The organism is Terriglobia bacterium (assembly GCA_020073495.1).
Classification (GTDB): Bacteria; Acidobacteriota; Terriglobia; order Terriglobales; family Acidobacteriaceae; genus JAIQFD01.
In genome coordinates this window covers 115,344-229,205 of sequence record JAIQFD010000002.1, presented here as the reverse complement: position 1 = coordinate 229,205, position 113,862 = coordinate 115,344, and the positions used below count along the sequence as shown (strand labels likewise).

Below are 113,862 nucleotides of genomic sequence, written 5' to 3'. Positions count from 1 at the left end.
CATCGCGATCAGCACGTCCGGGTGCGAGATCAACGGCGAACCGACCCGCTCGTGGGAGAAGCAGACGTGGCAATGAGCGCTGCCCGAGCGCATCTCCGGGCCGTACGACGGCAGCCAGCTCACTTCCATCTTCTCCGCCATCCCCATCTCCGCCAGCAACTGGCCCAGCAGAAGGACGCCCTGGCCCCCGAAGCCGGCGACCTTGATGGTGATCTCGCGGGCGGGATGCTTGTGGCCGTTCCCTTGTACCGTGAGCGGCTGCCGGTCGATCTCCAGCACCTCGCGGACGGACTTTTGCGGCGGCTCGGCGGACTTCGGCATCTCCGGCACGCGGTCGCGGAAGACGTTCAGCGGAAACACGGGGATCATCTTCTCCGCCACCCAGGCGCGCGCCTGCACCGGATCCAGCTTCCAGATGGTGGGGCACGGCGACAGAATCTCGACCAGCGAGAAGCCGACGCCCTTCACCTGGTTCTCCAGCGCCTTCCGAATGGCTCTGCGCGCTTTCATGATGTTCTTGTTGTCGCTGAGCGCCACGCGCTCGATGTACGCCGGCGCCTCCAGCGTGGCCAGCAGTTCGCAGACGTGCAGCGGGAAGCCCTCGTTGCTCGGGCGGCGCCCCCAGGGGCTGGTGGTGCTCGGCATGCCCACCAGCGTGGTGGGCGCCATCTGACCGCCGGTCATGCCGTAGATGGCGTTGTTGAGGAAGAAGCAGGTGATCTTCTCGCCGCGGTTGGCGGCATGGATGATCTCCGCTGTGCCGATGGCCGCCAGATCGCCATCGCCCTGGTAGGCGACCACGATGCTGTTCGGGTTAGCGCGCTTGGCGGCGGTGGCCACCGCCGGCGTCCGCCCGTGTGCCGCCTGGATATTGCCCACGTCGAAGTAGTAGTAGGCGAAGACGGAGCAGCCGACGGGGCTGATGAACACCGTACGGTCCTGCACGCCCAGGTCGGCGATGGCCTCGGCGATCAGCTTGTGCGCCACCCCGTGACCGCAGCCGGGGCAGTAGTGCGTCTGGTGCTGGAGATCGGCCTTGCGTTCGTAATGGTCGTAAAAGACCGGCGACTTCTGTTGCACCACCTTGTATTCGGACACTCTTCCTCCTCACAGCACCAGCGTGGTGACCTGCGCCAGGATGTGGTCGCGCACCTCTTCGACCCCGGGCACAGACCCGCCCACCCGGCTGTAAAGCTCGACCGGCACGCTTCCGTTCACCGCCAGCCGGACGTCCTCCACCATCTGCCCGGTGCTCATCTCGACCACCTGCACCATCCGGCAGCGGCGCGCGGCGTGCGCCAGCGCCTGCGACGGGTAAGGCCACAAGGTGATTGGCCGGAACAGGCCGGCCTTCACGCCGAGCTTACGCAACTGTTCCACGGTCGAGCGCAGCACGCGCGACACGATGCCATAGCCCACCAGCAGGATCTCGGCGTCCTCGGCCATATAGGTTTCGTCGCAGGCCTCGACCTCCGCCGACTTGTACTTGGCCTCCAGCTTGCGCACATGCGCCTCGAGTTCTTCGGGCGTCAGGTAGATGGAAGTGATCAGGTTCTTGCGTGTCTCCGCCGTTCCCTTCACCGCCCAGGGCTTGTCGGGGATGGGGACGTCGCGCTCCTCGATCTCCAGCGGCTCCATCATTTGGCCGACGAAACCGTCGGTCAGCACGATAGCGGGATTGCGGTAGCGGTCCGCCAGCTCGAAGGCCAGGATCGTCAGATCGCACATCTCCTGCACGGAGGCCGGCGCCACGACGATGTTGTGGTAGTTGCCATGGCCTCCGCCCTTCACCATGGCGAAGTAGTCGCTCTGCTCGGGCGCAATGTTGCCCAGGCCCGGCCCGCCGCGCACCACGTCCACGATCACGCACGGCAACTCGGAGCCTGCGAGATAGGAGATGCCCTCCTGCATCAGGCTTAGGCCGGGGCCGGAGGATGCGGTCATCACGCGCTGCCCGCAGGACGACGCCCCGTAAACCATGTTGATGGCCGCAACCTCGCTCTCCGCCTGCACGAACGTCCCTCCGACTTCGGGGATATAGAGAGCAGCGGCTTCTGCGATCTCGCTGGCGGGCGTGATGGGATAGCCGTAGAACGCCCGGCATCCCGCCTGGATGGCGCCCTTGATGACGGCGACATTGCCCTTAGACAGTTGCCGCATGGGCCACCTCCGGCGCCGGAGCCACCAGGCGCAGCACCGTAATCGCGCCCGGCTCGGGGCAGCAGTAGAAGCAGATGCCGCACCCGGTGCAGCCTTCCCCGGCGTAATGCGCCGGGTGCACGCCGTACTGGTTGAGCCCAGATTCGAGCTCCAGGCAGTGCGGCGGGCACGACTCGACGCATAATCCGCAGCCTTTGCATTCCTGTGTGTCTATCTTGATCGATCCACGCGAAACCGCCGCCATGCTTCACCTCGAATCGGTAGCTGCAAATTCAGTGGGCCGGGCGAGCCACTTGGTGTGCTCGCAGTATTCGTACAGCTCGTTCCGGAAGTTGGGATGGGCGATCTGGATGAGCGCTTCGGCCCGCTGGCGGATGTTGCGTCCGTGCAGGTAGGCCACACCGAATTCAGTGACGATGTAGTGGGCCGCGCCGCGCGAGGTCACCACGCCGGCGCCCGGCGACAGCATGGGGACGATGCGCGAGATGGTGTCGTTCTTGGCGGTCGCCGGCAGGGCGATGATGGGCTTGCCGCCCTTGGAGCGCGTCGCCCCACGGATAAAGTCCACCTGCCCGCCGATACCGCTGTAGAACTGGGTGCCCATGGAGTCGGCGCAGATCTGGCCGGTGATGTCGATCTGCAGTGCCGAATTGATGGCCACCATGCGGTCGTTCTGGGCGATCAGCACCGGGTTGTTGGTGTAGGAGCTGGGATGGAATTCAAAGATCGGGTTCTCGTGCACGTAGTCGAAAAGGTTCTTTGTGCCCAGGGCAAAGCCCAGGATGATCTTGCGCGGGTGCATCGTCTTGCGCCGGCCATTGATCACGCCGGAATCGATCAGCGGGATCGCATTCTCGGCCAGCATCTCGGTGTGCACGCCCAGGTCCTTGCGGTCTCCCAGAAAAGTCAGCACCGCGTCGGGTATGCCCCCGATGCCCAACTGCAAGGTGCAGCCGTCCTCGATCAGGGTGGCCGCGTTGCGCGCGATGCGGGTATGCAGGTCGCTGATCTCGACCTTCTTCAGTTCGCAGAGCGGCCGCGTGTCCTCGACGATCACGTCGATATCGGAGACATGGATGAAGCTGTCGCCGTAGGTGCGCGGCATGTGGCCATTCACCTGGGCCACGACGTAGCGTGCTTTCTTGGCGGCGGTGAGCGAGGTGTCCACGCCGACCCCGAAGGAGCAGAAGCCATGCGCGTCCGGCGGCGATACCTGGACGAGCGCCACGTCGATCGGCATCTCGCCGCTCTCGAACAGGGCTTCGATCTCGCTCAGGAAGATGGGCGTGTAGTCGGCGCGTCCGTCATTGACGGCGTCGCGCACGTTGCCGCCGATGAACATGGCGTTGTGCCGGAAGATGCCGGCCATCTCGGGCGCGATGTAATCCGCCCGGCCCATGGTCATCAGGTGGATGATCTCCACATCTCGAACGAAAGGCGCCCGGTTCATCAGGGCGCCTACTAGCGTCTCCGGCTCCGCGCAGCCGGGTTGGATGTATACCCTCATGTGCGACTCGACGCACTTCAGCGCCTCGTTCGCCGTCGCTAACTTGCTGCGATACGCGTCCATCCAGGACATTGAGATTCCCCTTCCCACCCCCAACACCTTAGTGGGCGCGGGCGGCAACGTCTGCCCGCTCGAAACCGACCGCGGCGAAGTACAGCGCCCGGTCGAAAAATTGATCGACAAGTTGGAACAGCTCGAGTTCCTGAAACAGCTCCACGGGACGGTCGGCCAGTGCCTCGCGGCTCACGTATTCCCAGAGGTGCTCTTTCGTGGCCACGATCATGAACAACAGCTGGCTCAGCCGCACGCCTTGGGCGTAGCGGCGCTCTCCGATGGCCACATAGCGGTGCTCGACATCGGCCTCGGTCTTCTTCAGCAGCCATTCGCCCAGGTGGTGGTAGATCTCAGACACTCGTTGCTTGAGTTCTTCGGGCGGGACCCGCGAAACGTAGTCGCTGGTACGCTCGCTATTCCGCAGTCGTTCCCACAGACCTTTGGCGAGCTGGTCGGAGTGGCCCTCGATCAACCGCACCAGACGCCAGCCCAGCACGCCGAGCAGGGGAGCGGGTTGCATGGGAGTTGCGACCATGACAGCCTCCATCCGAGCGGGGAGCGGACGTTGCCCTCCCCAACCATCACTCTTAATCGCACATTGTCTGCCATCGTGCCCAATATGTAAGTGACTGAGCCCACAGACACTTGTGACGTGCGCATAGTGGGAATTGAGCCCAAAGTGGTGCAGAAGTCAGGGGTGGCGGGTGATATGGCGCAGCAGGTGTACCGCTGTTAACTGATTTGAATCTGACCTACTTACCCCACCGGGGTGGGGATTTTTGCGCCCTTCGCCAAAATATCTGGAGCGACCTTGATGGGCAACTCGTTGATGCAGTAACGAATTGCCCCCGTCATCGAAGCGCGGTGTGGTTGTCGAATTGCGATTCATCCGGGCGGATAGTCGTTATCTAGAGCCGTTGTTGCCACCTCCCCACTGTCGGGGAATCGGGCGGCGCGTTTGAACTCGGGGGAGTTCGCGCCGCCCTTTTTTTCGTCACCGCTAATCATAAGGAAGCGCCGCGTGGGTTCCGGACCGAACACGCGGCGCTTAAGAGGCGGCGAATTCTACGGTGCTGGACGGTGCGCCGTTTCGCGCGCCGTTGCTTCACCGCGGCGGCTGGTTGGCCGCTGGCGCAGCGCCTAACCCCATTTCCCGGGCCCCCAGCACGCGCCGCTTGTGCGCGTGCCGGGGTTAGCGGTGGGTGTGCGAGGCTGCGCCCAGGATCGATTAGTCCGCAGCGGTGGACCTCGTCCTCTTCACTTCGCCGGCCTCGAGAATCTCATTGACCTCGTCGGAATCGATGTCGCTCACCATGGGGATCCCGCTCAAGCGGCTGGCCTCCGGGGTGAGAGCAGCGATGTCGTCGCGGGTGATGTACTCCAGCCCGAATTTGCGGGCCCCGGCCATCAACTGGCGCAGCCCCTGGGCGACGCGCTGGTAGTAGGTGTATACGCCGAGCGCACCTGCCGGGAGCTGGTTGAAGCGGTCGCCCAGCTTCTCCCGCAGCTCGCTGGAGGTGACGAAGATCTCGTCCTTGGTGGTGCCGAAGCGCTCGATGTAGATGGGCAAGTTCTGCGCCTCGATGGCGTTGCCGATGGTCTTGGCGACCATGGCCGCGGCCAACGGGGAGCGTGCCCACCCGATGAGCTTCACGAATGGAGCGCCCATTGCGAATCCCTTGAAGATCTGGTCTTCAAAGGTGAAGCCGCCGGCCAGAGCGATCGCCGGGATGTGCTCGCCCTTCTTCTTCAGGCGCATCAGGTAATCGCGCAGCAGCGAGTGCAGCTCGATGCCGGGAATGCCCCACTCGTTCATCATGCGCCAGGGGCTCATGCCGGTGCCGCCGCCGGCCGCGTCCACCGTCAGCAGGTCGAGATGGGCGACCGAGGCGTACTTGACCGCGCGCGCCAGGTCCACCGGCCGGTAGGCGCCGGTCTTGAGCGTGATGTACTTGGCGCCTGCCTTGCGCAGCTCCTCGACGCGCTTCAGGAAGCCGTCGAGCGTGACCATGCCCACGCGCGAGTGGCGCTCGAATTCGTGGAAGCCGCCCCTCTTGAAGGACTCGATGACGCGCGGGTTTGACGGGTCGGGCAACACGACGTAGCCGCGGCGCTGGAGTTCCTGCGCCTTGGCCAGGTCTTTGATCTTCACTTCGCCGCCGATGTCTTTCGCGCCCTGGCCCCACTTCAGCTCGACCGAGCGTACGCCCAGCTTCTTGAGGGCGTATTCCTGCACGCCAAGCATGGTGTCCTCGACGTTGGCCTGGACGTACACCTCGCCGTAGCCGTCGCTCTGCCAGTCACGGAAACACTTCACGCGCCAGTCCAGGTCGACGCTCGAGGTGACCTTGCCAGCGGCGAACGCGGACTCCATGTCCATGCCCACGACGTTCTCGCCGATGGCGATGCCGGTGCCGCTGATGGCAGCGCCGGCCGCCAGGCCCGGCCAGTTGTTCTTGGCCACGTTGGTCGAGCCCATGGCGGCGATGGTGAACGGCAGCTTCTGGTGGATCCCGCCGTCATGCCCTAACCTTACCTCGAGATTCACGTTGGGGAAGAGGGCCTTGTTGGAGTCCGGCTCGATGCCCCATGCGCCGGCAGCCCGGCCGAGGATGGTGAAGTGCGAGAGATCGACCGGGTAATCCTTCGTGGCGGCGGTGGTGATGATCCCGAAGGGCTGGGGATAGATCATTTCCGCGCCGCGATAGGCCGACTTGCCGATCTCGCACATGCCGATGCAGCCATCGACGCAGGTGGCGCACATGCCGCTGATGGGAACGACCGCGTCTTCCGTGCGGTTCTTCGTCAAGGTGGCCGCGGATGAATTCAGGCGCGTGTAGCTCATTTGGTTTCTCCTGTTAAAGTCAGAATCTTTTCCGGATTGCGTTTCACCTGGACGTCATGGCGCAGGGGGCCAGCCAGCTCGCAGGCGTGGCACGGATCGAGGAAGCACATCGCGTCCTCGTAACTCTGGAAACAGACGGGCGCGAAATTCAGGCAGCCGCTGCACAGCGTGCTCTCGGCCTGCGGCCCGGCGCAGCGCGATTCGCACACCGGGCAGATGTACAGGCAGGCGCCGCACTGGCGGCAGCGGTCGCTGGTCATGTCGAAGGGCCGGTGCACCATGCGGTCCTTGCCGCGCCCCGAGAAGCCGATGGCGCCGGCCATCATCTGCTGCTCGCACATGCGGACGCACAGGCCGCACTGGATGCAGCGCTCGTCTTTGCGCTGGTGGCGGCATTCCCGCACCCCGTACTGCGCGCACAGGTCCTGGATGCGCTTCGACGATGGGCAGGTGGCCACGTACATCTCCAGCAGGAGCCGCCGCGCCCGCTCCACGCGTTCCGAGTGGGTCCAGACCACCAGGCCGTCGTCGGCGGGAAGCGTGCACGCGCTGAGCAGCTTGGAGACCCCGTTGCCGCCGCGGCTAGCCTCGACCAGGCACAGCCGGCACGCGCCGGCGGGAGCCAGGCCGTCGTCGTGACACAGGGTGGGGATGGGCAGACCCAGGAAGCGCGCCGCTTCCAGCACGGTCGTGCCGCGTTCGACCTCGAGCGGAATGCCGTTGAGCGTCAGTTTAGGCACGGGATTGCTCCTGTGGATACCAGCACTGCCTTGGGTTGGCAGACTTCCAGGCAGGCGCCGCAGCGCAGACACTTGCCGTTGTCGATCTTGTGGGTTTTCTTCTTCTCGCCGAGGATGGAGTTGCTGGCGCATACCTTGACGCAAGCGCCGCAACCGTCGCACAGAACCTCGTCGATCTCGTAGTAGATGAGTTCCTTGCACACCTTTGCTTTGCACTTCTTTTCGCGGATGTGTTCCAGGTACTCGTCGCGGAAGTAGCGCAGCGTGGTTAGCACCGGGTTGGCGGCGGTCTGGCCCAGGGCGCAGAGCGAAGCCTGCTGCATCAGCCAGCCCAGGTCTTCGAGCAGAGGCAGGTCTTCTTCCTTGCCCTGGCCGCGGCAGATGCGCTCCAGGATCGCCTTCATGCGCTGCGTCCCTTCGCGGCAGGGGAAACACTGGCCGCAGGACTCGTCCTCGAGGAACTCCATGAAGTAACGGGCGATGTCCACCATGCAGGTGGTCTCGTCCATCACCACCATGCCGCCGGAGCCCATCATCGAGCCCGCCTTGGTGAGCTGCTCGTAGTCGATGGGCAGGTCGATCAGATCCGCCGGGATGCATCCGCCCGAGGGCCCGCCGATCTGGATGGCCTTCAGCTTCTTGCCATTGGGGATGCCGCCGCCGATCTCGTAGATCATCTTGCGCAGCGTGATCCCCATGGGCACTTCGACCAAGCCGGTGTTGTTGATCTTTCCCACCAGGGAGAAGACCATCGTGCCCTTGCTCTTCTCCGTGCCGATGCTGGCGTACCATTCGGCGCCGCGGTTGATGACCACGGGCACGCTGGCCCAGGTCTTCACGTTGTTGATCACCGTCGGCCGGCCCCACAGGCCCTTCTGCGCCGGGTACGGCGGACGCGGATGCGGCTCGCCCACGCGTCCTTCCAGGGAGGCGATCAACGCTGTCTCTTCGCCGCAAACGAATGCGCCCGCCCCCTGCACTACGACGATGTGGAATTTCATCCCCGTGCCCAGGATGTTGTCGCCCAGCAGGCCGTACTGCTCCGCTTGCTGGATGGCGTGGCGCAGGTGCTCGACGGCCAGCGGATACTCCGCGCGCACGTACACGTAGCCTTCTTCGGCTCCCATCGCGAACGCGCCGATGATCATCCCCTCGACTACGCTATGCGGATTGCCTTCCAGGAGACTGCGATCCATGAAAGCGCCGGGGTCGCCCTCGTCGCCGTTGCAGATGAGGTAGCGGGGAGCCGGGTTCTGCCGGCAAACGCCCCACTTCACGCCCGTGGGGAAGCCCGCGCCGCCGCGTCCACGCAGGCCGGAGCGCGTCACCTCGTCCACCACCTGCTGGGCCTGCATTCCGCCTAGCACCTTCGCCAGCGCGGAGTAGCCGCCCACCAGGAGGTAGTCCTCGATGCTCTTGGGGTCGATCCTGCCGTTATTGCCGAAGAGCACGCGCTGCTGCTTGGCGTAGAACGGGACTTCATCCTCGGTGCTGACCCTCTTGCCCGAAGCCGGATCGACGTACAGCAGTTTCTCGACCGGAACCCTTCCATTGCTTACGCTGGCGACCAGGGCGTTGACATCGCGCAGGCTCACTTGGTTGTAGAAGGTGCCCTCCGGCCAGACGATCATCAGCGGGCCACGTTCGCAGAAGCCGTGACAGCCGGTGCTCTTGACGTCGATCTTTCCCTCGAGAGCGCGCTTCGCTAGTTCCTTGCGCAGGCCGTCGAGCACGTCGTGGGCGCCCGCGGCGCTACAGCCGCTGCCCGCGCACACGGTCAGGCAGGGCCGCTTGGGATCGCGCTCGGCGCCGCAACGGCTGCGGTAGGACTCTAATTCATTGAGTGAGTTCAGCCGTGGCATTGTGATCTCCTGTGGTCTGAGCGGAATTCGCACCCGCCTTCTCCGCCTTCGGCGCGTACTTCTTCAACATGCTGCGGACCTTGGCCTGGGAGAGATGAGGATGTGTGTTGGCGTCCACGCGCGCCACCGGCGCCAGCCCGCAGCATCCGATGCAGCGTACCGCCAGCACCGTAAACTCCCGGTCCTGCGTCGTCCCGGCTGCGGGAAGCCGCAACTCGGTGAGGATGCGATCCAGCACGCGCGGCGCCCCGCGCACGTGGCACGCGGTCCCCAGGCACACCTGCAACAGGTGCTTGCCGCGGGGCTTCAGACTGAAGCAACGATAGAAGGTCGCGACCTGGTAGACCTCGGTCAGCGGGATGCGCAACTTGCGCGCCACGCGCCGCAAAATCTGCTCCGGCAGGTAGTAATAGGTGGCTTGGATCTCCTGCAGGATGGCGATCAGGTTGGATCTCCGATCGTCGAACCCTTCCAAGAAACGTTCGACCTGCTGTGGATCGATCTGAGTCGTTGCCATAAGCCTTCCGCTCGGGTGCTCGACCTGGGGCCGCTCCAGCTTTTCGGCCACGGGTTGCATTAAGCATTCGCGCGGCCACTCTGCTTGAGCGTCGCCGCCCGCCGCTATCGCCCAGCGCCCAAAAAACTTATGCCGAAGCTGTTGGCTTCGGCTGGGGCGAAAACTGGGGACAAACCACTCGTCTTAATGTGGCAGGTGGCGCACCCTTTGCCACCTGCCCTAAGGGGAATCTGGAGTGGTTTCTTCATGGCCGCGCTCGGCTTTCTCTTATTCCTTCGGACTTCTCCGCCACAGGATCCGTTTGGGTGGCCAGCTGTGCACTTCCCGCTCGAACGCCCCCGGCGCATCCCCATCCCTGGAGGCGGCCGCTACCGGCGCCGTCTCGGCTTCTTCCTCTTGTCTTGTGATCTCTTCCAGGAGGGCTTGGATCTTGCGGTCCCGCTCCGGATCGCTCAATTGCTCGATGAGTTCTGATCGGTGAATCTGCCCCTTGCCCTGACACGTGGGACAGCAAAGGTAACGTCCGTCCTCGATAGCCATGACTCCTCGTTGAGCCCGGTTCCCGACCCGTTGATAAAGACGGTATGAATTGCGGGCCCGCGCACGCGGACCTCGGAAGGGCGCGCCCGCGACTCCTGCGGGTTTGCCAGCGCTTCCATGGGCTACCTTCCCACTTTGGCAGGGCACGCGGCTGTGACCCGTATCACCTTCCAAGGTGACCCATGAGCCAAGCCAGACGGCTCTCCGGCCGGCGTCTCCGCGGGTGCGCCCCGGTCACTCCGGAGGTACTCCGAACTTGGAGAAATACTTGTTGGCAGTGGTAGGCTCTGGTATCTCTGTTAGTGATGGCGACCATGGCAGACAACATGGAGACGATCGCGCCGCATCCGGGAGAGCGGCGCGCTGCGCGTCGCTTCCGCATGAAGCTGCCCGTAACCGTGCGCTCCTTCGACGGCGTGGCCGTCGCGCTCAACGGCCTGACCCTCGACATCAGTGAGACGGGCGTATTTTTCTATGTCGGCGCGCGGCCGCGGGAGCAAGCTCCCATCGAGTTCATGGTCGAGCTTCCCGCGGAAGTGACCATGACCGACCCCATGCGCGCCACCTGCAAAGGCCGCGTCGTGCGCGTGATCCAGGACGAGCTCTCCGACGGCTATGGTGTGGCTGCCACCATCGAGGGCTTCACGTCTTTCATCCGCCTCTCCGGCGGCCCGCCCATCTTCTCCGCCTAGTATTTGGCAGAGACCTCCCGCGCCTGCGGTGTGGATGCCGCCTCTGTAAGCGCGTCTGGACCAGCGTACAATGCGGCCCGGCGCTCCCATGGCCCCTGATGCTCCAGATCAGCATTGGAAGATCGCACGCAGCTTCGCGCGCTTCGCCATTGACCTTCCCTTCTCCATGTTTCTGAGCGAGAGCGCCTCCATCCCGGTCACTACCGGGCGGACGCACGACATCAGCTTGGGTGGCCTGGGCGGCATGCTGGAAGAGGGGGTCGGCATGGGGCAGAGGCTCTGGCTGGAGTTCCTGCTGCCGAATGCCACGAAGCCGATGCGCCTGCTGAGCAAGGTGCGCCACGGCAATGAGCGGCGCTTCGGATTCCAGTTTCTGGACATCACGCCCGAGCAGCGGGACGCGATCCGCCAGGCCAGCCAGGGCCTGCCGGTCGTCTAGCTCTCGCCCGCCGCGCCATCCTCTGCTACGCTTCCGCCATGACGCCCGGAAGCATGGAACCCGCCTTCAAGTATTCGGAAGAGGACGCGGCCAAGCGCAGCCCCATCGCGCGCCAGTTCATCGAAACGCGGCGCAAACTGAACTTGATGGTCAACGCCGCCGACAACAACCTGGTCAAGCGCTTCTACAACCTCGACCACAACACCTACCTGGAAGGCGCCATCCCGGCGAAGTACAAGGAGCTGATGGGACTGGTGGTCTCAGCCGGACTGCGCTGCGACGACTGCATCAACTATCACGTCATCCAGTCGTTCCGGCTCGGCGCCACGCGCAAGGAGCAGGAGGAAGCGCTGAACGTGGCACTGGTGGTCGGTGGCAGCATCGTGATCCCGCACCTGCGTCGCGCCTACGCGTTGCTCGTCGAGCTGTACGGGGAGAACTGAGCCCACTTATTCGTCAACCGGACGCCACGTCGGCGAATCTACAACCTCGCTGTGCCGCCCTCTATCCGTCCAAACCGCCGCGCTTTACTCGCACTGGCTACGCTCCTGCTCCTGGCAGCAGCGGCCGCCGCGCAGGACAATTACGAGGTCCAGGTATACGGCTCGGATACCGTTCCGTCGGGCGCAACCATGGTGGAATTGCACAGCAACTTCACCGCCGCAGGCCGGAAGAACATCACCGACGGCCTGCTGCCTACCGACCACGCCTTGCATGAGACCCTCGAGATCACACACGGCTTCACCCCGTGGTTCGAGACGGGTTTCTACGTATTCACCGCGGCGCGCTCGGGTTACGGATGGCAGTGGGTCGGCGACCACATCCGCCCGCGCGTGGCCGTGCCCGTAAGTTGGAAATGGCCGGTCGGCGTGAGCCTCTCCACCGAGATCGGCTACCAGCGCCGCGACTTCTCGCCCGACACCTGGACCGTGGAGCTGCGACCGATCGTGGACAAGAAACTGGGGCGTTGGTACCTGTCGTTCAATCCCACGGTCGACAAATCTCTGCACGGCGAAAATGCGGGGCTGGGATGGGAGTTCTCGCCGAATGCCAAGGTGAGTTTCGACGTCGTCCCGAAGGTCAGCGTAGGCCTGGAATACTACGGCGCGTTAGGCCCGATCGGGAATCTCGACCCGGTCGCGCAGCAGGAACAGCAGATCGTCCCGGCGATCGACCTAAACCTGTCGCCGAAGTGGGAGGTCAATATTGGAGTAGGAATCGGCGTGACCCGCAGCACCGACCATCTGCTGGTGAAGTTCATTTTGGGCCGACGCTTCGAGAATTTTCCGCCATTCTGGACATCGCGGAAGCCGAGAGGCACAGCTCCTGGCGCTAATGACCCGCCGGTTTCGCAGGAGCGGTGATCATGCTCTTGGAGGCGTCCGAAGCCTTGTCCGCGTTGGCCAGCAAAACGCTGACCTGCCACATTTCATTGTCCGAGAGCGAGCCTGTGAATGAGGGCATTCCGGTAAGCCGGATCCCGTTCGCGACTTTCCAGTAGGTCTCGCCCGGCGGATCGTCGGTAACGCCCTTTCCGCGGAACAGCTGCGGCGGCCTCGGATACATCCCCTTGGCGTACACGGGCGCGTCCTTCTGTCCGGGCACGCCATGACACTGGGCGCAGTTGTCGTTGTAAACCATGGCGCCGGACATGTAAGTGGTCTCGTTTGCCGGCACGGGGGTGTCTTTCGGCATTTCCTTTTCGATCCGGGCCTCCTGCGCCATCTTGGCGATGCGCTTCTCAAAGGGCATCGCCGGAGCACTGGTGGCCACCGGCGCCATGCCGGTAGCGAGATATGCGAACCCGCCGACGAACACCAGCAGGACGCCCACGATCACTCCAAGAACGAACCGTTTCACGTGTCCCTCGCCTTAATTGAGTCGCTTTACTTCGATGGGGGAGTAGTCCCTTGGGTTCCGACCACCAGTAGTTCGAAGCTGCCGGGCACGATGGTCCGGCGATCCTTCTCCGGATTCTGCAATTTCGCCGTGATCAGGTAGATCTGGTGCGTATTGGGATCGAGCGCCATGGTGCGCGCGCCTAGTTCCGTAGCCACGTTCGTCACCACCGTGTACTTGTCCGGCGAATCTTCGTGCACGACGGTAAGGGTGCCGTCCCAGTTCGACGCGAACGCCAGTTGGGTCGCTGGATCGAACGCGTTCGCATCCACGCCCTGTCCGATTGGGACGGTCGTCACCACCTTGCCGGTGTCGGTGTTCATCACGGCCATGTGTTTGTTGCGGCAGCCGGCGAACAGGCGCTTGTGCGCTTCGTCAAGGGCGATCCCGGTCGGTTCCTCGCAGGGCGCAAGCGGCCAGCGGGCAATGACGGTGAGTTTCCTGGAATCCAGGACCGCGACCTCGCTCTTGTCCTCGATGTTGATGTACACGCGCCCCTTGCCGTCGGCCACCGCAAACTCCGGGCGGCCCTCCAGGGGAACGGTGCCCGCCACTTTGCCGTCAGCCACGTCGATGGCGGTCGCGCTTTTTCCGCGCCCGTTAAAGGTGAACACGCGACGTGAAGCGGGATCATAGATAATGGCGTCCGGGCCCTCTCCGGTCGTGACCTTGCCCTTCGCTTCCAGGGTCTTCAGGTCAAAGATGGTGGCGCTATTGTCGCGGCCGTTGCTGGTGAAGCCTCGGCCAAGCTCGGAGACGATGGCGACGCCGTGGACGCCCGGCGTGTCCGGAATCTCCCCGACACTTTTGCCGGAATCGGCATCCACCACCATGACGCGCGTGGCGCGTGCGATGTACAGGCGCCGGGCAGCGGGATCGATCGTGACGTAGTCCCAGCCCCCGTCGCCGCCCAGGGTATATCTCTGGATCAGGCGATACTGCGGCGGATCCGCCGCCAGACACGACACTGCGATCAGAACCAAGGCCGCAGTTCGCGATAGCTTGTGGGTCATAATTCTCTCTTTCGTTGTTTATTTGCGTTGCGGCTCGGTTTGCTGCGATGCGGGCTGCGATTGCGCCGGAGCTGCAGCCGAGGTCCCGATCGGCATGGGCCGCCCGAAGACGATCTCCAGTTCGGTATAGCGCGGCAGCTCTACGTCGCGTCCGTGGCCACCGAGGAACATCGCCAGACCCATGGGGATGCTGACGTATGGGGCGACTGCGTGCGTCGCCAGCTCCACGACTTCATCGATCACCTGCTGGGAAACGAGGCCCACGCCAAAGTCTTTCATGGTCTGCTTGGCGCCCCGGCCCTTTCCGTGCAAGCCGCCCTCTTCGTCCATCCTGCCTGCTGCCTTGGGGTCGAGCTCGGTGCTCACCAGCGAAGCGGCGATCTTCTCCGAAGCGCCGTTCTGGAGCAGGAGCTTGTCAAAGACAAGGAACACAGAGCCGGCCCGATTCAGCCGGCGGGGCGGCACGATTTTTCCGACGTGCCCTTCCAGCGTGCTGCCTTCTGCCAAGAGGAGCTGTCCATTTTGCACGATTGGCTCCAACACTCGGGCGTGGAAAATGTCCCCCTGTTTGTTCTCCGAGGCGCTCAGAGGCTCGAGGAGCAACAGGCGCGCGTGCGTTCCAGAAGGGATGGTCGAAACGTCGGCTGGCGCAGCCACCGGTTCTGCCGCGTCGGGCGGTAAGGTGAAGGAGAGCGGCTGCTCGGTCTCAAGGCTCACCACGGGATGGCGATACTGCTGGACCTGCTTCTTGCCGTGTTTGATCGACTCCACCTTGCCCACGCCGGGCGCCATCTTGGCGTAGTCGCCTGCCGTCGTCCCGCCTATCTGGATCTGGTCACCCTTGGTATGCAGCTCGACCACATCCCCGGCCTCGATGAATTTCACTTCTATCGGAGTGGCGGTCCCGTTGGGCGGCGTGAGAAATGCCGATTGGAAGGTAACGTCATAATCGAACTTGCGGTTCAACCCCAGGCTGCGGATGGTTTGCAGATGCTCGACGAAGCCTTTCTTCTGCACCTTGTGCTTATCCACTTCCGCGACTACGGCGCGGATGTGGCTGCCCGCGGGGATCACCTGCCGGTCGTACACGTACACGGGCCGGCTCAGCTCGCCCTCGATGTCGCTGCCGGCCTGCAGATGCGAAGGCTTCAGCGGGGCCACCATGCTGACGCGGAGGATCGTGCCCGCAGGCACGACGTAGCTTTTCTCGCCGAGTGTTTGGGGGACCGCGGCCTGCTGGGTCTGCGCGAGGCTCGGTCCTCCGGCCAGCAATAGCGCCGGAAACGCGAGAACGACGGGACGAAACAACTTTGCTGCACGCATACTGCCTCGACTGATCACAGATTTTATCTACGGATTCACTGCCTCCATCGTCAAATGGCCTTGGGCGCAGCGCTGGTCTGCGCACCATTCCCCATGCCGGATCGGGAGCCCACATTCGATGGATGACTATGGTAGCGCACCGAGGTCAGGTCCGGCGTCTCCGCCATGACGGATCGAGAAGCCCTTCCCATTTTGACCTGCGCCCGGGTCGCCCCGCGATTTAGGATAAGATGCGGATCTTGTCCGTCGTGCCCGTATGATTTTTCACACCATAATCCGGGAAGCATTCTTAGCCCTGAGGCGGAACTGGATCCGGAGTGTGCTGACCATCCTGGGCATCTCGGTGGGGGTGGGGGCCTTCGTCTGCGTGGTGGCGATCGGCAACGCCGGAACCAGCCGCATCGAAGACCAGCTCCGCCAACTGGGGGACAATTTTATCTGGGTGGAGGCCGGCAGCCGGTCGCGAGGCGGCGTCCGCGTCGGCTCGCGTGGCATCAAGACCCTGATTCTGAACGATGCCAAGGCCATCCTCGAACAGGTGCCCTCCATCAAGCTGGTCTCCCCCAACGTGGACGGCCGTGTACAGGTCATCTACGCCGGACTCAATTGGGGAACCATGTATCGCGGGGTAACACCGGAATTCACCGAGATCCGCCAATGGACGGTGCGCCGTGGCGCCTTTTTCACCTCCGCGGACGTGGATTCGGCGGCGCCTGTTTGCGTTCTGGGACAGACCGTGGTCGACAACCTCTTCCCCAACGAAGATCCGATCGACAAGACCGTCCGGCTCACCAACCTGCCCTGCAAAGTCATCGGAGTGCTCCAAGCCAAGGGAATGTCGGCCACCGGCCAGGACCAGGACGACTTCGTGGTCATGCCCTTCACCACGGTCCAGAAGAGGATCACGGGCACGTTCTGGCTGGACGACATCTTTTGCTCCGCCGTGTCGCGCCAGGCCATGCCGGAAGCCACGAAACAGATCGTGGGCCTGCTCCGGGAACGGCACCACCTCCCGCCCGGCGCTGACGATGACTTCAATATCCGCAGCCCCGAGGACGTCATCCAGGCACAGCTCGCGACCAGCCGCGTCCTCACTCTTCTGATGGGAAGTATCGCCTCCCTCTCGCTGCTCGTAGGTGGCATCGGGATCATGAACATCATGCTGGTCTCGGTGACGCAGCGAACGCGGGAGATCGGTGTCCGCCTGGCCCTGGGGGCCACCGAATGGGACGTCCAGCTGCAATTCCTTAGCGAAGCCCTCGTGCTCAGCGCGCTGGGCGCGTTCTTCGGTCTTCTGGCCGGACTGGGATCTTCCCTGCTGGTGCAAAGCCTGTTCCAGTTCCCCACCAAGCTGACACCGCAGATCCTCGCCATCGGCAGCCTGTTCTCCGCTGCCATCGGCCTCCTTTTCGGCTACTACCCGGCCAGGAAGGCTTCCCGGCTGGATCCCGTCGAAGCGCTGCGCTACGAATAAGAGCGCGCGCCGTTCCCGACCTGAAATCGGCCGCTGGACGCGAAATTCTTTACATTGGGACGATTAACGGTTACTGTTCTGCACCAAAATTGTTGCAGCGACCTTGGATGGGTCGCGGTCCCATGTTGGCGCAGACCGTGGGGGCTGCATGCAAGCGCATCAACTGCAAATCGTCGACAGTTGCCGCACCTGCAGGTTGCGGGCGTCCTCTTTCTTCTGCGACCTGTCACCCACCGCCATCGCGGCATTCGAAGCCATCAAGATCACTATCCCCTACTACGCGGGCGCGCTGCTGTTCAACGAGGGTGACCAGGCCCGGGGCGTCTATGTACTCTGCCAGGGCCGCGTCAAGCTGACGATCGGCTCAGAAGGCAGGACGCTCGTGGTGGCCATCTGCAACCCGGGACAGGTCCTGGGGCTTCCTTCCTGCATCTCGAACCTTCCCAACCAGTTCACCGCCGAGGTCATGGAGCCCTGCCAGGTAAACTTCGCGCGGCGCGAGGACTTCCTCCGCTTCTTGGAGAGTCATCCCGATGCCAGCCTCCGCGTGGCTCAGCGGGTCAGCGAAAACCTGCACGACGTCATGGACCTCATCCACACGGTGGGGCTGGCGCACTCCGCCACCGAGCGCATGGCCCGTTTTTTCCTTCTGCTCTCCAGCGGAGCCGACACCATGGAGACGGAGACTCGGCTCAACCTGGCGTTCACCCAGCGGGAGCTGGCACAGACCATAGGCGCGACGCGTGAGACCGCCTGCCGCGTGCTGGGCATCTTCAAGAAGATGAATGTGGTGAGCCTGCAGGGCTCTACCCTGGTCATCCAGGACCGGGCCGCCCTGCGGGAACTGGCGCGGGTTGACCCCGCGTACGGACAGTAGGCCCGCGCGGTTTTGAGCCGCTCCCCTCGCTGCTGTATGCTCTCCCGTTTGCGGGGGTCCGCCTTGAAGCTGCTGTGCCGTTGTGTCATTCGCCCACTCGTCCTCGTCGCCGCAAGTCTCTTCCTCCTCCAAGCAGCCGTAACAGCCCAGAAACTTACCACCGGCGTGCAACAAGGCATGCGCTGGCGCGGGATCGGGCCATTCCGCGGCGGCCGCACGCGCGCGGTCGCCGGGGATCCCAGCCGGCCGGGCATCTTCTACATCGGCGTATGCAATGGAGGCGTGTGGAAGACGAATGACTACGGGGTCACCTGGGCTCCAATCTTCGACGACCAACCGACGGGCTCGATCGGAGCCATCGCGGTCTCCCTCAGCGACCCGAACATCGTTTATGTAGGCAGCGGCGAGGGGCTGCATCGACCCGATCTGTCGACCGGCGACGGCATCTACAAGTCCACCGATTCCGGCAAAAGCTGGACGCACCTCGGCCTGCGCGACGGCCAGCAGATTCCCAGCATTGCGGTCGATCCCCGCGATCCCAACCGGCTCTTCGTCGCGGTGCTCGGGCATCCTTACGGGCCCAACGAGGAGCGTGGCATCTACCGTTCCACCGACGGTGGTCAAAGCTTTCAAAAGGTGCTGTACAAGGACGAGAACACCGGCGGCTCCGACGTCGAACTGGACCCTTCGAATCTGGACACGATCTACGCCGCCCTGTGGGAGGCGCGCGAGGGCCCGTGGGAAAACGGACAGTGGAGCGGCACGAGCGGCGGGATTTTCAAGTCTACCGACGGCGGCAACACCTGGCGGCAGCTCACCAAGGGCCTCCCCGAGGGCGTCACGCAGAGCAACCTGGCGATCGCGCCCAGCCAGCCGCAGCGTATCTACGCCGCGGTGGCGACCAATCATGACGCCGGGATCTCGGTCGGCGTCTATCGCTCTGACGATGCCGGCGAGAGCTGGACCCTCGCCACCACCGACACGCGTCCGGGAACGCGCATCGGCGGCGGCGACCTGCCGGTACCCAAGGTCGATCCCAAGAACCCGGACATCGTTTACAGCGCCAGCATCGTGACCTGGAAGTCTACCGACGGCGGCAAGACCTGGACCGCTCTCCGCGGCGCCCCCGGCGGCGATGACTACCAGAACATCTGGATCGATCCTCACAACTCGAACGTGATCATCGTCCCCGGCGACCAGGGCGCGATCGTGACCGTGAACGGTGGCGAGTCCTGGAGCTCGTGGTACAACCAGCCCACGGCCCAGCTCTACCACGTCAGCACCGATAATGCGTTTCCCTATCGTGTGTGCAGCGGTCAGCAGGAAAGCGGCTCGGTCTGCATCTCCAGCCGGGGCAACGACGGCGAGATCACCATCCGCGAATGGCACCCCGTGGCCGCCGAAGAGTACGGCTACGTGGTCGCCGACCCGTTGGACCCGGACATCGTCTACGGCGGAAAGCTCAGCCGCTACGACCGGCGCACCGGCCAGGCCCAGGACGTCCTTCCCAAACTTTTCCGCTCGCCCGACTATCGCATGCTGCGCACGCAGCCGGTTCTCTTCTCGCCGGTGGATCCGCACACGCTCTACTTCGCGGCAAACACTCTGTGGAAAACACGGGACGGCGGCCACTCCTGGCAACAGATCAGCCCCGACCTCACGCGCAAGGCCTTTGCCGTGCCCGCCAGCGTCGGAAAGTATCGCGACACGCCCACAGCGACGCCGATGCAGCGCGGGGTCATCTATGCCGTCGCGCCCTCGCCGCTCGACATCAATCGCATTTGGGCCGGGACCGACGACGGTCTGATCCACCTCACCACCGACGGTGGCGCCCACTGGACGGAGATCACGCCCCCGCAGCTCGTGTCCTGGGCGAAGGTGTCGGTGCTCGAGGCCAGCCACTTTGATCCGCAGACCGCCTACGCCGCGATCAACACGATCCGCCTCGACGATCCCAAGCCCTACATCTACCGTACGCGCGACGGCGGCAAGACCTGGACGGCGATCGCGAACGACATCCCTGACCGCGAGAACGTGAACGCCGTGCGCGAAGACCCAAAGCGCAAGGGTCTGCTCTTCGCCGGCACCGAGCGCCAGGTGTTGGTCTCGTTCGACGACGGCGACCATTGGCAATCTCTGCGCCTCAACATGCCGGCGACTTCGGTGCGCGACCTCACCATCAAAGACGACGACCTGATCGCGGCCACTCACGGGCGCGGCTTCTGGATCCTGGACAACATCACGCCCCTGCGCCAGCTCGACATCGCCATCCAGACCGCCGCCTTCCTGTTCAAACCGCAGGTCGCCACCCGCGTGCGATGGAGTATGGCCAGCGACACGCCGCTCCCGCCCGACTTCCCCGCCGGCGAGAACCCGCCCGATGGCGCCATTTTCGACTACGTCCTCAACTCCAACGCTACCGGGCCGGTGACATTGGAGATCCTCGACAGCTCGGGCAAGCTGGTGCGGCGCTACTCGAGCGCCGACCCCGTCCCCGCCATCGACCCCATGCTGGCGATCCCGAAATATTGGCTGCGGCCTCCGCAAGGGCTGTCCGGCGAGATCGGATTCCACCGCTTCCTCTGGGACATGCATTACCCGCCAGTGCCCGGATCGAAGCCGCCGTATCCGATCTCGGCCGTGTATCGGAAAACGGTTCCGCAAGTGACGGCGCCGTGGGTCATGCCCGGGCAGTACACAGTCCGGCTCACGGTCAGTGGGAAGAGCTACACGCAGCCGCTCACCGTAAGGATGGACCCGCGGGTGAAGACTCCATCCGCTGGGCTCGAGCAGCAATTCACGCTCTCCAAGGCGGTGTACGACGACCTGGTAGCGAGCGCGCCCGCGGCGGCACAGCTCCATCACATCCGCACGCAGTTGCGAGGGCTGAAGGAGCGCGCCGGGCAGGACGCGGTCGCCGCGGCCGTCGCCGCCGCCGACAAGAAAGCGGAGGCGCTGGAAGGCAACGAAGAGGGCCGTCCGACTCGTCCTACGGCTGCTGCCGACTCTTTTGCTAGCGTTCGCGGCCGGCTCAGGACCCTCCTGCGCATGCTGCAAAACGCCGACGTCGCGCCCACGACGCAGCAGGCCGCAGCCGCCGCCGACCGGCGGAAAGCGTTGGCAAGCCTGTTGGCGCAGTGGAGTGAATTCAGTTCCCGCGACATCCCTGCCCTCAACCGGCAGCTCCGCGATTCCAACCTGCCCGAACTGAACTTCTCCGTCCCCGCGGGGGAGAATTCGGCCGAATCGTCGGCAGGCGGGGTCACCAGCGATGAAGAATAAACAAGAGCACCCGGAGGTTGGTATGCGCATCCCCAGGATCGCGCTGTTCATTTCTGCCGCAATCATCCTGCTGGCCTGTGCCAGCACCGCACAGCAACAGCCGCTCACCGTTGAATGGATCTACAGCGAAGAAGGCAGCAGGGTAGCTCGCGTGCCATCACACGTCTGGTTGGAGGATGGCACCGCCATCCTCTATGACACGAGTCGGCCCCCGGCCCAACGCACTTTCGAGAAGCTCGACCCAGCTACCGGTGCGCGACACCCCATCCTCGACATGGCAAAGGCGGTGGCGTCCCTGAACGCTTTAGCCCCGAACGTGGACATGAAGAAAGCACTCGAATGGCCGCGGTCATTCGACCGCGCCGGTCTGAAGGCGCTCTACATCTTCAAGGGAGACGTATTCCTCCTTGATTTCGCTTCTGCCACATTCACGCGCATCACCAACACTCCGACGGAGGAGAAGGACGCCGAGTTCTCCCCCGATGGTCGCCTCGTATCGTTCATTCGCAACAGTGACATTTATGTCTACGACATCGCGGGAGGGCAGGAGAAGCGCCTCACCCAGGACGGCTCCGAGACCATGCTGAACGGGACGCTCTCGTGGGTTTACTGGGAGGAGATCTTTGGCCGGCACGATACGGGCTACTGGTGGTCGCCCGATTCCAAGGCCATCGCTTTCCTGCAGACGGACGAATCACAGGTACCTGTGAGCCTGTTTGTGGATTTCGCGCCGGTGGACCAGAAGGTCATCCGCCAGCCCTACCCGAAAGCGGGAGAGAAGAATCCTGCCGTGCGCGTCGGCATCGCCGAGATCGCCGATCCCAGCCCGCGCTGGGTCTCCATCTCCGACAAGCCGTACGAGTGGATCTTGCGGGTGAAGTGGCTCCCCGATTCGCGCACCGTCAGCGTGACTGCCATGAACCGCGCCCAGACCGAGCTCGGGCTCTACTTCGCTGACCGGACGACTGGCGCCGCGAAGCGTGCCCTGACTGAAACCGATCCCGCATGGGTCAACGTCAACGACGACCTCAGGTTCCTCCGCGACGGAAAGCATTTCTTGTGGGCCTCGGAGCGCGACGGCTTCATGCACCTCTATCGCTACCGCATGGACGGCACGCTGGAGAACCAAGTCACCAAGGGCGACTGGGCGGTGGCTTCATCGGGAGGCGTCGCCTTTTGGGTGCACCAGTCCATCGTCGGAGTGGACGATAAGAACGGCTGGATCTACTTCACCGCGCTCAAGGATTCCTCCGTCGAGCGGCACTTCTATCGCATCAAGGACGACGGCAGCGGGCTGATGCGGATCGACACTGAGCCCGGGACGCACGGCATCAGCATGTCGCCGGACACGCGCTTCTATTTTGATACTTGCTCCAACATCCGAACGCTTCCGGCCCTGCGACTGCACGCTGCCGGCGGCGAGCTGCGTGCCACCATCGCGCCGCCGCGCACCGAATTGCTTGCCGCCTTCGACTTGCAGTATCCCCAGCTTCTCACCATCCCCGCCACCGACGGGTTCCCCATGCCGGCGCAGATCATGAAACCCAAAGGCTTCGATCCCGCTCGCAAATATCCCGTCATCCTTCACATCTACGGCGGGCCCTCGGCGCCCACGGTTAAGAATGCCTGGCAGTCCGGAATTTTCTTTGACAATCTGCTGCTCCGCGAAGGCTTCGTCGTGGTCAGCATCGATAACCGGTCCGCGACCGCCATCAGCAAGCGCCTGGAAAACATCATTCTGCTGAAGTCTCCCGCACCGGAGACCGCAGACCAGCTCGCCGGCGTGCGCTGGTTGAAGTCGCAGCCCTGGGTCGACGTCGACCGCGTCGGCGTGTGGGGCTGGAGCGGCGGCGGCACCATGACGCTCAGCCTCATGACCCACTCGCAGGAGTTCAAGGCCGGGATCTCCGGCGCCCCGGTCACCGATTGGCGCTACTACGATTCCAAGTGGGCGGAAGCGCTCATGAAGCTGCCCCAGGACAATGTAGAGGCTTATGACCGGTCGTCCTTGGTGAAGGTTGCAGGCGACCTGCACGGCGCGTTGCTGATCATCTACGGCACGTACGACGACAACGTCCACCCGCAGAACGAGCACGCTTTCATCGACGCGCTGATCAAGGCGGGCAAGCCTTACCAGGTGATGCTCTATCCCATGCGCAAGCACGGCTTTGTAGACACACCCGCCAAGGTCCACCGCGACAAGGCGATGCTGGACTTCTGGAAGAAGAACCTCTGACGGGATAGCACCTGCTCGATGGTGAAGGCGGCTGCGACCATCCGGTCATCATCCCCGGAACTTTCGGGCTGGTTCGTCATCGAATCTGTATGTCTGAAATGCAAACTGCCATCTTCGGTGGAGGCTGTTTCTGGTGCCTGGAGGCTGTGTTCGCTCGCGTGCAGGGAGTGAGTGCGGCCGAGTCGGGATACATGGGCGGCCACGTCAAGAACCCGGCATACCGCGAGGTCTGCTCCGGCTTGACCGGCCACGCGGAAGTCGTACGCGTGACCTTCGACCCCGCGGCGGTCAGCTACAAGGACCTTTTGGATGTGTTCTTCGCCATCCATGACCCGACCACATTGAACCAGCAAGGCAACGATTTCGGGACACAGTACCGGTCCGTCATCTTCTATCTGTCGGAGGAGCAGCGCCGCCGAGCCGAACAGGCGATCGCCGACCTGGACGGAGCCCACAAAATGCCGGACCCCGTGGTCACGGCTGTTGAGCCCGCCTCGCAGTTCTACGTCGCCGAGGACTACCACCAGAACTACTTCGCTAACAACCCGGCCCAGTCGTACTGCCAGTTCGTGGTCGCGCCCAAGGTCCGGAAGTTGCTGAAAGGTTTCCCGGAGAAGGTCAAAGCATAGCCGGGTGGCTACTGCTTGCGCGTCTCGCGCTCGATCGAGACCATATTGATCGTGGCGGATCGGTGCCGGTCGTCTTCTTTTTGAGCATCTCCTCATGAGAGTTGCTCAAGGAGTGCACGTTCATCGCGCACGAGCTGTCGGAGATCTCCCCGTGGAAGGTCGCCGCTTTCGGCGAATCTGCGCCTACGCCTGCCGACCAGCTCACCACGAGAATGACGCCCAAACTGATCGCCGGTTTGATGCAGAGAACCTGATTGTGTCAGGTTAACTTTCCCGAGCGGAGCTTCCACAGGATCTGCCGCAGCATGCCGAGCCAGATTTCGGCGTCATCGGCTCTGAGTTCGAGCCGCCGGACCAGGCGGCGAACTTTGTCCTCAGATGGCTGGGCCGCGCGCGGCTTCAAGTAACCGCTCTCCCGCAGCGCATCGAGTAAGGCTGCGGTGATGCGCTCTACTTCGCCCGCGGTCGCACGCTTTTCCCTTTCCACTCCAGGCTTTTCGTTCACATCACGCGCCAGTTCGTAGAGGCAGACCGCCACCGCCTGCCCCAGGTTCATCGACCCGTGTTCCTCTCGTGTGGGGATGCGCATCAGCCAGTGGCAGTGGCTGAGGTCTTCGTTGGAGAGGCCGCGCTTCTCGGACCCAAACAAGATGGCGACCGGGCCGGAGGTGAGTCGCGTGCGGATCAGGCGCGCACCCTGTTCCAGGCGGCGAAGCGGGTGTTGCGATTCCCGGCGGCCGCCCGCGGTGGTTCCGACCACCAGGGTGCAGTCGGCGACGGCTTCGGCGACGCTCTTGAATTCCTCCGCGCCGGCCAGCAGCGCCGACGCGCCCACGGCCGAGCGCGCCTCGCGGAATGACGGCTCGTAGGGATTCACCAGCCGCAACCGGCGGAAACCGAAGTTGCTCATGGCGCGGGCGGTGGCGCCGATGTTGAGAGGGTTGCGCGTCGCCACCAGCACCACGCGCAGCCGGTCGGATTCAGCCGGAGATGGCAAGCGTGGTCATTCTAAGACTTTGGCGGGAACGGTTCTTCTCACAAAAAGAAATGGCTCCTCAGGTAGGACTCGAACCTACAACCCTCCGGTTAACAGCCGGATGCTCTGCCATTGAGCTACTGAGGAGTGGTGAGGACACGTGTCCTCGAATTTCAGTATAGCGTAAGAGCCCGCATCCATCCAACCGCTCGCGAGGGCCAGTTTTGATACCCTTTTGGATTCGTGCAAGTCCAAACCAGAACCGAGTTCTTCAACCGAGGTGATGGGATGCGAGAAGGAGTGCGTTTGCTGCTCATTGCATTGATGGTGGTGGGAACGGCCGCAGCCGGGGCCGATGGCCATGATCCTGACACCGGCAAGATGCCTCCGCCCCCAAAGGCGAAGGTCGAGCCGGTGACCGAAACCATCCACGGGAAGACCATCGTCGACCCTTACCGCTGGATGGAAGACGCCAAGAGCCCGGAGACCCAGAAATATGTCGCGGACGAAATGGCGTACACGCGCAGCCTGCTCGATCCGCTGCCCGGGCGCGACAAGATCCACGCGCGGCTGGCGGAACTGCTGGCCATCGGGACCCTGGGCACGCCGCAGGTGGGAGGCGAATGGATTTTCTACACGCGGCGCGACGCCGGGCAGAACCAGCCGGTTCTTTACGTCCGCAAGGGCATGAGGGGGCAGGACCGCCCTCTGGTGGACGTGAACCAGATGTCGAAAGACGCCCTGGTCGCGCTCGATTGGTGGTACGCCTCGCATGACGGGAAGTACGTGGCGTACGGCACCAGTCCCAACGGCTCAGAAGAGAGCACGCTGCACGTCATCGAGACCGCGACCGGCAAGGAACTACCGGAGGCCATCGAGCGAACGCGCTTCTCCAGCGTATCGTGGCTGAAGGACAACTCTGGCTTCTACTACACGCGGCACCCGAAGAAGGGCGAAGTCGCGCCCGGGGAAGAGGTCTACTACAGCAAGGTCTTCTTCCACGACCTCGGTTCCGATCCGGCCAAGGACCCGCTGATTTTCGGCGAGGGCCGCAACCCGCAGGACGTCCCCGCAGTTTCGCTCTCCGATGACGACCGCTGGCTGCTAATCACCGTCTTCCAGGGCTGGGCGAAGTCGGAGATGTACATCAAGGACCGCAAGTCGGACGCCCCGCCGGTGCCCGTCGCCGAAGGCAAGACATTTCTCTATGAAGGCACTGTGTACAAGGGCAAGCTCTACATTCACACCAACGAAGACGCGCCGCGGTACCGTGTGTATGTGGTGGATGCGGTGAAACCCCAGCGGGAGAACTGGAAGGAACTCATCCCGCAGGGCGATGCGGTGCTGACGGACACACACGTGTTCGGCGGGCGGATCGTCGCCCAATACGAGGAGAACGCGCACTCGCTGCTGAAAGTCTTCCCCCTCGCCGGCGGTCAGGCCGTTGACATCCCCATGCCGACTATCGGCAGCATTACCGGGATTGGGGGAAAGTTCGATCACTCTGACGCGTTCTTTGGCTTCCACTCCTACACGGTCCCGCCGAGCGTCTACCACGTCGATCTGCAGCCGGTGCCGGCCAAAGACAGCGGCAAGGCGACGCTGTGGGGCAAGGTCGAGGCGCAAGTGGATCCCTCGAAGTACGAGGTCGAGCAGGTCTGGTTCACCTCGAAGGACGGCACCAAGGTGCCGATGTTCCTGGTCCATCAGAAAGGCCTGAGCAAGACCGGCCATGCCCCTACTCTGCTGAGCGGATACGGAGGATTCAATATCAGCCGCACGCCGGTGTTCAACCGCGGCGTCTATCTGTTCCTCGAGCGCGGGGGGATCTATGCCGACGCGCAGCTCCGCGGCGGCTCCGAGTTCGGCGAGGACTGGCACCGCGCCGGCATGCTGGGAAACAAACAGAACGTCTTTGACGACTTCATCGCCGCTGCCGAGTACCTGATCCAGGAAAAGTACACGGACAAGGACCACCTCGCCATCTCGGGCGGAAGCAATGGCGGGCTGCTGGTGGGCGCGGCGCTGACTCAGCGTCCGGATCTGTACAAGGCGGTAGTCTGCGCGGTGCCGCTGCTGGACATGCTCCGCTACCAGAACTTCCAGATCGCCAAGCTATGGATCGCGGAATACGGCTCGTCGGACGACCCCAAACAGTTCGAATGGCTCTATGCCTACTCGCCGTATCACCACGTGAAAGAGGGCACCAAATACCCCGCGGTGCTTTTCATGACCGCCGACACCGACACACGGGTCGACCCCATGCACGCCAAGAAGATGGCGGCTCGCTTGCAGGCGGCGAACGGCGGAAACAGGCCTATCCTGCTGCGGATCGAGACTAAGGCGGGACACGGCCAGGGCAAGCCGGTCAGCAAGCAGGTGGAGGAATCGACGGACGTGTATTCGTTCCTGTTCTGGCAGCTGGGTGTGCAGCCGTAGGAGGCAGCAGCCGAGAGTCAGGGGCGCGCGGCCAGATTCCCACTCCGTGGTGTTTGCGACTACTGCTTGGGTGGCGCGGGGGACTGCTCTTCGGCGCTGCCGATGTCGAAGACGATGCGGTACCTGCCGTCGGTCTGGCGGCGCCACACCGAGGCGAACCTCCCGCGTTCGCTGGAAGTGGTTCCGTCCGGCCGCTTGACCGTGGCTTCGTAAGTACCGCTGGTATAACCCAGGTCGCCGCCCGCGGAGGTCTCGACCATGTCGGGCGCCCAGGTCAGGGTCAGGTTGGGATTCTGCATCATCTTCGACCATTGGTCGAGAATGGCGGCCTTGCCCTGCGTCACTTTGCCGCCGCCGGTGAAGCGGGCGTCCTCCGAGAGGAAGGAGGCGAACTTCGCGACGTTGCGATCGGCGAAGGCCTGGGCGAAGTCAAGCTCGGTCTGACGCAGCGCGGCCTTGTCCGCTTCTGTGTTCCTCTTCCTCTCGTGACCGGCTGCGGCGGTAATCAGCGACAACACTACAAGGATGGCGGCGAACCTGTGCATAATGGCCTCCGGCGTGGCATTCTAGCCGCAAAGCATTGACTTTCGTTATCCGGCGCGTTACTTTCCGACACGCTCGAAAACCCGCAGGAACAGGGGGCTCCCTTTGGCATCCTTGCAGCGCATGGTCACGTTCACGACGGACTTCGGGTCTTCGGACCACTTCGTCGGAACCATGAAGGGCGTGATCAATACCATCAATCCCGACGCCAAGATCGTGGACATCTGCAACCAAGTGCAGCCGTACGACATCTTGGACGGCGCGCTGACGGTCCTGCAGTCCTACCGCTACTTTCCCGCCAACACGGTGCACCTGGTGATCGTGGACCCGGGCGTGGGCACCACGCGCCGCCCGCTCCTGGTGTCGGTGGAGAAGCATATTTTCCTGGCGCCGGATAACGGTGTGTTGTCCCTGGTGTACGAGCGCGAGGAGCGGCTCCTGGTGCGTCACATCACCGCGGAGCATTACTTCCTCCAACCCGTGAGCCATACCTTCCACGGGCGCGACGTGTTCGCCGCGGTGGCCGGCTGGCTGAGCAAGGGCGTGGAGGTCACCAAGTTTGGCGACGAGATCACCGATTTCGTCCGCTTCGCCGCCCCCAAGCCGAAAGCGGTGAATGAGAAGCTCATGAAGGGCATCGTGCTCAAGGTGGATCACTACGGCAACCTGATCACCAACCTGACGCCCAAGGAAGTCCCTCATCTATTCGACGAGGAGCCGCCGCCGTTCAAGATCCTGGTCGGCAAGCACGAGGTCACAAGAATGAAGGCCGTCTACGCGCAGGGCACGCCGGGTGAGGTGTTCGGCATCCTGGGCAGCATGGGATACCTGGAGATCGCCACCAACCGCGGCGCTGCCAATCGCGCGGTCGGAGCCGAGAAGGGCAGCGAAGTGGGAGTGCTGTTTGAGGATGTGCATGCGGTGGCGTCGACGGGCTAGTGCTCAGGGATTTTTGGGTTTCGGTCGCGCGTACTGGTCCATGCGCGCCGTCCACTTCAGGAAGCGGATCAGCTCCACCCTCTCTTTCCACGCGAACGCCCAGAATTCGAAGAAGCCAACCTGGTTCATCTTCAGGCCGGTATAGGTTTCGATGCGCCAGCGCAGGTAGGGACTGCGCCACGGCGCGAGCCGGTGTCCGCGGGTGGCGTTCCAGAGAAAGCGGAGGATGTAGCGCATCTATCCAATTTGTAATCGGTAATTGGTAATTTGGAAAGGACGTAGCGGCGGCACCGTACCGAAATTACAAATTTCGAATTACAAACTACAATTCCTACGAATGGCTGATCCGAAAGCCGAAGACCATTATTACGCTGCGCTGGACCTATTCGCCGAGGGCAAGCACCAGGAGGCCATCGCGGAGTACCGCCAGTCCATCGCGATCGATCCCGCCTTCACCGACGCGCTGCACGGGCTGGCGCGCGCTTATCAGGATACGGAGCGCTTCGACGAAGCCATCCAGATCGCGAAAAAGATTGCCGAGCTCGACCCGGACGACATCCTGGCCCATACCAGCCTTTCCATCCTCTACCAGAAGAAAGGGATGATCCCCGAAGCCGAGGCCGAGGGAAATAAGGCACGCATCCTGGGCTGGAAGCAGCAGCTCCGCCAACAGAAGAAATAGCGGATGCTAAATACCGTATTTTTTAATCAGATGGCGGAATGACCTATAGGACAACTTTAACATTTCCGCGGCCTTGGTCTGTACCCCGTTGGACTGCTTCAGGGCGTTGGTGATGAGGGTACGCTCGATCTCCGCGATGTAGCGCTCCATGTCCACGCCCTCGCTGGGAACGCTCCAGACGGGGGGCAAATCGCCGTCGGCAGCGGCGGCGCGGGGACGCGGCCGCTCCTGGGGAGTTTCCACGTGCAGCTCGTTGCCGCTCTCCAGGGCCACGGCACGCTCGATGGTGTTCTCAAGCTGGCGCACGTTCCCCGGCCAATCGTATTCCAGTAACCCGTGGAGCGATTCCGCCACGATGCGGGTAATGCCCTTCCCCGCTACGGTCACGTACTTCTTCAGGAAATGGTTGGTCAGGACGGGGATGTCTTCACGACGATCGCGCAGAGGCGGCACCCGGATGGGAATGACGCTGATACGGTAGTAGAGGTCCTCGCGGAACTGTCCCTCGGCCACCAGGCGTTCCAGGTCCTTGTTGGTGGCGGCGATGAGGCGGACGTCGATGGCTACCTCGGCGGTGCCGCCGATGGGGCGCAAGACGCGCTCCTGAAGCACGCGCAGGAGCTTGACCTGCATGGCCAAGGACATCTCGCTGATCTCGTCCAGAAAAAGGGTTCCGCCGTTGGCCACCTCGAACAGGCCACGCTTGTTCTGGGTCGCGCCCGTGAAGGACCCCTTCATGTAGCCGAAAAGCTCGCTTTCCAGCAGGGTCTCCGGAAACGCGCCGCAATTGATGGAGACGAACGGCTCCGCCGAGCGCGGGGAGCAAGCGTGAACGGCGCGCGCCACCAGCTCCTTACCCGTGCCGCTCTCCCCAAAGATGACCACGGTGCTGGCCGTGGAGGAGACAGTGCGGACGGTTTCCTTCAGCTTCTCCATGGCGGGGCTGGCGCCCACGATGTTGTCCAGCGAGTTGCGCACGGCGGCGTCGCGACGGTAGGCGAAGTTCTGCCGACGCAGCCCTACGGTCTCCAGGGCGTGGGCGACTGCCAGGTTGATCTTCTCGATGTGCCCCGGTTCCTTGATGATGTAATCGAAGGCCCCGGATCGCACCGCCTCGATCGCCGTCTCCAGCTCCCCCACGGCAGTCATCAGCACCACCGCGGAGTCGGGCGAGACGCGGCGCGCATGGCGCATCACTTCGATGCCGTCGGTGTGCGGCATTTTGATGTCTGTGACCACCACGTCGTAGATAGCGGAATCCAGCTTCTTCTTGGCCGCGTCCCCGGAGTTGACGGTCTCCACCCGGTGTCCCTGCTTGCGCAGGGCGATCTCCAGGACCCCGCAGATGGAGCGCTCGTCGTCGCAGACGAGGATGCTAGCCATGGGCCACCGTCGCTTCTGCCCTCGGCGGCTGCTCCGGGCTGGGGGCCCGCTTGAGTTCCAGGGCGAATTCGGCGCCACCGCCGGGCGGCGACTGCGCCGAGATCTTCCCGTCGTGCGCCTGCACGATCTGGTACACGATGGCCAGTCCCAGGCCTGTGCCGCCGTCAAATTCCGACTGGAACGGCTCGAAGATCTTCTCCATCTGCTGCGACGAGAGACCCTGGCCGGTGTCGGCGAAGATGATCCGCCAGAAGTCGCCCGATTCGGCAAGTGAAACGGTGAGGGTGCCGCCGCCGGGCATGGCACGGACCGCATTCTCGCAGATATTCCAGAACACCTGCTTCATGCGGTCGCCATCCACCGCGGAAAATGCCTCGCGGGCAGCGAAGCGCCGCTCCACCTTTACCGGGGCGGAACCGGATTCATGCCGGTTCTCCAGCAGGGTGAGTGTGTCCTCGAGGAGCGACACCAGATCGAGCACCGTGAAGCGGTAGCTCTTGTCCCGCGAATAGATGAGGAAGTCGGAGATGATCTGATTCAGGCGGCCAGACTCGCGAGTGACGATGTCCACCAGCGTGTGTTGCTCCTCATTGAGCGTGGAAATGTCGGCTAGAACCTTCACCGATCCTGCGATCGAGGCCAGGGGATTGCGGATCTCGTGGGCGATGCCGGCGGCCATGCGTCCGACAGCGGAAAGACGGTCGCGCATGCGCACTTCGCGCTCCAGCCGGCGCACTTCCGTCAGGTCCGCAAAGGTGTACACGTAGCCCAGAATGCCGCGCTCCGGTACGTCCAGCGCCGCGACCGTGACCGCAAAGTGTTTTTCCGCGCCCGCCGGGGTGACCGACCGCACCTCTCCGTGGGTGGCCGTGGAACCCACCGTTGGAAGCCGGTCTAGGAACAGCTCCGCGACCGGCCAGTCGAATACCTCCGAGGCGCGGCGTTCCAGGAGTCTCTGGCCGGGCGCGTTGAGGAGAGTGATCCGGCCTTCGAGGTCGGTGGTGATGAGTCCACCGGTCATCGAGTTGATGATGTTCTCGTGCAGCGCCTGGAGACTGATGAGGGCGCCGCTCTTGTCCGCCAGTTCGACGTCGGCCTGACGCAACTTGTTGCTCAGGTTGCTCGACAGGTAAGCGATGGCGGTGTAGGCAAACAGGTTGATGAGGATAGTTGCCTGCAGCGACTTCAGGTCAGGATGGGTGACAGAGTAGGAGTGGATCTTGTCGAAGTAGGAGAGCTCCAACAGGGCGCCGAAGGCGATGAAGGAGAGCGCTGCCGTCAGGTAAGCCCAGGCGCGAGACAGCAGGATGCTGGCGACGATGATCACCAGCGGGTACAAAAAGTTGAAAGAGGTGTCGATGCCGCCGGTGACGTAGATGATGGCGGTCGAAAAGGCCAGGTCGGTGAGGATCTGGATCTTCGATTGCAGGCGGTAGTCGGTCCAGAGGCTGAGCAGCAGGACGAAGAAGACGGAAATCGTGTACCACAGCAGGATGATGACGATGAAGATCCGTTCCGGGACCGCCGTGGGGGTCAGGCGGGTGATGGCGAGCTCGATGCCCACCAGGAAGGTGATGATGATGATGCGAACCTTGACCAGCCATGCCAGCCAGGACCGTTCGTTGAATTCGGTTCCCATCCGTCCCCAGCCTCACCAGCGGGCGGCAGGGCCACGGGCCGCGCGTCGTGAGTCGCAGGGAACGAGCGCGGCGTTACAGGGCCGTGCTCGTCCCGCATCTTGTTGGAGCGGCCAGAGCCGCATTGTGAGCTGCTCTATCCGGCCAGTTTGCCGATCATGGCGAACAGCGGCATGTACAGCGAGATGACGATGCCGCCGACGGCCACGCCGAGGAAGGCGATCATGACCGGTTCCAGCAGGGTCAGCATGTCCTTGGTGGCGGCGTCCACTTCGTCCTCATAGAAGTCGGCGATCTTCTGCAGCATGTTGTCCATGGCGCCCGTGGCCTCGCCGACGCCGATCATCTGCGTCACCATGTTGGGAAAGACTCCGCATTCCCTCAGCGGGTCCACGATGGTGCGGCCCTCCTCGATCGCCTTGCGCACCTTCATCAGCGCCTCTTCCAGGACGGCGTTGCCGGAGGTGCGAGCCGTGATCGAGAGACCCTCCAAGATGGGCACGCCCGAAGTGATCAGGGTGCCGAGCGTGCGCGTAAACCGCGCCACCGCGATCTTGCGCAGCAGCATGCCGAGGACCGGCAGGTTGAGCAAGAGTTTATCGAGGATGTACTTGCCCTTCGGGCTCTTGCGCACCTGTTTGATGCCGAAGAAGAGCCCGACCAGGCCCAATATCATGAACCACCAGAACTGACCGACGAACGCGCTCAGACCCATGGTCACACGCGTCGGCAGCGGCAGGGCCACGCCCAAGCCCATGAACAGGTTGGCGAAAATGGGTACGACGAACTTCAGCAGGGCACCGACCACCAGCACCGCGATCGAGATGACGGAGACGGGGTAGATCATGGCCGACTTGACGGCCGATTTCAGCTTGACCGCCTTCTCGACGTAGGCGGCAAGGCGCTGCAAGATGACGTCGAGAATACCGCCGGTCTCGCCGGCTTCGATCATGTTCGTGGTCAGGTCGTCGAAGATCTTGGGGTAGGCGCGCATGGCGTTGGCCAGGGTGGAGCCCCCCTCGACCGTGGTCCGCACGCCGGTCAGGCACTTCTGGAAGGCAGGGTTCTCCTGATTCGCGCCGAGGATCTCCAGACACTGCACCAGAGGCAGGCCGGCGTCGATCATGACCGAGAACTGCCGGAAAAAGATGGCGATGTCCTTGGTCGCCACTTTGGTCGACCCGAAGGTGGGCATGACAAATTCCCTGCCCTTCTCCTTGATGACCGGGTTCTGGATGCGCTCGCGGCGCAGGTTGGCGGCGAGAACCTGCTTATTCTCGGCGACCCGCTCGCCCGATACCTTGTTGCCGGCGGCGTCCTTGCCGCTGAATGTAAAAACTGGCATCTTTGACCTCCCCTTGCGTCGCGCGAACGCGGCGCAACTCCGGGCTCAAGCCCGGGGCTACATCTACTTGCGTACTTGGGCCGCACCGGCCGACTTGGTCAGGCCCGCGCCCCGGTTGATCATCTCTTGCAATTCGTCCGCCATGGACGAGCGCTGCATTGCCGTCTCGATCGTGATCTGCTTTTGGAAAAACAACGTCGCCAGCGACTGGTTGAACGTCTGCATGCCGAACTTGTCCTGGCCCGACTGCATCGCCGAATAGATCTGGTGGATCTTGTCTTCACGGATCAGGTTGCGGACGGCGGCGTTGGGCACCATGATCTCCATGGCCATGGCCCGGCCTTGTCCGCCGACCTTTTGCAGCAGCGCCTGGCAGAGGATGCCCTCTAGGACCAGCGACAGTTGCGCGCGGATCTGCGACTGCTGGTGCGAGGGGAACACGTCGATCACACGGTTGATGGTGGATGCGGCCGAATTGGTGTGCAAGGTGCCAAAAGTGAGGTGGCCGGTCTCGGCGATGCGCAACGCCGCTTCGATGGTCTCCAGGTCGCGCATCTCGCCGATCAGCACCACGTCTGGGTCCTCGCGCAGGGCGGCGCGCAGCGCATCGGTGAACGACTTGGTATCGGAGTGCACTTCGCGCTGGTTCACCAGGCAGCTCTTGTGCTGGTGGACGAACTCGATGGGATCCTCGATGGTGATGATGTGGTCGTGGCGCTCGGTGTTGATCTTGTCGATCATGGCCGCCAGCGTGGTGGACTTCCCCGAACCGGTGGGGCCGGTCACCAACACCAGGCCGCGCGGCTTCTCGCACAGCTTGGCCACCACCGGCGGCAGACCGAGCTGCTGGAACGACTTGATCTCGAAGGGGATGACGCGGAATACCGCGCCCACGGCGCCGCGCTGGTTGAAGCAGTTGCCGCGGAAGCGAGCCAGGCCCTTGAGTCCGAAGGAGAAGTCCAGCTCCAGGTTCTCCTCGAAGCGATGCTTCTGGGCGTCGGTCAGGACGCTGTAGGCCAGCTGCTTGGTCTCCGGGGCGCTCAGCGGCGGCATGTCGAGCGGCGTCAGGTGACCGTGGACGCGCACCTGCGGTGGCGAGTTGGTGGTTAAGTGGAGATCGCTGCCGCTCATCTCCAACATCTTCTTCAACAGATCGCTAAGCGTGACAGCCATAGGTCGTGTCGCTTCCCTTCCTCAAGACAATCAGTGCACGGTCTCGCGCGCAACCTCTTCCAGCGTGGTTTCGCCGTTCATGACCTTGATGAGCCCGCTCCGGCGCAGCGTGATCATGCCGCGCTCGATGGCCTTCCTCTTCAACTCGACGGCCGAGGCCCCGACCAGGATGAGTTCCCGCAGCTCGTCGTCCACTTCCATGGCTTCGTACAATCCGCAGCGGCCCTTGTAGCCGGTGTTGTTACAGGTAGCGCAGCCCTTGCCCTTCTTGGGTTTGACCGTCTTCGACTCATCGGGTGTGTAGCCCGCTTCGATCAAAGTCTGGGGCGGCAGGTCGAGCGCCTCGGCGCAATCCTTGCAGACGCGCCGCACCAGGCGCTGGGCCACGATCATGTGCACCGAGGTCGCGACCAAGAACGGCTCGATGCCCATGTTCATGAGGCGGCTGATGGTCTCGGGTGCGCCGTTGGTGTGCAGCGTGGAAAGCACCAGGTGTCCGGTGAGGGCGGCCTTGATGGCGATTTCCGCCGTCTCGAAGTCGCGGATCTCGCCCACCAGGATGATGTTCGGGTCCTGGCGCAGAAAGGAGCGCAGCGCCGCCGCGAAGTTCAGGCCGATCTGCTCCTTCATCTGCACCTGGTTGACGCCAGCGAGCTGGAACTCCACCGGGTCCTCGGCGGTCATGATGTTGGTGTCGGGCGTATTCAGGCGCGCGATGGAGGAGTACAGAGTATTGGTCTTGCCCGAGCCCGTGGGGCCGGTGACCAGCACCATGCCGTAGGGCTTCAGAATCGCCTTCTCGAACTTGGTCAGAGATTCCTGCTCGAATCCGAGCTTGGTCATGTCGAGGCGCAGGTTCTCCTTATCGAGCAATCGGAGGACGATCTTCTCGCCCCACAGCGTGGGCAGGCAGCTGACGCGGTAGTCGAGCTGCTTCTTCTTGCCGCCCAACTGCATCTTCAGCATGATGCGTCCGTCCTGCGGCAGGCGCTTCTCGCTGATGTCGAGCTTGGACATGATCTTGATGCGCGAGGTGATGGCGTCCTTCAGCTTGATGGGCGGTGTCATGATCGTCTGCAGCATGCCGTCAATGCGGAAGCGGACCCGGTATTCCTTCTCGTAGGGCTCGATGTGGATGTCGCTGGCGCCGCGTTTGACCGCGTCGGTCAGGATCAGGTTGACGAGTTTGACAATCGGGGCCTCGTCCGCCGCCTTCTCCAGTTCGGACAGCCCAACCTCTTCCTCCTCCGCCTGGAGCTCGACGTCGGCGTCGTACTCGGAGACCGATTGCATCACCTTGTCAAGGTCCTCTTGCTGGGTGGAACCGTAGGCTTTCTCTATGCCCTCCATGATGGCGCTTTCTGACGCCACCACCGGCTCGATGTTGAAACCGGTCATGAACTTGATGTCGTCCATGGCGAAGACGTTGGTGGGATCCACCATGGCGATGGTCAGCGATGCCCCGACGCGGCTGAGCGGCAAGATCTGGTAGCGCTTGGCCGTCTCCTGCGGGATCAGCTTGACGACCGAGGGATCGATCTCGAAATACGAGAGATTAATGGCGGGCACGCCGTACTGGCGGGAAAGAAAGTTGGTCACATCCTCGTCGGACAGGAAACCGAGCTTGACCAGTACAGATCCCAGGCGGGAGCCGGAATCCTTCTGGACTTTGAGCGCCTGTTCGAGTTGCTCAGGAGTGATGACCTTCTCTTTGACTAGAAGATCGCCGAGCCGTTGAGACATACCCCGGTTTCCTTATTGGTCCAACCGTTAGATTTGGACTGCGCGCCCAATCTGCGCCCGAAATCGTCTGGGGAAAAGCAAAAAGTATGAGTGGGCGAATCGTATGTTGGGTGACAGAAATTGTCAATCCAGAATTGTTGCCGGATTGGTAACTCCAGACTCCTCCCCCAAGCAGAGTAACAACAGGAGAGGTGCTAGGCTGAGTACCTAATGGGTTTCCCTGACGAATGAATACCAAATCAGCTGCTCAGCGGGGACAGAGCATCCGTGACTATTTCCGGACGCTGATCGAGCACTGGGGCCCGCAGGATTGGTGGCCGGCGCACACGCGCTTCGAAGTGATCCTCGGGGCGTATCTGACGCAGAACACGGCCTGGGCCAACGTGGAACTCGCCCTGCGCAACCTGCGACAAGAGGGACTGCTCAGCCTGAAAGGCATTCGCCGCGCATCTTTGCCTGAACTCGAACGCCCGGTCCGGCCAGCGGGATATTTCCGGCAGAAGGCACGACGGCTGAAGAATTTCGTGGGCTACCTGGACAAACGTCACGGGGGGTCGCTGACGCGGATGTTCTCCCGGCCCACGCGGAAGTTGCGCGAGGAGCTGCTGGAGCTGAACGGCGTGGGCCCGGAGACGGCCGACTCCATCCTGCTGTATGCCGGCGGGCACCCGGTTTTCGTCGTGGACGCTTACACGCGGCGTGTCTTCGAGCGCCATGCTGTGCTCACGGGAAAGGAGAAGTACGAGGAGATACGCGAACTATTCGAGAATGCTCTGGGGCAGGAATCAGCCGGGAAATGGCAGGAATCAGGCTTCCAGCCGAGCGCGCCGCTCCCGTTGAAGAAGCGTGACAAGTTCTCTATCCAATCAGCCCCGAAGCCAGCCCAAGTCTTCGACGAGTACCATGCTCTGCTGGTGCAGGTGGCGAAGAACCACTGTCTGAAAAAGGCCCCGCTCTGCCAGGGCTGTCCCCTCGAGCGGTTTCTGCCGCCCGGGGGCCCACGGAAGACGACAATAAAATAGGGAGGCCATCTCCGGACGCCCGCTTCGGAAGCGGGTGAGGAACGGACTATAATGAGCGCGCCCTCCGTCCTCCAGGTGCGTGCACCGGTCCGCCGGAGGCATGTTGTCCGTGTCCCCCACATCTCCAGAACGAGAACCCAAGCGGCACCGGCGGGCGGCCCTTATCGCGCTCGGCATCGGGATCGCACTGCTGTTCGCGCTAGTGTTTTCGCAGGCCGCGTTCAATCTCACCTTCCTGCGCCCCAGCACCTCCGAGCAGACTCTGACGCTGACGGCGCTCTCCGCGGTCATCTTCCTGCTCTTGGTGGCGCTCAGCTTCGTGCTTATCCGCAACCTGGTAAAGCTCGGGGCGGAGCGGCGGGTGGGAAAGGTCGGCTCCAAGTTCCGCACGCGCATGGTGACGGGCGCGCTGGTGCTCTCATTCACGCCCGTGCTGTTCATGTTCCTGTTCGCTTATGGGTTGATGAACCGCTCCATCGACAAGTGGTTCTCGCGGCCGGTGGAGCAGATGCGGGAGGATTCTGGCGAAATCGCGCGGCTGCTCTCCAGTTACGCGGCCGAGAACGCGCAGGCTGAGGCTACCTCGATCGCGCGGCTGCCGGACAGCGAACACGCTTTTCAAACGGGTAATTTCAACGACGTGATGGCGACGTTCCGCCGGCGTGTGCCCTCGCTGCAGGGTGGCTTTGCGCTGGCGCTGGTCGAGGACGACGCGGTAGCAAGTTACCACGCCCCCCTGCCCTGGGGCGCGCTGCGGGAGAAGATCCTGTCCGTGCAGCCGGACAAGAGGCTCGCCCCCCTCGAGATCGCGGGCCGCTCGTACATGGTGGGCTCCGAAGCTGTCGGCGCCAACGGCCGGGTGATCGTGGCCCTGCCCCTGCCCGACAAGTTCATGACCACTCTCCAGCAGATGGACCAGAACCAGCGGGCCTACTTCGAGCTGAGCCGGGAGCGCAAGCTGGTGCGCCGCACCTACATGGGGCTGCTGTTGCTGTTGACTGTGACGGTGCTTTTCGCGGCGACGTGGCTTTCCCTGTTCCTGGCCAAACTCGTCACCCGCCCGGTGGCGGCGCTGGCCGAGGCCATGCAGGAGATCTCACGCGGGCGGCTCGACTATCGCGTCGAGGTGACGGCGTCAGACGAGCTGGGCGCGCTGGTCACTTCCTTCAACCGGATGGCCGCGGAGCTGGAATCGAGCCGCACGCAGATCGAGGCCTCGAGCCGGCAACTTGGGGATGCGAACGTGGCGCTGGAACAGCGCCGAAGCCAGATCGAAACCATCCTAGAGAGCATCCCGACGGGCGTGCTGTCGCTCGACGCCAACCGGCGCGTGACGCATAGCAACGCCGCCCTGCAACGCCTTTTCTCACCCCAGGGCGGCGCGCGCACCTTTGCAAGCGGCTCCACCCTGCGCGAGCTGTTCACAGAGGATGTCGCCACCGATCTCGACCACATGATGCGCAAGGCCGATCGCATGGGCAGTACGACCAGCCAGCTCGAGATCGCGGTTCCGCGCGGGCGGTTGAGTATCGCTGTCACCATCGCCTCGCTCCAGCATCGCGGGCAGCGCCAGGGCTACGTGGTCGTGTTCGAGGACCTCTCCGAGCTGCTCAAGGCGCAGAAGCAGGCGGCCTGGCGCGAGGTGGCGCGCCGCGTGGCCCACGAGATCAAGAACCCGCTCACTCCCATCGCCTTGTCGGCGGAACGAATCCGCCGCCACCTCGACCGAGGCAGCGCGCCGGACGAAGCCTCGATCGCCGTGATCCAGGGCTGCACCGATACCATCGATGGCGCGGTTGAGACCGTGCGCAAGCTGGTCGACGAGTTCTCCACCCTAGCCCGCTTCCCCGCGTCCCAGCCGCATCCCGCTAACGTGAACGAGATCGTCGAGGGGACGCTCTCCCTGTTCAACGGGAGGCTCGACAACATCCACGTCGAGATGCACCTGGCGTCCGAACTGCCGCAGGTGCTGGCCGATCCCGAGGCCATGAAGCGCGCCTTCGCCAACCTGGTCGACAACGCCGCCGAGGCGGTCCAGGAATCGCTGGTGCGCGAAGTCCACATTTCCACCTCACTGCTCAGCTCGCGCGACGCGGTCGAGATCGTGGTGGCCGACACGGGCCACGGCGTCACCCGCGAAGTGAAAGAGAAGCTTTTCCTGCCGTACTTTTCCACCAAGCGCCGCGGCACCGGGCTGGGGCTGGCCATCGTCAGCCGCATCGTGGAGGACCATCACGGCTCCATCCGGGTGGAGGAGAATTCGCCGATGGGCACTCGGTTCATCGTCGAGTTGCCCCTGGCGGATAAGGATGCTCCCGTCGAGCGCGTAAACTAGCACCCGCATGCACACTGTTCTCATCGTGGACGACGAGCCCGGCATCCGGCAGTCTCTGAAAGGCGTGCTGGAGGACGAGGGCTACAAGGTCGCGGCCGTCGAGAGCGCCGAGGCTTGCCTGGAGACGCTGCACAAGCGTCCCTTCGAAGTCGTCCTGCTCGACATCTGGCTGCCCGGCATGGACGGCCTCGACGCGCTGCAGAAGATCAAGGAGTCAGAGGACGCGCCCGAGGTCATCATGATCTCCGGGCACGGCACCATCGAGACCGCGGTGCGCGCCACCAAGCTCGGCGCCTACGACTTCCTGGAGAAACCCCTCTCACTCGAACGAACCCTCATCCTGGTCAAGCACGCGGTCGAAGCGCGGCGGCTGCGCAGCGAGAACAAAGACCTCAAGAAGCAGGTACAGAGCAAGGGCGAGATCGTGGGCGGCAGCGTCCCCATGAAGGCCCTGCGGCAGCAGATCGGGGTGATGGCGCCGACCAACGGCCGCGTGCTCATCTACGGCGAGTCCGGCACCGGGAAGGAGCTGGTCGCACTCGCCATCCACGTGCAGAGCCTTCGCAAGGAGGCCCTCTTCGTCGAGGTCAACTGCGCCGCCATCCCCGAGGACCTGATCGAAAGTGAGCTGTTCGGCCACCGCAAGGGTTCATTCCCAGGAGCGGCCACCGACAAGGAGGGCAAGTTTCTCAAGGCCGACGGTGGCACACTCTTCCTCGACGAGGTCGGCGACATGAGCTTGAAGACGCAGTCCAAGGTGCTGCGCACGCTCGACGAGCAGAAGTTCACGCCCGTGGGCAGCGATGAGCCAACCAGCGTGGATGCCCGCGTGATTGCCTCGACCAACAAGGACCTGGAAGAGGAGATCTCTAAGGGCAACTTCCGCGAGGACCTTTTCTACCGGCTGAACGTGATCCCCTTTTTCGTGCCGCCACTGCGCGAGCGCAAGGAAGACGTCCCGGCTTTGGCGCGGCATTTCCTGAAGGAGGTTTCGTTGACTTACAGCCGTCGCCCGAAGGAGATCCACGACGACGCCATCGAAGTCCTGATGCGCTACTCCTGGCCGGGCAACGTACGCGAGCTGCGCAACGTCATCGAGCGCATGGTGATCATGAATCCCACGGCGCAGAAGCTGGAACGCAAGCACCTGCCGCCGCTGGTCTATCGCGACGGAAGCCGCCGCGCGCGTCCGGAGTTCTCGACCCTGCACCAGGCGCGGGAGGCATACGAGCGCGACTACATCCTCAAGAAGCTGGACGAAAACCACGGCAACGTCAGCCGGACGGCGGAGGTGCTGGGGCTGGAGCGGTCACACCTTTACAGGAAAATGAAAACACTGGGGATTGCAGTAAAGGAGTAGGGGTGGCTAGCTGCCCGCCTCCGGTTCTTCGGGGGTTGCTAGGCTCTCAAGCTGCTTCCGCCAGTCGAGCTCTTCCAGGAACTGCCGCGATTCGCGCCATCCGGGGCGAACTTTCACGAACAACTCCAGGAACACTTTCGTTCCCAGCAGGCGCTCGATCTCGTAGCGAGCCTCGGTGCCGATGCGCTTGATCATCTCGCCACCCCTCCCCACGATGATCTTCTTCTGCCCATCGCGCTCCACATAAATGGTGGCGGCGATGCGCGTCAGCTTCGGCCCCTCTTCGAACTGTTCCACGATCACTGTCGCCGCGTAGGGAACTTCCTGCGCGGTATCGAACAGCACCTTTTCGCGCACGATCTCGGCCGCGAGGAAGCGCTCGGGCTGGTCGGTGATCTGGTCCTTGGGGAAATAGCGCGGGCCTTCGGGCAGGTTTTCGATGACTTTGTCCACCAGCAGGTCGAGCCCGTCCTTCTTCAGCGCGGAAAGGGGAATGATCTCCTTGAAGTCGTGCTGCTTGCTCCACTCGGCGATGATGGGCAGCAGCTTTCCCTTCTCCACCACGTCGATCTTGTTGAGCAGGAGAAACGCCGGGCCGCCGGCCTTCTTTACCAGATCGAGCGTGAAGCGGTCGCCGGGGCCGAATCTCTGCGTGACGTCCACGATCAGCAGGATGAGGTCGCGGGACTCGAGCGCGTCATGGACCTCTCGCATCAGCTTTCTGTTCAGGGGCGTGTCCGGCTTGTGGACGCCGGGCGTGTCGATGAAGATGATCTGCCCCGCCGGTCTTCCCTTCTTAGCCTCGACATTCACGAAGCCCTGGATGCGATTCCGCGTGGTCTGGGGCTTGTGGGTGACGATCGCGACCTTCTCGCCCACCAGCGCGTTCAGCAGCGTGGACTTGCCCGCGTTCGGACGTCCGATGATGGAGACAAAGCCCGAGTGGAAGGACATCAGGCCCTCGCCTGCTGGGGCAGCCCCGCGCTGATGCGGAGGCGCTTGACCCGCCGCGGAGTCGAATCCAGCACCTCGTAGCGCAGCCCTTCTTCCTCGACGACTTCCCCCTTCTGCGGGATGCGCCCCATGATCTCGCTGACCAGGCCGGCCACGGTGGTGGCTTCGTGGCCGTCCGGCTTCAGGTGGAAAAGTTCTTCGAGACGGTCCACGTCCATGCTTCCCGGGACGATGTACGAGGTGTCGCTCTCGCGCACGATGTCGGATTTGGCCTCGTGCTCGTCGCGGATCTCGCCCACGATCTCCTCCACCAGGTCTTCCATGGTGACCACGCCGGCCACGCCGCCATACTCGTCGATCACGATGGCCATGTGCATGTTCTGGTTCTGGAGATCGCGCATCAACGCGCTGACGTGCATGGTCTCGGGCACGAACACCACCGGACGCATGAGCTTCTCGACCGTCTGCACGTGCGCCTCGCTGTCACTGACCTGGAGGATGTCGTGCGCCAGCACGATGCCCTTTATGCTGTCGATGGTGCCGTCGTACACGGGCACGCGCGAGTACGGTCCCTTGCGCTGCAACTCGACGAACTGTTCGACCGTGGTCCAGGTGGGCACGGCCACGATGTCGGGCCGGGGCGTCATGACCTCGCGCACCGTCTTGTCGCCGAACTCGACCACCGACTGGATGAGCCGGCGGTCTCCCTCCTCCAGGATGCCCTCTTCCCGTCCTGCTTCGATGAGCGCGTCCACCGCTTCCGACGAGTCCTCGGGCTCTTCGGGGTGATGCTCCTCCGCCAGTGCGGCCACCGACAACGCGAATCCCAGCATCATCGTCACCGGAAAAACCAGGTAGATCAAGAGGCGCAACGGGATGGTGAAGTACGAGAGCCATTGCCCTCTCGTCCGGGTGAAGAACACGTACGGCAGGAGGCGGTTAAAGAGCATGACGATGATGACGATGCCGAGGGCGGCTTGCAGGATCTCGGCCACGTCCCAGCGCCCATCTTCGAAGACGGAGTAGCCGATCAGCACTGCGATCGCCGCCGTGGAGAGCTGGGTGAGCACGGCCAGGGAAAGCTGCGCCCGCGCGCGGCTGACGCCCAACCGCGGCTCGATACGCTGCTCGAAGGCCTCGATATTGTCCTGGAACTCGCGGGAGAGGAACTTGCCCATCTCCGTGTAGACGCGGTCCACGTAGGAGACGAGCGTTAGCACGCCGAGCAGCGCCCCCACGGCGAGCATGAAGGTGGCGCTCATCGTTGCCGCCGTTCTCGCGCCGGCCGACCGTTGCGCGCATGCACCCGCTCGATGAGCGACGCCGGCAGGCCCAGCGCGCGCCGCAGCCGCCCTTCCTTGCGCGCCATCTCGCCCTTGTCGGTCTCGTGGTCATAGCCGGCCAGGTGCAGCACCCCGTGGAGCAGCAGGACCTTCAGTTCGTCCGCTGTGCTGTGGCCGAGTTGCCGCGCATGGCGCGCTGCCGTGCTCGCGGAAATGGCGATGTCGCCGGCGAAGCGCCGGTCGGTTCCGGGAAACGAGAGCACGTCGGTCGGCCTGTCCTTGTGGCGGAACTTGCGGTTCAGCCGGCGCAGTTCAGCGTCGCCGGTGATGAGGATGTTCACCTCGCCCCGCACCCCCGCGGCGCGGCTCGCCCGTTGGGCGAAGCGCTCCAGCGTGGCCTGGCTGACTCCTGCGATCTGTCTTCGAAGGATGACCATTGTGCCAAATAGAACGGGAGGGCCGTTCCAGCCCTCCCGTCCGATATTGTACCCGGCTCTATTCTTCGTAGCGATATTCTTGCGGCTGGTCGGCCGCCTCTTTTGCCTTTCCGTTGCCGTTCGTCTTCCCGTTCTTCTTGTCGCCGTTCGCCTTGTCCGACAGCTCCAGAGAAAGCTGCGCCTCCGACACTTTCTTGTGCGTATCGTAGGCGACGATGATGCGCTGCACCAGGTGGTGGCGTACCACGTCGCTTTCGTCGAAGTAGGAGAAGGCGATACCCTCCACGTTCTTGAGGATGTCGATGGCTTCCAGCATGCCGCTGCGCTTCGAGCCCGGCAAGTCGATTTGGGTGATGTCGCCCGTGATCACTGCCTTGGAGTTGAAGCCCAGGCGCGTGAGCACCATCTTCATCTGCTCGGGAGTGGTGTTCTGCGCCTCGTCCACGATCACGAACGCATCGTTGAGCGTGCGCCCGCGCATGAAGGCGATGGGCGCGATCTCGATGACGTTCTTCTCCAGGTAGCGGTCCACGCGCTCCTGGTCGAGCAGATCGTAGAGCGCGTCGTACAGCGGGCGCAGATAAGGGTCCACCTTCTCCTGCAGCGTGCCGGGCAGGAAGCCGAGCCGCTCGCCCGCTTCCACCGCCGGGCGCGCCAGGACGATGCGGGCCACCTGCTTGGCCAGCAGCGCCCCGATGGCCATGGCCACGGCCAGATAGGTCTTGCCCGTGCCTGCCGGCCCGATGGCGAAGACCATGTCGTGCTTTTCGATGGCCTCGATGTAGCGGCGTTGGTTGACGCTCTTGGGCTGCACCACGCGCTTGCCGAATGAGCGCTGTTTGCCGGCCTCGGCCAGGCCGCGCAGCGTGACGTTCGAGTCGCTGACCACAACGCGCAGCAGCGAGCCCAGGTCGCCGTTGTTGAACGAGAAGCCGTTGCGCTGCAGGTGCTCGTAATCCGCAAACACCTGTTCCGCCCGCGCCACGTCCGCGGCTGCGCCTTCGATCTCCACCGAATCCGCTTTCAGGTCGATGGTGACGTTCAGGCCGTCTTCCAGCAGGTGCAGGTTTTCATCGCGCGTGCCGAACAGGGTTTCGATCTTGGGAAAAATATCCAGGTTTTTCTTCATCTAAGTCTCGGGATCAACCTCCGGATGAGGCGGCAGGCGCACCGGTACACCACCTGCTCGCGGACACGAGAATTTTGAGGGAAGCTGGCAGGCAGAACTGCTCGACCAACTGGAGCAACTACCATTAACCGTAGAGTACCCCGCTCCCCAGGGGGAGTCAATAAGCCCTGGCCCTTCCGTGCCCTCGAAGTACCCCCGCACCCGATTGGATAAACCCGGCCGCTTCCGGGGTGCGAGGATGGATGCGAAAATCGGGCGTGCCGGAGGTTCCGCCGACTACCGGGAGGACGCCGCCTCGGGATCCGTGGCAGAGGCACGGACCGCCCGCTGCGTCGCCCATGCGCGTAGCTGATCGATGTCCTCGGCGCGCGTCGCAGACAGCGGCACCGTATTCTTGAGCTCTTCCCGCACGGTCTCGGTGGTCATCGGGGACTTCGCGGCGTACGCGGCGTACATGGCCGACTGTACCGCCGCCTCGATCTCCGCCCCGGAGTAGCCGCGCGCCGCCGCCGCCAACTGGTCGAGATCGAATCCTTTGGGGTCACGCTTCCGTTTCGCAAGATGCAGGGTGAAAATGGCCTTGCGCTCACCCGTGTTCGGCAGGTCCACGAAGAAGATCTCGTCGAAGCGGCCCTTCCGCATCAGCTCGGGCGGCAGGACAGTGACGTTGTTGCACGTGGCGGCGACGAACACCGGCGACTTGCGGTCCTGCATCCAGGAGAGGAACGAGCCCAGGAGCCGCGACGACACGCCGGCATCCACGGAAGCCGAATCCGGCCCGCTGCCCGCGAAGACCTTCTCCAGTTCGTCGATCCACAGCACCACCGGCGCGAGCTGCTCGGCCACCCGGAAGAGCTTCTGGATCCGCTTCTCCGTCTCGCCGATGAATTTGTCGTAAACGGCGGAGGTGTCGAACTTGGCCAGCGGAAGCTTCCAGTCGCCGGCGATGGCGCGCGCGCACATACTCTTCCCGCACCCCTGCACGCCCATGATGATGACGCCGCGCGGCGGCTCCAGCCCGTACTGCCTTGCGGCATCGTCGAAGGTGCCACTCCGCTTGGCCAGCCAGCGCTTCAGATTTTCCAGGCCGCCGACGGCGCTCATGTTCACCGTGGCATCCACGAACTCCAGCATCCCGGTGCGGCGCAGGATGTCTTTCTTCGCCTCGAGCACGTCGGTGACGACTTCCGGGCAGAGCGCGTAGCGCGTGACCAGCGCCTGCGCCACAGCGCGTTCCGCTTCTTCTTCGGTCAGGCCGCTGAGATTGGCCGCCATCTGGTCCATCACTGCGCCGTCGGCATTGCGCTTCAGCGTGTAGGTCTTCGACACGCGCGCGAAGGTTTCGTCCACGATCTCGCGCAAGCGTTTGCGGTCCGGCAGCGGGAACTCGAGGTACTCGACCTCCTTTTCGAGCTCCGCCGGGAACTGGATCACTGGACCGGTAAGGACCAGGGCGCGGCGCGAGGCGGCAAAGTACTGCACCACGTCGCGCAGCCGGCGGACCACCACGGCGTCGTCCAGATGGCGGTGAAAATCCTTGAGCACGAAGACCGCGTCGATGGTCATGGTCTCGATGTGTGCCAGCACACCCGCCGGCTCGCGCGTGTTCATGATCGTCTGGCCGGCGCCCTGGGCCGTGCTGTCCATCACCCCGAGGTTCACCGCCTGGTTCATCGCCGCCTGGAGCTGGTCGCGGCGCAGTCCGCTCCCCGTGGCCCGGCTTGCCGGTGGCGGGCCCGCGGTGCGCATCAGGCCGTCGGCGATGCTCCACTCGAAGAGCGGCAGGGTCAGGTCCACGCAGGTCTGGCGGATCAGCGCCATGGCCCGCGCCTCTTCCACGGTCTCAATGGCGACGATGGGGGTGCTGGAGTTGATCAGGACTTTCAGGCGGTCCTTGGAGTCCATCGTTGTCTCGGCGGCACAAACCCGATGAGGGGCGGTTTGACCGTATTCGAAGGTGTCCGCTACAATACTAGATTCGGGTAGCACGGAAAATCTTTTTCAGAGGACATTCAGCCGCATGGCAAATCATTTTTCGGCGCTTAAGCGCGCCCGTCAGACCGAGACGCGGACCACCACCAACCGCGCCAGCAAGTCGCATCTGCGCACCGAGTTGCGCCGCCTGCGTGAATCCCTGGCCGCCGGCGACAAAGCCAAGGCCCAGGAAACCTTCCGCTCCACCGTTTCGGCCATCGACAAGGCCATCCAGAAGGGCGTCATCCACGAGAATACGGCCTCCCGCTACAAATCGCGCCTGAGCGCGCGGCTCGCCGCGCTGAAGTAGCGCCGTATCGCGGGCGTCTGAGCCCGCGGGAGCTATTCTGGGCGAAGGATCTCGGGACAACAAGAGTTGAATGGCAGGTCACGAGACCTGCCATTTCCGTTATGCCTTCTTGTTCTTTGCCCTGTCGAGCGACGGAAAGCCTTTGATCGCGATGCCAAACTGCACGCGCAAATGCCGCTCGAAGTCCTCGTCGGAAGCTATCTCCGTTTCCGTTCTCTTCCCCGCATCGGTCACGATGAATGCGGTGCCGGTCAGAGTGATGCGGCCCGTCGGCGTCGCCTTCGAGCATACTCGCCGGTAAGTGAACGTCGAGTGCGGAGAGGTCTGGTGATAGACGCACATCTCGGCGTAGTCGGCAAACTCGCGTGGCGTCAGGGTGAACAGGAACTTTTTCTCCAGACGGCCGTCCTCACGGCGCAGGAGCAGGTACTCGTCGCCTTCACGTGCGACCTGGTACTCCGCGCCGCGGTCGAACTGAGGCTCCCGCGCGTCGAGCTGGAGCGGTTCGACGAAGGAATCTCCGAAGCCGACATCGGCGATCCAGCGCTCTCCCCCGATGCGCACCAGCAGCACCATGTGATCGAATTCGGGACCGTAGCCGCCGTCGCCGCGGGCGACGCGGCCGGAAAGCATGTCCACGTCGAATCCGACCTGCCGCAGCAGCCAGGCGAACAATCCGTTCTGCTCGTAACAGAAGCCGCCGCGACCGCTCCGCACCATCTTGTCGTAGATGCGATCGAGGTCCAGCCGGATCTCGCGCTTCAACGGGATGTCCAGATTCTCGAACGGGATCGTCAGCAAGTGCTGGCGATGCAGGGCACGGAGAACCTCGAGCGTTGGCGTCGTCGGTCCAGAAAATCCGATCCGGTCGAGATAGCTGCGGAGGTCCACCCCAACTTTATATCGCAGTTCTGAGTACTGGGTACCGAGTACTGAGGACTAGACGGGCAGTTCAGCTTGCTCCCAGGCGGGGGGAAGGATTTTGGGCTCGGCCGCGAGTTCCAGCACAAGCTGCTCGAGAACGAAGCGCTTGCTCGGCGGATTCGAGCGCAGCGCCAGGTCGGCCTTGGCGATCAGGCGCAGGGCGCGCGTGATCTCCCGGCGGGACTTGTAGCGTCGCGCCTGGCGGATGACGTCCTCGGCGGCGAACGGAGGCACCCGGAAGCCTTGCCAAAGCGCCTGCCAGATGGCGCGCGAATCGCGCACGTTCTTTTCCAGGATGACCAGCATCTGGCGGAAGGTCTTGGCCAGCATGTAAAGATGTCCGATCGCCGCCTCTTCTCCCTCGCTCGAGTGCAGGATGGCGTCGAGCACCGCCAGGGCACGGGTGCGGTCCTTCGATGAGATGGCATCGGTCAGTTCGTACAGCGACCGCTGCTTGGCCGCCAGCACCATGGTCTCGACGTCGGCCAGGGTGACGCGCTTCTTCTCGCCCACGTAAAGGATGAGCTTCTCCAGCTCGTTCGAGATCAGCATCATGTCGGCGCCGAGCGCGTCCACCAGCTCGCGCGCGGCGTCGCTCTCGACCTTGACGCCCTGGGCCTCAGCCGCGTCTATCACCCAACGCATGCCTTCGCCCTCATCCACCCGCGCCAATTCCACGATGCCGCAGTACTCGCCCAGCGTGTCGCGGATGCGCTCGTACCGGTCCTTATCCGTCAGCTCGATGCGCCGGACGTCGGCGGGGATGCTGATGTGGTCGGCGACGAAGATCAGCACCGCGTCTGGGTTCGGGTCCTTTACGTACGCTTCGATCGCCGAAAATCCCGCGTCGTGCGAGCCGCGGCCGTAGAGGTTCTTGACACCGCGAATAAAGAAGACCTGGAACGGCGCCATCAGCGACGGCGTGCGCGCCCGGTCGAGGACCTCGTGGACATCGGCATCGGCCAGGTCGAACTCGTACAGGCTGAACTCGCGCAGGTCGGGCGGGACCAGGTGCTCGATCAACGCCCGCCGGCAGCGGTCACGGAAGAACGCCTCATCGCCGATGAATACGTACGCCGGCCGCAGCTTGCGTTCCTTGACCTCCGAGACGAAGCGGTCGCTCGGAGCAAAACTGCGCGCCGCCATCAGTAGGCCTCCAGGATGTTGGAGACGAGCGTGCGCGCGAAGTCCCGCGACAGGCGGTCCACGGCCGGCGATTCTTCCTCGAAGAACGACGAGATCTCGCGCGAGATCTGGTACTGCTCGCGGAACTGGTAGTTCTGGTTCTCGTACAGCACCTTGCCCTGCCGGTCCACCAGCGACACGCGCATGTTCACCGTCACCAGCCCCGACGAAGCGCGGCCGGTGCGCGAGTCGTAGGTCACGGGCGCGAGCTCGGTCGAGACCACAGTGCCATGCAGCACCGCGTCGGCGCTGCTGTTCTCCTGGTTGAGCACGCGGTAGTTGGTCCGGCTGGCGAACTCGCGCACCACGGCGCCGGTCAGCACCTGCTCGATGCGGTAGTTCTGCGTCTGGTTGACGAACCCGGGGATGGCGATGATGTGCAGGTCCGACGGCAGGCGCGCAGCCTTGCCCGCGGCCTTGTAGCCGCACGAACTGGCAGCCAGCGCCAGCACCAGCGCGAGGAACAGGACGGAGTCTCGCCTCACTGCACCTTCCCCTGGGGCCGCGAAGCTGCCAACGCTGCGGCGCAATCCACTGCCGTCTGGGCCGCGAGCCGGAGGTTATCCGCCGTCGCCCACAGCCAGAACCCGTTCTCGTGCTGCACGTCCCGCCGGAGGGTGACGAGCACGTCGTCCTGTCCGGCCGCGTTCACATTGCTGGGCGAATCCTCCGCCAGCCGCGTGATCGTGACATGCTCGCCGGCCAGCGCCTGCGTGAAGTCCCCCAGCGACACCCTCTTGTCCAGCTCAATGTAAACCGAGAATCCGTGCGCGTGGAAGATGGGCGCCTGCAGCAGCATCAGGGAAGGTACCGGCGCGCGCCCGCCCACGATCTTCTTGTAGTGCCCGAGCACGCGGCGCTCCACGCTTTCCACCGTCGACGCCGACTTCTCGCCGTAGCGCGAGATGATGTTGAAGGCAACCTGGGAGTCAAAGACGTTCTTCGGGAGCTGCTGGAAGGAGAGCAGGTTCACGGTCTGCTCGTGCAGCTCGTCCATGCCCCGCCGCCCGTGCTCGGAAGCCGGCTCGAATACCGTGGTTGCGGCCGAGCGGATCGCGCCCATTTTCTGCGCGCGCAGCAGCAGCAATCCCAGCACCACCGCCGCCGGGTGCGCGATCACCGTGGTCGCCGATTCCAGTTCCGGCTGCGGCCTCGTCCCTAGTTCGTGTTCGATCCACGGCGCCCGCACCACGCTGCCGGGCTCGTCCTCCAGCGCGTATGACAGGTCCACGATCGCCGCGCCTGCCTGCTTCGCCAGCTTCCAATTCCGCCGCGTGAACTCGCCCTCCGACGCGAAGAACGCGAAGTCCACCTTGTCGAAATGTTCCGGCAGGATGCTCTGGATGAAGGTGACCTCATCGCCCACGGCGTCGAGCTGCCCCAGCGACTCGTCATCGTCGAGCAGGCACGTGTCGGCGGCGGGGAAATTGCGCTCCCCGAGGACGTCCTTGAGTTCCTTCCCCTTCAGCGTGGCCGCCCCAACGATCGCGACCCGGAACCACCCCGCGGGCACATTCATGCTGTCTTCGGATCTTTCCCGCGGGCTCATCGCATCTCCGACGCTTCTTTGTAGGCCGGTGGCGGGGAGCTGCGCCGCCGCACGATGTAGAACAGCCGCGCCAGCACGCCCGACAGCATGTACGCCAGCGCGATGAAGAACAGGCTGTAGTTCGAGTAGAAGTAGATAGACGCGATGATCAGCGCGATGAAGATGACCATGCGGAACGGCCGCCGCGCGCGCAGGTCGATGTCCTTGAAACTATAGAAGCGCCAGGTGCTGACCATCAGGAACGAGATGGCGACGATCAGCAACAGCCACAGCGCCGCCAGCCACCACGCCCCCCACAACGATGCGCCGATGGGCGCCCCTCGCACCAGGTGAACGACCGCCGCGATGATGCCCGCGCCCGCCGGGATCGGCATGCCGACGAAATATTTCCTTCCTGGCCGGCCAGGATTCGATGGTTGCGGGTTGAGCTGGATATTGAAGCGCGCCAGCCGCGCCACACCCGCAGTCAGAAAAACAAACGTCGCGACCAGCCCGAACCGCACCAGGCCCGAGCGCAGCTCGACGTCGTCCATCGGCGGCAGGAAACGGAATCCCCAGAGCCACGCCAGCACCGCCGGTGCGACCCCGAAGGTGACCGCGTCGGCCAGCGAATCCAGCTCCTTGCCGAACTCGCTGGTGGTGTTGGTCATGCGCGCGATGCGGCCGTCCAGGCCGTCGAGCAGCACAGCCACGCCGATCGCTTTCGCCGCCGTATCGAAGTGACTGTAGTCGGCAGGGGTCCCTTGCATTGCCTGGGTCAGCGCGTAGTAGCCGAGGAAGATGTTGCCGCCGGTGAATAACGACGGCAGCAGGTGCATGCCCTTGCGCAAGCGCCGCCGCTTGGGCTCCTGCGTGCCCGGCAGTTGAAGCTGCTGCTCGTTCACCGGCTGCCTCCGTGTCGGACAGCCGCACCCGGCCGTCCAGCGGTTGCAGACTCGCCCTCCGGCGCGACTGGCAGCGTCGCCAGGATGGTCGCGCCGCCCGCGACGTGGTCCCCGATCTTCACCGCGACCTCCGCGTCCGCCGGGAAGACCACGTCGGTGCGAGACCCGAACTTGATCATCCCCACGCGCTCGCCGCGCTGCACGCTGTCACCAACCTTTTTGTGGAACACGATGCGCCGCGCCAGCAACCCTGCGATCTGCTTGAAGACGATGGTGTGCCCTTCCCCCTCGACGGTCACGATGTTCTGCTCGTTCATCTCCGACGACGCAGCGCCCATGGCGTTGTGGAAGGTGCCCTTCCGGTACTCCACGTGGCGGATCACGCCCGCGATCGGCGACCGGTTCACGTGCACGTCAAACACGTTGAGGAAGATGCTAATGCGCCGGCGCGGCACGCCCTCCACGTCGACGGTGGAGACGTCGGTCACCTTGCCATCGGCAGGGGATACGAGCGCGCCCGCGACGGCCGGGATCTCGCGCTCCGGGTCGCGAAAAAACCACAGGAAGAAGCCGGCCAATACCAGCCCCGGGACGGAGAACCACGCTCCCGCCAGCCAGCCGAGGACGATGGCGGCCGCAACAAAGCCCGACCCGTAATACATGCCGTCACGAACCATGGGCAAACATCCAGATTATATCGGGTTGGCCCGACGCGGCAGCGCCCATTGTGCGCCCTCCAAAAACACAAAGCCTCCCGCCGTCGGCGGGAGGCCGTGAATACCGCGAAAAGATTACGCGACCTGGTGGTCGCGGCGGAACGCCTGTTCGATCGCCTCCATCTGGTCCTTGAGGCGCAGTTTCAGCTTTTTCAGACGCACTTCCTCGAGTTTCTCATCCTCGGAGAGGAAGCGTTTCTGGATCAGCGAATCGAGCCGTTGTGCGTACTGTGTGTGTTCCTGGGCCAGCCGGCGGAATTCCTCGTGGTTGGACAGCAGGTGGTCGCGAAGCTGAGAAGCCATCCACAGACCTCCAACTGAATTCGACAGTAAAACGCTAGCACACGTCCTAAAGCCCTTCAACTGCTTTCGATAGCGATAGTGGAAAACTGAACCGAAACAGGAGGGCGTCCTCCACCGGGTCGGAGTAGTACGCCTTGCGCCGCCCCGCCGGCAGGAAGGCCCACTTCTCGTACAGCAGCCGTGCCGCCTGGTTGGATTCGCGCACTTCGAGGAATACGGAGCGTGCCCTGCGCGCCCGCGCCCGGTCCAGCAGCTCTCCGACCAGCCGCGACCCCAGCCCCCTCCTTCGTGCCGGCCCGGATACCGCCACGTTTTCGATCTCCCACTCGTCTCCCAGCACGCGCGCCACGATGAACCCCAGCAGAGCGCCCTCCTCGATCACCAGCACCTCGCGCTCCGGGGTGCCGGGCTCGAGCGCTTTCCGGTATTCCCGCTCGTTCCAGTGCGCCGCTGTGGCGGCATGATGCTCTACCGCGAGCATCGCGGGGACATCGTCCGGAGTGGCGACGCGCACGCGGATCATGGATAAAGACTAGCAGCGACGCGATGGAAACGCTGTGACGCGACTGGTCAAGCTTTCGGCGGGCTGAAGATCTCGGCGTCGGAGCGGCGCATGTAGTCGGCATCGAGCCGATCCGGCGAAACCGTTTCGCCGGCCGCGATCTTTTCTGCCCCGATGCGGCCGATAGCTGCGCTGTCCGGCCGGGGCAACTCGATGGGGTTGATGCCCGATTCGCGGAACATCGCGGCAATCGACTGTTCGCAGCAGATCACCTCCGACCCTTTCACAGCGCTCGCCGCCTCCGTGCGCGCAACGACTAGCTCCCCTAGAGAGGCTGCCTGCAACCTCACTCCCCGGCGCCGGACCTCATATTCGCCAACGTAAACTTCGCCTCGGCCCGCATCCGTCGCTGCCGCGACCTTCCCTTCCTTGCCGTGGCCCAGCGCCATGGCCTCGAGCACGGTGGTCGCCGCGATGGGCTTGTGCAGGACCTCTGCAAGTCCTTTCACTGCGGCCAGCCCCACGCGCAGTCCGGTGAACGAACCCGGCCCGGACACGACCGAGAACCCGTCCAGATCGGTCTTCTTCAGCCCGTTCTCGGAAAGCAAGCGCGCGATCTGGGGCACGAGTTGCGCGGAGAAGGTTCCACCCTCGAGGAGCGCGGTGCCCAACACGTTTCCATCGCGCACCAGCGCGATGTTGCCATGCTTCCACGATGTATCGACGCCGAGAATCAGCATTGTGTGGGCCGGCGGTCCCGGCGATCCGTTAAACGCCCTTCGCCGCTTCCTGCACCAGTTCCAGCAGCACACCGCTTGCGCTCTGCGGATGGACGAATACGTACTGGTGTCCGCCCGCCCCGATCTTTACGTCTTCGGAGATGAGCCGCACGCCCTGCTGCTTCAGGCGCTTCACGGTGGCGTTCAGGTCGTCCACGCGCAGGGACACATGGTGCAGCCCTTCACCGCGTTTGGCCAGGAACCGCGCGATAGGAGACTCCTCGCTGGTGGGCTCCAGCAGCTCGATGCGCGACTCACCCAGCGGCACCATCGCCAGCCGGACCTTCTCCTGTTCGACGACCTCTTCCGGCATCACCTGCATGCCGAGCTGCTGGTAGAATTTTTTCGCCTGCTCCAGCGACTTGACCGCGATCCCCAGATGATCGATGGCGAACATGGCTAATCCTTCCCCAAACCCCTTACGATTTCCTGCACCAGCGTGTACGGGTCGCGGCGGTGCTCGACGATCTCGGCCGCATACTGCGCCACCGCCCCGTCGCCCATGCGTTCGCGCATGGCGCGCTCCAGCAGCGCCTCGCGCAGCATCTCCACCAGCCGCTCGCGCCAGCTCTCGATCTTCTTCTTCAGCAGCAGCTTCGACTTGCGCAGGAACTCTTCGTACTGTGCGATCGCCGCCGCCAGCTCCGGCACGCCCGTCGCCTCGGTCGCGACCGTCTTCACGATGGGCGGCGTCCAGCCGTCGGCCCGTTGCGAGATGGACTGCATAGCCCGGATCTCGCGCTCCACCCGCTCCGCTCCCTCGCGGTCGCTCTTGTTGATCACGAAGATGTCGGCGATCTCCATGATCCCGGCCTTGATGGTTTGCACGTCGTCGCCCATCCCCGGCACCAGGATCACCACCGTGACGTCCGCCAGGCGCACGATGTCGATCTCGTCCTGCCCCACCCCCACGGTCTCGATCAGGATCAGGTCTTTGCCCGCGGCGTCGAGCACGGTGGCCACATCCGCCGTGGTCCGCGCTAGCCCGCCCAGGAACCCGCGCGTGGCCATGCTGCGGATGTAGATGCCGGTGTCGGCGTGGTGCGCCTGCATGCGGATGCGGTCGCCCAGGATGGCCCCACCGGTGTACGGGCTGGTCGGGTCCACCGCAATGATGCCGAGGGTCTTGTTGTGCTTGCGATATTCGCGGGCCAGCGCATCCACCAGCGTGCTCTTGCCCGCGCCCGGCGGGCCGGTCAACCCGATGATGCGTGCCTTGCCGCTGTGCGGGAACAGCGCCTTCAGCAGCGGCATCGCGTCCGGCGTGTTGTCCTCGATGGCCGAGATGGCCCGCGCCAGCGCCCGCATGTCGCCCGCGCGGATACGCTCCACGAATTTTGTGAGACCGGCGCCCAGACAGTTCCTCTCGCCCGCGCTGAACCGAACAGTATAAATGACGCTGTTCCTTCCCCGGCCCCGCGGAAGCCGCGGCCGAGCCCGGCGTGGAGAGCGGAAAAATGGGCACGGCCTAAGCCGTGCCCTGCCCGTCCGTTCTACAGACCTATTCCTTCAGCACCTGCCGCGCGATCACCAGCCGCTGGATCTCGCTGGTGCCCTCGCCGATGGTGCATAGCTTCACGTCGCGGTAGAACTTTTCCGCCGGGTAATCCTTCACAAAGCCGTACCCGCCGTGGATCTGCACTCCCTCATTGGCGCAGCGCACTGCCACCTCGCTGGCGTAGAGCTTCGCCATCGAGGACTCGAGCGTGGTCTTCATGCCTTTGTCCTTCATGTCTGCGGCGCGCATGGTCAGCAGTTGCGCTGCGTCGATCTCCGTAGCCATGTCCGCCAGCTTCCACTGGATGGCCTGGAACTCGCTGATGAGCTTGCCGAACTGCTTGCGCTGCTTGGAGTACTTCAGCGCCGACTCGTACGCGCCCTGGGCCATGCCCAGGGCCAGCGCTGCGATCGAGATCCGTCCGCCGTCGAGCACGCGCATGGCGTCGACGAACCCATCGCCCTCCTTGCCCACCAGGTTCTCCAGCGGGATCTCGCAATCTTCAAAGATCAATTCCGCGGTGTCGCTGGCGCGCAGACCCAGCTTGTTCTCTTTCTTGCCCGGCTTGAATCCCTTCGTTCCCTTCTCCACGACGAACGCCGAGAGCCCGTGCGTGTGCGCCGTCTTGTCGGTCACCGCGATCACCACCAATACGTCCGCGTAGTGGCCATTGGTGCAGAAAGTCTTGGTGCCGTTCAGCACCCATTTGTTCCCCTTGCGCACCGCCGTCATACGCGCCGAGCCTGCGTCCGAGCCCGCACCCGGCTCGGTCAACCCCCATGCCCCGATGAACTCCCCCGTCGCCAGCTTGGGGATGTACTTCTTTTTCTGCTCTTCGCTCCCCGCGATGAAGATGTGATTGGAACAGAGGGATGTATGCGCCGCCACGATGATGCCGATCGAGCCGTCCACCCGCGACAGTTCCTCGATGGTGGTCACGTACTCCACGTATCCCATGCCCGCCCCCCCGTACTCCTGGGGGAAGATGACTCCCATCAGGCCCAGCCGGCCCAGTTCCTTGACTATTTCGCAGGGAAAGTGCGAGGCCTCATCCCATTCCATCACGTGCGGCAGGATCTCGCGCTCCGCGAACTCACGCACGCTTTTCTTCAGCTGTAACTGTTCTTCGTTGGGTTGAAAATCCAAGCCCGGCTCCCTCCAGCGCCTGAGTCAGTATAAGCGAAACCAGCAGTGACCCAAACGTACGCTTATAACACAGCGCCGGAGTTTGTCACAGATGACGGAAGGAATCTGGGGATCATCGGCGGGCGGATTGGTCAACAACCAGCCGCTCGCGGAGGTGGGCCTGCCGAACGCCAGATCAGAGCACGGGTCCAGCCACGAGCCACGTGATGCCGCTCCTCAGGGTCTACTGCCGGGTTGCTTTGACGATTTCCGCCGCCGTGGGCAGTCGGCCCGCCTGCTTCGCCGAGAAGACTTTCCGCCCGTCCACGATCACGTCCAGGGCGCCCGGCGCTCCCATCCGGATCTTGGCCTCGACACCGAGCGCCTGGCGCAGTTCGTCGCGTAGTCTGCCCGCCCGGGCACGGATGTCCCTTCAAAAGAAGCAGCGCCTGATCTCGATATTCATGCCTTCGCTAACTCTTCGCGCGCGATCTTCTCCGCTTCCGCCGCCAAGCGCTCGAACCAGAGCTTGTACGAGTCAAGCGTCTTCTGCTGCATGCCCTTGCCGATGAACATGGATCCAAAGCCCGAAAGGGTCTCCCAGGTCTTCAAAAGGGTTGTGCCGCTGGGCTGCTCCTCGAAGCTGAACCAGTGCTCACCGATGGTCATGTGGCCCTTGCCGCGCCAGCCGACCTTGTTGGGGATGGAAGGCTCCAGCACCTCGCAGTCGAATTTCAGGCGCCTGGGCCGCTCCAGTTCCATGTCGAAGTGGCTGCCCTTCTGCCAGGGCTCGCCGCTGGTCCACTTGGTTCGCCCAATGCCGGGGTTCCACCAAGCCCATTGCTCCAGTTTTTCAAACACTTTCCAGATGTGCTCCGGACGGCATTTCGCCGTCGCCGAGTACTCCAGGTTGATGCTCATGAAGCGCTCTACTCCCTCTTAAAGTGATTCTTTAGGTTTATTGCCGATCGCTCTTGAACGAACGCCCGTTACTGTTCCACGCGGAACATTACCCACAGACCTTCCGCAGCGCCTCCAGGGCACGCCCACAGGCGGCTCGGTCCACATCCATGTGCGTCACTAGGCGCATGTTCTCCGGGTCGATGCCGTTGATCAGCACGCCCCGCTCGGCCAGCGCCCGCGAGATCTCCGCCGAAGTCTTCCCCGTCCCCGCGACGTTGAACACCACGATGTTGGTCGCGACCTTTTTCGCGTCGAGCTTGATGCCGCGGACCTTCGCCAGTTCCTCCGCCATCCAGCGAGCGTTGGCGTGGTCCTCGTGCAAACGTTTCGGCATCTCCTCTAAAGCGATCAGCCCGGCCGCCGCCAGGATGCCCGCTTGCCGCATGCCTCCGCCCAGCGCCTTGCGGTACACGCGCGCTTGGTCGATGAACTTGCGGCTGCCCACCAGCAGCGAGCCCACGGGCGCGGCCAGGCCTTTCGACAGGCAGAACATCACCGAGTCGAACTTGCGCGTGATCTCCGCCACCGGCCTTTGCAGCGCGGCGGCGGCGTTGAACACCCGCGCGCCGTCCAGGTGCACCGGCAGGCCGGCCTGGTGTGCGCCGTCGCAGATCTCCTCCGCCACCTCGGTCGGATACACCGTCCCGCCGCCCATGTTATGCGTGTTCTCCAGCTCGACCAGGCCGGTCTGCGCCACGTAGTACGTCTTGGGACGGATCTTCTTCTTGATCTCGCTCCAGCGCAGGATGCCGTCCTCGCCCGGCACCGCGCGCGGGATGCACCCGGAGAAGTGCGCCAGCATTGCCATCTCGTAATCCAGGATGTGCGAGCGCGCCTCGCAGATGACCTCCTGCCCGGGCCGGGTGTGGCATTTGATGGCGATCTGGTTCCCCATGGTCCCGGTGGGCACGAAGATCGCCGCCTCGCGGCCGAAGGTCTCGGCGGCGCGGTGCTCCAGGCGATTGATGGTCGGGTCCTCGCCATAGACGTCGTCGCCGACCTCGGCCTCGGCCATGGCGCGGCGCATGGCGGGCGTGGGCCGCGTCACCGTGTCGCTGCGCAGGTCCACGGTGGCGGCGCGCTTGCTCTCGTCCTGGACTTCAGCCGTGCCTCGCGGCGCGGCGCTGCTCCTCATAGGAAGGCGTCCTGTCGTTTGCCGGAACAGAAAGTCTAGCGAATCTGTTGGAAAATTGCGATGCGCTCAGGCGTGCGCCGGGGGCGCGATGAAACGCTGGAACACCTCGTTGGAGAGCAGCCGCCCGCGCGCCGTCAGGCGCAGCACGCGGCCGGCGAGCTCCGTCAGGCCGTCGCGCTCCAGGTCGCGCATGACGGGGATGAGTCCGCGGATCGCCGCCTCTCCAAAGGTTTGCGCCACCACGTGCAGGTCCACGCCCTTGGTCAGTCGCAGGCCCAGGAAGAAGGTCTCCTCCAGCGCCGCCTGGCGCGACACGAACGAGAGGGCGGGGATCTCGCCCGCGAGGTAGGCGTCGAGAACGTGGCTGGTGGCGAAGCGTACGGCCTCAACATCGGCGACGATCGCAGCGGGAGGCGCGCTCCCTTCGTCGGCTTGGGGGCTTTCCTGCGCCGCTCGCAACAGATCGTCCGGATTCCTCGACGCGGGCAGCATGGAGTGGGCGTCCATCCCGAAGCCGAAGTACGGCTGTCGCTTCCAGTACTTCAGGTTGTGCCGGGACTCGGCGCCTTTCCAGGCGAAATTAGAGATCTCGTACTGGTCGTAACCGGCGCGCCCCAGCCGGTGGCACGCAATGTCGTACAGATCGGCGGTCATGTCCTCATCGGGCACGTAGTGGGCGTGGTACCGCGTGCCTCCGGCAATCACTTCCTTGCCCAGGCGCGATTCCTCGTCCACCTCCAGCATGTAGACGCTGACATGCGGCGGGACTACGGCGAGCGTTTCGTCCACCGAATACTTCCACGATTCGACGGTCTGATGCGGCAGGCCGGCGATGAGATCGATACTCAGATTGCCAAGTCCGAGGGCCCGCAGGCGGCCGATATCGTCGAGGACGATCTCGCGCGTGTGCAGCCGCCCGACGGCGGCCGATTCCCGGTCCACGAAAGACTGGACGCCGAGGCTGACCCGGTTCACCCCGAAGCCCATCAGCGTCTGCAGCATCTGCGGCGTGAGCGTGCCCGGCGCGCACTCCACCGTGATCTCGGCGCCGCGGACCACCTCGAAGACGTCCCGCACGCTCGTCAGCAGCACCTGCAAATGCTCCGGTTCGAGGGCGGTCGGCGTTCCGCCGCCGACATAGATGGAATCCACGCGGCGGTCTAACTCCGCTCCCATTGTTGCCGCCGTTTGTGGCGCGGAATGGATGTCTTCGCACGCCCGCTTCACGTAGCGCGAGATCAGATCGCTCGAGAACACTCCCGAAGCGAAATTGCAGAAGCTGCACTTGGAGCGGCAGAATGGGACCGAGATGTAGATGCCGATGGGCACTAGCTTCCGGCTTCGTCTCAGGGCGTGCGTCCACGCGCAAGCCCATCGTCGATCTTAGACCGCGAGTATATTGAACCGCTGAGCATACAAAGGTCTGGCCCCGGGTGCAAAGAAAACCATGTAACCCCTGGCCGCCAGCTCGCCTCTAATACAATCAGCAGACTGTCATGACAAGGCGAGTGGTCATCACCGGCATGGGCGTGGTCAGCCCCAACGGCATCGGCAAGGAAGAGTTTTGCCGCGCGGTGCTCGAAGGCCGCAGCGGCGTGCGCCGCATCACGCGCTTCGACGCCGGCGAGCTGCCCGTACAGATCGCCGGCGAGATCGCCGGGTTCAACGAGCTGGACTGGGTCGACGCGCACGAGCGCAAGCACGTCTCGCGCGTCGTGCCCCTGGCCCTCGCCGCTTCCGCCGAGGCCCTGCGCGACGCCGGGCTCGATCCGGATGCCATGTCGCTCGAAGAGAAGCGCCGCATCGGCGTGATCCTGGGCACCGGCGGGGGCGCACAAGATTTCACCGAGGAACAGTACCGCCTGTGGCTGACGGGCAAGATCAGGCAGGTGAGCCTGTTCAGCATTCCGAGCGGCACGATGGGAACGCTGGCCAGCGAGATCTCGATGCGTTTCGGGCTGCGCGGCATGAGCCATGTGGTGACCACGGGCTGCACCTCCTCCACCGACGCCATCGGCTACGCCCTGCGCAACATCCAGGCGGGCGTGCTGCCCATGGTGCTGGCCGGCGGGGCCGACGCCCCGCTGGCGCTCGGCATCGTCAAAGGATTTTGCCTGATGAAGATCCTGACCTCGTCGTGGAACCACTTGCCGCAGCGCGGCTCGCGCCCCTTCTCCGCCGACCGCGACGGCTTCGTGATTGCCGAAGGCTCCTGGATGTTCGTCCTCGAGGAGCATGAGCATGCGCGCGGCCGCGGCGCGAAGATCTACGCCGAGATCGCGGGCTACGGCTCCACCTGCGAGGCCTTCCACCGTGTGCGCCTGCAGGAGTGCGGCGAGGAGCCCGCGCGCGCCATCGGCCTGGCCATGGAGGAAGCGGGCATCGCGCCCCCGGACGTGCAGTACGTCAACCTGCACGGCACCTCCACCCAGCTCAACGACCGCATCGAGACCCGCGCCCTGAAGCTGGCGCTGAACGGCCGCGCCGCCAGCACACCGATGTCCGCTCTAAAGTCACAGATCGGGCATCCGCAGGGCGCCTGCGGCGCCGCCGGCATCGCTGCCACGCTCGTGGCCATGCGCCACGGCCAGCTCCCGCCCACCATCAACATCGAGGTGCCCGACCCGGAGTGCGATCTCGACTACGTGCCCGACCCCGGTCGCAAGGCCCAGGTCGAGCACGCCGTTTGCAACTGCATCGCCTTCGGATCGAAGAACTCCGCCCTAGTCCTGCGCAAGTTCGCTTGACCACCAGGTCGTGTGCTGGCGCAGCAGGTTTTCTAGCACGGCCATGACGGGCAACCCGATTTGCTGTCTATGGAGGCTTTGATTGCGGATTCAATCGCGGTCTGGACCTGTGTGCAGGCATCCCGCACCGGGTTCGGGCTGTTGTGGGCGATCAAGATCCTTGCCACAACGTCCTTAGCATCGGCTCTCGTGATGTGTAACCCCCTGCTCTCAGCCTTCCCTCTCGCCTCGTCGCCCGTCTTCGAGTCGAAGAAGTCGTAGCGGAAGCCCGGGTCAAGACAAAGTCTGCCGAACAGCAGCGTCAGTTCGTGCTTTCGCTTGGGTTCGGGGTCGGCAGTTTGGGAATTGTCACCGCCTGCGGTGGCGGCTAGCAGCCTCGAAGATCCCCACAGACCCACGGCCCACACAGACAAGGCCGTCAAGAGATTTCGTCGTGGTTTCACTTCCGGTTCCGATTCTTGATTCACAGTAGCTCTCCTTCGTATGCAAAAGGTCGTTCCAAGGATTGGCCCCAGGCCCGGAATACGGTGGCCCTCACTGATGATCGAGTTCTTGAAGTTCTTGCATGGCTTGCCGGCGCACCGCGACATCGTCCCCATTCGCCCATGACCGCAAGAAGGCCTGGTACTGCGAGCGCGCCTGGCGGAGGTCACCGAGCTGGCGATAGACGCGGGCCATCTCCAGATGCGAGAGGACCCAGTCGGCGGAGCAGCCGTCGCGCATGATCTCTCCCTTCTCATCGATGACCTTTTGCCATTCGTCGCGAGCTGCTTGCCAGTTTTGCTGGCGGGCATAGGCCCGGGCCAACCCGGCGTGCGCCCACGAGGACGGCATGGCGGCCAATGCCTTTTGGAATTTATCGGAGGCTTCAGCGGCGCGGCTCTCGGCCAATTCGATCTCTGCCGTAAGACTCAACAACGAATTGTTGTCGTACGGGTCCGTCCCTTCCTTGCTCAGATTCTCCAGCCGTCGGGCTGCGCGTCGAGCCCCGCGAAGATCGCCCATCTCGGCGTAGGCTGTCCCGACCCAGCGCAGTTCCTTGGACTGAAACTCGGCGGGCTCGCCAGCAGCCTCGATCCTTTTCAGTTGTTCGATCGCCTGCGCCTGCCTGTCGAGCACAAGATAGACGCGGGCGAGCAGATAACGCCGTAACACCTCCGGCGAACGGTTGCCGGTCCTGACATCGAGCCGGAGGTCGGAGTCGAGCCTTCGGGCCGCCTCATTGAATTTGCCCTCATACATGTCCGCTCGCGCCAGATACACCCGCGCGATATTGCCATAACCGGATTCGTTCTCGATCGCGCCGAGCACCTGGCGCGCCTCCACCAGACGATCAGCATTAAGCAGCGCCATGGCCCGGCCCCACTCTAATCGCGGCGATGCGACCCCGTGACTCATCGCCTGCGAATAGATCTGCAATGCCTCTTCATTGGCATTGGTGTACGCCAGACGCAGGACGAGGCTGGCGTACCCTTCGGCAAAGAAGGGGTTCAGACGCAACACCCTGCGCAGGTCTGCGACCGCCAGGTCATGTTTTCCCAGGGAACTGTGAGTCGCAGCTAGCTCATATTGGGCGTCGGCGTCGTCGGGGTAGAGGTCCACCAGGATCTCCAGAACCGCGGCGGCTTGCGCCTCACGCCGGTGGACACCGAAATATTCGGCTCCGATGAAGTACCGCTCTCTTTCCGTCACGCGCTCCCGGAGGGCGTAGGCCTTCTCCACCTCCTCAATCTCCTTATTCCGGTTTCCGAGCGTCTGGTAGACAAGAGAGAGCTTGTAGTGCGCCATGGCGAAGTCGGGGTCGAGCGCTAGCGCTGCCTGCAGACGGGCTGCTGCCGATTCGATTCTTGCCCGTGCCAGGTCGTCGACTCCGCGCGTGTAAAGCTGCAACGCTTCCAGGGACTGAGTCGTGACCTTCTCCAAGGGCCGGCTGCTTTTCTGGATCTGAGGAAGAGATTCGCCCAGCTGCCGGCGCACCGCCTTCGCCACCGCGTCCACCCGCTCGAAGAGTTCTTCCTTTCGCGTGAACCGCTGTTCTTCGGCGAACAGCAGCCTGCCGCTCCGCGCCTCCAGGGCGCGCACACGGATCTGGAAGGCCTCGCCACTGCGCTGGATGCTGCCGGCGAGGAGCACCTGGACGTTCTCCCGCTGGCTGATCTCCCTCCCCAGCGCTTCGTCCACTCGGGTGGCGTCGCTCTGTTTCATGCGTTCGAGGGCGGCATATACGCGTTCGCGCGGCAATACGTTCACGTAGCTCGACTGCTGCAGGGAGATATTGAGCGCCTCACCCAGCGTCTGGTCGAAGATCGGATCACCGGCGGAGTTTTCGAAATCCGAGATCAGCACCCAGTCGCGCTCCGTGAACGTCGGGCTCTTCCCGGTACCGACAGGAAGCAGCAACACCGCGGCAGCAACCGCGAGTGCGGCGGCGACCGCCGTCAGGATGCGGGTTCTCAGGGGAAGCCTTCGCGTCTGGCCTGGGGCCTGCGCTCCCTTCTGCAGCGCACGCAGGTCCACGACCAGGTCCGCCGCGGTGGCGTAGCGTTCCGCCGGGTTCTTGGCCAACATTTTGGAGACGATCCGCTCCAGTTCCACCGGACAGCCGGGAACGGCCTGGCCCAGCGGCTTGGGCTCTTCGTGCAGGACGCGATCCAGGGTCAGGACCGCCTTGCTGGACCGGAAGGGGTGTTCGCCGGTCAGCATCTCGTAGAACACGACGCCCAACGAGAAGATGTCGGCGCGCGTGTCGGCCGGCTCCTCCCGCAGGACCTCCGGCGCCATGTAGCCTGGCGTTCCCGCGTAGTTCGAAGTGCTCGAGACCAGGCTGGCGGTCGCAGAGCTCTCGTCCACCAGCCGCAACTGCCGCGCCAGGCCGAAGTCCAGCACCTTCACCAGCCCCGCGGTCGTCAGCATGATATTTTCGGGCTTAATGTCGCGGTGAGCGATGCCCCGGCTGTGCGCTGCCGACAGGGCCTCCGCGCATTCGATGGCGATGGGCAGAAAGGCCCGGAGTGGCATCGCGCCCGCAGCGCGGATCTTGTGCCGCAGCGGTTCGCCCTCGACGTACTCCATCACCAAGAGGAGTTCGTTTTCGTCCTCGACCACGTCGTACACGCTGGCGATGTGCGGGGAACTGAGCGCGGAGGCGCGCTGCGCTTCCTTCAGGATCTGGCGGCGCGCGTCGCCGTCGGCGCGCAGCTTCGGCGAGAGTCGCTTGACCGCGACTTCGCGGTGTAGGACTGTGTCTTCGGCGAGGAACACCTCGCCCATGCCGCCGCTCCCAAGCATCTTTTGGATCAGGAAGCGTCCGACACGGCGGCCGACGAACTCGCCCGCCGGCTCCGCGGGCTCGCTTTGGGCAGTAGCCATAAAGAACTTCTACCCCGGGGGATGACGGCGTAATGGTACTCCCGCACCACCACGGAACGCAGTGTTTTCCGGCCTGCCTAGCCTTTGTATGTTTTTCATCCCATTACCCCTTCCGCGCGTCTATACAGTAGTCTTAAAGGCACGGATGGCCGCCGATATCCACGAAGAAGAGGTCCTGGGAAAGGCCTACGACAGCCGCCTCATGAAGCGGCTGCTAGCCTATCTGCGCCCCTATAGATGGCAGGTGTTCACGGCGCTGGCGGCCATCGTGATCAAGTCTGGCGCCGACGTGGTCGCCCCTTACCTGACCAAGACCGCCATCGACAAGTATCTCGCCCGCTCGGCCGCCGGCGGTGCCAGGTCGGTACTCGACCCCTGGCTCAGCTCCGAACCACTCACCGGCCTGGCACAGATCGCCGTCATCTACGTGCTGCTCCTGATGCTCACGTTCATCTTCGAGTTCGTGCAGACCTACCTCATGCAGTGGACGGGGCAGAAGGTGATGTTCGACCTGCGCAGCCAGATCTTCCGCCACCTGCAGCGCATGCAGGTCGCCTTCTACGACCGCAACCCCGTCGGACGGCTGGTGACGCGCGTGACCACCGACGTGGACGCCCTCAACGATATGTTCACCGCCGGCGTGGTCGCCATCTTCGAGGACGTCTTCGTGCTCGTTGGGATCGTGGCCATCATGCTGAAGATGAAGTGGTGGCTGGCGCTGATCACCTTTGCCGTGTTGCCCTTCATCTTCATCGCGACGATGGTGTTCCGCGCCAAGGTGCGCGACTCCTATCGCCGCATCCGCGTGGCTATCGCGCGCATCAACGCCTATCTCCAGGAGCACGTCAGCGGCATCGTCGTGCTCCAGCTCTTCAACCGCGAGCGCAAGTCATTCGACGAGTTCGAGAAGGTGAACCGCAAGCACATGGACGCATTCAAAGACGCGATCATGGCCCACGCGGTCTACTACCCGGTCGTCGAAATTCTGTCGGCGACGGCCATCGCCTGCGTCTTCTGGTTCGGCGGCAGCGTCATCCTTCGCGACCTGTGGCTCGGCCGCGCCGGCCGCGATGCCCTGACCATCGGCGTCCTGGTCGCATTCATGCAGTACGCCCAGCGCTTCTTCCGGCCCATCCAGGACCTGAGCGAAAAGTACAACATTCTGCAGTCGGCCATGGCCTCCAGCGAGCGCGTCTTCAAGCTGCTCGACACGCCCATCGAGATCACTTCGCCGGCTGCTCCCAAGCTGGCGACGGGCCCCGGTCGCATCGAGTTCGACCACATCTGGTTCGCCTACCGGCGAATCTCCTTCCCCACCGATGGCGAGCCGCTCAAGACGGAAAACGGCAAACCCATTCAGGGCACGCCCGGCGAGTGGGGCTGGGTGCTGCGCGACGTCTCGTTCGTGATCGAGCCGGGTGAGACCGTGGCCATCGTCGGCCACACCGGCGCCGGCAAGACCACCATGATCTCCCTGCTGCTGCGCTTCTACGACGTGCAGCAGGGCGCCATCCGCATCGACGGAGTGGACCTCCGCGAGATGGACGTTTCCGAGCTGCGCCGCCGCTTCGGCGTCGTCTTGCAGGACCCGTTCCTGTTCAGCGGCACGGTGCGCGACAATATCCGCCTGGGCACCGACTGGATCCAACAGGAGCAGGTGGAGCAAGCCGCCGAGGACGTCAACGTCGCCGACTTCATCCGCACCCTGCCCCAGGGATTCCACGAGCCCGTGCGTGAGCGCGGCAGCACTCTCTCCACCGGGCAAAAGCAGCTCATCTCCTTCGCCCGGGCGCTGGCTCACGACCCCCGCATCCTCGTGCTCGACGAGGCCACCTCCAGCGTGGACACCGAGACCGAGTTCCGCGTCCGCGACGCCCTCAGCCACATGGTCGAGGGGCGCACCTCGGTGATCATCGCCCACCGCCTTTCCACTATCCAGCGCGCCGACAAGATCCTGGTCATGCACAAGGGCAAACTGCGCGAGATGGGATCGCACCAGCAGTTGCTCGCGCAGCGCGGTATATACTGGAAGCTCTACCAGCTCCAGTACAAAGACCAGGAAGTGCAGGTCAGCGCCGACGATTAGCTTCGGCTCTTTCTGGATTGAAGGGGCGCGGCTTCAGCCGCGCCATCAAATGCCCTTTCAGGAACGGCTTTAGCCGCTGGGGGCCCGAGCTGGGCGACCGATCATGCGCCGAATTGTCCTGCTCGCTTTGTTGATCTGTGCTCAGTTCCTGCTCGCGCAGGGCACGCAGATCCCCAAGCAAGCCCCGCCCCGCGAATTCAACGAGGAAGACGTCGACAAGCCGGCGCCGTCTCCGGCCCAGCAACCCGCACAGCCCACCGCCCCCGCGCAGCCGCAGGTCCGCGAATACAACGAAGAAGAGGCAGCACCTCAGCAGGTCACGCCCGCAGCGCCGCAACCCGCGGGGCAGACAACGGTGGCGCCGGCTCCTCCGGCACAGCCCCCTCCGGCCACCAACGCGCCGGCGCCGCTCTCGCCGCGCGAGCGCGAGATGCGCGACCTCGCTGTCCGTTTCGCGCCCGTCTGGCACCAGCGCATGGCAGGCAGCGAAGCCGAGCACCGCTTCGAGCTCTGCACCGTCTTCGACTTCGACGGCGACTGGATCGGCAACAACAACTGGGAACACGCCGCCGACCCCAAGTACAAGATCTGGTCTTTCGTCTATTACTCGGTGACTGAGACCGAGGACCATTACTACCTGCACTACGCCTGCTATCACCCCCGCGACTGGTCCGTAGTCCAAGGCTCGTACGACAGCGCGCTCGACGTGCTCCAGGAGAAGCTCGGCCAGATCCTCACCAAGGGTGTGCGCGACGAAGTGGAGTTCAACCACGAAAACGATCTCGAAGGCGTGATGGTCATTGTGGACAAATGGGGCGCTTCCGGCCCCGAGGTCGTCGCCGCCGAAACGGTCGCACACAATCACCTTTTGCGCGCCGTCGTCGCCGATTCCGGCCTCGAAGTTCCGGCCACCACCAAGCGGCAGGCGCTGCCGCTCGAGAACGGGCGCCCCATCTTCTACATCGAATCGCAGAAGCACGGCATCCATCCCTACGGTGGCGAGCGATCCGAGAGCAACGGCCCCATCGTCGTCCTGCGCTATGGGACAACGACCGAGCTCTCTCAGATTAAGGACGGCCAGGCCACCTACGAGCTCGTGCCCATCCGCAAGACCTTCTACCAGCACGCGCTCGAGACCCACGAACCCAACCTGACCTACGGCACGGTGGTGGATTTCGGCGAGCGTTTTTGTGACGTGCCGGGCGCGGTCAAGCCCGCCTGCGCTATCGGAACCATCGGCGGCGCCTTGCGCGGCGACGTCGCCCGCCCCAACTCCGCCGTTGCGCCCTGGGTGTGGTTCGACCTGGACGACAAAGGACTCCCGCCCGGCTCCTGGTTCTTCGATCCCGCCAGCATCCTGGTCCGCCATTTCGGACAGGAAGGCGGGGAGAAGTATCTCTACAACCCTTATCTCGGCATCGACGTGGGCGGCCCGGAGGCCGTAACCGCCAGGTGAACCTGCTGATCTCCGCCGGTGAGGCCTCGGGCGAGATGTACGGCGCAGCCCTCATCGACGCGCTCCGCCGCCGCCTCCCCCAGCTCGAGTTCTTCGGCGTCGGTGGCGAGGCCATGCGCCGCGCTGGCTGCGACACCGTCGTGGACGCCCGCCAACTCTCCGTCGTCGGCATCACCGAGATCCTTCCCAGGGTCCCGAAGATCTACTCGCTCTTCCGCCGGCTGGTGCGCGAGGCTGAGCGCCGCAAGCCCGGCGGCGCCATCCTCATCGATTCCCCCGCCTTCAATTTCCGGGCAGCTCGCGAAATGCACGCCCGCGGCGTCCCGGTCATCTATTACGTTTGCCCGCAGCTCTGGGCCTGGCGCGAGGGCCGCGTGGAACGCATGCGCAAGTGGGTGAAAAAAGCCCTGGTCATCTTTCCCTTCGAAGAGAAGTGGTACCGCGACCGTGGCGTGGACGCCGAATACGTCGGCCACCCGCTCGCCGACGTGACTCCGCTCGCCCTGACCCGCGCCCAGTTCGCCGCCGAGCACAAGCTCGATCCCGACAAGCACTGGATCGCCCTGCTCCCCGGTAGCCGCCGCAAGGAGGTCCGCATGAACCTGCCCACCATGGTGGAAGCGGCAGAGCATATCGAGCCCGAGTTCGAATTCATCCTCCCGGTCGCCTCCACGCTCGAGCCTGCCTGGGTGACGCGCCTGCTCGCGGGCACTCATCAGAAGATCACGCTCGTCTCCCATGCCCGCGGCGCGCTCACCTTCTCCCGCGCTGCCGTGGTGGCCAGTGGGACGGCCACGGTCGAGGCGGCGCTGAGCGCCGTACCCTTCGTCGTGGTGTACCGCGTGACGCCCCTGACCTGGCGCCTGGGACGGCCACTGCTGCGCGTGCCTCACGTGGCCATGGCCAATCTCATCGCCGGGCGCGAGGTCGTCCCCGAGCTGATCCAGTCCGATTTCACATCGGGAAACGTGGTGGCGCGGCTGGAGGAGATTCTGCCCGACGGCCCTTCGCGTGAGAAAATGCTAGCGGGGTTGGCCGAAGTCCGTTCTTGTCTCAAGCCGGAGCGGACGCAGCCCGCCAGCGAACGCGCCGCCGATGCCGTTCTTCGTGCGCTTGGGCGATGACACCGGCGTGACCCGCGATTTTGACCGTTGGAGGGGGGTAGCCGTCGGGTGTGATTCGTGCCTCGCGAGTGGTTCAGCGCATCTTTTTTGCGCCAACTTTCATCTTAGGAGTCAGCCGAGGACCTGGAGATTTTCACCTATGTCATTTGCACGACGGCCCCTGGGAAGCGATTCGCGATTCCTGTTGGCCCTGTTGCTGGCGCTGTCCAGCGTCGCGTCGTTCGCCGCCGAGAAGCCGCGCATCGAGGTCAACGACTACGTCATCAACGCGGAGCTGGTGCCCAATACGCACCGCCTGGTGGCGCGCGCCAGGGTGAAGTTCACCGCGCTCGAGGACATCAGCATCGCCGTCTTCGAGCTGCACAACGCCCTGCGTCCGACCCGGGTGCTCGACGCCGAAGGCCACACGCTCTCCGCGGAGCGCGTCACACAGGACTCGACCGTCCGCGTCGCCCTGCCCAACGGCTTGAACAAGGGACAATCCACCGAGCTCACGTTCGACTACGACGGTAGACTCCAGTCGGCCGACGAGAGTCCCGTCGAGGGCCTGAAGCTTGCCAGCGTCAATGACGACATCAGCTACCTGCTGTACGCCGGGCGCTGGTTCCCCATGTCGGGATACGGCATCAACCGCTTTACCGCGAATATCAGCGTCATCGTTCCCAGCGGATACACCGTGATCGGCAGCGGGCGCATGACCGTCGGTCCGGCGAAGTCCGAGGTGGTCGGTTCGGGGCCGGATTCTGCCTCCGATCGCCGCGGTCGGCCCGCGCCGCCCAAGCCCGCGACCGCCGCCCGCAGCGAAGCCGGCAAGACCATGTACTCCTTTGTCTGGGACCGGCCGAGCTTCCCCGGAACCATCATCGCCGGGCGCTTCTCGCCGGGCATGCAGACCCGGGGCGGCTTGACCATCCGGACCTTCTTCAAACCCAACCACAAGGGCCAGGAAACCGCTTACGCGGATACCTCCGCGCAGGAATACGAGTTCTTCAGCTCGATTTATGGCCCCGCCCCATCCCGGACGATCAACCTGGTCGAGCTGCCGGACGACACCGTCCCGTCCGCCTGGGCGCCGGAGATCGTGGCCTTGGCCGCGCGCGCTATCCAGGAAAAGACCAACTACCGCCTTTTGGCCAACACTCTCGCCCACCAGTGGTGGGGCGTCTCGGTGGCGCCGGCGACACGCAACGACTTCTGGCTCTGTGACGGTTTCGCCCGCTACTCCGAGGCCCGTTATGTCGAGCAGGCGGCCGGCCAGGGTGGCTACGAAGAGGTCACCAAGGACATGTCGGTGGGCGCGCTCGCCTACGATACCGTCCCCCTCTCCAGCATCGGCAAGCTCGACCCGTTCTCCCCCGAGTTCCAGTCCGAGACCACCGACAAGGGCGCCATGATCCTGCACATGCTGCGCTGGGTCATCGGCGACGAAGCCTTCGACAAGGCCATGAAAGGCTTCGCCCAGCAGTATGCCGGCAAAACGGCTACTGCCGACGACTTCCGCAAAATGGCCGAGTTCGTCTACGGCGAAAACCTGACGTCGTTCTTCAGCCAGTGGCTCGACTCCACCGGCGCGCCCGAGTTCAAGAATAAGTACACCGTCTATCGCACGCCCAAGGGCTTCCGCGTCGTCGGCGAGATCACCCAGGACCTCGACCTGTTCCGCATGCCGGTCGAATTGCGCATCGACACCGACGGCAAGCCCGAGGCCAAGCGGATCGAGGTGGTGGGCACCGATTCTCCCTACGTGGTTGAGACCTTCGGCAAGCCGCGCCGCATCTCCATCGACCCCGGCAACGACGTGCTGAAGAATTCGTCAGAGCTCCGGGTGCGCGCCAACATCCTGCGCGGCCAGTCGTTGGTGCAGCAGGGAGACCTGGCCGGCGCGTTGCGCGAATTCCAGAAGGCCCTGGAGTCGAACCGCAACAGCTCGCTGGCGCACTATCGCATCGCCGAGGTCTTTTTCCTCCAGCGCAACTACCAGGCCGCCGCCAACTCCTATCGCGAGGCGCTCAACGGCAACGGCGAGCCGCGCTGGGTCGAGGTCTGGAGCCACATCCAGCTGGGCAAGATCTTCGACTCTACCGGGCAGCGCGAGCGCGCCACCAACGAGTACCGCCAGGCACTCGCCACCAACGACAACACCCAGGGCGCGCAGGAAGAGGCCCGCAAGTACCTCCAGGCCCCCTACAGCCGCGAGAAAGATAAGGGATGATGACGTAGCGCCGGCGTCTCGCCGGCTCTCCCGAGGGCGTCTCGCCCTCGACAATCGATACTGTCGTTCGTGTCAGGGCACGGCTTTAGCCGTGCCGCAACAATGCCAACTGAATGCGGCTTTAGCCGCTGGGGGAGACTGAACTAGCCCAGTCCCTTGACACGTACTATCGCGCGAAGCTCAGGCCGCCCAGCCGGGCGGTCTTCTCTTCTTCCACCCCGCGCGACATCACCAGCACGTGGAAGGTCTCGCCCATGCCCGCCGGGGTGACCAGGTGCTTCAACTGCAACGCGACCTTGGCTTGCTCCTGCGGCAGGCGGCAATCCTCGAACGCATCCGCAAACTGGTTGGCCTCGCCGATCCCCATTAGGAATTGCGATTGCGTCAAGAGTCCGAGATGTTCCAGCCCCGAGGCTTCACCCACCGCCTGCAAGGCGGTGAAATTCACGTGCGCGGTGATGTCCTGCTCCCCGGGTGCGGCGTAGGGATCGTCGCTGGCGGTGTGCTGGCGGTAGGTCATGATCGTCCCGCGATGCCGTCCCGCAAGCTGCTCTCCGCGCGTGTAGCCGTAGTCGACCAGGACCGCGAATCCGCGCGGCACGGCATCGGCGATGCGCCGCATCCATTCCAGCGCCAACGGCGCCGCCTCCACCCGCTCGTGCGCCTCGGGATGCACCGAGTAACGGTCCAGGAACTCCAGCAACTCTGGGCTCGCCGGTGCGAACGTCTCGAAGAGCCGGTCGCCGCTCACATCCACACGCACCTCGCCGCGATGGTCGATGACTTCCACCGGCAGCGCATCGAAGAATTCATTTGCGAACACAATGGTAGAAACGCCACTCGCGGCGTCTCTCGCCGAATCCAGGGAATCGTGCACCGATGCCTTCCCCGCCGCCACGTGTTCCTTCAGCCGTTCTCCCAACCCCTCGCGCAGCGCCGGCGACAACTCCACCAGCGCGTAGTGCAATGCCGCAAAGAATTCGGGGAACTTCTTTCTCGACCAGTCCAGTACGTCGCGCGCGAACAATCCGCGCCCGGGTCCCAGTTCTATGACGCGCAGGGGAGCGGGAGCGTCCAGCGCCCGCCACATCTGCTCGAACTGCCGCGCCAGCAGCCGCCCGAACACCGCGTGCACGTCGCTCGAGGTGTAGAAATCCCCCGCCGTGCCGAACTGTGTCGCGTTGCGGCTGTAGAAGCCGTGCTCGGGGTGGTAAAGGCACAGCTCCATGTAGCGGGAGAATGGCATCAGGCCATTTCGCCGGATCTCCTCGGCGATGACCTCGCGCAGAGTCACCCTCGCTCCCTCGCCTGCCGCTCCTTCAGGTCCTGCGGCGTGCGGATGAACATCTCGACGAAATAATCGTGCAGGCAATCGTAGAGTTGGCGCTGGAATTGCCACTCGAAGTTTGGGCCATCGATATCGCGCGGGTGCAATGGGAAAACGTACGTGTGCACCTTTACTTCGGGGTTCTTGAAGGTGATGAACACCTCGACCGCTTCTCCGGCCTCGCGCGCGTCGAAGTTCAGCACCGGGTGTTCGTAGAGCTTGAGCTGGTCGAGGACCTTCTGCAGTCTCGCGTTCGCCACCGATTCATTTAATCACAGGGAGTGCTCCAAGCTAGGAGCTAGAAGCTAGCGGCTAGGAGCTATTCGTACCGCAGCGCCTCGATCGGGCTTAGCCGCGCCGCCTTGATGGCCGGCAGCATCCCGCTCACGATGCCGACCACGATCAGGATCGACGTCGCCACCAGCAGGTTGCTGGGATCGATGATCAGCCGGATGTCGCCCGCCTCCGCGTTCTTGGCCAGCGCGCTGTACAGCGTCAGCCGCCCCACCGAGAACGACACGATGTAGGCCAGCACCGTCCCCAGGACGCCCCCGGCGAAGCTGATGGTCAGCGCCTCAGCCAGGAACTGGAACAGGATGGCGCGTTTCTTCGCCCCCAGCGCCTTCAGCGTCCCGATCTCGCGCGTCCGCTGCTGCACCGACACCAGCATGATGTTCATCAGCCCCACCCCGCCGATGCCCAGCGTCAGCGTGCCGATGAATGCCAGCAACACCTTCAGCCCCATGGTGATGACGCGGAACTGGTTCAGCTGCTTCATCGAGTTGAACAGGAAGATGGCGCGATGGTCGTCGGGATTGAACTGGTGCACGGCGCCCAGCGTTTGCCGCACCATCTTCTCCGTCTTCTCCCAGTCCATGCCCTCGTAGTCCAGCCAGATGGCGTCGATGTACTGGCTGTTCTTCAGGTCGCCCGCGGTCAGGAAGGGGATGTAGATGATGCGGTTGATGTTGTCGTCGCCCTCCTGCATCTTCGGCTCCAGCACCCCGATCACCTGGAAGCTGATGCCGTCGACGCGGATGGTCTCTCCCACCGCGTACCGCCCGGAGAACAGCTTGGTCTTGGCCTCGCTGCCGATCACCGCCACCCGCGCCCGCTGCAGGTTGTCTTCCTCGTTGAAGAACCGTCCCACCGCCGGCTTCAGCACGCGGATGTTCTGTGTCGAGGGATTGTCGCCGATCACCTGCAACTGGTACGAGCGGTTGTCGGCCTGCACATTCGCGTCCTTCCACAATTCCGGCGTGACATGCTTGATGGTCGGCACCGCTTCCGCCAGCCTCTCCACATCGCTCACCGTGAGGCGGATCTGCGCGCCCGCCTTGGCGCCGCCAACCTGCATCGAGGTCCGCCCGGGGAAGATGGCGATCACCTTGGCGCCGAAGGATTCGAAAATGTGCTGGATCGCCACCCCGAAGCCTGATCCGTACGCCAGCAGCAGGATGACCGTGGCGATCCCCCACGCCATCCCCAGCATGGTCAGGGTGGCGCGTTTCCGGTTGTGCTGCATGGCGCCATACGCTTCGTGGATCAGGTCGGTGAACATCTTCTACTCCTGCCTCAGCGCTTCCACCGGCGGCAGCGCCGCCGCTTTGCGCGCCGGATACACCCCGGCGGCGATTCCCGCCAGCGACAGCGAGCTCACCGCCAGCGCCGCGCTCGACGCCACCAGCGTTGGCGGATCGAACCCGTCCGGTGACGGCAGCCGGTGCAGCAGGTGCATCAGCAACGCCGCGGCCCCCATCCCCACCGCTCCCGACACCACCGTCAGCGTCATCCCCTCCAGCAGGAACTGGGTCAGGATGTTGCGGTTGGTGGCGCCCAGCGCCTTGCGCAGTCCGATCTCCTTGGTGCGTTCCGCCACCGACACCAGCATGATGTTGATGATCCCGATCGCCCCCAGCGCCAGCGTCACCAGCCCCACGCTCCCCAGGAACATGTTCATGGCGTCGAAGATCTTCCCCACCATCTCCTGGTTCTTGACCGTGTCCCAGTCCTCGAAGGCGTCCTCGTTGTTGGGATTGAAGTTGTGCTTGCGCGCCACGACTTTCCGAGCTTCCTGGCGCGAGAGGTCGTGGTCCGCTTTCGACGTCGGCGTGTAGTTGATGAACGAGATGGCGTTGGGAACGTCGGTGTCTTTCACCGCGAAGTACTGCGCCAGCGTCTCATACGGGATGTACGCGCGCACGCTGGTCGAGTTGTTCTCATTCTTGGTGAAGTTTGAGATGACGCCGATCACCTCGAACCGGATCCCGTTCAATAGGACGTGCTTGCCGATGGGCGCTTCGTCGTCGGGGAACAGGTTGCGCTTCATCTCGTAGCCCAGCACCACTACGTTGCGCCGCTGCTCGTTGTCCAATTCGTTGATCCAGCGCCCTTTGCCGATCGGCAGGTAGCGGATCTGGTTGAAGATCGGCAGGATCCCGGTCACCTGCCCGTTCGAGCTCTGGAACTCGCTCACCGCGCGGATGTCGTTGCGGATCAGCAGCGGCGTCGCCCACTTCACGTGTGGCTGCTTCGCGATATCGAGGTAGTCGTCGTAGGTCAGCCAGTAGCGCCGCAGCCCCGTGCTCTGCCCCGGCATCGCGGGCACCCGCCCGGGGAAGATAAACATGATATTTTCGCCGAGTTGATCGAGTTGTTTCTTGTTGCCCGTGCGGAATCCTTCGCCCACCCCCACCAGCAGCAGCAGTGAGCCCACTCCCCACGCGATCCCGAACATGGTCAGGAACGAGCGCAGCTTGTGCGCCCACAGCGTGCGCAGCGTCTGGCTGAAGATGTCGAGCAAGATCCGCATGTTCTCAAGTACGCGCTTTCGACCCGAAATGTTCCTGCTGCCTGCCATGTATGAGACTGATTCTGCGGCCCTTTGTTACCGATGCAGGAGAAAAAATAAGGGGAGCGTGAGCTCCCCCCTAGCTACTAGCTGCTAGCTACTAGCTACCAGCTACCAACTACTAGCTACTATCTGGTCTTCATCTCCCTCGCCGTCAGCGCCGCCACGTCCAGCCCCTTCCCGCTGCTCGCCGCCTTCGCCTTTTCGTCGGGATACTCGTACACCCCACGTCCCGACTTGCGCCCGAGGCGACCGGCCTTCACGTACTGCACCAAAAGTGGTGCAGGACGGAATTTCTCGCCCAGCGTTTTCTGCAGGTACTCGAGGATGTGCAGACGCGTATCCAGCCCTACAAGATCCACCAGTTCAAAGGGTCCCATAGGATGGTTCAAGCCCAGCTTTAAGGCCTTGTCGATGTCCTCCGCGCTCGCGAGGCCCTCTTGCAACATGTAGAACGCCTCGTTCCCGATCATGGCATTGATGCGGCTGGTGATGAACCCGGGCGATTCCTTGATCACCACCACTTCCTTGCCCATGCGTCGCCCCACCTCGACCGCCGCCTTCAGCGTTTCGTCGTCGGTTTCCAGCGCGCGCACCACCTCCAGCAGTTTCATCTTGTGCACGGGATTGAAGAAGTGCATGCCCACGCACTTGGGCGCGCGGTAGGTCACCGAGGCGATCTCCGTGATGGACAGCCCCGAGGTATTGCTCGCCAGGATCGTGCCCGGGGCGCAGATCTTGTCCAGCAGGGTGAAGATCTCGATCTTGGATTCCAGCTCTTCCGGGACGGCTTCGATCACCAGGTCGGCAGCGCGGGCAGCCTCCTCGATCGAACCGGCGAAATCGATGCGGTTGAAGGCGGCGTCCGCCTCTGGCGCGCTCACTTTGCCCAGCTCCACCGCCTTGTCCAGGTTGAGGCGGATCTCCTTTTCCGCCCGCCGCAGGCTGGTCGGAAGGATATCTTCCAGGATGGCCCGGTACCCGCCCAGCGCCGCCGCATGCGCGATGCCTCGCCCCATGATCCCGGCGCCGATCACCGAAATGGTTTTGATCTCAGCCATTGCCGCCCTTTTCCAGCGTCTCCAGCACCCTTTCGTAGTTGGGGTCCGACTTGCGCATGTACTCGGCGAGGCGCTTCTTCTCCTCCTCGGTCATCATGGGCATGTTGGCGGTGACGCGGCGCAGCGTGGCCGCGATGTCGTCGATGTAGTTCATCATGCGGATGAGTTCGCCGGTGGTCGTTGACATGATCTCCTCCTCCCGGCATCACGGGGATGGCGGGACGTCCTGCTTCGCCGCAACTGCGCCGGCGAATCTGCTATTTTCATCGCTGCCGGGGATTTAGTAAAGTCGGGTTCCGAGGACCGATGCTTCGCGACAAGAACCTCATCCCGCTCTCCCACCAACACCAGCACGCTCTCGCTCTCTGCGTCCGCATCGAGCGCTCATTGAAGACGGGCGGCCACGCCGCCGATTGGCACGATGAGATCGCCCAAATTTTCGCCTCCGAGATCCGCTACCACTTCGAAGCCGAAGAGAAGATCCTCTTTCCCGCCTGCGAGAAATACGCGCCGTTGAAAGCGCTGGTCAAACGTCTGCTGTCCGAGCACGCCACCCTGCGCGGCCTCTTCACCATGGCCGCCGCGAAGAAGATGGACAACCGCCAGCTTGAAAGCTTCCACCAGACCCTCTCGCAGCACATCCGCACCGAGGAGCGCGAGCTCTTCGAGCAATGCCAGACGCTGATGTCAGGGGAAGAGATGAACTCTCTCGGCGCCGCCATGCAGCGCTATTTCGAGACCTCAGGCATGCCCGGAGCCACCTGCGAGATTCGTCCGCCCTCCGATTGATCCGCTCTGCGGGACCGCGCGCGCTCTTACGCCACGAACTCCTCACCCGCTTCCCCGGATCTCTGCTGGCGAGCCGCGAGCCCGCGGTCGCGGTCGCTGACCTCCACCAGCGTGGCCAGCCGCTCGGCCAGCGCGGGCGTGAGCGCGCCCGGCTTGTAGCGCCAACTCCAGTTGCCGTCCGGTTTGCTGGGCACGTTCATGCGCGCTTCGCTCCCCAGGCCCAGCACGTCCTGCAGCGGGATCACGCACAGGTCCGCCACGGACCCGATGGCCGCCCGGATGAAATCCCAGTGGACCCCATCACTCGACTCGCCCAGGTAGGCGCGGACGTCGTGTTTCTCGTGCTCCGTCGCGCTTGACGCCCACCACCCCGCCGTCGTGTCGTTGTCGTGCGTGCCGGTATATACGACGCAGTTGGGGACAAAATTCTGCGGCAGGTAGATGTGCGCCCCCTTGTTGCCGAAGGCGAATTGCATCACCCGCATGCCGGGGATGCGCAGGCGCTCGCGCAGCGCGTGCACTTCCGGGGTGATGAATCCGAGGTCCTCGGCGATGAACGGCAGGTCGCCAAGTGCGTTGCGCAGCGCGGTGAATAGATCGTCATTCGGACCCTTGACCCAGCGTCCGTGGACCGCGGTGGGCTCGCTCGCGGGGATCTCCCAGTACGCCTCGAAGCCCCGGAAGTGGTCCAAGCGCACGATGTCGCAGGTGCGCGTCGCCCAGCGCATGCGCTGGATCCACCACTCGTAGCCCCGCTGCCGCAGCACGTCCCAGCGGTAAAGCGGATTCCCCCAGCGCTGCCCGGTGGTGCTGAATGCGTCCGGAGGCACTCCGGCCACGACGTAGGGATTGCGCTCCTCGTCCAGCTGGAAGAGCTCGGGATGGGTCCAGACGTCGGCCGAGTCGTAGCTGACGAAGATGGCGACGTCCCCGATGATCTTGATCCCCTTCTCCCGGCAGTAGTGATGCAGCGCACGCCACTGCTCGTAGAAGGCGAACTGGATCACGCGCCGCATCGCCAGCTCCTCGGCCAGCTCGCGCCCGGTACGGTCCAGCGCGGCGGGATCGCGCTGCGCCAACTCCCGCGGCCAGGTGTTCCAGCTCGCGTTCTGGTAGCGCTCGCGCAGGGCCTCGAAGAAGACGTAGTCGTCCAGCCACCAGATGTTCTCCTGGTGCCAGCGCTCGAAGCGTTGCCGGTCGGCGTCGCGGCCTTGCCGCAGGAAATTGCGCGCGGCCTCGCGCAGCAGAGGCATCTTGGCGGCGCGCACCCGCTCATACTCCACCGGCTTGTGTGGGACAGCCGCCCTCGGCTGTCGTTCGTCGAGTGCCGACAGCCTCTGCGCTTCGATCCATCCCCGCTCCGCCAGCCGCTCCAGACTGATCAGCAGCGGGTTGCCGGCGAACGCGGATGTGGATGAGTAGGGTGAGTTCCCGTATCCCGTCGGCGACAGCGGCAGCACCTGCCACAGGCCCTGCTTGGCCTTAGCGAGGAAATCCACGAACCCATACGCCGCCGGCCCCAGGTCGCCGATGCCGCCGGCCGACGGCAGCGAAGTCGGATGCAACAGGATCCCGGAGGCGCGCTCGAAGGGCATATTGGAAACTGTAGGCTGCGCGTGTTTGCGCCGCTAGGAAAATCTGATTGGCGTCATCCGGAGCGAGGCGCGCCCGTACTTGGCCCGCCGAGTCGAAGAGCCTGTCCCGGGCCGAAGCCGAGGGGACCCCTGCTTCTTACAGCCCCGCCCCTCCAAGCTTCTCCTTGAAGAGGCGATCGCGCTCGTCCTTGTTCCAGCGGATCTTGCCTTCGGCTTCCATGCGCTGGCGGAGATTGGCGGCGAAATTCTCCAGCACCATCTCCCGCTTGCGCAGGAGTAGCGACTCGCGTAGCTGCTCGCGGCTCTGGTCCATCTCCAGCAGCGATGGCTCGTGCCGTTCCACCACCGAGAGCACGATGCCGTTCCCCGCTCCGCCCCGGATGGGTGCGCTGATCTCGCCCGGCTTCATTCCGAACGCCACCGACGCCTGCCCGGTCATGGAACCGATGTCGGGTACTTGGCCGTCCGGCCCGACCAGTTCGCTGGTCTTGACGGTCGCGCCGGACTCCTGCGCCGCCTTCTTCAGGTCGTGCGCGGCGCGGGCGCGGTCCGACAGCTCCTGCGTCTTCTGCGTCAGCATCTGCTGCGCGCGCTCGCGCTTGAATTCGCTTTCCACCCGCGCCCGAATCTGCTCGAACGTCGGCGTCTGCGCCGGCTTGATCTGCATCACCTGGTAAACCACGAAGCCCTGCGCCACCGGCGCGATCGCCGCCGCCGACTTTTCCGTCGCGCTGAACAGGCGCTCCATCAGGTCGGGAGACACGCCCACCCCCGGAAGCTGGCTCGTGCGCGTGAAGAACTCGGTGTCGGTGGCGGAGAAACCGTTCTTGGCCGCCGCCTGCTCCAGCGAGCTGGTGCGCGCCTGCGTCTGGATGGCATTGGCCACCTGTTCAGCGTCGCGCTGCGCCTTCTGTCTCTTCACCAGCGGCTCGATCTGGCTCTTCACCTCGTCGAAGCTCTGCAGGTGCGCGCTCCGCTTGTCATCCGCGCGGATGATGTGAAAGCCGAACGAGCTCTGCACGATCCCGCTGGTCGCGCCTTTATCCAGGGCGAACGCTGCCTGCTCGAATTCCTTCACCGTGCGCCCCCGCCCGACCCAGCCTAGAGACCCGCCATTGTCCTTGCTTCCTGGGTCCTCGGAATTCTTCTTGGCCAGCGCTGCGAAGTCGCCGCCTGCCTTCACCTGCTTCAGGACGTCCTCGGCCTTCTTGCGCGCCGCCGCCACCGCCTTCTCGTCCTTTGCGTCCGGCGTGGCGATCAGGATGTGGCGGACATTCACCTCGTCCTGCACCCGGAACTCTTCCTTGTGCTCGTTGTAGTAGCGCTGCAGGTCTTCCCGCGTGACCGGCATTCTCTCCGCCACCCGCGCCGTGTCCACCACCACATACTTCGCCTTGCGCTGCTCCGGGATCGCGTCCTTGTACTTGGTCTTGTTGCGCTCGAAATAGGCGCGCAGTTCCGCCTCGCTCGGGTTGATCTGTTTCATCGCGTCTTCCGGCGAGATCACCGCGTACTCCAGCTTGACCTTGGTGTTCTGCTGCAGGTAGTACGCCTTGACGTCGTTGGGCGTCACCATAACGCCGTCCTGCACCAGCCCGCGCAGCTTGCGCATCAGCAGCTCGCTCTTCAGTGCCTCTTCGAACTGAGCTACCCCCATGTGCAGATTTCTCAGGATCAGGTCGTCGTAGGCCGCTTCGCCGACGAATTGCCCGTTGGGGAACAGCGTCGCCCCCCAACTGCCGTTGTGCAGCTCGTCCTGGAGTTCGGCGTCTGTGACCTTCAGGCCCAGCCGGTTGGCCTCCGCCATCATCGCCTTGACGGTGATCAGGCCCTCCGCCGCCTGCTCGCGGATGAACGGCATGAGCTGCTGCGGATAATTGCGCTGCGTACGGATTTGTTCCGCGCGCATCTCGATCTCCTGCATCGTGACCTGCTGGTCGCCGATCTGCGCCAGCACTCCGGGCGTGGTGTTCGCGAATCCGAACGAGTCCCCGAGGAACCCGCCGGGGATCAGGCTGATGACCATGGCGAAACAGAACACCAACAGGACGGCGCTCAATGCGATCTTCTTGAACTTTCCGGGCGTCTGAAGAAAACGGATCATGTTTTTCTAGGAACTCCGATCATTAGTGGCCGAATTTCCGATTATACCAGCCGATTTTCCTTCCCGCCCTCGCCGGGACCTCTCCTGTCAGGTTCCCTCGTGCCTGCCTTCGTGTTCTTCAGTTCAAAGGCTGACCGCACACCCCATCGCTCACTCTTGAGCTTCCTGTCGGGTAACTGGTGAGAAGGGCTGTTCTCGACAGTTGACAGTAGTCAGGCCGTCGAGGCTGAGTTACGGAACTGGCGTTGCTGCTGCGTAACGCAAGGACGTGCGCACGATAGAGAATGTTGGCTCGGTTGCATGGGGCACCCGGCGCGCTGCAGTTCAGAGCGGCACGGCTACCGATCCTGCAACGGCACCGCAAAAAATCACTTCGAAGCGCGTGCCGACGTTCACTGTGCTGGCCACACTAATCGAACCCCGGTGGGCAGTGACGATGGCCCGGCAAATCGCCAACCCCAGTCCAGAACCTCCGGTTTGGCGAGAGCGAGAAGGATCAATACGATAGAAACGTTCGAAGATCCTAGGCAGATGTTCCGGCGGAATCCCCTCGCCCGCATCTTCGACCGTTACCGCCGCCCTGTTATCCTCGAGTCTTGAAACCGTGATCCTTACCGACGCGCCCGGCGGGCTGTGCCGAATCGCATTTTCCAGAAGGCTTGTCCAAAGCAATTCCAGATCTTCGCTGTCACCGCGCAGGTGGATCCGATCGCTAGAAGTCACTATGACTTTGACGTTCCTGGCTTCCGCCAAACTCTGCACACGTATGGCTGCGCCTTCGCAGGTCGATGTGAGCTCACACGAATGAACGAATCGCTCCGGGTCGATCGCCGGGAGCTGCTCTATCCTTTCGAGGCGCAACATTTTGTCCAGGAGTGTCTCCAGTCGGAGCGTGTCCTCAAGAATCCTGGTGAGCCCGGCCCGATACTCAGCGGCCGGCTTGTCCTGGTACATCAACACCTGGACGGAGGATTTCACAATCGCAGCGCAGGTCTTCAGCTCGTGAGCAGCGTCGCTAGTGAATTCCTGTTGTCGAACGAACGACGCGTGGAGACGAGAGAGTAAGTCGTCCAACGCCTGGACCAGAGGCTTCAACTCCGCAATCTCCGAGGCACGCGGATCGGGCGGGAACTCCCAATTGTCAGTGGAAATGCACGCGGCCCGGGAAGCCAGATCTTGAAGCGGTTGCAGGCCTCTGCGCACGAGAACGGCGGCAAACACACTGGTGCCAACAAAGAGGAGCAAACTCGCGCCGCCGAGATAAGACCCGAGTTGCGCCACCCGCCGGTTCATCTCAGCCGTGCTGGACGCATAAAACACGGAGACTTTCATCTCCACCAGGCCAACCTCTTCTTCTTCCGGAATAGATACATCGTGAAGAACGACACCTCGATACGGAACCCCATCCTTCAGAAAGACAACGACTCCCGAAGGGTTCGGGGCCCGGTAATCTAAGCTGGCGTGCCAATCCGGAGACACTGCCACCACAGAGCCTCGTTCATCCCACATCTCAAAAAAGTCCGGATGGCCCGCGATCCCGGATCTCGGAAGGGACTTTGCATCCACCACCAGCCGCGGGTTCGGTTCTTCCGACAGGTAGGCTAAGGCAGCGAGCCTCATGGCGTTCGCGTACAGAGTTGCGTCGAACGCGGAAAGGAAATTCGACCTGGTCAGCACAAACGCGACGGTAATCAACCCGGCAGTCAGGATGAGCTGAGAGACAAGGATGGCCCCAATCACTCGCTGCGAAAGAGACAACGTCTTCATGCGCCTTCCGGTTTGAAGCGGATCGAATAGCCCTGGCCGCGGAACGTGTGAATCAGCTTCACATCGGCTCCTTCGTCGATCTTTTTTCGCAAGCCCCAGATGTAGACCTCAATGACGTTGGCATACTGGTCGCGGTTGTAGTCATACAGGTGCCCGAGCAACTCCGCCTTGGATATCACCCGCTCCGGCTGATGGGCCAGGTATTCCAGAACCCGGTATTCCATCGGGGTCAGTTTGATTTCTCTCTCACCCCGATGGACGGTCCGCCGTATGCTGTCGACACGCAAATCTCCCACCGCAAGGATGGGCGATGCCTGGTTCTTTCCTCTGCGGACCAGGGCCTTCGCACGAGCAAGAAGTTCTCCCAAATCAAATGGCTTGGCCAGGTAATCGTCCGCACCATCGTTGAGGAGCCTCACGATGGATTCCTTGTCGTCCCTCGCCGTCAACACGAGGACCGGAGTCTGTATCCCAGCCTTCCGCAGCCGGGATAGGACTTGGGCACCATCAATCCCGGGCAGCATCAGGTCAAGAATGATGAGGTCATACTCGTCCGATGCCGCCATAGACAGGCCATCGCCTCCGTCGTGGGCAAGGTCGACGGCATACCCCGCACCGGTCTTCAAGATCCGGGCAAGATTCTCCGCCAACCGAGTCTCATCCTCAACAACGAGGGCACGCACTAGTCGCTCCTTGCCAGTTCGACCGCCGTTTGCACTGGTTGCCGGCCCGTGCACGATCGCAGATTCCGCAAAGCCGGGAGAACCAGCGCCTCGGGTCATTTCGGATGGATGCCATCATGGCAGCACCTCCTGAGGCCGTCCAGCCGAGTTTCCGACCGGAACTTATGCACCAAACCTTAAGGTTTCCTTAAGGTTCGACCTAATAGAATCCCGCCCCGATTCGCCCTGGTGGCGTCAGTGTCACACGGCGACGCTCAACGATCCCGGACCTGTAGATGCTTCCATATCCAACTGCCGCGTGTAAACACGCGGCGGAGGTAATTCAATGGTCAGAAAAGGCATTTGCATCGCAGTTTTTGCTCTTCTTTCCTCAAGCCTGGTGGCCCAAACAACACCGAAGTTTGACGTGTTCGGCGGGTATTCCTACGTGCGGTCCGACCCGGGCTTCAGTCTGCCTGCAGGGAACGCCAGCGGCTGGGAAGGCGCCCTGACCTACAACTGGAACAACTGGTTGGCGCTGAAGGCCGACTTCGACGGCCATTACTGCTGCGATCAAACCATGCACAATTTTCTGTTCGGCCCGCAGATCAACCTGGGGCATGGGAAGGTGAAGCCGTTCCTGCACGGACTGGTGGGCGGCAGCCACGGCACCTCGACCGGAGGCTTCTCCGACACGGTGCTGGGGTTCGCGCTGGGGGGCGGGATCGACGTCAAGTGGACGGAGCGGATCTCGGTCCGGCTGGTGCAGGCGGATTTATTGGGGACACGTTACGCGGACGAGACGCAGAAGAACCTCCGGCTGTCGGCGGGGCTGGTCTTCCACTTCGGCAAGAGGTAGCGAGATCGCGCACGGCGGGGGTTGCCGTGCGCACCTGAGGATCGAACATGAAAAAGCAAAGATTGATGGTTCTGCTTGCATTCGCGTGCCTGGTGATTATTGCCAGCATCATCGGCTGTGGCACCGCTGTGATTGACGGCTTTCTGATCCCGGTGGGAAGCTTGCAGCCGAAGTTTGTCTACATCGTGTGCGATGGCGATATTACTGCCTTTGCAATCGATCCCAACACCGGGAAAGGCACCCCTGTTCCCGGGTCGCCGTTCGCCGTGGCTGGTGGGAACGGCGGGCAGGACGAGGCGGTGCCCGATCCCAGCGGCCGGTTTCTTTTCGTGCCGGAATCGGACAACGACGCCGTCGGTGTGTTCGCCATCGATCAGACCACGGGTGCACTGAAAGAGATCGCTGGTTCTCCTTTCCCCACGGGCACCGACAATTTCGACGTCGTACAGCCAGTCGTCCACCCCACCGGCAGGTTCCTTTATGTTCCGGAGGATTCCGACAGCCAAATAGTGGCCTACACGATTGGCGCTGACGGAACTCTGAAGACGATGGCGGATTCCCCGTTTCCAACGTCAGTAGTCAACGATCAGGGTGTAGCAATTCACCCCAGCGGCAATTTCCTCTATGTGGGGGCCCAAGACGGGGGAGTCATCGTCTTTTCGATTGACGCGAACGGCGCCTTGAAGGAGATCTTGCCTCCAGCTGCTGGAGGCGAGGCTGGAAGTACGAAGATCCTTGCCATCCCTAACGCAGGAAACTTCCTGTATGTGACGGACCCGGACAACGATACCGTTTGGGCTTATCAAATCAACCCCAGCACCGGTACACTAACGAACGTAACAGGCTCACCGTTCAGCACGGGCGTGGCGGGAAGCAATCCGCAAGGAGTTGCTGTCACCCCGGACGGTAGGTTCGTGTTCGTCGCAAACAACGGGGAGTTCGACTCCGCCATAAACGGCAATGTCGCAGCCTTCTCCGTGAACCCATCTTCCGGTGCGCTTACAGCAGTGCCCGGGTCGCCGTTTACCGCTGGCCCGAATCCCCAACGCATTGCGGTGGACCCATCCGGGAACTTTGTGGGTGTCACCATCGAAGATGCAGGTGAAACACCAGGCGGCGACGCGCCAGTACCAAAGGCTCCAGCTGTACCAGGGACGGCCGGCTTGTACGTTTTTCAGATCAACCAGCAGACCGGAGCCCTCACCCAGGTTCCCGGGTCGCCCTTCGACACGAGCCAAGGGCCGGAGGGAATTGCGGTCACACATCAGTAAGCAGACTTGAGTTTCAATGCGAGAACATAAGATCGTTATCCAACAATCGTCTATAGGCAGGCCTCGCAAACCGGACTCAGAACGGCGCAGCATGCGATTCCTGCTCCGACTGTCCCCCAAGGAGCGGGCCAAGCTGATGCGGGCGTCTCACGGCCGACAGGAGACCATCGCGGATATTCTTCGGAAGGGTGCCCTTCTGTACCTGAAGGATGGAAGGAGTAGGCGGCACAGAAGCTAAGCTAGACTCGTGCCGTGGCAATCATCGCCCTCTAACCCCGGCACTTGCGCACCAGCCAACTCTTTGCTCTCGCCGGAACGCCAGTCCGACCATCAGAGGCAGAAGAAGTGCCGACATCAGTCGTAGCCTCTTCATAGAGTCTCTGGGCCGAGAAGATGGGCTGGACCGATTGTACGCATTCTGCGCCACGTGTGTACCGCCTGCAGTGACCGTTCGCACATCATCATTTGACGATGACGCAAGTAACCGGGCATCGCGGGATTCGAAACTCACAATTAGTCACAGTCAAATGCTCAGTGTTGGGCTTTCGAATCCACAGAAGCCTTTGCCGTTAGGTGCTGATGAATCCCCTTCTCATCAGCGACCGAGCGATTCCAACCAGCCCGCGGCAACAAATTTTCGAAGCCAGGCGGGTGGCCCGGACGAAGAGCTGCGGCGCACCCCCACGACACTGACGGTACAGGCACTTCAGGCAGCAGTTTTCACTTGGGGCTGACCGCGCCGGCGGCGGGCCAGTCGGTGTCGCCCACGCGCTTGAGGTTCATCTCGAAGAAGCGGACAGGGTCCTTGCCGGGCACGATGCGGTCCCCAACCTCGCGCCACGCACCATCCTTAATGACGGCGGTGTAGTGGATCGTCATCGGCCCGGCGGGGATGTCCCACGTGTAGCCATCGGGAGTGAGGGTCAGCACGAAATCGCCGACGTATCCCATCGCATGTGAGTGCAGCGTGTAGACCTTTGTCGCCGGATTAAAGGAAATGGTGCCGAAAGCGTTGAAGGTGACCTTGCCATCCGGGTCGTATCCCCGTCCCTCGATGACCTTCACCGACCCATCGAGGAACGGGCCGATCCGCTCCGTCTGCGTGATGGTGTGCTTCTCGCCGGATGGCAGGATGGTCCACGCAGGGCCTCGCCACACTCCGTCCATGTATGCCAGCCGGACCATGGCGTCGCGCTGGGCCGCAATGAGTGCAGCCGGGCTGGGACGCTCTTGTGCTGGAGCAGCCAGCGACACTCCCACGATCATCATGAGCGCGAATCCCAGGTGTGCGGATGACGTGAGTCGATATCTAAACATTTCTTGTTCTCCTTATCATCATCGGCTGGCCCACCGATGCTGCGGCAGTCTACTCCCGTTCTTGGGTGAACGGAACCTTCAGATCTGTAGCTTCACTGCTGGTCTCAAGAGGGAGGTCCGCTTATCGCAGCTTCGCGTACTCCGCCTTGGCTTCTTTCAGGATGGGAACATCCGGGTCGGCGTCTTTCCAAAGCGCCAGGAAGCCCTGATATGCGGCATGAGCTTTGGCGGTGTCGCCGCTCATGGCGTACGCGCGGGTCAGGGCGCCCCGCGTCCGCTCCTTTGGCTATCGATGCGTACTTGAGTTCAACCCCGCATCCACCTCGCCCATGATTTTGGATGCTTCCGGATTCGCACCAAGTTTCAGCTCCAGCTCCAGTTGCTCCTTGGCCTCACGCAATTTGCCCTGGTACTTCATGGCCGCAGCGAGCGCCAGGTGATAGCCGGGCGTTTGGGGATCGAGTTCGGCCGCCCGGCGGAGCGTCGCTTCCGCCAGCGGCATCTTGCCCTGCGCGTACTGCGACAACCCGAGCCTGTAAAGAGCGTAATCGTTGCTGATGACTTCCCGTTCGCGATAGTTGTTTACGGCGCGCTGAAAGAAACCTTCCGCCGACGCCATGTCCTGGATCAAATAGTAGGCCGCGCCCAGCCGGTAATTGGTCAGGAACTCATCGGGCTCCAATGCCTCCGCCCGGTGAAAAGCGGCGAGTCCTTCCGGGTGGCGCCCGAGTGTCATGAGCTCTTCGCCCAGAAGGCCCCACGCCATCGCATTGTCCGGGGAAATCTGCACAGCGTGCGTGAAGAGCGCGAGGTCGTTTCGATAGGGCGGCTCTTGAGCCCGGACAGAAAGGGAAAGGCCGAGCGCCGCGGCTACGATTGTCAGATGGCCGAGCCAGCGCACCTTTATCGCCGCGGGTAGCTTCCCGTGTTGCGTAGCCGTCCGTAACGCCAACGCAAGCAGCATGCACCCTCCGGCTGAGGGCAGGTAGAGATAGCGGTCGTGCGCGAGATCGTTCCGCCTGAAAACCCACACTCCGATCAGCGGTGGCAAGAGAGAGAGTGCCAGCAGCAGTCCCGAGAACGCGGCCGCCCTGGACTTGCAGCCCCAGAGAAACAGTCCCACGCCCACCGCGCAGACGGCGATCAGCGGCAAGTAGAACTGCGCCGAGGCGATCGAACCGCTCCTCGGATCGGAATAGATCGGAGACAACCCGGAAGGGATCACGAGCTTTCGCAGATAAAACCACAACAGCGAAGGTGCTTCGCGCAACACCTCCCCAAGCGTGAACGTAGCCTTTCCTCCGGCCAGTCCTCGCAGTGCATGAAACCTCAGCCCGATGTACACCGCCGTCACCAACGCGAATGGGACCTGCATTTTCGCGGTCGCGAGCAAGCCGGCCGGCCGAACTTGCGCGCGACAGTCCCGCTCCAGCCACCATTCGCACGCAAAGATCATCGGCCAGACCACGATCGCCGACTCCTTTGTGAAGAGCGCAATCCCGTACAGCATCACCGCCACCAGCAGCGGCGCCCGGCGGTGACTCTGGCGGAAGCGAACATAGCTATAGATCGCTCCCAGGCCGGCTGCCGTGAACAAAACCTCCGGCACGGCTGACACCCAGGCGACGGCTTCAATGTGAATGGGGTGAACCGAGAACAGCAGGGCTCCCCAGCCTGCGACAACGCCATCGCTAGTCCACTGCCGCAATACGAGGAAGAACATCCCCGTCGCGGCCAGGTGCGCGAGCAGACTGGTCAGATGCCAGCCCCAGGGCGCGGTTTCAAACAGGATGTGATTGAGGCGCAGCCACAGCAAGAATAATGGCCGGTAATAGTTGCCCCCACCCCCGGGAAAGACGCCCGCCCACACGTTGGCGGTGAAGTATTGTGGCAGGTAGCTCCAGGACCTTAGCGCAGGATTCTCGACGATTTGCTGGGTGTCGTCATAAATGAAGCCGTAATCCAGTGCCGGCCAATAACTGACCACCGCCAGCAGCAATGCCAAGCCGAGTAAAAAGCCCGGAAGGTGCCGGAGCTCCTCCGCCGACTGCGCAAGACTCTTGTCGCGTCGGTTTCTGTTGATGACCGCCTTATCCATCTGCGCTGTCGCCATTATCCCTGACGTCGGTCCCAGGGCACCTGGAAAAGACGACCAGACTGGGACAACCACGTGACCTGCTCCCCGAAAACCAGGCTTCGACTGTCTTCAGAATCATCTCCAGTCGATCTCCATCTGATTCGCGAACGGCTGCATGTCTTTGAAGAGATCGGCCGGCCCGATAGGATTTGGACGTCCTGGATAACTGTTGAGATGGTCCTCCTGTCGTGCTCGATCATCCCATCCGGCTGATTGAGCGGCGGACCATCTCATTAATCCCCCTCCTCACCAGCGACCGAGCGATTCCAACCAGCCCGGGTAGACAACTTCGGAAGCTGGGCGGGTGGCCCGGACGAAGAGATGCGGGGCACCCCACTCTGAAAAAAGAAGGTGTACCATTCTCCCCACCTCACCTGGCCGGAGTCGCCCATGTTCCGTCTTGCTCCTCTTCTCCTCGTCACCCTCTTGGCCGCAACTCTTTTTGCCCAGAAAGGAGGCCCCATGTCTTTCTCCCTGCAGTCGTCCGCCTTCAAGGAAGGTGCCGACATCTCGCGGCAATACACCTGCGAGGGTGCGGACATCTCCCCCGCACTCTCCTGGGGTGAGGCGCCCCAGAAAACACAGAGCTTCGCCCTCATCGCCGACGACCCCGACGCTCCCGTCGGCACCTGGGTGCACTGGGTCGCCTGGGACCTGCCCGCCGCCACTCGCCAGTTGCCGGAGAACGTCGCCAAGACCGCCGACCTTCCCGGCGGAGGACACCAGGGAACGAATGATTTCCGGAGGATTGGCTACGGCGGGCCCTGTCCGCCCCCGGGCAAGCCGCACCGCTACTTCTTCAAGCTCTATGCCCTGGACACGAAGCTGAACCTAAAAGCTGGCGCGGCCAAGAGAGACGTGGAACAGGCCATGAAAGGACGCGTCCTGGCCGAAGCGCAATTGATGGGCAAGTACCAGCGCGGCCGATGAAAAAAAACGGCCACCCCGCTTCCCGGATGGCCTGGCGGGTTCGCTATGCTCATTCCGGCTTGCTGGACATCAATTCGGCAAATCGTGGGTCCGCGCGCACGGTTTCGAAATCCGCGTCCTTATACACATCGCCGATCCGCGAGTAATTGTCCTCCTTGGCTTTGCGCAGGCAGTGGAGACACCGCTCCACGTCTTTCCGCGCGGCGTACATTTTCGCTAGCACGTAGAAGTAGTACGCCCGCTCCTGCGGTGTCGAGACCCGCGCCTCCGCTCCTCCGGACGTCACCCGCGTCAGGATTTCGGGATCGATCTCTACCGCCCGGTTGTATTCGACCAGGGCCTTCTCGATCTTTCCCTGCGCGAACCATGCCGTCCCCAGGTTGCTGTGGAACGATGCCGACGTTTCCTGCAGCGCGATGGCTTTTTCGTATTGCTGCGTCGCTTTCTGGTAAGCGCCCTGCAGGTAGGCCGCCACACCCAGGTTGTTGTACGCCGCGGCGTACTGTTTATTCTTCTTCACCGCTCGTGCGAAGGATTTCTCTGCCTCGCGCAGCTCACGCAGCTGAAGCTGCGCGATGCCCGCCTTGTTGTACAGGACTGCATTCGATTTGTCCTTCCGCTGTGCAGCCCGATAGTAGCTGAGTGCCTCCTCGTAGGCTTTCTTCTCCCGCAGCGCATCGCCCTCCTTCTCGAGCTCTGCGACGGAGAGGTTTCCGGGCGGGTGCACGGCCTTCGCGGCCCGCTGGTCCACCGGGTTGCTTTGCGCCAGGCTCTTTACCGTTCCCAGCGTCATGGCCAGCGAAACCGCGAGTGCGCATACGCAAATGATCGTCTTACGCATGAGACTCACTCCCGAGAGGCCGCGATGGGTAGGAGCTTACTTCGCCCGCCTCTCCTTCGCCCTTTCCTACCACTTTCGTGACTCGGTTTTCCGTGATTCCAGTCACTCCGGCGCGTGAGCAAGCGGACCATCGCAGCTGCGCCAGAAACTGAATTCAGATTGCAGGTTTGGAACTTCAGGTTTGTGATGTCGCCACGCGCCGCGTCCGCGCGAATGTTTGGTCCGCAACCCCAAAAGCTGTTGAGAATCTCAACGCTTGCCGCCCTGGGACGCAGGCTGGACGCTAGTCTTCGCGGCCTTGGAGATGTATCGGCTGGCCAGCTTCTGGCCTTTCCCTTCGTGCCGCCAGACGTCCACCACGAAGAAGTCACCGCTGGCATCGTTGTCCCCGAATTTGGCTTGTTGGTGGAGTACGAAGCTCACCACGTCCGTGTCGGGGAACGCCCGCACCGCCATCTGCCGGGTGCCGACGCTCACCGGATGGTAGCCCGCCATCCAATCTTCGCGCGGCACCGGATCGCCCGGCGGTTCCGGAGACCACTGCTCGAAGTCGTCCCCCAGCAGTTGGCCGAGCTTGGCCCGGTCTTGTTTTTGCGCCGCGCTCGCCAGTTGTGCCTCCAGGTCGGAGTACAAGGCCACCAGCCGCGTCCGGGTCGCGATCCGCCCGCCCGTGGGCGGCTTGCCCCTCGCCCGCTGCGCCGTCGCGCTGGCCAGCAGCGCGCAGATCACCGCCGTTTGTATCAGGAACTTGCGCATCACGATCGGAAGGAGCGTTTCGCTTGGCTGCCGACTCTTCACCACCAACCACCAGCGACAAACCATCAACGACAAACGACAGGACTCATTTGGTGAGTGCGGCAGGATTCGAACCTGCGACCCATGCCTTAAAAGGGCATTGCTCTACCAGCTGAGCTACGCACCCACCCAGCAACAGTATAGTCAGCGCTCGACGATGGCGTCGAGGGTGGTGAAGAAGCCGGGGAAGGAGATGCGGGCGGAGGCGGCGCCGCGAATGAGGGTGTCGCCTTCGGCGCGCAGGGCGGCGACGGCGAAGGCCATGGCGATGCGGTGGTCGCCCATGGCATCGATCTCGGCGCCGTGCAGGCGCTGGCGTCCGGGAACGCGCAGCCCGTCTTCGCGCTCTTCGACCGCGGCGCCCATGGCGCGCAGGTTGCGCGCGACCGCGGCGATGCGGTCCGACTCCTTCACGCGCAGCTCACGCGCGTCGCGGATTTCGATGCCCTCTTCCGTATAGGGGCCGATGGCCGCCAACACCGGCAATTCGTCGATGAGCAAGGCGGTCTGCGCGCCGGCGATGGTGGCGCCGTGCAGGCGTCCCGGTTGCAGCGCCACACTGCCTGCCAGCTCGCCGTGGCGCTCTTCCACCTTGATTATGGTGGTGCGCGTTCCCATCGCGGCGAGCAGGTCGAGGATAGCGGCGCGCGTGGGATTCAGCAGCAGGCCTTCGATGACCAGATTCGATTCCGGGTACAGCGCCGCCGCGCAGAGGAAGAAGGCAGCGGAGGAGATGTCGCCGGGAATCACGGCCTCGATGGCGTGCAGCTTCTGTCCACCAGCGATCGCCGCGCGATTGCGCTGGCGCGTGACCTCCGCCCCGAAAGCGCGCAGCGCGAGTTCGCCGTGGTCGCGGGTGCGGAGAGGCTCTTCGACCTGGGTCTCGCCATCGGCCAGCAATCCGGCGAAGAGCACACAGGTCTTCACCTGGGCGCTGGCTACGGGCAGCTTGTACTCGATCGCCTTCAGGCGCCCGCCTGTGATGCGCAGGGGCGGGCGTCCGCCCGCGCTCTCGATGCGCGCCCCCATGGCGGTGAGGGGATCGATGACGCGCCCCATGGGCCGGCGGGAGAGCGACTCGTCGCCCACCAACTCGCTCGTGAACTTCTGGCCCGCGAGGATCCCGGAGAGCATGCGGATGGTGGAGCCGGAGTTGCCGCAGTCGAGCACCCGCGAGGGCGCACGCAGCGAAGTACCTACGCCTTCGATCTCGACTGAGCCGGAGGGGTCCCGCTGCACGTGGCAGCCCAGCGCCTCGACGCAGGCGAGCGTGCTGGCGCAATCGGCGCCGGTGGAAAAATTCTCCAGCCGGGTGCGGCCTTCGGCCAGCGCCGCCAGCATGGCATAGCGGTGCGAGATGGACTTGTCGCCGGGCAGGCGCACGGCTCCGCTCACGTTCCTGGCAGGGCGGATGGTCAACGAGTTGGCGTCGGGGGCGAGCAAATCGGGATCTGTAATTGGTAATTTGTAATTGGCAATTTGTGATTTGTGACTGGTGATGGATGATTTCAAGTTGGCGATGACTAACCGGCGACATCACAAATCGAGAATCACAAATCCCGAATCTGTTCAGGCCCGGCTGCGGGCCTCGGCCTGGGCCTCTTTCAGGATGTCGGCCGGAATCTCGCGCGCGCTGAGTTGGAACTCGAACATGGGGGTCTCGGAGCCCCGTCCCCAGCGGCCGACTTCCCAGTGCGCGCGCAGGAACTTCACGTCCTTGTGCTGCGCCAGGTCGAGCAGCAGTGGATGCTCGCCGGCGTAGAACTTCTGCGGGAAGGCGATCAGAGGCTTGGCGCCGAAATTGGCGCCGTCGGGCGAGCCCCACACGCTGACGTCGATGGACTCCTGCTCGATGATGCGGGTAATGGTGAGGGTGAGCAGCAAAGTCTTGCCGGCAGCGGCGGAGGCGTCCACCGGCTGGCCGTCACCTTTGGCGGTGACGACCGTCTTCTCGGGAACCAGGAGAGTTTCGAACATGGCGGACATTGTAGTAGCTGGTAGCTAGTAGTTGGTAGCTAGTAATCGGTCGCGATGGCATCGCGCGCTGCCGGTCCCCAGCTACTAGCTACCAACTACCAGCTACTTCCTTCACCAGGGCGGCAGGGCGTCGAGGAACTTGCGGATGGCGCCGCCGACGTCGCCGGAGCGCTCGAAGATGGCGTAGTGCCCCGCCTTGGGAATCACCACCATCTGGCTGCCGGCGATGCCGCGGTGGATGGCCTGCAAATCCGCCAGCGGCGTGGTGACGTCCTCCTCGCCCGCGACCACAAGGGTGGGAACATTGATAGTGGCCAGGGTGGGCACGGAGTCCGGACGCGCCGCCATTCCCTGCTGCACGGCGACGATGCCGGGGACGCTGGATTTCGACATCAACTTGCGCGCGGCCGCGGCCAGGTCGGGACGGTTGGTGCGCGTGGTTGCGCCCACAAGTTTTCCCGCCATGGTGTCGAGGAAGCCGACCGGTCCATGCTGCTGGACGTCGTCGGCCGATTTCAGCCGATCCGCCCGCGCCTGCTCGCTGTCCGCGGCGGCCTTGGTGTCACAGAAGACCAGCCCCGCGACGCGCTCGCGGTGCCGCCGCCAGAACTCGAAGAGCGCGTAGCCGCCGATGGAGACACCAGTGAAGACGGCGCGGCCGATGCGCTCGGCGTCACAAAGGCGCGCCAGGTCGGCGGCGTGCTTTTCCAAGGTGGCCGGGCCTTGGCCGGGGGTGGAGTCTCCGTGTCCGCGCAGGTCGGGCAGGATGACGCGGTAGCGCGCCGCGAGCATGTCCGCCACCGGAACGCAGAGCTGGTGATTCGCGGGAAAGGCGTGCAGCAGGACTACGGGCGGCCCGTCGCCCATGACTTCGTAATAGATCTCGGCGTCGTCGCTGGTGAAGCGCATGGAGTGGGATTGTAGACGCCGGGAGGACATTCGTGAAACATGGGAAGGCCTTGGGCACGTTGCCCGAAGGGTCGAAAAAGGGGCGCCATCGCGGCGCCCCTTTGGCTTGGTGACAACGACTTAGCTGACACGGATGTAGTCGTCTTTCGGATGTCCACAGACTATGCACTTCAGGAAATTCAAGGTCTCGACCGTGTAACCGCACTCGGAGCAGACGTAGTATGTGTGGCTTTTTCCGCGGAGTTTCTCCAGATTCTTCAGTGCTTCGCTATAGAGCCGGACGTGCTCGGCTTCGGTCTTGAGCGCAAAGGTAAATGTTTTGATGACAGAGGCATTCTTGGCGGCAGTTGCTTCTTCGACGAAGCTTCGATACATCTGATCGCGCTCGTACGTCTCGCCGTCGATGGCGACCTGGAGGTTCTCGCGGGTCGACCTGACGTGCGCCGGCTCGATCGTAGCCTCCGGTTCGGCCCCCATTTCCCGGATCACCCGGGCGTGATTTGCCGCGTGGATCCCCTCGGCCTTGGAGGCCGCGCGGAACAGGCTCGCGACTTCGCCGTAACCCTCTTCGTCAGCCTTCTTGGCAAACGCCAGGTAATGCGCATGAGCGTTGCTCTCGCCGTTGAAGGCGGCTTGCAGATTATCGAGTGTCTTAGTGGTTTCCGCCGTCGCGGACTTGGTGGCCACAACGGCAGCAGCGGGCAGAAGGAATGAAAGGATCGTGCTGATCATGCCTTGCTCCTTGTATGTGCAAACTCTAGACCCACGAGTGAACGGGCGCAGTGATTTGGGTCCCGTGGTCGTGTGACGTCGAGGGCAATCGCGATGGGGAGCCTATGCGGCGCCAAGTCCAGCTAGAGTCTTATGGTCATCCCGGAACGGTGTAGCTTCCAAACCGTACTAGCCGCACTCGGAATCTCCGTCTGGCGCGCCCTGTTCAGGACCAGCCGATCAAGGATTCGTGATGTGCTGGCCGGCGGGTTCGGGTGCGGGCTCGGGCTCGTCGGGCATGACGATCCAACCGATGGCGTAGGCCAGCAGCCCGGTGCCGCCGAAGATCACGGCGCACACCCAGACGAAGCGGATCAGGGTGACGTCGAGGTCAAAATATTCCGACAGGCCGAGGCAGACGCCGGCGATCTTGCGTCCCTGGCGCGGGCGCACCAGGCGCTTGCGGGCGATCACCGCCGCTACGCGCTTGCCGCAGTAGGCGCAGAGGTGGGCGTCGTCCTGGATGACCTTGCCACAGTAGTTGCAGTACATACGGGCCTCCCAAGAAATGATACGACGGGTGAGAGGCAAAAGTTCCCGGGCGAGTAGCTGGTCGTTCGTAGCTAGGGATTCGTGGCGCGGTAGGGCTGGCGGAGGAAGCGCTTGGCCTGCTCGGCTTCGGGGGAGGTGGCGTCGGCGGCGATTACGGAGTTGTAGCTGGCCACGGCCTGGTCGCGGCGCTGCTGGAGATCGTACATCTGTCCGGCGGCGAGCTTGGCCTTCTGGAGGAGCTCGGGATCGCGGTGGGGGAAGGTCTGCACCATCTCGTAGGCTTCCGCCGCGTCGTTGTAGAGCTTCTGTCCGCGCTGGGCCTCGCCCAGGGTCCAGGCCGCCAGCTCCAGGTGCGGGTCCCTGTAGTAGCCCTGCTTGCCCTTCTCGAGGACGCTACGGAATACGGCGATGGCGTCCATGCCGTGGCCGCCGGCGTTGAGGATGTTCCCTTCCTCGATGGCGAACAGCGCGTTCCTGGGATAGGCCGAGGTGACGGTGCGGACGACCTTGAGGGCGTCGTCGAAGCGCTGCTCGCGGCGCAGGAAAAGGACCAGGGTGATCTTGGCGTCGACGGCGGTCTCTCCGCCGCCAGCGGCCGCGGCGTAGAGGTACTCCAGTCCCTTTTGCTTGGAGCCGCTCAGGCCGACCACGGAAGCCGCAACCTTCACCGCCCAGGGCAGGCTTCCGGCCACGTAGTTGTGCACGCCGACGATGGTCTTGGCGTCGGCGAAGTCCGGGACCTTCTCCAGTACCTTGTCGTGATCGTGGCGGGCGCCGACGGCGCTGCGCAGCGCCGCGAACCAGGATTTGTCCACCAGAGCCAGATAGGTGGCGCGCAGGCCGCGGGTGATGCCGCGGGTGTAGAGCGCCTGGAGGTCGTTGGGGTCGGCCTTCAGCCGCTGCTCGGAGAGATCCATGGCGCGAGCCATCAGTTCGGCGACGCGCTCCTTGAACTTGGGATCGAACTCGAATTTCTTCTTGGTGACGAAGCTGTTGCTGGCGTAAAGGCCGGTGTCAAGAGCGCCGACGCGGTAGAGCTCGCGGAAGAGCACCGCGTTGAGCAGATGGTTGACGGCGAAGGGGTCGTCGGGATGGGCCTTGGCCGCCTTCTCGAAATCGGCGACGGCGGCGTCGTACTCCAGGTTGTAGAAGCGCTCGAAACCGGAGCGGGTGAGCGGGTCGGATTCGGCAGGGGAGTTTGTGATTTTGTCGGTGGAAGACGCGGCCCGCACCGGATTCGCTGCAAATCCGACCAGCGCAGATACCACGACCATGAGCCAGAAAATCCGCCGACAGCCTAGCGTGAGGCAGGGATTCATGGGGAGGATGAGTCCGCAGTTTAACCGATGGGCCGGTCAACCCTCAAAACGTAATACCTATCGCCCCGAAGATATGGGCCGGGTGCTGCGAAGCGCCGGCAGCCGTCACGCGAAAAAATAGGGGGGATTGAAAAAAGCTCTTTTCCTTGCGCGCGACTTGCCGTACATTTCGCGCATGGCGCAAACGCCCCCGGTCGTCCTCAGCATCGCCGGCTTCGATCCATCCTCGGGGGCCGGGATCACAGCAGACATCAAGACCATCGCCGCACACGGCTGCTACGGCTTGAGCTGCATTACGGCACTGACCATACAGTCCACGCAGGGAGTGCGCCGGGTGGAGCCGGTCTCGGGCAAGCTGATCGGCGAGACGCTGCGCGAGTTGGCCAACGATATCCCCATCGCCGCGGTGCGGATCGGGATGCTGGGCAACGCGGAGGTGGTGGGGGCGGTGGGAGACTTCCTGGCGTCGGCCCGGCTGCCCAACGTGGTGCTGGATCCCATCCTGAAGTCCACCTCGGGGACCAAGCTCCTGAACAACGGGGCGCCCGAGAAGCTTCGGGCGTTGCTGCCGCTGGCCTACGTCCTGACCCCCAACATAGATGAAGCTGCCGCCTTGACCGGGGTGCCGGTCACCAACCTGGACCAGATGAAGGTGGCCGCCCTCAAACTGCACGACATGGGGGCGGTCAACGTGGTGGTCACCGGCGGACACCTGGAAAAGGCCATCGACCTCCTGAGCGTCAAGCAGCCGGAGGGGCCGCCCAAGCAGACCGAATTCGGATCCAACCTGCTGCGCTCCAACTCAACCCACGGCACGGGTTGCGCTTTTGCCACAGCGATAGCCTGTAACCTGGCTCTGGGACGGCAGTTAGCCGATGCGGTAATCATGGCCAAGGTGTACGTCACGAAGGCGATTGCCAAGGCCTACCCTCTTGGCAAGGGGGCTGGGCCGCTGCACCACCTCTATAGAATGGACGAGACGCCCCGGTCGGCGGCAGAGTTTGTGGAACCAGTGCATCGCTAGGAATCGGGTCATCGGGGCAATTCACCCACCTTAGCCAAACAGCCCTATTGCCTCAAATGAGAGGAAAACAGCGCCATTTTGGCGTGTTTTTTCGTCTGTAAGCTATTGAAAACAAAAGAGTGACAAACATTTGAGTTGACTCCAGGCCACCTCCCCCGTAGCATTTTCGGATACGTGGTAGGGGAGGAAGGTAACTGAGGACTGAGAGGTAACCAAATGCGACGAGTTCTACCCTTCATCTTGACGACTTTTGTCACGGTCGCCAGCCTGGGGGCGGCACCCGCCGGCACGGGCTCAAGGTCTCCAGAGAATACCCCCAGCCAGGCCAAGACCGCGCCCAAGCCATACCAGGTAGGCAAAGCCTCCTGGTACGGGAAGCAGTTCCACGGGAAAACCACCGCCAGCGGCGAAGCGTACGACATGTTCCAATTCACCGCGGCCCACCGGAGCCTGCCTCTGGGCACCTGGGTCAGGGTGACGAACCTGCACAACGGCCGGTGGATCATGGTCCGAGTGAACGACCGCGGACCGGTTCCTGAAAGCCGTATCATCGACCTGTCCTACGGCGCCGCCCAGATGCTGGACTTCCGCGCCAAGGGGCTGGAAAAGGTGCAGTTGGACCTAGTCCCGATCGAGCCGAAGGTAGTGGCAGCTAACAGGCCGATTCCATTGCCATAGGATCCACGGAAAGTCTCAAGGCACGCCACAGGGCGTGCCTTTTTCCTTGCACGGTAGCGCAGCCGGCAGCGTCCGCGCTACAACCCCGTTGGTTTGGAGTCGTGTACACTGCTGGACAATGGAAGCGCGCGACCGGCTGATCGTCGCCCTCGACGTGCCCACCGCCGCGGAGGCGCAGAAGATAGTCCAAGCGGTGGGGGACTCGGTTTCAACCTTCAAAGTCGGTAAGCAGCTATTCACCGCTGAAGGACCCAAAGTGGTCCGCGACCTGGTCGGCTCCGGGCGGAAAGTCTTTCTCGACCTGAAATTCCACGACATCCCGAATACGGTGGCGGGAGCGGTGCGCTCCGCCGTGGGGCTGGGAGTCAGCATGCTGACGGTACACGCCTCGGGCGGGGCCAAAATGCTGCGCGCTGCCGCCGATGCCGCCAAGTCGGCGAACAACCCGCCGCTGGTGCTGGCGGTGACGGTGCTGACCAGCATGGGGGATGACGACCTGCGAGAGATCGGAGTGAGCGACCGGGCCGCCGAACAGGTGCTGCGCCTGGCGGTCCTGGCGCGGAATAGCGGATGCCTGGGGGTGGTGGCGTCGCCGCAGGAGGTGAAGCAACTGCGGGCGGTGCTGGGTGGAGCCTTCGCGATCGTCACGCCGGGGGTGCGGCCGGCCGGTGCGGACGCCGGAGATCAGGCGCGCGTGGCCACTCCAAGCGAAGCGATCCGGAATGGCGCCAGTCACCTGGTGGTGGGAAGGCCGATCACAGAAGCGAGGGATCCGGCAAAAGCGGCGGAGGCAATCCTGAAGGAGATCGGCGCTGCGTGCGGGAAGATTTGACCGCAGAAATCGCAGAGAAATCAAGAAGAAAGCCACGGATTCACGCGGATGAACCCGGACCTGATTCGACCCGTGAGGAGCCGTGCGAATCTGTGGCTTGATTGTTCTCGGCGGTCTCTGCGTTCTCTGCGGTTACAGTTTTTCGTAGAACTCGCAGGCCGAGCACGAGATGTAGATCCCGCCGGGCACGCCCCGGTCGCGATCCTTGAGCCGCTTCACGATACGCGTAGGCTTGCCGCATTTGGGACAATCGGTGCTCACGCTGGTGTCCATCACCTTCTTGCGGTCGGCCGTCTTGGCAATCTTCGCCATGCAAATCTCTCCTGGCAGATTTCTCCCGACAATTGCGGGATCAGATTTGGGTCGGGAGTAAGACTTCGGGTAAGAGCTACTCGCCGATCCCAATTTTACATGAGGGGCGGCACTTCCGTCGCGGCAGCGATCGCTCAGGGTGACGCCATCAGCAATTGTGCAGCACCGTCACTTCACGACGATGTTCACCAGCTTGCCGGGCACCACGATGACCTTGACCGGATGCTTGCCGGCAATCCAGGACTTGACCTTCTCGTCGGCCAGGGCGAGCTCGCGTAGGCGGACATCGGCGGTGCCGGCGGGCACGGTAATGCGTCCGCGGATCTTGCCGTTGACCTGCACCACGACCTCGATCTGTTCTTCGGCGGCCAGCGCGGGTTCGAACTTCGGCCAGGGCGCGCGTAGCAGGTTCGAGGTCTCGCCGATCATCTCCCAGAGTTCGTGCGCCAGATAAGGCGCAAAGGGTGCTAGCAGCAGCACCAGCTTGCGCAATAGTTCGCGGCGCACCGGCATGCGGATGATCTCGACGCCGGTGATGAAGCCGGTGCGCGCGGTGTGCGCGGGCTCGAGCTTGGGCGGCGCGGTTGGATTGGTGGCTTCCAGCGCGGGGCCGACCTCGTTCACCAGCTCCATGATGGCGGCGATAGAGGTATTGAAGTGCCAGCGCCCGCCGAAGTCGTCGCTCACGCGGTGGATGGTCTGGTGCAGTTTGCGGAGAAGCCGCTTCTCGTCGGGAAAAAGCTTGCTCTCGGCCGGGACAGCGCCCTTCCACTCGGGGTCGGATGGCGTGCCGAAGCGCACCACCACGCGGTACACGCGGCCCAGGAAGCGGTAGATGCCCTCGACGGCGGAGTCAGTCCACTCCAAATCGCGGTCGGGAGGCGCAGCGAAGAGCTCGTACATGCGGGCGGTGTCGGCGCCGTACCTCTTGATCAGGTCGTCGGGGGCGACCACGTTGCCCTTGCTCTTCGACATCTTTGCGCCATCTTTGATCACCATGCCCTGGGTGAAGAGACGCTCCACCGGCTCGGAGTTCTTCACCATGCCCAGGTCGCGCATCACCTTGGTCCAGAAGCGCGAGTAGATGAGGTGCAGGATGGCGTGCTCGACGCCGCCGATGTACTGGTCGATGGGGAACCAGTAGGCGGCGGCCTTGGGATCAAAGGGCTGCTTGGAGTTCTGCGCGTCAGTGTAGCGGTAGAAGTACCAGGATGAGTCGATGAAGGTGTCCATGGTGTCGGTCTCGCGGCGGGCGGCGGCGCCGCACTTGGGGCACTTCACTTTGACGAACTCAGGCACGTGCGACAGCGGAGAGCCGCCGGCGACGGTGATATCGATCTTTTCGGGCAACAGCACCGGCAGGTCCTTCTCGGGAACGGGCACGATGCCGCACTGGGCGCAGTAGACCATGGGGATGGGCGTACCCCAGTAGCGCTGCCGCGAGATGCCCCAGTCCTTCAAGCGGTAGGTGACCGAAGCCTTGCCGAAGCCGCCCTTCTCCGCGTCTTCGGTCATCTTCTTTGTGGCCTCGGCGTACGACAGCTCGTTGTACGGTCCCGAATTGATGAGCAAGCTGTCCGTATGGGTGAACGGCACCATCGGCTCGCCGGGGCCGTCTTCGTGCCGCGGGAGGATCACCACGCGGACCTCCAGGTCGTACTTCTTTGCGAATTCGTAGTCGCGCTCGTCGTGCGCCGGCACCGACATGATGGCCCCGGTGCCGTAGTCCATCAGGATGTAGTTGGCCACCCAGATGGGCAGCTTCTCGTGATTGAAGGGATTGACGGCGTAGCGGCCGGTAAAGACGCCGTGCTTCTCGATCTCGCCGACGTCACCCTGCTCCCTGGCTTTGCGCTGCTCGGCGATGAGGGCTGCGACTTTCTTCTGCAAGCCGTGATCGCCGGCTATCAGATCAGCGGTGAGCGGGTGCTCGGGGGCGAGCTGCACCGAGGTGGCGCCAAAGATAGTGTCCACGCGGGTGGTGAAGACAGGGATCTTGCTTCCCGCCTTGCCGGCCGGCACGTCGAGCTTGAAGTCCACCAGAGCGCCCTCGCTGCGCCCGATCCAGTTGCGCTGCATGACGCGGACTTTTTCCGGCCAGTGCTCGAGCTTTCCGATGTCGCGCAGCAGTTCGTCGGCGTAGTCGGTGATGCGCAGGAACCACTGCTCCAGCTCGCGCTGCTCGACCAGCGTGTCCTCGTGGCGCCAGCAGTAACCGCCCGCCACCTGCTCGTTGGCCAGCACGGTGGCGCACTTCGGGCACCAGTTCACCTTGCTCTTCTTGCGGTAGGCCAGCCCGCGCTCGTACATCTTCAAGAAGAAATACTGGTTCCAGCGGTAGTACTCGGGGAAACAGGTGGTGACTTCGGTGGACCAGTCGTAGGCGAATCCGAGGCGCTTCATCTGCCGCTTCATGTAGGCGATGTTGCGCAGCGTCCATTCCCGGGGCGGGGTGTTGTTCTTGATAGCGGCGTTCTCCGCCGGAAGCCCGAACGAGTCCCAGCCCATGGGGTGGAGCACGTTGTAGCCGTTCATCCACATGTAGCGGGCCAGGGCGTCGCCGATGGCGTAGTTGCGCACGTGTCCCATGTGCAGCTCGCCCGAGGGATAGGGCAGCATCTCCAGCACATAGTATTTCTTGCGCTTGCTGGTGGCGGGCTCGGCGGCGTACAGCGAGGGATCGGCCTGCCAGCGCTCGAACCACTTGGCTTCGATGGCCTGGGCGTCGAAACGCTCCTCGCGTTCGGTGGTCGGCTTGTCGGACTTCATTTCCGGCATCGGGATAGACCGCGGATGAATGCGGAATTGTTGATTTTACAACGACGAAACGATTTCACCGTAGAGGACGCAGAGAACGCAGAGAAAAAACACAGCGACTTCTAATCGAAATCGCATTGTTTCTTCACTTTGTCGGTGCGTATGAGATCAATCGCTCGATCGATGTTTTCTCGGCAAATGTTCTGTTCCAGATGCATGCTTCGTGGGTAGCGTGACAGTATGTCTGGGCTGCAAGTCCGGTACTTCTTGAGAAGAGGAATCATGGGGCGTCCTCGACCAGCAGCCTCGCACAGTAGCTCCTCTCCCGGGTGTTCACCAATGTAAAAGGAGAATAAGACTGCAACTGACTCATCACCCGTGGCCGTCTTGTCCTTGAATAGGTCGTAAAGTCGTTCTTCATACGCGCGGAACATGTCGGCGCAGCGCCCCGTGTAGTCGACACCCCGGCACTCCGGGTCCACATGAGGTTTCTTAAGAGCCGCAAGAGTTGGCTCCAATCGCCGAACGACTTTGGGTGGAACTTTTGTTTGTGCGGAGCCCGCGATAGCAGTTGCTAAACAAGCGATAAGCAGGATTATTCTCATCACGCTCTCCTTTTTGCGTTTAGATGGGGTGCTTCTTAGCGACAAGTTTCTTCAGCGCGTCCACGTTCCGCCGGTCGTCGCCGGGTTCGTCGATGGGGGTTTCGGCGATGAAGGCGGCGCGCTTGAGCCGAGGATCGTTGAGCAGGCGGCGGAAGGGCTCCAGGCCGATGGTTCCCTTGCCGATGTGCTGGTGGCGGTCGAGCTTGGAGGCGAAGGCGGCCTTGGCGTCGTTACAGTGCCAAACGGGGACGTTCTCCAGGCCGATGGTCACGTCGATCTGCGCGAGCGTGGCGTGGTAGCCCGCATCGGAGACGATGTCGTAGCCGGCGACGTGGGTGTGGCAGGTGTCGATGCAGGCGGCGACGGGGACGATGTCGCGCAGGACGCCGACCAGCGCCGCCACCTTCTCGAAGCTTCCGCCGAGGGAGAACTCCGCTCCCGCAGTGTTCTCGATCAGCACGGTGAGGCCGCCCTTCGCCAGATCGAGCCCTTGTGTGGCCTGGGTGATGGCGTGCGCGGCGCGGGCGAGTCCCTCTTCCCTGCTGGCGCCGCGGAACGATCCGGGATGCACGACGAGATACTCGGCGCCGAGCGCCAGGGCGCGCTCCACTTCGCCGCGGAATGCCGCGATGGTCTTGCCGTAGAAGGTCTCGTTGATCGCGCCCAGGTTCACCAGGTAGTTGGCGTGGATGACCAGCGGCTTGAGGCCGTACTTCGAGCGCAGGCGATGCATGGCGTCGCACTGCTCCGGCGCCAGCGCGTACGGCTTCCATTGGCGCGGGCTCGAGGAGAAGATCTGAAAGGTGTTGCACCCCAGGCGGTAGGCGCGCTCGGCGGCGGTCGCTGCGCCTCCCTGGGTCGAGGTGTGGATGCCGATGCGCCGCGAGGTCAGCTTGGGAGGATGCTTCGGCGGCGGCCGTTTGAGGATGTCCTGCTCGTTGGCCATGGAGCGTGGCATGCGGAGGTCGATTCTAAATGCCGGCCGGACTTGCGTCCTGGGTCGCAAGCGCACAATGCGGTAAACTACAAGGTTTCCGAGGGTCCCGGCCATGTTGGTGGTCATGCAGGCGCACGCCAGCGAAGAGCAGGTGCGTGCGGTATGTGAAAAGATCGAGCGCGCAGGTCTGCGGGCGCACCCCATCCCGGGGGCGCAGCGTACCGCCATCGGCATCACCGGCAACCAGGGAGTGGTGGAGATCGGCCTGGAGGAGATGCCCGGAGTCGGCGAAGTCATCCGCGTCAGCAAGCCCTACAAACTGGTCAGCCGCGACGTCAAGCAGGACAACACCGTCGTCCAGTTCGCGAACGGCGGCTCGGTCGGCGCTAAGGAATTGATGATCATCGCGGGGCCGTGCTCGGTGGAGAGCCGGGAGCAGACCTTCGCCGTGGCCGAGCGCGTGAGCCGCGCCGGGGCACGTTTTTTCCGCGGCGGAGCCTACAAGCCGCGCACTTCCCCGTACGCCTTCCAGGGGCTGGGCGAAGAGGGACTGCGGATCCTCGCCGACGTGCGCAAACAGTACAACCTGATGATCGTCACCGAAGCCATCGACTACGAGTCGCTGGACCTGGTCGAAGAATACGCCGACGTCATCCAGATCGGAGCGCGCAACATGCAGAACTATTCCCTGCTGAAGCGCGCCGGGCGCTCCAAGAAGCCGGTGCTGCTCAAGCGGGGCATGTCGGCGACGCTGGAAGAGTTCCTGATGGCGGCCGAGTACGTCATGAGCGAGGGCAACTACCGGGTGATCCTGTGCGAGCGCGGCGTGCGCACCTTTGCCGACCACACGCGCAACACGCTCGACCTCAGCCTGGTGCCGGCGGTGCAGCGGCTGAGCCACCTTCCCATCCTGGTGGACCCGAGCCACGGCACAGGCAAGCGGGACAAGGTGGTGCCGATGTCGCGCGCTGCGGTGGCGGCGGGCTGCGACGGGCTCATCGTCGAGGTGCACTGCGATCCCGACCGCGCCCTGTCCGACGGCCCGCAATCGCTCTATCCCGACCAGTTCGACGACCTGATGAAGAAGGTGCGGCAGATTGCACCCATTGTGGACCGTGTGGTAGCGCCGGCCGCATCGGCGCAGCCGGCCGCGGCGCGCTGAATTGCGCCCGGTCTGCCCATCCATTAACGTGTGTCACGGCGCGTGATGCATCCGAACAAAACCACTGAGGCGGGGAGACACCGGGGACGTTGGAAGAAAGTCGTCCTGGTGATAGCCGCTGCCGTTTTACCGGCCCTCACCAGCGGTTGTTCCAGCCAGCACTTCCCTCCCGGATACCGCGAGTACGCCTACGTCACCAACGGAAAGAGCAATTCGGTCAGCGTGATCGATCTTTTCACGTTGAAGGTCGTCAAGACTCTCGTGGTGGGACATGGGCCGACCGGCCTCGACGTCAATCCGAAGAAGAACGAGGTCTACATCGTGAACACCGGTTCGAGCAACGTGAGCGTGATCGACGCGGAGAGCAACCAGGTGGTGGCGACCATCGGCGTGCACGGCAAGCCCTATTTCATCGATGTCTCAGCGGATGGGCGCCGTGGCTACGTGGCCAACTCCGGCTCGGCGAACGTCTCCATCCTCGACCTTGACCAGCGGCGGGTGCTGGCGACGGTGGGCGTCGGCGCCGCGCCCGGGCTGGCGCGCGTCTCGCCCGACGGGAAGATCGTGGTGGTCTCCAACCGCGGCGGCGATTCCGTCTCCCTGCTCGACGCCGGGCAGATGAAATCGGTTGCGACCATTCCCATCTGCCATCAGCCCGAGGACATCGCCATCCTGCCGGACTCGTCCAAAGCCTTCGTGGCCTGCACCGGCGCGGCGCAGGTGGCGGCCATCGACCTGAAGTCGCAAAAGTTGCTGGCGCTGCTCGACGTTGGCAAGACGCCCATCCATCTGGCGCTGAAGCCCGACGGGGGCGAGATGTTCGTGAGCAATTTCGACGCACATTCGATCTCGGTGATCGAGACGGGAGCGAATGAGGTGGGTGGCACCTACCTGATCGGCACCAGCCCGGTGAGCAGCGCGGTGAGCGGCGACAACACGCTGCTGTACGTAAGCAACTTCGGCTCCGATGCCGTCTCCGTCTTCGCCATCGACAACAGCAAGCTGCTGATGTCGATTCCCGTCGGCAACAAGCCGGACGCGATCGCTCTCTCGCCGCGCGAGAACTACGTGCTCGTGGTGGACACGCAGAGCGCCGATGTCGCCGTCATCCAGAAGCGTAAGCCCAAGGGAAAAGACACCAGCCCGTATGTCATGTTCCTGCTGATCCCGGTCGGGCTGCAGCCCAACCAGATCGCGGTAAAGGCATTCGTCAGCCAGACGCCGGCGGGCGCACAGTGAGCTTTCGATGAGCCGCATCAACATCACGACCTGCCGCAATTGCGGGGCGGAGTTCTCGCCTCCCATCCTGGGCGCGACCTCCGACCTGTGCCCGCAGTGCCGGCAGGAACAGCTACCTCCGCCACGGCAGCCGGCGCCGCAGCTCCAGCGCCCGCCGCTCTCGGTGCTGGTGCAGCAGTTCCCGGTGACCTCCGCCATCATCGCGCTGAACGTGCTGGTGTTTGTCGTTATGGTGGCGAAGGGAGTTTCTCCGGCCGAGCCGACTCGCGATCAATTGTTGCGCTGGGGGGCCGACTTCGGTCCCATGACGCTGAGTGGGCAGCCGTGGCGGCTTCTGGCTTCCTGCTTCGTGCACGCGGGGCTGCTCCACATCCTGTTCAACATGTGGTGCCTGTGGTCGCTGGGCATGTTCGTGGAGCGCTACCTGGACCGTGCGACCTTCGCTGCCGCGTACCTGCTGGCGGGGATCGGCGGCGCGGTGGCGAGCGTGTGGTGGCATCCCCTGGTGGTGGGCGTGGGAGCGTCGGGCGCGATCTTCGGCGCCGCCGGGATGTTGGTAACCATTCTTCGTTCCGGTCAGCTTGCACTTCCGGCGGAGTACCTCAAGCGGCATTCGAAGAGCATTGTGGCCTTCATCGGCTACAACCTCTTCTTCGGGTTCATCAGCCCACATATTGACAATTCCGCGCACCTGGGCGGGTTGGCCACGGGACTCTTGCTCGGGGCCCTGTTGCCCATCGCGGGCTCCGAGGAGGGTACGGGCAAAAAGATCGGTACCTTCGGGCTTGCAGTTGTTCTGCTGTTCACCGGCTTCACCTACGCCAAGCGCGTCAACGCGGCGCCGATGGCCTGGGCTGACGGCGTGCAGGCGATGCAAGCCAAGCAGTACGACAAGGCGGTCGCCGCGTTCAAAGATGCCATCTCGCACGATCCGAAATTCGCCCAGGCATACCTTGACCTCGGCTACGTATACCTTGTCCAGGAGAAGTACGCCGACGCGGTTCCGGTACTGCAAACCGCGACTCAGCTTGCTCCGGACGTAGCTGGCGGATTCACCAATCTTGGCTACGCATACGTGCGGTTGGATCGGCCCAAGGAGGCAGAGGCCCCACTTTTGCGCGCCATCCAGATCGATCCCAAGGATGCCGACGCGTGGGAGAACCTGGCGATGGCGTACGCCGCCGAGGGGAAAGCCGACCCAGCCAGAAAGGCGGCGCAGACTGCGCTACGATTGGATCCAAGAATGAAAGAAGCGCAGCAGGTGCTCGACAACCTACGTGCGCACGAGCCCCCTGCCGACTCCAAGCCGCCAACGGTACGAAAACCCAAGAAATGAGAAAGCCCGGCGCCTGCCGGGCTACTTCTTGCGACTGATCCGTCCTTAGTTTGCCGATGCCTTGGCGCAGAACTTGTTGAAGGCGCTGGTGAGGTCGGCGGCGATGTCCCCGGCTTCGCGGTGCTCGATGTCGTGCCGCTCCAGCATGAAGACGAGTTGGCCGTCGCGCAGCAGGCCGATGGAGGGCGAGGACGGCTGGTAGCCGGTGAAGTAGCCGCGCGCCTGCTCGGTGGCGTCGCGGTCCTGTCCGGCAAAGACGCTGACGACCTTGTCGGGCCGGATCGAATGTTCCAGCGCGAGGCGCACGGCGGGACGCATCCGTCCGGCGGCGCAGCCGCAGATCGAGTTCACCACCACCATCACCGTGCCCTCGTTCCTTGAGAGCACCGAGTCCACCTCCGAGGCGGTCCGCAACTCCTGGACCCCCAACCGGGTCAGCTCCTCGCGCATGGGCACCACCATCAGTTCTGGATACATTCTGGCCTGTTTCTCCTCTCGGGGATTTCGCAACAATATACCAAGAGTGTCGGGAAGCGACCAATCGGGGAATCGGATCGTTGACTCATTGAGTGATTGATCCCTTGGGTCCCAGCCGCCAGTCTGGCCCAATGACTCGATGATTCAATGCCTCAATCTCCCGATCCTCATTTATTCTGGCCTCGGTGCAGATCCAGGAACATGTGCCGCTGGCGCCGCTGACCACCTTCCAAGTGGGCGGTCCGGCCCGCTGGTTCGTCGAGGCGGCGAGCGAGGCCGACGTCCGCGCCGCGGTCGAGCACGCCGGAGCGCGCACCCTGCCCCTGTTCGTGCTGGGCGGCGGCAGCAACTTGGTGGTGTCCGACGCCGGTTTCTCCGGCCTGGTGCTGAGGATCGCGCTGCGCGGGATCGAAGAGCGGGAGGAGGGCGGCCGGCCTGTGTTCGACGCCGCCGCGGGCGAGGATTGGGACGCCTTTGTAGCCCGCGTCGTCTCCCGCGACTGCGCCGGGATCGAGTGCCTGAGCGGCATTCCCGGCACGGTGGGGGGCACTCCGGTGCAGAACGTCGGCGCCTACGGCCAGGAGGTCGCCGACACCATCACCAGCGTGCGCGTGCTCGACGTTCAAGGCGGCGACGTGCTCGACCTCAGCAACGCCGACGCCGGTTTCACCTATCGCACCAGCATCTTCAATTCGTCGCAGCGCGGGCGCTACATCGTGCTGCGCGTCAGCTATGTCCTCACCCGCGGCGGCGCACCGAAGATCGAGTACGCCGACCTGAAGAACTTCTTTGCCGGAAACCCGTCGCCCAGCCTGGCGGAGACGCGTGAAGCGGTGCGGCAGATCCGGCTGTCGAAGGCCATGCTCATCGTCCCCGGCGACGACGACTGCCGCAGCGCCGGATCATTCTTCAAGAACCCCATCGTGAATTCCACGGAGTACGCGCGGATCGCCGGGATCGTGGCTGGACGCGGCCTGAAGCCGCCGAGCTATCCTGCCCCCGACGGCCGGGTGAAGCTGGCCGCCGCGTGGCTGGTCGAGCAGTCGGGCTTTGCCAAGGGCTACACCCGTGGCGCTGTCGGGATCTCGCGGCGGCACTCGCTGGCCATCGTGAATCGTGGCGGCGCCACGGCGGCCGAGATCATCGCGCTCAAGAACGAGATCCAGCAGCGCGTGCTGGACACCTTCGGCATCCAGCTCCTGCCCGAGCCGGTGTTTGTCGGATTCTGAGTTGTGCGGGTGTCAACCGGCGGGGTTACCGCGTCAAGATCGAGAAGCCGTCGAACTGGAACCGCCGATGACCGTCCTCCCGCGATGTCTCTTTGACCGCCCCCGTGACGATGGCCTGCGCCGCGTCGCGCAGCTTGCGCAGATACGCCGGGGAAACGGCCGGAGTGTTGTGTCCCGGCAGCAGCAGGTCCAGCGAGTCGGCAAGAGATGCCAGCCGCGCGGTGGATCGTGCGTAGGCGTTCAAGTCGGTCTCTGGTTCGAAGAGCCAGATCGGTCCCGCGTAGAACGTGTCGCCGGTGAACAGTAGGCGATTGGTCCGGTCGAGCAGGGCGATCGAGTCCGGGGTGTGGCCAGGAACGGACAGCACCTCGAGTCTGCGTCCTCCCAGCTCGATGAGACTGCCGTCGCGAACGGTTCCTGTGATGTGAAAGGGCCGCGCGCGATAGCCGTTCGCATCGAAGCCCTTCGGCAATCTGCCGCACAAACTTTCCGGGCTGACCTCGTTCTTCATCACCTGATCGGAGTAGCCGTGCGCGGCGCGCTCACCGGTGAAGTCGGTGTCCATCGCCAGGATGTCGGCGAATTCGTGATTCCCGCCGATGTGGTCGTAGTGGGTATGCGAATTCAGGACTGTGACCGGCAGCCTGGTCAATTGCTGTACTACAGCGCGGATGCCGGCGATCCCCATGCCCGTATCGAAGAGCAGGGCTTTGCGGGAGCCGACGATGAGGTACGAGATGACCTCTTCCGCCTGGTGCGGCTCGTAGATGGCGAAGACCCCCGGGCGGACGCGATACACCTCGAACCAGTCCGACTTGATGGGCACCCGTACCAGTTTCTTGTATTCGGGACGGGGCAGCTTGCGGCACCAGTCGGCGGAATAAGTGATGTCCGTTTGTGCCCAACACGCGACCGTGAGCGACGCCACGGCGGCCACCACAACGAGAGTGAGAGGCAGGCGCTTCATCAGGGCTGAGCGGTCCTCGGCAGAGGAGTGTACCGTACCACGCTGAATTCCTCTTGCCCGGCCGCGGTCGAGAAGAACCTGGAGGAGCAGCATCGCAAGCTCGAAAAGGACCTCCGGAAGCGGGTGGAAGCCGCGCAGGACGACATCTGGAGCAACGCGCAGAAGCTCATCGCCGCAGCCCGCTAGTGCGCTAAAGAAGCTGCTCTGCCGATGCTTCCCGCTGCTACAATCAAGGTGTCTGGAATCGCCGCGACTTTGCTGTGTCTTGCGGGTTTATTCCAGCGGCAAATCCTGGTCTCCACTCCAGCGCCGAATTCATACAGTACGGAATCGTCAAACGTGAAAATCCTCCGAAATAAGTGGTTCATTATCGCAGTCATCGTAGCCGCGGTGGCGATCTTCGCGGCATTTCGCCTGACCCAGAAGGAAAAACCGCAATACTTCACCACCAAGGTCGAACGCGGCGACATCCGCGATGTGGTCGAAGCCACCGGCACCATCAACGCCGTGATCACCGTGCAGGTGGGCTCGCAGGTCTCCGGCACCATCCAGACGCTCTACGCCGATTTCAACTCGCGCGTGAAGAAAGGGCAGGTCATCGCCAGGATCGAACCGTCGCTCTTCGAGGGCGCGATGCTGCAGGCCAAGGCGGACCTGGAGAACGCGAAGGCCAACCTGGCTTCCGCCAAGGCCAACCTGGAGAAATCGCGCGCCACCGCGGTCCAGGCCAAGGCGGACTACGAGCGTACGCAGGGACTGGCCAAGGAAGGCGTGATGAGCCAGCAGCAACTCGACCTCGCCCAGGCCACTTCCGAGAGCGCCGCTGCGCAAGTCTCGGCCTCGCAGGCCCAGGTCACGCAGGCGGCCGCCCAGGTGCAGCAGAAAGCTGCCGCAGTCGCGGTGTCCCAGACCAATCTGGACTACACCACCATCCGCTCGCCCATCGACGGCACGGTGGTCGCCCGCAACGTGGACGTGGGACAGACCGTCGCCGCCTCGCTCCAGGCCCCGACCCTGTTCACCATCGCGCAGGACCTCACCAAGATGCAGGTGTACGTCAGCACCGACGAAAGCGACGTGGGCAACATCCGTTCGGGTCAGGCCGCCACTTTCAAAGTGGATGCCTTCCCCCGGGAGACGTTCACCGGCCACGTGTCGCAGATCCGGCTGAACGCAACGACCGTGCAGAACGTGGTGACCTACACGACGGTGGTGGATTTCGACAACCCGGAGATGAAGCTGTTCCCCGGGATGACGGCGTACGTCACCATTCCGGTCGCGACCGCCTCGAACGTGGTGAAGGTGCCGAACGGCGCCCTGCGCTACAAGCCGGAGTTGAAGCCGGAAGAGATCCGCGCGCTGTACCAGCAGTACGGAGTCGATGCCCCGGGCGGCACGCGACCGGCGGCTCCGGCGGGCGCTTCGGGAGCGCCCCGCCCGCCGAGGTACGACGTTTCCATCGTGTGGAAGCTCCGCCCCGACAACACGCTGCAGCCGCTCAAGCTGAAGACCGGCATCACCGATCACACCTTCACCGAGCTGACGCAGGCGCTCCAGGGCGGCGGACTGAAGGAGGGCGACGAACTGGTCACCGGCGCCAAGACCGTGCGCGCGACCAGCAGCCCGGTGGGAGGCCCGCCGCGGCGCTAAGAACGTGGGGGCCGGTCCACATTCAAGCAATACTTTCATGAATCTGTGTAAATTGCTGAGGGAACATTGGCTGTAACCGACGTCTTACCGACCAGCGAGAATCATGCCGCGGGGGCGGAAGTACTCATCCGCGTGGACGACGTGCACAAGTACTACGACCTGGGCGAGACCCGGGTGCACGCCCTGCGCGGCGTCACTGTGGACATAGCGCGCGGCGAGTTCGTCGCCGTCATGGGCGCCAGCGGCAGCGGCAAGTCCACCTTCATGAACCTGCTCGGGTGCCTGGACAAGCCGAGCAGCGGCCGCTACTTCCTGGAAGGCACCGACGTCTCCGGGCACGACAAGCGCCAGCTCGCCTCCATCCGCAACCAGAAGATCGGCTTCGTCTTCCAGGGATTCAACCTGCTGGCGCGCACCACCGCGCTGGAGAACGCGGAGCTGCCTGCCATCTATGCGCGGTTGGACCGGGAGCAGCGCGAGGCCCGGGCCTTCGAGGCTCTGGCGATGGTCGGGCTCATGGACCGCGCGCACCACTTCCCGTCGCAGATGTCGGGCGGGCAGCAGCAGCGCGTG

104 protein-coding genes and 2 tRNA genes (2 of these 106 running past the window's edge) are annotated in these 113,862 nt (G+C 63.6%); 36 read left to right on the top strand and 70 right to left on the bottom strand.

Features of this window, described 5'->3' with window-relative positions:
- The 10 genes from LAN37_04800 to LAN37_04755 form a co-directional block, all read right to left on the bottom strand.
- Positions 1–1,098, bottom strand: the 5' portion of a protein-coding gene (locus LAN37_04800) for a 2-oxoacid:acceptor oxidoreductase family protein (protein MBZ5646525.1). It extends 360 nt beyond the left edge of the window; only the first 1,098 of its 1,458 coding nucleotides appear in the window; its start codon is at positions 1,096–1,098; its stop codon lies off the left edge, out of view.
- Between the two features lie 9 nt (positions 1,099–1,107).
- The gene (locus LAN37_04795) at positions 1,108–2,160 is read right to left on the bottom strand and encodes a 3-methyl-2-oxobutanoate dehydrogenase subunit VorB (GenBank protein ID MBZ5646524.1); all 1,053 of its coding nucleotides are present in this window, start codon (positions 2,158–2,160) and stop codon (positions 1,108–1,110) included.
- Complete coding sequence (locus tag LAN37_04790) at positions 2,144–2,404, bottom strand: 4Fe-4S dicluster domain-containing protein (protein MBZ5646523.1); 261 nt, start codon at positions 2,402–2,404, stop codon at positions 2,144–2,146. Before LAN37_04790 ends, LAN37_04795 begins: the two co-directional genes overlap by 17 nt.
- Positions 2,405–2,407: 3 nt before the next feature.
- The gene (locus tag LAN37_04785; protein ID MBZ5646522.1) at positions 2,408–3,739 is read right to left on the bottom strand and encodes a 4-hydroxybutyrate CoA-transferase; all 1,332 of its coding nucleotides are present in this window, start codon (positions 3,737–3,739) and stop codon (positions 2,408–2,410) included.
- A 28-nt stretch (positions 3,740–3,767) separates the two neighbouring features.
- Positions 3,768–4,256 carry a hypothetical protein gene (locus LAN37_04780; GenBank protein MBZ5646521.1) on the bottom strand — a complete coding sequence of 163 codons (489 nt, stop codon included), beginning with the start codon at positions 4,254–4,256 and terminating at the stop codon, positions 3,768–3,770.
- A gap of 693 nt (positions 4,257–4,949) precedes the next feature.
- Positions 4,950–6,566, bottom strand: coding sequence for an FMN-binding glutamate synthase family protein (locus tag LAN37_04775; protein MBZ5646520.1), 1,617 nt, complete (start codon positions 6,564–6,566; stop codon positions 4,950–4,952).
- Positions 6,563–7,306, bottom strand: a complete 744-nt coding sequence (locus tag LAN37_04770; protein MBZ5646519.1) for a (2Fe-2S)-binding protein — start codon at positions 7,304–7,306, stop codon at positions 6,563–6,565. The genes LAN37_04775 and LAN37_04770 overlap by 4 nt, the downstream gene beginning before the upstream one ends.
- Positions 7,294–9,168 carry an NADH-quinone oxidoreductase subunit NuoF gene (nuoF, locus tag LAN37_04765; protein ID MBZ5646518.1) on the bottom strand — a complete coding sequence of 625 codons (1,875 nt, stop codon included), beginning with the start codon at positions 9,166–9,168 and terminating at the stop codon, positions 7,294–7,296. The genes LAN37_04770 and nuoF overlap by 13 nt, the downstream gene beginning before the upstream one ends.
- Entirely contained in the window at positions 9,143–9,685 is a 543-nt protein-coding gene (locus LAN37_04760; protein ID MBZ5646517.1) for an NAD(P)H-dependent oxidoreductase subunit E, read from the bottom strand. Before LAN37_04760 ends, nuoF begins: the two co-directional genes overlap by 26 nt.
- 267 nt (positions 9,686–9,952) lie before the next feature.
- Positions 9,953–10,225, bottom strand: coding sequence for a TMEM106 family protein (locus tag LAN37_04755; GenBank protein MBZ5646516.1), 273 nt, complete (start codon positions 10,223–10,225; stop codon positions 9,953–9,955).
- Between the two features lie 305 nt (positions 10,226–10,530).
- Between LAN37_04755 and LAN37_04750 the strand changes: the two genes are divergently transcribed.
- The 4 genes from LAN37_04750 to LAN37_04735 all read left to right on the top strand — a co-directional run bounded on the left by LAN37_04750 (position 10,531) and on the right by LAN37_04735 (position 12,720).
- Positions 10,531–10,917 (top strand): PilZ domain-containing protein, encoded by a 387-nt coding sequence (locus LAN37_04750; protein MBZ5646515.1) that lies wholly within the window; start codon positions 10,531–10,533, stop codon positions 10,915–10,917.
- Positions 10,918–11,005: 88 nt separating this feature from the next.
- Positions 11,006–11,356, top strand: a complete 351-nt coding sequence (locus tag LAN37_04745; protein MBZ5646514.1) for a PilZ domain-containing protein — start codon at positions 11,006–11,008, stop codon at positions 11,354–11,356.
- A gap of 53 nt (positions 11,357–11,409) precedes the next feature.
- Positions 11,410–11,799, top strand: coding sequence for a carboxymuconolactone decarboxylase family protein (locus LAN37_04740; protein MBZ5646513.1), 390 nt, complete (start codon positions 11,410–11,412; stop codon positions 11,797–11,799).
- Positions 11,800–11,850: 51 nt separating this feature from the next.
- A complete protein-coding gene (locus LAN37_04735; protein ID MBZ5646512.1) occupies positions 11,851–12,720 on the top strand; it encodes a hypothetical protein in 870 nt (289 codons plus the stop codon).
- Here LAN37_04735 and LAN37_04730 read toward each other — a convergent pair.
- The 3 genes from LAN37_04730 to LAN37_04720 form a co-directional block, all read right to left on the bottom strand.
- Entirely contained in the window at positions 12,689–13,138 is a 450-nt protein-coding gene (locus LAN37_04730; protein MBZ5646511.1) for a cytochrome c, read from the bottom strand. The two genes, LAN37_04735 and LAN37_04730, sit on opposite strands and share 32 nt — an antisense overlap.
- Positions 13,139–13,242: 104 nt before the next feature.
- Positions 13,243–14,268 carry a YncE family protein gene (locus LAN37_04725; GenBank protein ID MBZ5646510.1) on the bottom strand — a complete coding sequence of 342 codons (1,026 nt, stop codon included), beginning with the start codon at positions 14,266–14,268 and terminating at the stop codon, positions 13,243–13,245.
- 18 nt (positions 14,269–14,286) lie between these two features.
- Positions 14,287–15,591 carry a hypothetical protein gene (locus LAN37_04720; protein ID MBZ5646509.1) on the bottom strand — a complete coding sequence of 435 codons (1,305 nt, stop codon included), beginning with the start codon at positions 15,589–15,591 and terminating at the stop codon, positions 14,287–14,289.
- A 319-nt stretch (positions 15,592–15,910) separates the two neighbouring features.
- On the opposite strand from LAN37_04720, the gene LAN37_04715 reads away from it, so the two are divergent.
- The 5 genes from LAN37_04715 to msrA all read left to right on the top strand — a co-directional run bounded on the left by LAN37_04715 (position 15,911) and on the right by msrA (position 24,089).
- The gene (locus LAN37_04715; protein MBZ5646508.1) at positions 15,911–17,065 is read left to right on the top strand and encodes an ABC transporter permease; all 1,155 of its coding nucleotides are present in this window, start codon (positions 15,911–15,913) and stop codon (positions 17,063–17,065) included.
- 148 nt (positions 17,066–17,213) lie between these two features.
- A complete protein-coding gene (locus LAN37_04710) occupies positions 17,214–17,942 on the top strand; it encodes a Crp/Fnr family transcriptional regulator (GenBank protein ID MBZ5646507.1) in 729 nt (242 codons plus the stop codon).
- Positions 17,943–18,119: 177 nt separating this feature from the next.
- Positions 18,120–21,224 (top strand): glycoside hydrolase, encoded by a 3,105-nt coding sequence (locus LAN37_04705; protein ID MBZ5646506.1) that lies wholly within the window; start codon positions 18,120–18,122, stop codon positions 21,222–21,224.
- A complete protein-coding gene (locus LAN37_04700; protein ID MBZ5646505.1) occupies positions 21,214–23,460 on the top strand; it encodes a DPP IV N-terminal domain-containing protein in 2,247 nt (748 codons plus the stop codon). The genes LAN37_04705 and LAN37_04700 overlap by 11 nt, the downstream gene beginning before the upstream one ends.
- An 89-nt stretch (positions 23,461–23,549) precedes the next feature.
- On the top strand, positions 23,550–24,089 hold the full coding sequence (gene msrA / locus LAN37_04695; GenBank protein MBZ5646504.1) for a peptide-methionine (S)-S-oxide reductase MsrA: 540 nt from the start codon (positions 23,550–23,552) through the stop codon (positions 24,087–24,089).
- Between the two features lie 259 nt (positions 24,090–24,348).
- Here msrA and LAN37_04690 read toward each other — a convergent pair whose 3' ends face one another.
- Positions 24,349–25,086 (bottom strand): RNA methyltransferase, encoded by a 738-nt coding sequence (locus LAN37_04690; protein MBZ5646503.1) that lies wholly within the window; start codon positions 25,084–25,086, stop codon positions 24,349–24,351.
- 51 nt (positions 25,087–25,137) lie between these two features.
- Positions 25,138–25,212: transfer RNA gene (locus tag LAN37_04685), tRNA-Asn, on the bottom strand.
- 177 nt (positions 25,213–25,389) lie between these two features.
- Between LAN37_04685 and LAN37_04680 the strand changes: the two genes are divergently transcribed.
- Positions 25,390–27,504, top strand: coding sequence for a prolyl oligopeptidase family serine peptidase (locus tag LAN37_04680; GenBank protein ID MBZ5646502.1), 2,115 nt, complete (start codon positions 25,390–25,392; stop codon positions 27,502–27,504).
- Between the two features lie 59 nt (positions 27,505–27,563).
- On the opposite strand, the gene LAN37_04675 is transcribed toward LAN37_04680, so the two are convergent.
- The gene (locus tag LAN37_04675; protein ID MBZ5646501.1) at positions 27,564–28,049 is read right to left on the bottom strand and encodes a nuclear transport factor 2 family protein; all 486 of its coding nucleotides are present in this window, start codon (positions 28,047–28,049) and stop codon (positions 27,564–27,566) included.
- Positions 28,050–28,152: 103 nt separating this feature from the next.
- On the opposite strand from LAN37_04675, the gene LAN37_04670 reads away from it, so the two are divergent.
- The gene (locus LAN37_04670) at positions 28,153–28,986 is read left to right on the top strand and encodes an SAM-dependent chlorinase/fluorinase (protein MBZ5646500.1); all 834 of its coding nucleotides are present in this window, start codon (positions 28,153–28,155) and stop codon (positions 28,984–28,986) included.
- A 3-nt stretch (positions 28,987–28,989) separates the two neighbouring features.
- Here LAN37_04670 and LAN37_04665 read toward each other — a convergent pair whose 3' ends face one another.
- Positions 28,990–29,223 carry a hypothetical protein gene (locus tag LAN37_04665; GenBank protein MBZ5646499.1) on the bottom strand — a complete coding sequence of 78 codons (234 nt, stop codon included), beginning with the start codon at positions 29,221–29,223 and terminating at the stop codon, positions 28,990–28,992.
- A 100-nt stretch (positions 29,224–29,323) separates the two neighbouring features.
- Between LAN37_04665 and LAN37_04660 the strand changes: the two genes are divergently transcribed.
- Entirely contained in the window at positions 29,324–29,668 is a 345-nt protein-coding gene (locus tag LAN37_04660; protein MBZ5646498.1) for a tetratricopeptide repeat protein, read from the top strand.
- Positions 29,669–29,674: 6 nt separating this feature from the next.
- On the opposite strand, the gene LAN37_04655 is transcribed toward LAN37_04660, so the two are convergent.
- The 5 genes from LAN37_04655 to pilB form a co-directional block, all read right to left on the bottom strand.
- Complete coding sequence (locus LAN37_04655; protein MBZ5646497.1) at positions 29,675–31,051, bottom strand: sigma-54 dependent transcriptional regulator; 1,377 nt, start codon at positions 31,049–31,051, stop codon at positions 29,675–29,677.
- On the bottom strand, positions 31,044–32,690 hold the full coding sequence (locus LAN37_04650) for a PAS domain-containing protein (GenBank protein MBZ5646496.1): 1,647 nt from the start codon (positions 32,688–32,690) through the stop codon (positions 31,044–31,046). The genes LAN37_04655 and LAN37_04650 overlap by 8 nt, the downstream gene beginning before the upstream one ends.
- Positions 32,691–32,824: 134 nt before the next feature.
- Complete coding sequence (locus LAN37_04645; protein MBZ5646495.1) at positions 32,825–34,033, bottom strand: type II secretion system F family protein; 1,209 nt, start codon at positions 34,031–34,033, stop codon at positions 32,825–32,827.
- Positions 34,034–34,096: 63 nt separating this feature from the next.
- Entirely contained in the window at positions 34,097–35,206 is a 1,110-nt protein-coding gene (locus LAN37_04640) for a type IV pilus twitching motility protein PilT (protein ID MBZ5646494.1), read from the bottom strand.
- 30 nt (positions 35,207–35,236) lie between these two features.
- On the bottom strand, positions 35,237–36,949 hold the full coding sequence (pilB, locus tag LAN37_04635; GenBank protein ID MBZ5646493.1) for a type IV-A pilus assembly ATPase PilB: 1,713 nt from the start codon (positions 36,947–36,949) through the stop codon (positions 35,237–35,239).
- Between the two features lie 227 nt (positions 36,950–37,176).
- Between pilB and LAN37_04630 the strand changes: the two genes are divergently transcribed.
- The 3 genes from LAN37_04630 (at position 37,177) to LAN37_04620 (ending at position 41,666) form a co-directional block, all read left to right on the top strand.
- Positions 37,177–37,971 (top strand): endonuclease III domain-containing protein, encoded by a 795-nt coding sequence (locus LAN37_04630; GenBank protein MBZ5646492.1) that lies wholly within the window; start codon positions 37,177–37,179, stop codon positions 37,969–37,971.
- A 109-nt stretch (positions 37,972–38,080) separates the two neighbouring features.
- A complete protein-coding gene (locus LAN37_04625; protein MBZ5646491.1) occupies positions 38,081–40,306 on the top strand; it encodes a HAMP domain-containing protein in 2,226 nt (741 codons plus the stop codon).
- A 7-nt stretch (positions 40,307–40,313) separates the two neighbouring features.
- A complete protein-coding gene (locus LAN37_04620; GenBank protein ID MBZ5646490.1) occupies positions 40,314–41,666 on the top strand; it encodes a sigma-54 dependent transcriptional regulator in 1,353 nt (450 codons plus the stop codon).
- Between the two features lie 6 nt (positions 41,667–41,672).
- Here LAN37_04620 and era read toward each other — a convergent pair whose 3' ends face one another.
- The 5 genes from era to LAN37_04595 all read right to left on the bottom strand — a co-directional run bounded on the left by era (position 41,673) and on the right by LAN37_04595 (position 47,374).
- The gene (gene era / locus LAN37_04615; GenBank protein MBZ5646489.1) at positions 41,673–42,620 is read right to left on the bottom strand and encodes a GTPase Era; all 948 of its coding nucleotides are present in this window, start codon (positions 42,618–42,620) and stop codon (positions 41,673–41,675) included.
- Positions 42,620–43,882, bottom strand: a complete 1,263-nt coding sequence (locus LAN37_04610; GenBank protein MBZ5646488.1) for a hemolysin family protein — start codon at positions 43,880–43,882, stop codon at positions 42,620–42,622. The genes era and LAN37_04610 overlap by 1 nt, the downstream gene beginning before the upstream one ends.
- On the bottom strand, positions 43,879–44,340 hold the full coding sequence (gene ybeY, locus LAN37_04605) for an rRNA maturation RNase YbeY (GenBank protein ID MBZ5646487.1): 462 nt from the start codon (positions 44,338–44,340) through the stop codon (positions 43,879–43,881). Before ybeY ends, LAN37_04610 begins: the two co-directional genes overlap by 4 nt.
- 58 nt (positions 44,341–44,398) lie before the next feature.
- Positions 44,399–45,469, bottom strand: coding sequence for a PhoH family protein (locus LAN37_04600; protein MBZ5646486.1), 1,071 nt, complete (start codon positions 45,467–45,469; stop codon positions 44,399–44,401).
- Positions 45,470–45,745: 276 nt separating this feature from the next.
- Positions 45,746–47,374: an AAA family ATPase gene (locus tag LAN37_04595; protein MBZ5646485.1), complete on the bottom strand. Its 1,629-nt coding sequence runs from the start codon at positions 47,372–47,374 to the stop codon at positions 45,746–45,748.
- 115 nt (positions 47,375–47,489) lie between these two features.
- On the opposite strand from LAN37_04595, the gene rpsT reads away from it, so the two are divergent.
- On the top strand, positions 47,490–47,753 hold the full coding sequence (gene rpsT / locus LAN37_04590) for a 30S ribosomal protein S20 (protein ID MBZ5646484.1): 264 nt from the start codon (positions 47,490–47,492) through the stop codon (positions 47,751–47,753).
- A 99-nt stretch (positions 47,754–47,852) separates the two neighbouring features.
- Here rpsT and LAN37_04585 read toward each other — a convergent pair whose 3' ends face one another.
- The 12 genes from LAN37_04585 to LAN37_04530 all read right to left on the bottom strand — a co-directional run bounded on the left by LAN37_04585 (position 47,853) and on the right by LAN37_04530 (position 57,239).
- Positions 47,853–48,644 carry an arylamine N-acetyltransferase gene (locus tag LAN37_04585; protein ID MBZ5646483.1) on the bottom strand — a complete coding sequence of 264 codons (792 nt, stop codon included), beginning with the start codon at positions 48,642–48,644 and terminating at the stop codon, positions 47,853–47,855.
- Between the two features lie 48 nt (positions 48,645–48,692).
- Complete coding sequence (holA, locus tag LAN37_04580; GenBank protein MBZ5646482.1) at positions 48,693–49,823, bottom strand: DNA polymerase III subunit delta; 1,131 nt, start codon at positions 49,821–49,823, stop codon at positions 48,693–48,695.
- Positions 49,823–50,347 (bottom strand): hypothetical protein, encoded by a 525-nt coding sequence (locus tag LAN37_04575; GenBank protein ID MBZ5646481.1) that lies wholly within the window; start codon positions 50,345–50,347, stop codon positions 49,823–49,825. The genes holA and LAN37_04575 overlap by 1 nt, the downstream gene beginning before the upstream one ends.
- Complete coding sequence (locus tag LAN37_04570) at positions 50,344–51,381, bottom strand: segregation protein B (GenBank protein ID MBZ5646480.1); 1,038 nt, start codon at positions 51,379–51,381, stop codon at positions 50,344–50,346. Before LAN37_04570 ends, LAN37_04575 begins: the two co-directional genes overlap by 4 nt.
- 26 nt (positions 51,382–51,407) lie before the next feature.
- A complete protein-coding gene (locus LAN37_04565) occupies positions 51,408–52,229 on the bottom strand; it encodes a phosphatidylcholine/phosphatidylserine synthase (GenBank protein MBZ5646479.1) in 822 nt (273 codons plus the stop codon).
- A gap of 62 nt (positions 52,230–52,291) precedes the next feature.
- Complete coding sequence (locus tag LAN37_04560) at positions 52,292–52,972, bottom strand: phosphatidylserine decarboxylase (GenBank protein ID MBZ5646478.1); 681 nt, start codon at positions 52,970–52,972, stop codon at positions 52,292–52,294.
- 114 nt (positions 52,973–53,086) lie between these two features.
- A complete protein-coding gene (locus LAN37_04555) occupies positions 53,087–53,314 on the bottom strand; it encodes a DUF465 domain-containing protein (protein MBZ5646477.1) in 228 nt (75 codons plus the stop codon).
- A 46-nt stretch (positions 53,315–53,360) separates the two neighbouring features.
- On the bottom strand, positions 53,361–53,837 hold the full coding sequence (gene rimI, locus LAN37_04550) for a ribosomal protein S18-alanine N-acetyltransferase (protein ID MBZ5646476.1): 477 nt from the start codon (positions 53,835–53,837) through the stop codon (positions 53,361–53,363).
- A 47-nt stretch (positions 53,838–53,884) separates the two neighbouring features.
- On the bottom strand, positions 53,885–54,556 hold the full coding sequence (gene tsaB, locus LAN37_04545; protein ID MBZ5646475.1) for a tRNA (adenosine(37)-N6)-threonylcarbamoyltransferase complex dimerization subunit type 1 TsaB: 672 nt from the start codon (positions 54,554–54,556) through the stop codon (positions 53,885–53,887).
- A 28-nt stretch (positions 54,557–54,584) separates the two neighbouring features.
- Positions 54,585–54,992 (bottom strand): methylmalonyl-CoA epimerase, encoded by a 408-nt coding sequence (mce, locus tag LAN37_04540; GenBank protein MBZ5646474.1) that lies wholly within the window; start codon positions 54,990–54,992, stop codon positions 54,585–54,587.
- 2 nt (positions 54,993–54,994) lie between these two features.
- Positions 54,995–55,903, bottom strand: coding sequence for a methylmalonyl Co-A mutase-associated GTPase MeaB (gene meaB, locus LAN37_04535; protein MBZ5646473.1), 909 nt, complete (start codon positions 55,901–55,903; stop codon positions 54,995–54,997).
- Positions 55,904–56,096: 193 nt separating this feature from the next.
- Positions 56,097–57,239 carry an acyl-CoA dehydrogenase gene (locus LAN37_04530; GenBank protein ID MBZ5646472.1) on the bottom strand — a complete coding sequence of 381 codons (1,143 nt, stop codon included), beginning with the start codon at positions 57,237–57,239 and terminating at the stop codon, positions 56,097–56,099.
- Positions 57,240–57,330: 91 nt separating this feature from the next.
- On the opposite strand from LAN37_04530, the gene LAN37_04525 reads away from it, so the two are divergent.
- On the top strand, positions 57,331–57,624 hold the full coding sequence (locus LAN37_04525; protein ID MBZ5646471.1) for a hypothetical protein: 294 nt from the start codon (positions 57,331–57,333) through the stop codon (positions 57,622–57,624).
- Positions 57,625–57,680: 56 nt separating this feature from the next.
- Here the strand turns inward: LAN37_04525 and LAN37_04520 are convergent, their stop codons facing one another.
- The 3 genes from LAN37_04520 to hemW all read right to left on the bottom strand — a co-directional run bounded on the left by LAN37_04520 (position 57,681) and on the right by hemW (position 60,645).
- Complete coding sequence (locus tag LAN37_04520) at positions 57,681–58,139, bottom strand: SRPBCC family protein (GenBank protein ID MBZ5646470.1); 459 nt, start codon at positions 58,137–58,139, stop codon at positions 57,681–57,683.
- Positions 58,140–58,227: 88 nt separating this feature from the next.
- The gene (locus LAN37_04515; GenBank protein ID MBZ5646469.1) at positions 58,228–59,316 is read right to left on the bottom strand and encodes an aminotransferase class I/II-fold pyridoxal phosphate-dependent enzyme; all 1,089 of its coding nucleotides are present in this window, start codon (positions 59,314–59,316) and stop codon (positions 58,228–58,230) included.
- Between the two features lie 66 nt (positions 59,317–59,382).
- On the bottom strand, positions 59,383–60,645 hold the full coding sequence (hemW, locus tag LAN37_04510; GenBank protein MBZ5646468.1) for a radical SAM family heme chaperone HemW: 1,263 nt from the start codon (positions 60,643–60,645) through the stop codon (positions 59,383–59,385).
- Between the two features lie 167 nt (positions 60,646–60,812).
- Between hemW and LAN37_04505 the strand changes: the two genes are divergently transcribed.
- Positions 60,813–62,063 (top strand): beta-ketoacyl-[acyl-carrier-protein] synthase family protein, encoded by a 1,251-nt coding sequence (locus tag LAN37_04505; GenBank protein MBZ5646467.1) that lies wholly within the window; start codon positions 60,813–60,815, stop codon positions 62,061–62,063.
- Positions 62,064–62,597: 534 nt separating this feature from the next.
- On the opposite strand, the gene LAN37_04500 is transcribed toward LAN37_04505, so the two are convergent.
- Positions 62,598–65,432 carry a protein kinase gene (locus tag LAN37_04500; GenBank protein ID MBZ5646466.1) on the bottom strand — a complete coding sequence of 945 codons (2,835 nt, stop codon included), beginning with the start codon at positions 65,430–65,432 and terminating at the stop codon, positions 62,598–62,600.
- Between the two features lie 145 nt (positions 65,433–65,577).
- Here LAN37_04500 and LAN37_04495 point away from each other — a divergent pair, with 145 nt between their 5' ends.
- The 4 genes from LAN37_04495 to LAN37_04480 all read left to right on the top strand — a co-directional run bounded on the left by LAN37_04495 (position 65,578) and on the right by LAN37_04480 (position 72,310).
- Positions 65,578–67,518 (top strand): ABC transporter ATP-binding protein/permease, encoded by a 1,941-nt coding sequence (locus tag LAN37_04495; GenBank protein ID MBZ5646465.1) that lies wholly within the window; start codon positions 65,578–65,580, stop codon positions 67,516–67,518.
- A gap of 103 nt (positions 67,519–67,621) precedes the next feature.
- Entirely contained in the window at positions 67,622–68,974 is a 1,353-nt protein-coding gene (locus LAN37_04490) for a hypothetical protein (GenBank protein MBZ5646464.1), read from the top strand.
- 35 nt (positions 68,975–69,009) lie between these two features.
- Complete coding sequence (gene lpxB / locus LAN37_04485; protein ID MBZ5646463.1) at positions 69,010–70,098, top strand: lipid-A-disaccharide synthase; 1,089 nt, start codon at positions 69,010–69,012, stop codon at positions 70,096–70,098.
- Positions 70,099–70,237: 139 nt separating this feature from the next.
- Positions 70,238–72,310 (top strand): tetratricopeptide repeat protein, encoded by a 2,073-nt coding sequence (locus tag LAN37_04480; GenBank protein MBZ5646462.1) that lies wholly within the window; start codon positions 70,238–70,240, stop codon positions 72,308–72,310.
- 166 nt (positions 72,311–72,476) lie between these two features.
- Here the strand turns inward: LAN37_04480 and LAN37_04475 are convergent, their stop codons facing one another.
- The 6 genes from LAN37_04475 to LAN37_04450 all read right to left on the bottom strand — a co-directional run bounded on the left by LAN37_04475 (position 72,477) and on the right by LAN37_04450 (position 77,736).
- Entirely contained in the window at positions 72,477–73,604 is a 1,128-nt protein-coding gene (locus tag LAN37_04475; protein MBZ5646461.1) for an SAM-dependent methyltransferase, read from the bottom strand.
- Entirely contained in the window at positions 73,601–73,897 is a 297-nt protein-coding gene (locus LAN37_04470) for a hypothetical protein (GenBank protein ID MBZ5646460.1), read from the bottom strand. The genes LAN37_04475 and LAN37_04470 overlap by 4 nt, the downstream gene beginning before the upstream one ends.
- Before the next feature lie 59 nt (positions 73,898–73,956).
- Positions 73,957–75,198, bottom strand: coding sequence for an ABC transporter permease (locus LAN37_04465; protein MBZ5646459.1), 1,242 nt, complete (start codon positions 75,196–75,198; stop codon positions 73,957–73,959).
- A gap of 3 nt (positions 75,199–75,201) precedes the next feature.
- The gene (locus LAN37_04460; GenBank protein MBZ5646458.1) at positions 75,202–76,449 is read right to left on the bottom strand and encodes an ABC transporter permease; all 1,248 of its coding nucleotides are present in this window, start codon (positions 76,447–76,449) and stop codon (positions 75,202–75,204) included.
- A gap of 167 nt (positions 76,450–76,616) precedes the next feature.
- Positions 76,617–77,549: a 3-hydroxyacyl-CoA dehydrogenase gene (locus tag LAN37_04455; protein ID MBZ5646457.1), complete on the bottom strand. Its 933-nt coding sequence runs from the start codon at positions 77,547–77,549 to the stop codon at positions 76,617–76,619.
- Entirely contained in the window at positions 77,542–77,736 is a 195-nt protein-coding gene (locus LAN37_04450) for a hypothetical protein (GenBank protein ID MBZ5646456.1), read from the bottom strand. Before LAN37_04450 ends, LAN37_04455 begins: the two co-directional genes overlap by 8 nt.
- Positions 77,737–77,855: 119 nt before the next feature.
- Between LAN37_04450 and LAN37_04445 the strand changes: the two genes are divergently transcribed.
- Complete coding sequence (locus LAN37_04445; protein MBZ5646455.1) at positions 77,856–78,338, top strand: hemerythrin domain-containing protein; 483 nt, start codon at positions 77,856–77,858, stop codon at positions 78,336–78,338.
- A 26-nt stretch (positions 78,339–78,364) separates the two neighbouring features.
- On the opposite strand, the gene malQ is transcribed toward LAN37_04445, so the two are convergent.
- The 4 genes from malQ to LAN37_04425 form a co-directional block, all read right to left on the bottom strand.
- The gene (malQ, locus tag LAN37_04440) at positions 78,365–79,933 is read right to left on the bottom strand and encodes a 4-alpha-glucanotransferase (GenBank protein ID MBZ5646454.1); all 1,569 of its coding nucleotides are present in this window, start codon (positions 79,931–79,933) and stop codon (positions 78,365–78,367) included.
- 136 nt (positions 79,934–80,069) lie between these two features.
- A complete protein-coding gene (locus tag LAN37_04435; protein ID MBZ5646453.1) occupies positions 80,070–82,037 on the bottom strand; it encodes a peptidyl-prolyl cis-trans isomerase in 1,968 nt (655 codons plus the stop codon).
- Between the two features lie 324 nt (positions 82,038–82,361).
- Positions 82,362–83,804: a hypothetical protein gene (locus LAN37_04430; GenBank protein MBZ5646452.1), complete on the bottom strand. Its 1,443-nt coding sequence runs from the start codon at positions 83,802–83,804 to the stop codon at positions 82,362–82,364.
- Positions 83,801–84,487, bottom strand: a complete 687-nt coding sequence (locus LAN37_04425; protein ID MBZ5646451.1) for a response regulator transcription factor — start codon at positions 84,485–84,487, stop codon at positions 83,801–83,803. Before LAN37_04425 ends, LAN37_04430 begins: the two co-directional genes overlap by 4 nt.
- 379 nt (positions 84,488–84,866) lie before the next feature.
- On the opposite strand from LAN37_04425, the gene LAN37_04420 reads away from it, so the two are divergent.
- On the top strand, positions 84,867–85,325 hold the full coding sequence (locus LAN37_04420; GenBank protein MBZ5646450.1) for a hypothetical protein: 459 nt from the start codon (positions 84,867–84,869) through the stop codon (positions 85,323–85,325).
- 47 nt (positions 85,326–85,372) lie between these two features.
- Positions 85,373–86,596 (top strand): lactonase family protein, encoded by a 1,224-nt coding sequence (locus LAN37_04415; protein ID MBZ5646449.1) that lies wholly within the window; start codon positions 85,373–85,375, stop codon positions 86,594–86,596.
- A gap of 720 nt (positions 86,597–87,316) precedes the next feature.
- On the opposite strand, the gene LAN37_04410 is transcribed toward LAN37_04415, so the two are convergent.
- Both LAN37_04410 and LAN37_04405 read right to left on the bottom strand, forming a co-directional pair.
- Entirely contained in the window at positions 87,317–87,862 is a 546-nt protein-coding gene (locus LAN37_04410; protein ID MBZ5646448.1) for a DUF1579 domain-containing protein, read from the bottom strand.
- A gap of 337 nt (positions 87,863–88,199) precedes the next feature.
- Positions 88,200–90,026, bottom strand: a complete 1,827-nt coding sequence (locus tag LAN37_04405) for a tetratricopeptide repeat protein (protein ID MBZ5646447.1) — start codon at positions 90,024–90,026, stop codon at positions 88,200–88,202.
- 486 nt (positions 90,027–90,512) lie between these two features.
- Here LAN37_04405 and LAN37_04400 point away from each other — a divergent pair, with 486 nt between their 5' ends.
- Positions 90,513–90,980 carry a YbhB/YbcL family Raf kinase inhibitor-like protein gene (locus LAN37_04400; GenBank protein MBZ5646446.1) on the top strand — a complete coding sequence of 156 codons (468 nt, stop codon included), beginning with the start codon at positions 90,513–90,515 and terminating at the stop codon, positions 90,978–90,980.
- Between the two features lie 49 nt (positions 90,981–91,029).
- Here LAN37_04400 and LAN37_04395 read toward each other — a convergent pair whose 3' ends face one another.
- The 9 genes from LAN37_04395 to LAN37_04355 all read right to left on the bottom strand — a co-directional run bounded on the left by LAN37_04395 (position 91,030) and on the right by LAN37_04355 (position 98,039).
- On the bottom strand, positions 91,030–91,821 hold the full coding sequence (locus LAN37_04395; GenBank protein ID MBZ5646445.1) for a tetratricopeptide repeat protein: 792 nt from the start codon (positions 91,819–91,821) through the stop codon (positions 91,030–91,032).
- A 249-nt stretch (positions 91,822–92,070) separates the two neighbouring features.
- Entirely contained in the window at positions 92,071–92,577 is a 507-nt protein-coding gene (locus LAN37_04390) for a nuclear transport factor 2 family protein (GenBank protein MBZ5646444.1), read from the bottom strand.
- Between the two features lie 90 nt (positions 92,578–92,667).
- Positions 92,668–92,743, bottom strand: a tRNA-Lys gene (locus tag LAN37_04385).
- Positions 92,744–92,760: 17 nt separating this feature from the next.
- On the bottom strand, positions 92,761–94,059 hold the full coding sequence (aroA, locus tag LAN37_04380; GenBank protein MBZ5646443.1) for a 3-phosphoshikimate 1-carboxyvinyltransferase: 1,299 nt from the start codon (positions 94,057–94,059) through the stop codon (positions 92,761–92,763).
- A 126-nt stretch (positions 94,060–94,185) separates the two neighbouring features.
- A complete protein-coding gene (locus LAN37_04375; protein MBZ5646442.1) occupies positions 94,186–94,593 on the bottom strand; it encodes a hypothetical protein in 408 nt (135 codons plus the stop codon).
- A 111-nt stretch (positions 94,594–94,704) separates the two neighbouring features.
- Entirely contained in the window at positions 94,705–95,502 is a 798-nt protein-coding gene (locus LAN37_04370; protein ID MBZ5646441.1) for an alpha/beta hydrolase, read from the bottom strand.
- A gap of 120 nt (positions 95,503–95,622) precedes the next feature.
- Positions 95,623–96,234 carry a rubrerythrin family protein gene (locus tag LAN37_04365; GenBank protein ID MBZ5646440.1) on the bottom strand — a complete coding sequence of 204 codons (612 nt, stop codon included), beginning with the start codon at positions 96,232–96,234 and terminating at the stop codon, positions 95,623–95,625.
- Between the two features lie 219 nt (positions 96,235–96,453).
- A complete protein-coding gene (locus LAN37_04360; GenBank protein MBZ5646439.1) occupies positions 96,454–96,765 on the bottom strand; it encodes a PspC domain-containing protein in 312 nt (103 codons plus the stop codon).
- Between the two features lie 71 nt (positions 96,766–96,836).
- Positions 96,837–98,039, bottom strand: coding sequence for a hypothetical protein (locus LAN37_04355; protein ID MBZ5646438.1), 1,203 nt, complete (start codon positions 98,037–98,039; stop codon positions 96,837–96,839).
- A gap of 172 nt (positions 98,040–98,211) precedes the next feature.
- Between LAN37_04355 and thiD the strand changes: the two genes are divergently transcribed.
- The 3 genes from thiD (at position 98,212) to pyrF (ending at position 100,618) form a co-directional block, all read left to right on the top strand.
- Entirely contained in the window at positions 98,212–99,108 is an 897-nt protein-coding gene (gene thiD, locus LAN37_04350) for a bifunctional hydroxymethylpyrimidine kinase/phosphomethylpyrimidine kinase (protein ID MBZ5646437.1), read from the top strand.
- Positions 99,109–99,324: 216 nt separating this feature from the next.
- On the top strand, positions 99,325–99,786 hold the full coding sequence (locus LAN37_04345; protein MBZ5646436.1) for a septal ring lytic transglycosylase RlpA family protein: 462 nt from the start codon (positions 99,325–99,327) through the stop codon (positions 99,784–99,786).
- A 118-nt stretch (positions 99,787–99,904) separates the two neighbouring features.
- Positions 99,905–100,618, top strand: coding sequence for an orotidine-5'-phosphate decarboxylase (gene pyrF / locus LAN37_04340; protein ID MBZ5646435.1), 714 nt, complete (start codon positions 99,905–99,907; stop codon positions 100,616–100,618).
- A 132-nt stretch (positions 100,619–100,750) separates the two neighbouring features.
- On the opposite strand, the gene LAN37_04335 is transcribed toward pyrF, so the two are convergent.
- From LAN37_04335 to LAN37_04320, 4 genes are all read right to left on the bottom strand, one after another.
- Positions 100,751–100,930 carry a hypothetical protein gene (locus tag LAN37_04335; GenBank protein ID MBZ5646434.1) on the bottom strand — a complete coding sequence of 60 codons (180 nt, stop codon included), beginning with the start codon at positions 100,928–100,930 and terminating at the stop codon, positions 100,751–100,753.
- A gap of 168 nt (positions 100,931–101,098) precedes the next feature.
- Complete coding sequence (gene leuS, locus LAN37_04330; GenBank protein MBZ5646433.1) at positions 101,099–103,708, bottom strand: leucine--tRNA ligase; 2,610 nt, start codon at positions 103,706–103,708, stop codon at positions 101,099–101,101.
- A 101-nt stretch (positions 103,709–103,809) separates the two neighbouring features.
- A complete protein-coding gene (locus tag LAN37_04325) occupies positions 103,810–104,292 on the bottom strand; it encodes a hypothetical protein (protein MBZ5646432.1) in 483 nt (160 codons plus the stop codon).
- A 19-nt stretch (positions 104,293–104,311) separates the two neighbouring features.
- Positions 104,312–105,250, bottom strand: coding sequence for a deoxyribonuclease IV (locus tag LAN37_04320; protein ID MBZ5646431.1), 939 nt, complete (start codon positions 105,248–105,250; stop codon positions 104,312–104,314).
- A gap of 91 nt (positions 105,251–105,341) precedes the next feature.
- Between LAN37_04320 and aroF the strand changes: the two genes are divergently transcribed.
- The 3 genes from aroF to LAN37_04305 are packed head-to-tail and all read left to right on the top strand — an operon-like array spanning position 105,342 to position 108,966.
- A complete protein-coding gene (aroF, locus tag LAN37_04315; GenBank protein ID MBZ5646430.1) occupies positions 105,342–106,391 on the top strand; it encodes a 3-deoxy-7-phosphoheptulonate synthase in 1,050 nt (349 codons plus the stop codon).
- A 45-nt stretch (positions 106,392–106,436) separates the two neighbouring features.
- The gene (locus LAN37_04310; GenBank protein MBZ5646429.1) at positions 106,437–107,630 is read left to right on the top strand and encodes a beta-propeller fold lactonase family protein; all 1,194 of its coding nucleotides are present in this window, start codon (positions 106,437–106,439) and stop codon (positions 107,628–107,630) included.
- Between the two features lie 7 nt (positions 107,631–107,637).
- A complete protein-coding gene (locus LAN37_04305; protein ID MBZ5646428.1) occupies positions 107,638–108,966 on the top strand; it encodes a rhomboid family intramembrane serine protease in 1,329 nt (442 codons plus the stop codon).
- Between the two features lie 45 nt (positions 108,967–109,011).
- Here the strand turns inward: LAN37_04305 and LAN37_04300 are convergent, their stop codons facing one another.
- Positions 109,012–109,443 carry a BrxA/BrxB family bacilliredoxin gene (locus tag LAN37_04300; GenBank protein MBZ5646427.1) on the bottom strand — a complete coding sequence of 144 codons (432 nt, stop codon included), beginning with the start codon at positions 109,441–109,443 and terminating at the stop codon, positions 109,012–109,014.
- A gap of 185 nt (positions 109,444–109,628) precedes the next feature.
- On the opposite strand from LAN37_04300, the gene LAN37_04295 reads away from it, so the two are divergent.
- Positions 109,629–110,672, top strand: coding sequence for a UDP-N-acetylmuramate dehydrogenase (locus LAN37_04295; protein ID MBZ5646426.1), 1,044 nt, complete (start codon positions 109,629–109,631; stop codon positions 110,670–110,672).
- Positions 110,673–110,697: 25 nt separating this feature from the next.
- Here LAN37_04295 and LAN37_04290 read toward each other — a convergent pair whose 3' ends face one another.
- The gene (locus LAN37_04290) at positions 110,698–111,639 is read right to left on the bottom strand and encodes an MBL fold metallo-hydrolase (protein MBZ5646425.1); all 942 of its coding nucleotides are present in this window, start codon (positions 111,637–111,639) and stop codon (positions 110,698–110,700) included.
- Between the two features lie 27 nt (positions 111,640–111,666).
- On the opposite strand from LAN37_04290, the gene LAN37_04285 reads away from it, so the two are divergent.
- From LAN37_04285 to LAN37_04275, 3 genes are all read left to right on the top strand, one after another.
- A complete protein-coding gene (locus LAN37_04285; GenBank protein ID MBZ5646424.1) occupies positions 111,667–111,825 on the top strand; it encodes a hypothetical protein in 159 nt (52 codons plus the stop codon).
- A 153-nt stretch (positions 111,826–111,978) separates the two neighbouring features.
- The gene (locus LAN37_04280; GenBank protein ID MBZ5646423.1) at positions 111,979–113,289 is read left to right on the top strand and encodes an efflux RND transporter periplasmic adaptor subunit; all 1,311 of its coding nucleotides are present in this window, start codon (positions 111,979–111,981) and stop codon (positions 113,287–113,289) included.
- Between the two features lie 66 nt (positions 113,290–113,355).
- A protein-coding gene (locus LAN37_04275; GenBank protein ID MBZ5646422.1) for an ABC transporter ATP-binding protein crosses the window boundary here: on the top strand, positions 113,356–113,862 show its 5' portion. Its footprint extends 282 nt past the window's final position; only the first 507 of its 789 coding nucleotides appear in the window; it begins with the start codon at positions 113,356–113,358; its stop codon lies beyond the right edge, outside the window.

Excerpts from the sequence above, each read along its gene's own strand:
- LAN37_04795 (MBZ5646524.1), bottom strand. The coding sequence starts at position 2,160 with ATGCGGCAACTGTCTAAGGGCAATGTCGCCGTCATCAAGGGCGCCATC.
- LAN37_04790 (MBZ5646523.1), bottom strand. The coding sequence starts at position 2,404 with ATGGCGGCGGTTTCGCGTGGATCGATCAAGATAGACACACAGGAATGC.
- LAN37_04785 (MBZ5646522.1), bottom strand. The coding sequence starts at position 3,739 with ATGTCCTGGATGGACGCGTATCGCAGCAAGTTAGCGACGGCGAACGAG.
- LAN37_04780 (MBZ5646521.1), bottom strand. The coding sequence starts at position 4,256 with ATGGTCGCAACTCCCATGCAACCCGCTCCCCTGCTCGGCGTGCTGGGC.
- LAN37_04775 (MBZ5646520.1), bottom strand. The coding sequence starts at position 6,566 with ATGAGCTACACGCGCCTGAATTCATCCGCGGCCACCTTGACGAAGAAC.
- nuoF (MBZ5646518.1), bottom strand. The coding sequence starts at position 9,168 with ATGCCACGGCTGAACTCACTCAATGAATTAGAGTCCTACCGCAGCCGT.
- LAN37_04760 (MBZ5646517.1), bottom strand. The coding sequence starts at position 9,685 with ATGGCAACGACTCAGATCGATCCACAGCAGGTCGAACGTTTCTTGGAA.
- LAN37_04755 (MBZ5646516.1), bottom strand. The coding sequence starts at position 10,225 with ATGGCTATCGAGGACGGACGTTACCTTTGCTGTCCCACGTGTCAGGGC.
- LAN37_04750 (MBZ5646515.1), top strand. The coding sequence starts at position 10,531 with ATGGCGACCATGGCAGACAACATGGAGACGATCGCGCCGCATCCGGGA.
- LAN37_04745 (MBZ5646514.1), top strand. The coding sequence starts at position 11,006 with ATGGCCCCTGATGCTCCAGATCAGCATTGGAAGATCGCACGCAGCTTC.
- LAN37_04740 (MBZ5646513.1), top strand. The coding sequence starts at position 11,410 with ATGGAACCCGCCTTCAAGTATTCGGAAGAGGACGCGGCCAAGCGCAGC.
- LAN37_04730 (MBZ5646511.1), bottom strand. The coding sequence starts at position 13,138 with ATGGCGCCGGTGGCCACCAGTGCTCCGGCGATGCCCTTTGAGAAGCGC.
- LAN37_04725 (MBZ5646510.1), bottom strand. The coding sequence starts at position 14,268 with ATGACCCACAAGCTATCGCGAACTGCGGCCTTGGTTCTGATCGCAGTG.
- LAN37_04720 (MBZ5646509.1), bottom strand. The coding sequence starts at position 15,591 with ATGCGTGCAGCAAAGTTGTTTCGTCCCGTCGTTCTCGCGTTTCCGGCG.
- LAN37_04710 (MBZ5646507.1), top strand. The coding sequence starts at position 17,214 with ATGCAAGCGCATCAACTGCAAATCGTCGACAGTTGCCGCACCTGCAGG.
- LAN37_04705 (MBZ5646506.1), top strand. The coding sequence starts at position 18,120 with ATGCGCTGGCGCGGGATCGGGCCATTCCGCGGCGGCCGCACGCGCGCG.
- LAN37_04700 (MBZ5646505.1), top strand. The coding sequence starts at position 21,214 with ATGAAGAATAAACAAGAGCACCCGGAGGTTGGTATGCGCATCCCCAGG.
- msrA (MBZ5646504.1), top strand. The coding sequence starts at position 23,550 with ATGTCTGAAATGCAAACTGCCATCTTCGGTGGAGGCTGTTTCTGGTGC.
- LAN37_04680 (MBZ5646502.1), top strand. The coding sequence starts at position 25,390 with ATGGTGGTGGGAACGGCCGCAGCCGGGGCCGATGGCCATGATCCTGAC.
- LAN37_04675 (MBZ5646501.1), bottom strand. The coding sequence starts at position 28,049 with ATGCACAGGTTCGCCGCCATCCTTGTAGTGTTGTCGCTGATTACCGCC.
- LAN37_04665 (MBZ5646499.1), bottom strand. The coding sequence starts at position 29,223 with ATGCGCTACATCCTCCGCTTTCTCTGGAACGCCACCCGCGGACACCGG.
- LAN37_04660 (MBZ5646498.1), top strand. The coding sequence starts at position 29,324 with ATGGCTGATCCGAAAGCCGAAGACCATTATTACGCTGCGCTGGACCTA.
- LAN37_04655 (MBZ5646497.1), bottom strand. The coding sequence starts at position 31,051 with ATGGCTAGCATCCTCGTCTGCGACGACGAGCGCTCCATCTGCGGGGTC.
- LAN37_04650 (MBZ5646496.1), bottom strand. The coding sequence starts at position 32,690 with ATGGGAACCGAATTCAACGAACGGTCCTGGCTGGCATGGCTGGTCAAG.
- LAN37_04645 (MBZ5646495.1), bottom strand. The coding sequence starts at position 34,033 with ATGCCAGTTTTTACATTCAGCGGCAAGGACGCCGCCGGCAACAAGGTA.
- LAN37_04640 (MBZ5646494.1), bottom strand. The coding sequence starts at position 35,206 with ATGGCTGTCACGCTTAGCGATCTGTTGAAGAAGATGTTGGAGATGAGC.
- pilB (MBZ5646493.1), bottom strand. The coding sequence starts at position 36,949 with ATGTCTCAACGGCTCGGCGATCTTCTAGTCAAAGAGAAGGTCATCACT.
- LAN37_04630 (MBZ5646492.1), top strand. The coding sequence starts at position 37,177 with ATGAATACCAAATCAGCTGCTCAGCGGGGACAGAGCATCCGTGACTAT.
- LAN37_04620 (MBZ5646490.1), top strand. The coding sequence starts at position 40,314 with ATGCACACTGTTCTCATCGTGGACGACGAGCCCGGCATCCGGCAGTCT.
- era (MBZ5646489.1), bottom strand. The coding sequence starts at position 42,620 with ATGTCCTTCCACTCGGGCTTTGTCTCCATCATCGGACGTCCGAACGCG.
- LAN37_04610 (MBZ5646488.1), bottom strand. The coding sequence starts at position 43,882 with ATGAGCGCCACCTTCATGCTCGCCGTGGGGGCGCTGCTCGGCGTGCTA.
- ybeY (MBZ5646487.1), bottom strand. The coding sequence starts at position 44,340 with ATGGTCATCCTTCGAAGACAGATCGCAGGAGTCAGCCAGGCCACGCTG.
- LAN37_04600 (MBZ5646486.1), bottom strand. The coding sequence starts at position 45,469 with ATGAAGAAAAACCTGGATATTTTTCCCAAGATCGAAACCCTGTTCGGC.
- LAN37_04595 (MBZ5646485.1), bottom strand. The coding sequence starts at position 47,374 with ATGGACTCCAAGGACCGCCTGAAAGTCCTGATCAACTCCAGCACCCCC.
- rpsT (MBZ5646484.1), top strand. The coding sequence starts at position 47,490 with ATGGCAAATCATTTTTCGGCGCTTAAGCGCGCCCGTCAGACCGAGACG.
- holA (MBZ5646482.1), bottom strand. The coding sequence starts at position 49,823 with ATGGCGGCGCGCAGTTTTGCTCCGAGCGACCGCTTCGTCTCGGAGGTC.
- LAN37_04570 (MBZ5646480.1), bottom strand. The coding sequence starts at position 51,381 with ATGAATGTGCCCGCGGGGTGGTTCCGGGTCGCGATCGTTGGGGCGGCC.
- LAN37_04565 (MBZ5646479.1), bottom strand. The coding sequence starts at position 52,229 with ATGCACCTGCTGCCGTCGTTATTCACCGGCGGCAACATCTTCCTCGGC.
- LAN37_04560 (MBZ5646478.1), bottom strand. The coding sequence starts at position 52,972 with ATGGTTCGTGACGGCATGTATTACGGGTCGGGCTTTGTTGCGGCCGCC.
- LAN37_04555 (MBZ5646477.1), bottom strand. The coding sequence starts at position 53,314 with ATGGCTTCTCAGCTTCGCGACCACCTGCTGTCCAACCACGAGGAATTC.
- rimI (MBZ5646476.1), bottom strand. The coding sequence starts at position 53,837 with ATGATCCGCGTGCGCGTCGCCACTCCGGACGATGTCCCCGCGATGCTC.
- tsaB (MBZ5646475.1), bottom strand. The coding sequence starts at position 54,556 with ATGCTGATTCTCGGCGTCGATACATCGTGGAAGCATGGCAACATCGCG.
- mce (MBZ5646474.1), bottom strand. The coding sequence starts at position 54,992 with ATGTTCGCCATCGATCATCTGGGGATCGCGGTCAAGTCGCTGGAGCAG.
- meaB (MBZ5646473.1), bottom strand. The coding sequence starts at position 55,903 with ATGCGGGCGCTGGCGCGGGCCATCTCGGCCATCGAGGACAACACGCCG.
- LAN37_04525 (MBZ5646471.1), top strand. The coding sequence starts at position 57,331 with ATGACGGAAGGAATCTGGGGATCATCGGCGGGCGGATTGGTCAACAAC.
- LAN37_04520 (MBZ5646470.1), bottom strand. The coding sequence starts at position 58,139 with ATGAGCATCAACCTGGAGTACTCGGCGACGGCGAAATGCCGTCCGGAG.
- LAN37_04515 (MBZ5646469.1), bottom strand. The coding sequence starts at position 59,316 with ATGAGGAGCAGCGCCGCGCCGCGAGGCACGGCTGAAGTCCAGGACGAG.
- LAN37_04505 (MBZ5646467.1), top strand. The coding sequence starts at position 60,813 with ATGACAAGGCGAGTGGTCATCACCGGCATGGGCGTGGTCAGCCCCAAC.
- LAN37_04500 (MBZ5646466.1), bottom strand. The coding sequence starts at position 65,432 with ATGGCTACTGCCCAAAGCGAGCCCGCGGAGCCGGCGGGCGAGTTCGTC.
- LAN37_04495 (MBZ5646465.1), top strand. The coding sequence starts at position 65,578 with ATGGCCGCCGATATCCACGAAGAAGAGGTCCTGGGAAAGGCCTACGAC.
- LAN37_04490 (MBZ5646464.1), top strand. The coding sequence starts at position 67,622 with ATGCGCCGAATTGTCCTGCTCGCTTTGTTGATCTGTGCTCAGTTCCTG.
- lpxB (MBZ5646463.1), top strand. The coding sequence starts at position 69,010 with ATGTACGGCGCAGCCCTCATCGACGCGCTCCGCCGCCGCCTCCCCCAG.
- LAN37_04480 (MBZ5646462.1), top strand. The coding sequence starts at position 70,238 with ATGTCATTTGCACGACGGCCCCTGGGAAGCGATTCGCGATTCCTGTTG.
- LAN37_04465 (MBZ5646459.1), bottom strand. The coding sequence starts at position 75,198 with ATGTTCACCGACCTGATCCACGAAGCGTATGGCGCCATGCAGCACAAC.
- LAN37_04460 (MBZ5646458.1), bottom strand. The coding sequence starts at position 76,449 with ATGCGGATCTTGCTCGACATCTTCAGCCAGACGCTGCGCACGCTGTGG.
- LAN37_04455 (MBZ5646457.1), bottom strand. The coding sequence starts at position 77,549 with ATGGCTGAGATCAAAACCATTTCGGTGATCGGCGCCGGGATCATGGGG.
- LAN37_04450 (MBZ5646456.1), bottom strand. The coding sequence starts at position 77,736 with ATGTCAACGACCACCGGCGAACTCATCCGCATGATGAACTACATCGAC.
- LAN37_04445 (MBZ5646455.1), top strand. The coding sequence starts at position 77,856 with ATGCTTCGCGACAAGAACCTCATCCCGCTCTCCCACCAACACCAGCAC.
- malQ (MBZ5646454.1), bottom strand. The coding sequence starts at position 79,933 with ATGCCCTTCGAGCGCGCCTCCGGGATCCTGTTGCATCCGACTTCGCTG.
- LAN37_04435 (MBZ5646453.1), bottom strand. The coding sequence starts at position 82,037 with ATGATCCGTTTTCTTCAGACGCCCGGAAAGTTCAAGAAGATCGCATTG.
- LAN37_04430 (MBZ5646452.1), bottom strand. The coding sequence starts at position 83,804 with ATGAAGACGTTGTCTCTTTCGCAGCGAGTGATTGGGGCCATCCTTGTC.
- LAN37_04415 (MBZ5646449.1), top strand. The coding sequence starts at position 85,373 with ATGAAAAAGCAAAGATTGATGGTTCTGCTTGCATTCGCGTGCCTGGTG.
- LAN37_04410 (MBZ5646448.1), bottom strand. The coding sequence starts at position 87,862 with ATGATCGTGGGAGTGTCGCTGGCTGCTCCAGCACAAGAGCGTCCCAGC.
- LAN37_04405 (MBZ5646447.1), bottom strand. The coding sequence starts at position 90,026 with ATGGCGACAGCGCAGATGGATAAGGCGGTCATCAACAGAAACCGACGC.
- LAN37_04400 (MBZ5646446.1), top strand. The coding sequence starts at position 90,513 with ATGTCTTTCTCCCTGCAGTCGTCCGCCTTCAAGGAAGGTGCCGACATC.
- LAN37_04395 (MBZ5646445.1), bottom strand. The coding sequence starts at position 91,821 with ATGCGTAAGACGATCATTTGCGTATGCGCACTCGCGGTTTCGCTGGCC.
- LAN37_04390 (MBZ5646444.1), bottom strand. The coding sequence starts at position 92,577 with ATGCGCAAGTTCCTGATACAAACGGCGGTGATCTGCGCGCTGCTGGCC.
- LAN37_04375 (MBZ5646442.1), bottom strand. The coding sequence starts at position 94,593 with ATGTTCGAAACTCTCCTGGTTCCCGAGAAGACGGTCGTCACCGCCAAA.
- LAN37_04370 (MBZ5646441.1), bottom strand. The coding sequence starts at position 95,502 with ATGCGCTTCACCAGCGACGACGCCGAGATCTATTACGAAGTCATGGGC.
- LAN37_04365 (MBZ5646440.1), bottom strand. The coding sequence starts at position 96,234 with ATGATCAGCACGATCCTTTCATTCCTTCTGCCCGCTGCTGCCGTTGTG.
- LAN37_04360 (MBZ5646439.1), bottom strand. The coding sequence starts at position 96,765 with ATGTACTGCAACTACTGTGGCAAGGTCATCCAGGACGACGCCCACCTC.
- LAN37_04355 (MBZ5646438.1), bottom strand. The coding sequence starts at position 98,039 with ATGGTCGTGGTATCTGCGCTGGTCGGATTTGCAGCGAATCCGGTGCGG.
- LAN37_04345 (MBZ5646436.1), top strand. The coding sequence starts at position 99,325 with ATGCGACGAGTTCTACCCTTCATCTTGACGACTTTTGTCACGGTCGCC.
- pyrF (MBZ5646435.1), top strand. The coding sequence starts at position 99,905 with ATGGAAGCGCGCGACCGGCTGATCGTCGCCCTCGACGTGCCCACCGCC.
- LAN37_04335 (MBZ5646434.1), bottom strand. The coding sequence starts at position 100,930 with ATGGCGAAGATTGCCAAGACGGCCGACCGCAAGAAGGTGATGGACACC.
- leuS (MBZ5646433.1), bottom strand. The coding sequence starts at position 103,708 with ATGCCGGAAATGAAGTCCGACAAGCCGACCACCGAACGCGAGGAGCGT.
- LAN37_04325 (MBZ5646432.1), bottom strand. The coding sequence starts at position 104,292 with ATGAGAATAATCCTGCTTATCGCTTGTTTAGCAACTGCTATCGCGGGC.
- LAN37_04320 (MBZ5646431.1), bottom strand. The coding sequence starts at position 105,250 with ATGCCACGCTCCATGGCCAACGAGCAGGACATCCTCAAACGGCCGCCG.
- aroF (MBZ5646430.1), top strand. The coding sequence starts at position 105,342 with ATGTTGGTGGTCATGCAGGCGCACGCCAGCGAAGAGCAGGTGCGTGCG.
- LAN37_04310 (MBZ5646429.1), top strand. The coding sequence starts at position 106,437 with ATGCATCCGAACAAAACCACTGAGGCGGGGAGACACCGGGGACGTTGG.
- LAN37_04305 (MBZ5646428.1), top strand. The coding sequence starts at position 107,638 with ATGAGCCGCATCAACATCACGACCTGCCGCAATTGCGGGGCGGAGTTC.
- LAN37_04300 (MBZ5646427.1), bottom strand. The coding sequence starts at position 109,443 with ATGTATCCAGAACTGATGGTGGTGCCCATGCGCGAGGAGCTGACCCGG.
- LAN37_04290 (MBZ5646425.1), bottom strand. The coding sequence starts at position 111,639 with ATGAAGCGCCTGCCTCTCACTCTCGTTGTGGTGGCCGCCGTGGCGTCG.